The sequence below is a fragment of the Psychroserpens sp. genome (genome assembly GCF_036960315.1).
Taxonomy (GTDB): Bacteria; Bacteroidota; Bacteroidia; order Flavobacteriales; family Flavobacteriaceae; genus Psychroserpens.
The window spans coordinates 57,672-148,139 of the sequence record NZ_JBALVR010000010.1 but is presented as its reverse complement, the minus strand read 5'-3'; the positions used below and the strand labels follow the sequence as shown (position 1 = coordinate 148,139).

Annotated in this window: 83 protein-coding genes (1 of these 83 cut by a window edge); 59 read left to right on the top strand and 24 right to left on the bottom strand. The window is 33.2% G+C overall.

Annotation, left to right across the window (positions count from 1 at the left end; all coding sequences use genetic code 11):
• Window positions 1–2,564, top strand: a 2,564-nt coding sequence (locus V7719_RS15630; protein ID WP_335730877.1) for a T9SS type A sorting domain-containing protein, incomplete at its 5' end; no start/stop codon positions are given.
• A 65-nt stretch (window positions 2,565–2,629) separates the two neighbouring features.
• On the opposite strand, the gene V7719_RS15625 is transcribed toward V7719_RS15630, so the two are convergent.
• Both V7719_RS15625 and V7719_RS15620 read right to left on the bottom strand, forming a co-directional pair.
• Window positions 2,630–3,001: a hypothetical protein gene (locus V7719_RS15625; protein WP_335730876.1), complete on the bottom strand. Its 372-nt coding sequence runs from the start codon at window positions 2,999–3,001 to the stop codon at window positions 2,630–2,632.
• 11 nt (window positions 3,002–3,012) lie between these two features.
• Window positions 3,013–4,212, bottom strand: coding sequence for an alanine dehydrogenase (locus tag V7719_RS15620; protein WP_335730875.1), 1,200 nt, complete (start codon window positions 4,210–4,212; stop codon window positions 3,013–3,015).
• An 84-nt stretch (window positions 4,213–4,296) separates the two neighbouring features.
• Between V7719_RS15620 and V7719_RS15615 the strand changes: the two genes are divergently transcribed.
• A complete protein-coding gene (locus V7719_RS15615) occupies window positions 4,297–4,908 on the top strand; it encodes a hypothetical protein (RefSeq protein WP_335730874.1) in 612 nt (203 codons plus the stop codon).
• A 3-nt stretch (window positions 4,909–4,911) separates the two neighbouring features.
• Entirely contained in the window at window positions 4,912–5,517 is a 606-nt protein-coding gene (locus V7719_RS15610; RefSeq protein WP_335730873.1) for a hypothetical protein, read from the top strand.
• A gap of 3 nt (window positions 5,518–5,520) precedes the next feature.
• On the opposite strand, the gene V7719_RS15605 is transcribed toward V7719_RS15610, so the two are convergent.
• The 5 genes from V7719_RS15605 to V7719_RS15585 form a co-directional block, all read right to left on the bottom strand.
• Window positions 5,521–5,880, bottom strand: coding sequence for a hypothetical protein (locus V7719_RS15605; RefSeq protein WP_335730872.1), 360 nt, complete (start codon window positions 5,878–5,880; stop codon window positions 5,521–5,523).
• Window positions 5,881–6,050: 170 nt separating this feature from the next.
• Window positions 6,051–6,560, bottom strand: a complete 510-nt coding sequence (locus V7719_RS15600; protein WP_335730871.1) for a hypothetical protein — start codon at window positions 6,558–6,560, stop codon at window positions 6,051–6,053.
• Window positions 6,544–6,687 (bottom strand): hypothetical protein, encoded by a 144-nt coding sequence (locus V7719_RS15595; protein ID WP_335730870.1) that lies wholly within the window; start codon window positions 6,685–6,687, stop codon window positions 6,544–6,546. Before V7719_RS15595 ends, V7719_RS15600 begins: the two co-directional genes overlap by 17 nt.
• Window positions 6,688–6,844: 157 nt before the next feature.
• Entirely contained in the window at window positions 6,845–7,309 is a 465-nt protein-coding gene (gene tsaE, locus V7719_RS15590) for a tRNA (adenosine(37)-N6)-threonylcarbamoyltransferase complex ATPase subunit type 1 TsaE (protein WP_335730869.1), read from the bottom strand.
• Window positions 7,310–7,458: 149 nt separating this feature from the next.
• Window positions 7,459–9,012 carry a T9SS response regulator signal transducer PorX gene (locus V7719_RS15585; RefSeq protein WP_335730868.1) on the bottom strand — a complete coding sequence of 518 codons (1,554 nt, stop codon included), beginning with the start codon at window positions 9,010–9,012 and terminating at the stop codon, window positions 7,459–7,461.
• Between the two features lie 36 nt (window positions 9,013–9,048).
• Here V7719_RS15585 and V7719_RS15580 point away from each other — a divergent pair, with 36 nt between their 5' ends.
• The 23 genes from V7719_RS15580 (at window position 9,049) to V7719_RS15470 (ending at window position 33,117) form a co-directional block, all read left to right on the top strand.
• Window positions 9,049–10,272, top strand: coding sequence for an HD domain-containing protein (locus V7719_RS15580; protein ID WP_335730867.1), 1,224 nt, complete (start codon window positions 9,049–9,051; stop codon window positions 10,270–10,272).
• Between the two features lie 170 nt (window positions 10,273–10,442).
• Window positions 10,443–11,471, top strand: coding sequence for a UDP-3-O-(3-hydroxymyristoyl)glucosamine N-acyltransferase (lpxD, locus tag V7719_RS15575; RefSeq protein ID WP_335730866.1), 1,029 nt, complete (start codon window positions 10,443–10,445; stop codon window positions 11,469–11,471).
• Entirely contained in the window at window positions 11,458–12,864 is a 1,407-nt protein-coding gene (locus tag V7719_RS15570) for a bifunctional UDP-3-O-[3-hydroxymyristoyl] N-acetylglucosamine deacetylase/3-hydroxyacyl-ACP dehydratase (protein ID WP_335730865.1), read from the top strand. Before lpxD ends, V7719_RS15570 begins: the two co-directional genes overlap by 14 nt.
• A gap of 92 nt (window positions 12,865–12,956) precedes the next feature.
• Window positions 12,957–13,742 carry an acyl-ACP--UDP-N-acetylglucosamine O-acyltransferase gene (lpxA, locus tag V7719_RS15565; protein WP_335730864.1) on the top strand — a complete coding sequence of 262 codons (786 nt, stop codon included), beginning with the start codon at window positions 12,957–12,959 and terminating at the stop codon, window positions 13,740–13,742.
• Window positions 13,743–13,765: 23 nt separating this feature from the next.
• A complete protein-coding gene (gene efp, locus V7719_RS15560; protein ID WP_335730863.1) occupies window positions 13,766–14,329 on the top strand; it encodes an elongation factor P in 564 nt (187 codons plus the stop codon).
• A 7-nt stretch (window positions 14,330–14,336) separates the two neighbouring features.
• Complete coding sequence (locus V7719_RS15555; RefSeq protein ID WP_335730862.1) at window positions 14,337–15,272, top strand: UDP-3-O-(3-hydroxymyristoyl)glucosamine N-acyltransferase; 936 nt, start codon at window positions 14,337–14,339, stop codon at window positions 15,270–15,272.
• Window positions 15,273–15,677 carry a nuclear transport factor 2 family protein gene (locus V7719_RS15550; RefSeq protein ID WP_335730861.1) on the top strand — a complete coding sequence of 135 codons (405 nt, stop codon included), beginning with the start codon at window positions 15,273–15,275 and terminating at the stop codon, window positions 15,675–15,677.
• 115 nt (window positions 15,678–15,792) lie between these two features.
• Window positions 15,793–16,665 (top strand): succinate--CoA ligase subunit alpha, encoded by an 873-nt coding sequence (gene sucD / locus V7719_RS15545; RefSeq protein WP_335730860.1) that lies wholly within the window; start codon window positions 15,793–15,795, stop codon window positions 16,663–16,665.
• Between the two features lie 115 nt (window positions 16,666–16,780).
• On the top strand, window positions 16,781–19,750 hold the full coding sequence (locus V7719_RS15540) for a M16 family metallopeptidase (RefSeq protein ID WP_335730859.1): 2,970 nt from the start codon (window positions 16,781–16,783) through the stop codon (window positions 19,748–19,750).
• 117 nt (window positions 19,751–19,867) lie between these two features.
• On the top strand, window positions 19,868–20,614 hold the full coding sequence (gene fabG / locus V7719_RS15535; RefSeq protein ID WP_335730858.1) for a 3-oxoacyl-[acyl-carrier-protein] reductase: 747 nt from the start codon (window positions 19,868–19,870) through the stop codon (window positions 20,612–20,614).
• A gap of 12 nt (window positions 20,615–20,626) precedes the next feature.
• Window positions 20,627–21,163 (top strand): hypothetical protein, encoded by a 537-nt coding sequence (locus V7719_RS15530; RefSeq protein WP_335730857.1) that lies wholly within the window; start codon window positions 20,627–20,629, stop codon window positions 21,161–21,163.
• 3 nt (window positions 21,164–21,166) lie between these two features.
• Window positions 21,167–23,200 (top strand): VWA domain-containing protein, encoded by a 2,034-nt coding sequence (locus V7719_RS15525; RefSeq protein WP_335730856.1) that lies wholly within the window; start codon window positions 21,167–21,169, stop codon window positions 23,198–23,200.
• Window positions 23,201–23,211: 11 nt separating this feature from the next.
• Window positions 23,212–24,027, top strand: a complete 816-nt coding sequence (locus tag V7719_RS15520; RefSeq protein WP_335730855.1) for a prohibitin family protein — start codon at window positions 23,212–23,214, stop codon at window positions 24,025–24,027.
• Between the two features lie 7 nt (window positions 24,028–24,034).
• Window positions 24,035–24,577, top strand: coding sequence for a hypothetical protein (locus tag V7719_RS15515; protein ID WP_335730854.1), 543 nt, complete (start codon window positions 24,035–24,037; stop codon window positions 24,575–24,577).
• Between the two features lie 275 nt (window positions 24,578–24,852).
• Window positions 24,853–25,710, top strand: coding sequence for an ATP phosphoribosyltransferase (hisG, locus tag V7719_RS15510; protein ID WP_335730853.1), 858 nt, complete (start codon window positions 24,853–24,855; stop codon window positions 25,708–25,710).
• On the top strand, window positions 25,710–26,993 hold the full coding sequence (gene hisD / locus V7719_RS15505; RefSeq protein ID WP_335730852.1) for a histidinol dehydrogenase: 1,284 nt from the start codon (window positions 25,710–25,712) through the stop codon (window positions 26,991–26,993). Before hisG ends, hisD begins: the two co-directional genes overlap by 1 nt.
• A gap of 53 nt (window positions 26,994–27,046) precedes the next feature.
• The gene (hisC, locus tag V7719_RS15500; protein ID WP_335730851.1) at window positions 27,047–28,093 is read left to right on the top strand and encodes a histidinol-phosphate transaminase; all 1,047 of its coding nucleotides are present in this window, start codon (window positions 27,047–27,049) and stop codon (window positions 28,091–28,093) included.
• A gap of 104 nt (window positions 28,094–28,197) precedes the next feature.
• Window positions 28,198–29,331 (top strand): bifunctional histidinol-phosphatase/imidazoleglycerol-phosphate dehydratase HisB, encoded by a 1,134-nt coding sequence (gene hisB / locus V7719_RS15495; RefSeq protein ID WP_335730850.1) that lies wholly within the window; start codon window positions 28,198–28,200, stop codon window positions 29,329–29,331.
• On the top strand, window positions 29,331–29,912 hold the full coding sequence (hisH, locus tag V7719_RS15490; protein ID WP_335730849.1) for an imidazole glycerol phosphate synthase subunit HisH: 582 nt from the start codon (window positions 29,331–29,333) through the stop codon (window positions 29,910–29,912). The genes hisB and hisH overlap by 1 nt, the downstream gene beginning before the upstream one ends.
• A 199-nt stretch (window positions 29,913–30,111) precedes the next feature.
• Window positions 30,112–30,828 carry a 1-(5-phosphoribosyl)-5-[(5-phosphoribosylamino)methylideneamino]imidazole-4-carboxamide isomerase gene (hisA, locus tag V7719_RS15485; RefSeq protein ID WP_335730848.1) on the top strand — a complete coding sequence of 239 codons (717 nt, stop codon included), beginning with the start codon at window positions 30,112–30,114 and terminating at the stop codon, window positions 30,826–30,828.
• Between the two features lie 3 nt (window positions 30,829–30,831).
• Window positions 30,832–31,587, top strand: a complete 756-nt coding sequence (gene hisF / locus V7719_RS15480; protein WP_335730847.1) for an imidazole glycerol phosphate synthase subunit HisF — start codon at window positions 30,832–30,834, stop codon at window positions 31,585–31,587.
• An 87-nt stretch (window positions 31,588–31,674) separates the two neighbouring features.
• Window positions 31,675–32,271, top strand: a complete 597-nt coding sequence (gene hisIE / locus V7719_RS15475) for a bifunctional phosphoribosyl-AMP cyclohydrolase/phosphoribosyl-ATP diphosphatase HisIE (protein ID WP_335730846.1) — start codon at window positions 31,675–31,677, stop codon at window positions 32,269–32,271.
• Window positions 32,272–32,334: 63 nt separating this feature from the next.
• The gene (locus V7719_RS15470; protein ID WP_335730845.1) at window positions 32,335–33,117 is read left to right on the top strand and encodes a tRNA pseudouridine synthase A; all 783 of its coding nucleotides are present in this window, start codon (window positions 32,335–32,337) and stop codon (window positions 33,115–33,117) included.
• 15 nt (window positions 33,118–33,132) lie between these two features.
• Here the strand turns inward: V7719_RS15470 and tsaD are convergent, their stop codons facing one another.
• Entirely contained in the window at window positions 33,133–34,155 is a 1,023-nt protein-coding gene (tsaD, locus tag V7719_RS15465; protein WP_335730844.1) for a tRNA (adenosine(37)-N6)-threonylcarbamoyltransferase complex transferase subunit TsaD, read from the bottom strand.
• A 105-nt stretch (window positions 34,156–34,260) separates the two neighbouring features.
• Between tsaD and V7719_RS15460 the strand changes: the two genes are divergently transcribed.
• The 4 genes from V7719_RS15460 (at window position 34,261) to V7719_RS15445 (ending at window position 41,749) form a co-directional block, all read left to right on the top strand.
• The gene (locus tag V7719_RS15460) at window positions 34,261–38,661 is read left to right on the top strand and encodes a translocation/assembly module TamB domain-containing protein (RefSeq protein ID WP_335730843.1); all 4,401 of its coding nucleotides are present in this window, start codon (window positions 34,261–34,263) and stop codon (window positions 38,659–38,661) included.
• Window positions 38,662–38,798: 137 nt separating this feature from the next.
• Window positions 38,799–39,785: a 6-phosphofructokinase gene (pfkA, locus tag V7719_RS15455; RefSeq protein WP_335730842.1), complete on the top strand. Its 987-nt coding sequence runs from the start codon at window positions 38,799–38,801 to the stop codon at window positions 39,783–39,785.
• Window positions 39,786–39,822: 37 nt separating this feature from the next.
• Window positions 39,823–40,824 (top strand): type I glyceraldehyde-3-phosphate dehydrogenase, encoded by a 1,002-nt coding sequence (gap, locus tag V7719_RS15450; protein WP_335730841.1) that lies wholly within the window; start codon window positions 39,823–39,825, stop codon window positions 40,822–40,824.
• A 64-nt stretch (window positions 40,825–40,888) separates the two neighbouring features.
• Window positions 40,889–41,749, top strand: a complete 861-nt coding sequence (locus V7719_RS15445) for a BadF/BadG/BcrA/BcrD ATPase family protein (RefSeq protein ID WP_335730840.1) — start codon at window positions 40,889–40,891, stop codon at window positions 41,747–41,749.
• A 157-nt stretch (window positions 41,750–41,906) separates the two neighbouring features.
• Here V7719_RS15445 and V7719_RS15440 read toward each other — a convergent pair whose 3' ends face one another.
• Window positions 41,907–42,329 carry a hypothetical protein gene (locus V7719_RS15440; RefSeq protein ID WP_335730839.1) on the bottom strand — a complete coding sequence of 141 codons (423 nt, stop codon included), beginning with the start codon at window positions 42,327–42,329 and terminating at the stop codon, window positions 41,907–41,909.
• Window positions 42,330–42,461: 132 nt separating this feature from the next.
• Window positions 42,462–42,764 (bottom strand): hypothetical protein, encoded by a 303-nt coding sequence (locus V7719_RS15435; RefSeq protein ID WP_335730838.1) that lies wholly within the window; start codon window positions 42,762–42,764, stop codon window positions 42,462–42,464.
• A 148-nt stretch (window positions 42,765–42,912) separates the two neighbouring features.
• Between V7719_RS15435 and V7719_RS15430 the strand changes: the two genes are divergently transcribed.
• Window positions 42,913–43,593, top strand: coding sequence for a DUF2461 domain-containing protein (locus V7719_RS15430; protein WP_335730837.1), 681 nt, complete (start codon window positions 42,913–42,915; stop codon window positions 43,591–43,593).
• On the opposite strand, the gene V7719_RS15425 is transcribed toward V7719_RS15430, so the two are convergent.
• From V7719_RS15425 to V7719_RS15410, 4 genes are all read right to left on the bottom strand, one after another.
• Entirely contained in the window at window positions 43,590–44,003 is a 414-nt protein-coding gene (locus tag V7719_RS15425) for a glyoxalase (protein WP_335730836.1), read from the bottom strand. The genes V7719_RS15430 and V7719_RS15425 overlap by 4 nt on opposite strands.
• 136 nt (window positions 44,004–44,139) lie before the next feature.
• The gene (locus V7719_RS15420; protein ID WP_335730835.1) at window positions 44,140–44,889 is read right to left on the bottom strand and encodes an SDR family NAD(P)-dependent oxidoreductase; all 750 of its coding nucleotides are present in this window, start codon (window positions 44,887–44,889) and stop codon (window positions 44,140–44,142) included.
• Window positions 44,890–44,940: 51 nt separating this feature from the next.
• Entirely contained in the window at window positions 44,941–45,549 is a 609-nt protein-coding gene (locus tag V7719_RS15415; protein WP_335730834.1) for a TetR/AcrR family transcriptional regulator, read from the bottom strand.
• Between the two features lie 109 nt (window positions 45,550–45,658).
• Window positions 45,659–46,276 carry a dioxygenase family protein gene (locus V7719_RS15410; protein ID WP_335730833.1) on the bottom strand — a complete coding sequence of 206 codons (618 nt, stop codon included), beginning with the start codon at window positions 46,274–46,276 and terminating at the stop codon, window positions 45,659–45,661.
• Between the two features lie 131 nt (window positions 46,277–46,407).
• Between V7719_RS15410 and V7719_RS15405 the strand changes: the two genes are divergently transcribed.
• Together V7719_RS15405 and V7719_RS15400 are read left to right on the top strand one after the other, a co-directional pair.
• Window positions 46,408–46,797 (top strand): acyl-CoA thioesterase, encoded by a 390-nt coding sequence (locus V7719_RS15405; RefSeq protein WP_335730832.1) that lies wholly within the window; start codon window positions 46,408–46,410, stop codon window positions 46,795–46,797.
• Window positions 46,798–46,875: 78 nt separating this feature from the next.
• Window positions 46,876–48,405, top strand: a complete 1,530-nt coding sequence (locus V7719_RS15400) for an alkaline phosphatase PhoX (RefSeq protein ID WP_335730831.1) — start codon at window positions 46,876–46,878, stop codon at window positions 48,403–48,405.
• A 1-nt stretch (window position 48,406) separates the two neighbouring features.
• Here the strand turns inward: V7719_RS15400 and V7719_RS15395 are convergent, their stop codons facing one another.
• The 4 genes from V7719_RS15395 to V7719_RS15380 form a co-directional block, all read right to left on the bottom strand.
• Window positions 48,407–49,645 carry a mechanosensitive ion channel family protein gene (locus tag V7719_RS15395; protein ID WP_335730830.1) on the bottom strand — a complete coding sequence of 413 codons (1,239 nt, stop codon included), beginning with the start codon at window positions 49,643–49,645 and terminating at the stop codon, window positions 48,407–48,409.
• On the bottom strand, window positions 49,642–49,935 hold the full coding sequence (locus V7719_RS15390) for a DUF3817 domain-containing protein (protein WP_335730829.1): 294 nt from the start codon (window positions 49,933–49,935) through the stop codon (window positions 49,642–49,644). Before V7719_RS15390 ends, V7719_RS15395 begins: the two co-directional genes overlap by 4 nt.
• Window positions 49,936–49,981: 46 nt before the next feature.
• Complete coding sequence (locus V7719_RS15385; protein WP_335730828.1) at window positions 49,982–52,159, bottom strand: T9SS type A sorting domain-containing protein; 2,178 nt, start codon at window positions 52,157–52,159, stop codon at window positions 49,982–49,984.
• A gap of 195 nt (window positions 52,160–52,354) precedes the next feature.
• Entirely contained in the window at window positions 52,355–53,182 is an 828-nt protein-coding gene (locus V7719_RS15380) for an OmpA/MotB family protein (protein ID WP_335730827.1), read from the bottom strand.
• 195 nt (window positions 53,183–53,377) lie between these two features.
• Between V7719_RS15380 and V7719_RS15375 the strand changes: the two genes are divergently transcribed.
• Together V7719_RS15375 and V7719_RS15370 are read left to right on the top strand one after the other, a co-directional pair.
• Complete coding sequence (locus V7719_RS15375; RefSeq protein WP_335730826.1) at window positions 53,378–55,861, top strand: zinc-dependent metalloprotease; 2,484 nt, start codon at window positions 53,378–53,380, stop codon at window positions 55,859–55,861.
• Between the two features lie 182 nt (window positions 55,862–56,043).
• Window positions 56,044–57,702: a hypothetical protein gene (locus V7719_RS15370; protein WP_335730825.1), complete on the top strand. Its 1,659-nt coding sequence runs from the start codon at window positions 56,044–56,046 to the stop codon at window positions 57,700–57,702.
• Window positions 57,703–57,769: 67 nt separating this feature from the next.
• On the opposite strand, the gene V7719_RS15365 is transcribed toward V7719_RS15370, so the two are convergent.
• Complete coding sequence (locus tag V7719_RS15365) at window positions 57,770–58,744, bottom strand: lipase family protein (protein ID WP_335730824.1); 975 nt, start codon at window positions 58,742–58,744, stop codon at window positions 57,770–57,772.
• A 177-nt stretch (window positions 58,745–58,921) separates the two neighbouring features.
• Between V7719_RS15365 and V7719_RS15360 the strand changes: the two genes are divergently transcribed.
• From V7719_RS15360 to V7719_RS15285, 16 genes are all read left to right on the top strand, one after another.
• Entirely contained in the window at window positions 58,922–59,113 is a 192-nt protein-coding gene (locus tag V7719_RS15360; RefSeq protein ID WP_335730823.1) for a cold-shock protein, read from the top strand.
• Between the two features lie 267 nt (window positions 59,114–59,380).
• The gene (locus V7719_RS15355) at window positions 59,381–59,572 is read left to right on the top strand and encodes a cold-shock protein (RefSeq protein ID WP_335730822.1); all 192 of its coding nucleotides are present in this window, start codon (window positions 59,381–59,383) and stop codon (window positions 59,570–59,572) included.
• 448 nt (window positions 59,573–60,020) lie between these two features.
• Window positions 60,021–61,112 carry a sensor histidine kinase gene (locus V7719_RS15350; RefSeq protein WP_335730821.1) on the top strand — a complete coding sequence of 364 codons (1,092 nt, stop codon included), beginning with the start codon at window positions 60,021–60,023 and terminating at the stop codon, window positions 61,110–61,112.
• Window positions 61,099–61,821 carry a LytR/AlgR family response regulator transcription factor gene (locus V7719_RS15345; RefSeq protein WP_335730820.1) on the top strand — a complete coding sequence of 241 codons (723 nt, stop codon included), beginning with the start codon at window positions 61,099–61,101 and terminating at the stop codon, window positions 61,819–61,821. The genes V7719_RS15350 and V7719_RS15345 overlap by 14 nt, the downstream gene beginning before the upstream one ends.
• Before the next feature lie 11 nt (window positions 61,822–61,832).
• On the top strand, window positions 61,833–63,017 hold the full coding sequence (locus V7719_RS15340; protein ID WP_335730819.1) for an alpha/beta hydrolase-fold protein: 1,185 nt from the start codon (window positions 61,833–61,835) through the stop codon (window positions 63,015–63,017).
• A 202-nt stretch (window positions 63,018–63,219) separates the two neighbouring features.
• Complete coding sequence (locus V7719_RS15335) at window positions 63,220–63,840, top strand: hypothetical protein (RefSeq protein ID WP_335730818.1); 621 nt, start codon at window positions 63,220–63,222, stop codon at window positions 63,838–63,840.
• A 37-nt stretch (window positions 63,841–63,877) separates the two neighbouring features.
• Window positions 63,878–66,100 (top strand): CocE/NonD family hydrolase, encoded by a 2,223-nt coding sequence (locus V7719_RS15330; RefSeq protein WP_335730817.1) that lies wholly within the window; start codon window positions 63,878–63,880, stop codon window positions 66,098–66,100.
• Window positions 66,101–66,342: 242 nt separating this feature from the next.
• Complete coding sequence (locus tag V7719_RS15325) at window positions 66,343–67,284, top strand: hypothetical protein (RefSeq protein WP_335730816.1); 942 nt, start codon at window positions 66,343–66,345, stop codon at window positions 67,282–67,284.
• Window positions 67,284–68,147, top strand: a complete 864-nt coding sequence (locus V7719_RS15320) for a hypothetical protein (RefSeq protein ID WP_335730815.1) — start codon at window positions 67,284–67,286, stop codon at window positions 68,145–68,147. Before V7719_RS15325 ends, V7719_RS15320 begins: the two co-directional genes overlap by 1 nt.
• 226 nt (window positions 68,148–68,373) lie before the next feature.
• Window positions 68,374–69,135 carry a hypothetical protein gene (locus V7719_RS15315; protein WP_335730814.1) on the top strand — a complete coding sequence of 254 codons (762 nt, stop codon included), beginning with the start codon at window positions 68,374–68,376 and terminating at the stop codon, window positions 69,133–69,135.
• Window positions 69,136–69,229: 94 nt separating this feature from the next.
• On the top strand, window positions 69,230–70,105 hold the full coding sequence (locus V7719_RS15310; protein WP_335730813.1) for a hypothetical protein: 876 nt from the start codon (window positions 69,230–69,232) through the stop codon (window positions 70,103–70,105).
• Window positions 70,106–70,645: 540 nt separating this feature from the next.
• Window positions 70,646–71,401, top strand: a complete 756-nt coding sequence (locus tag V7719_RS15305; protein WP_335730812.1) for a glucose 1-dehydrogenase — start codon at window positions 70,646–70,648, stop codon at window positions 71,399–71,401.
• 27 nt (window positions 71,402–71,428) lie between these two features.
• Complete coding sequence (locus V7719_RS15300; protein WP_335730811.1) at window positions 71,429–71,818, top strand: DoxX family membrane protein; 390 nt, start codon at window positions 71,429–71,431, stop codon at window positions 71,816–71,818.
• A gap of 73 nt (window positions 71,819–71,891) precedes the next feature.
• Window positions 71,892–72,431 carry an NAD(P)H-dependent oxidoreductase gene (locus V7719_RS15295; protein WP_335730810.1) on the top strand — a complete coding sequence of 180 codons (540 nt, stop codon included), beginning with the start codon at window positions 71,892–71,894 and terminating at the stop codon, window positions 72,429–72,431.
• Between the two features lie 86 nt (window positions 72,432–72,517).
• Window positions 72,518–73,099 (top strand): TetR/AcrR family transcriptional regulator, encoded by a 582-nt coding sequence (locus tag V7719_RS15290; protein WP_335730809.1) that lies wholly within the window; start codon window positions 72,518–72,520, stop codon window positions 73,097–73,099.
• Window positions 73,100–73,355: 256 nt separating this feature from the next.
• Complete coding sequence (locus tag V7719_RS15285) at window positions 73,356–76,271, top strand: M61 family metallopeptidase (RefSeq protein WP_335730808.1); 2,916 nt, start codon at window positions 73,356–73,358, stop codon at window positions 76,269–76,271.
• Between the two features lie 158 nt (window positions 76,272–76,429).
• Here the strand turns inward: V7719_RS15285 and V7719_RS15280 are convergent, their stop codons facing one another.
• Window positions 76,430–77,347: a pseudouridine-5'-phosphate glycosidase gene (locus V7719_RS15280; RefSeq protein ID WP_335730807.1), complete on the bottom strand. Its 918-nt coding sequence runs from the start codon at window positions 77,345–77,347 to the stop codon at window positions 76,430–76,432.
• Window positions 77,344–78,264, bottom strand: a complete 921-nt coding sequence (locus V7719_RS15275; protein ID WP_335730806.1) for a carbohydrate kinase family protein — start codon at window positions 78,262–78,264, stop codon at window positions 77,344–77,346. Before V7719_RS15275 ends, V7719_RS15280 begins: the two co-directional genes overlap by 4 nt.
• A gap of 64 nt (window positions 78,265–78,328) precedes the next feature.
• Between V7719_RS15275 and V7719_RS15270 the strand changes: the two genes are divergently transcribed.
• The 3 genes from V7719_RS15270 to V7719_RS15260 all read left to right on the top strand — a co-directional run bounded on the left by V7719_RS15270 (window position 78,329) and on the right by V7719_RS15260 (window position 81,474).
• Window positions 78,329–79,129, top strand: a complete 801-nt coding sequence (locus tag V7719_RS15270; protein ID WP_335730805.1) for a BtpA/SgcQ family protein — start codon at window positions 78,329–78,331, stop codon at window positions 79,127–79,129.
• Window positions 79,130–79,281: 152 nt separating this feature from the next.
• Entirely contained in the window at window positions 79,282–79,932 is a 651-nt protein-coding gene (locus tag V7719_RS15265; RefSeq protein WP_442969096.1) for an HmuY family protein, read from the top strand.
• 360 nt (window positions 79,933–80,292) lie between these two features.
• Entirely contained in the window at window positions 80,293–81,474 is a 1,182-nt protein-coding gene (locus V7719_RS15260; protein ID WP_335730803.1) for a hypothetical protein, read from the top strand.
• Window positions 81,475–81,524: 50 nt separating this feature from the next.
• On the opposite strand, the gene V7719_RS15255 is transcribed toward V7719_RS15260, so the two are convergent.
• The 3 genes from V7719_RS15255 to V7719_RS15245 form a co-directional block, all read right to left on the bottom strand.
• Window positions 81,525–82,235 (bottom strand): DUF2569 family protein, encoded by a 711-nt coding sequence (locus V7719_RS15255; RefSeq protein ID WP_335730802.1) that lies wholly within the window; start codon window positions 82,233–82,235, stop codon window positions 81,525–81,527.
• A gap of 84 nt (window positions 82,236–82,319) precedes the next feature.
• Window positions 82,320–82,772 carry a hypothetical protein gene (locus tag V7719_RS15250; protein ID WP_335730801.1) on the bottom strand — a complete coding sequence of 151 codons (453 nt, stop codon included), beginning with the start codon at window positions 82,770–82,772 and terminating at the stop codon, window positions 82,320–82,322.
• 34 nt (window positions 82,773–82,806) lie between these two features.
• A complete protein-coding gene (locus V7719_RS15245) occupies window positions 82,807–83,268 on the bottom strand; it encodes a hypothetical protein (protein WP_335730800.1) in 462 nt (153 codons plus the stop codon).
• A gap of 627 nt (window positions 83,269–83,895) precedes the next feature.
• Here V7719_RS15245 and V7719_RS15240 point away from each other — a divergent pair.
• From V7719_RS15240 to V7719_RS15220, 5 genes are all read left to right on the top strand, one after another.
• The gene (locus V7719_RS15240; protein WP_335730799.1) at window positions 83,896–84,741 is read left to right on the top strand and encodes a DNA adenine methylase; all 846 of its coding nucleotides are present in this window, start codon (window positions 83,896–83,898) and stop codon (window positions 84,739–84,741) included.
• A 1-nt stretch (window position 84,742) separates the two neighbouring features.
• Window positions 84,743–85,246, top strand: coding sequence for a hypothetical protein (locus V7719_RS15235; protein ID WP_335730798.1), 504 nt, complete (start codon window positions 84,743–84,745; stop codon window positions 85,244–85,246).
• The gene (locus V7719_RS15230; RefSeq protein ID WP_335730797.1) at window positions 85,246–86,385 is read left to right on the top strand and encodes a DGQHR domain-containing protein; all 1,140 of its coding nucleotides are present in this window, start codon (window positions 85,246–85,248) and stop codon (window positions 86,383–86,385) included. The genes V7719_RS15235 and V7719_RS15230 overlap by 1 nt, the downstream gene beginning before the upstream one ends.
• A gap of 477 nt (window positions 86,386–86,862) precedes the next feature.
• A complete protein-coding gene (locus V7719_RS15225) occupies window positions 86,863–87,615 on the top strand; it encodes a hypothetical protein (RefSeq protein ID WP_335730796.1) in 753 nt (250 codons plus the stop codon).
• An 882-nt stretch (window positions 87,616–88,497) separates the two neighbouring features.
• A protein-coding gene (locus V7719_RS15220; RefSeq protein ID WP_335730795.1) for an amino acid permease crosses the window boundary here: on the top strand, window positions 88,498–90,468 show its 5' portion. The gene runs 216 nt beyond the window's last position; only the first 1,971 of its 2,187 coding nucleotides appear in the window; the start codon lies at window positions 88,498–88,500; its stop codon lies off the right edge, out of view.

The following is a 90,468-nucleotide window of genomic DNA, read 5'->3' as shown; positions in this document are numbered from 1 at the left end:
GGAGTACAGGCGCAACTTCAGCAAGTATTACTGTAAATCCGAATACAACTACAACATATACGGTGACCGCTTTTAATGTTTCCGAAACCGTTTCAGATGACGATTCTGTTATAGTGACTGTAAATGCATTGCCAACAACAGATGCTGGAAGTAATGTTACTATTACTACAGGGGAATCAACAACACTAATAGCTACTGGAGCAGATACCTATTTATGGAGTACAGGTGAATCAACGCCAAGCATTTCGGTATCACCAAATAGTACAACAACTTATACCGTTACTGGATTTTCCGGTGATTGTGAATCTTCTGATGAAGTAACTGTTTCCGTAGGAACAGAAACGATCACAGCAAACGCAGGAACAGATGTTTCAATTTGTAATGGCGGAAGTACAACATTAACAGCTTCAGGAGGAACAACCTATTTATGGAGTACAGGCGCAACTTCAGCAAGTATTACTGTAAATCCGAATACAACTACAACATATACGGTGACCGCTTTTAATGTTTCCGAAACCGTTTCAGATGACGATTCTGTTATAGTGACTGTAAATGCATTGCCAACAACAGATGCTGGAAGTAATGTTACTATTACTACAGGGGAATCAACAACACTAATAGCTACTGGAGCAGATACCTATTTATGGAGTACAGGTGAATCAACGCCAAGCATTTCGGTATCACCAAATAGTACAACAACTTATACCGTTACTGGATTTTCCGGTGATTGTGAATCTTCTGATGAAGTAACTGTTTCCGTAGGAACAGAAACGATCACAGCAAACGCAGGAACAGATGTTTCAATTTGTAATGGCGGAAGTACAACATTAACAGCTTCAGGAGGAACAACCTATTTATGGAGTACAGGCGCAACTTCAGCAAGTATTACTGTAAATCCGAATACAACTACAACATATACGGTGACCGCTTTTAATGTTTCCGAAACCGTTTCAGATGACGATTCTGTTATAGTGACTGTAAATGCATTGCCAACAACAGATGCTGGAAGTAATGTTACTATTACTACAGGGGAATCAACAACACTAATAGCTACTGGAGCAGATACCTATTTATGGAGTACAGGTGAATCAACGCCAAGCATTTCGGTATCACCAAATAGTACAACAACTTATACCGTTACTGGATTTTCCGGTGATTGTGAATCTTCTGATGATGTAACTGTTTCCGTAGGAACAGAAACGATCACAGCAAACGCAGGAACAGATGTTTCAATTTGTAATGGCGGAAGTACAACATTAACAGCTTCAGGAGGAACAACCTATTTATGGAGTACAGGCGCAACTTCAGCAAGTATTACTGTAAATCCGAATACAACTACAACATATACGGTGACCGCTTTTAATACATCACAAACAACTTCAGATAACGATTCTGTTATAGTGACTGTAAATGCAATGCCAACAACAGATGCTGGAAGTAATGTTACTATTACTGAAGGCGAATCGACAACACTAATGGCCACTGGAGCAGATACTTATTTATGGAGTACAGGTGAAACAACGCCAAGCATTTCGGTATCACCAAATAGTACAACAACTTATACCGTTACTGGATTTTCTAATGGATGTGAAGTCACTGATGAAGTCGTGGTAATTATAGAGGCCTTCGAATTTGAAGCAAGTGCTGGAGCGAATCAAGATATATGTCAAGGCTATGAAACCACACTTACGGCAAGTGAAGGTGATGCCTATTTATGGAGTACAGGAGAGACAACACAAAGTATTAATGTAAATCCGACAAATACCCAAACCTATACGGTTACTGTGTTTATGGATGGGTATCAAGACGATGCAGATGTTACTGTATCTGTGAATCCTAATCCGAACGTAGTAATTACAAATGGAAGTGAAGTTAATATTTTGGAAGGTGAATTTGTTACACTTTCTGCATCAGGAGGAAATACATACTTATGGAACAATGGTGCAACACAACCTAATATTGCTGTGAGTCCTTCGGTAACAACAAACTATGAAGTTACTGGTTACATAAATAACTGTGAAGATACTGCAGCATTTGTCGTAAATGTGCTAGAAGTCGTTCAGGCAAATGCAGGTGAAGATTTAATTATTTGTAATGAAGAAACGATTACATTAACGGCAAATGGAGGAGATGAATACCTATGGAGTACTGGTGACACCACACAAACTATTGATGTCTCTCCTAATGAGGATACAGAATATTCTGTATTGGTTTATAATGCTCTGAGTAGTGATGAGGATACTGTTATCGTTTTTGTGGAACAATGCAATGTAGTTGTGATTCCACCAGGAAACGAAAAAATTAATTTTACAGTATCTCAAAACCCAAATAGTGATATTTTAAAAATAAAAATCCGTGGTTTGCAGTCCGTTAATGCTAGAGGATTTATGATTTACAATTTATCTGGAAGAGTCTTATATACAGAACAATTTAACAAGGCAGAACTTGAAAACCAATCTCAAATAACCAAAATAACAGACACATCAAGTTTTGCGAGAGGCATATATATAGTGAGACTCATTTATGACGATACAAGTCTAACTAAGAAAATAGCGATTAGATAAAAACATTAATAGTTGTTTGAATTTAGTTATGAAACCATTGTTGGTGCGTGTCCAGCAATGGTTTTTTATTTGATTAATAACGACTGAATGGTCGCTATAGAATCACAATTTTTCACCCAAAGCTCCACGTCTTTATCGTTAAATTCATTTTCAATAAGATAGGTTTTACAAGAATCTGCTTTGGTATCACTTTCTGAAAAGTTAACGCTTCCCGTTTTTATCAAATTTGAAATAATAAGGGTATCAATATTATGATACGTCATTTGGTCTTCAGCAGTTTCAGAAAACATAAGTTTTTTAATACTAATATTCTTGATGGTTCTAGCATTTGGGCCATAATCACAAGAGGTCTTTTTTCCGCTTAAAAAAAAGGTTAGTAAAATGAGTCCTATTGAGAAACCTCCCAAATAGTAACCTATTCGATGAATTAATTTCATAAATGTATATTCTAGAAAATCAGTAGATTGACATCACTACAATCGAGATCAAACCAATCTGCAACGGATTTATTAGTTAAAATTCCGTGGTAAAAGTACAACCCATTTTTTAATCCACGATCAAAACGTATGGCATTTTCAATTCCGCCATCTTCACCAATCTTTAAAAGATAAGGTGTAAAGATATTACTAATTGATACAGAGGCAGATCGTGAATATCGAGCAGGAATGTTTGGAACACAATAATGCGTAATACCATTATGCTCAAAGGTAGGCTTATCGTGATTGGTAACTTCACTAGTTTCAAAACAGCCACCCATATCAATACTCACATCGATGATTACAGCTCCCGATTTCATGGTATTTACCATAGCTTCGGTCACAACAATTGGCGAACGGTTTTTTCCTCTAACTGCACCAATAGCAACATCGCAGCGTTTTAAAGCTTTGACCAAGTTTTTAGGTTGAATAGTTGAGGTATATAGAGTGCGACCAAGATTGGATTGCACACAACGTAATTTTGTAATAGAATTATCAAAAATTTTCACATTGGCACCGAGACCAATAGCTGAACGAGCTGCAAATTCTCCTACAGTTCCAGCGCCAATAATAACAACTTCGGTTGGAGGCACACCACTAATATTCCCAAACATGAGTCCGTTACCACCATTTATGTTTGATAGTAATTCGGAAGCAATTAGAATAGAAGCCGTACCCGCAATTTCACTTAATGATCTTACGGCAGGATAGGCGCCATCTTCATCTTTTATAAATTCGAACGCAAGTGCCGTAACCCGTTTAGAAGCTAGTGCTTCAAAATATTTCTTGTTTTGTGTTTTTAATTGTAGCGCAGAGATTAATAAGGTCTGCGGATTAATTAATTTTATTTCATCAATTGAAGGCGGTTCTACCTTAAGTAAAATAGGGCAGGAGAACACTTTTGCAGTATCCTTGGTGACTTCGGCTCCAGCTTCACTATAGGTTTTATCCCTAAAATTGGCACCTTCACCAGCACCAGATTCGATCATAACACGATGACCATTAGACACTAATGCAGACACGGCGTCTGGTGTGAGGCAGACCCGCTTTTCTTGGAAGTATGTTTCTTTTGGAATTCCAATAAAAAGATTGCCTTTCTTTTTATAGACTTCAAGCGTCTCTTCTTGGGGTAAAAGTTGGGCTTTAGTGAATGGAGATAATGATTTGCTCATTGCATATTTAATTGGTAATTCAAATTACAAATAAAAATTCATTATATCCAAAATTAGTTTTATATTCGTTAGAGATTATTTTCTATGACAAAATTAGGTTTAAGAAATATTAGAGTCAAAGATGTTTTTATTGTTCTCCTCATTTTAGGGGTGACTTTTGGGTATTATTTGGATTCGTATATTCCAGAAGGAGTTACCAAATTAGATTTGTATTTTTTTGAACTTGGGAGTTTTGGGTTTTTCGATATTGGAAATCTGATATATTATTCTAAGATGAAATTTTTAATTATTATCTTTTCTATTACTTGGTACTTAACTTGTAAGCACTGGTGGAAATCTGCGATTTTGGTAATAATCGCTATAGAAATTTTTAAATTTATCAATTCATTAAATGAAAATCAGAATGACATAGACGAAGTAGATTATTTAACAAGTTTGCCCATAACAATACCAATAATTATTTTACTAATTCTAGTGTCTAAAAAATTGAATTATTACAATTTGGTTGAAGAAATTGGTTTCGAAATCGATAATGAAATTGATTTTGTATTCTTTGAAATAAAATCTAAAAGAGAATCAGAACTTAAAATTTTGGAGCAAAAATTTATTCAAGCAAAATTATCTAAAGCCGATGGTAATAAAGATAAATATCTTGCTGATTTAATTAATATAAGGAATGAGTTTTACAAATTTTAGAAAATGAAATTATTGAATCGAATTACTAAAAATAATAAGACTAAAAAAGATGTTTTTTTAATGCTAGTCATAATTATTTTGCCTTTTGTATTTTATATATATAACCTTGCGCCAAGGACAGCTAAGTGGAAAACTACATGGTTTGAAATTGATTCAGGTTTTTATGATGATGTAAATATGTTTTTGTGGCTACTTTCTATTAAATTTTTTACTATTTTGATTTTATGTATATGGTTTATTACTTGTAGTTATAAATGGAGATACGTTCTTCTATTTCCTTTATTATTTGAAAGCTATAAAGTAATTGTTGGTTTTAAAATAGTTGATTTTGGACATTTTAATGATGTTCCGTATGTCAATAGTCTTTATTTGTTTGTTCCACTTGTAGTAATCTTATTTTTGATAGATAGAAAAACAGGCTATTATAAAAAGAAGGATTCAATCCAAGGTGCAATAAATACAGAAATAATCAAGTTGTCAAAATTTGATATGAAAATTCATAAAACTATAAAAAGTGAGTTATCCGAACTTAGCGAAAAAAAAGATTTAATAGACCAAAAAACATATTTGTTAAAGCTTATTGCTTTAAGAGAAAAAGTAAATTTCTGATTTCTATTTAATTTTTACCTCATCAATCTCCTTCAAAATTTCATCCAAAAGTGCTTTTTTCTCATCAGACCATTGTTGTTTTAGTCGGTTATTGATATAGGCTTCAATTTCGTGTTTCGCTCTCGTTTTTGGTTTAGGGGTGTCTTTTATAAACATGTCACCTTTACCTGTAATAAGCCACACCAAATTAATCTGAGGGTATTCTTTAACAATACGTTCTATCACATCACTTCCTACTGAAGCATTGTTTTTCTCCATGCGTAAAATATAGCCATTGGCTGTGCCAATAGAGATATCAAATTGTCTGGCACTCATGTTTAAAGCAGAGATCGACTGCATAATCCGATGTATAGTTTTACTCATTTTCTAATTAGGGTTATAGAGTGAATAATTGAAATAATGTTCTACAAATGTAATTTTTTTTGGACAAACTAAACCGAGTATAGACTATTTTCTAAGAAATGAGGAGACATAAAAAAACACAATCAAAAGAAATGATTGCGTTTATTATGTAATTTTATGGTATAATTTGCCTAAAAATACTGCTTAACCTTATCCCAAACACCTTTCGGTTTCATCATAAATTCATCTTCTAACTCTTGCATGGTTTTACCTGCATCATTGATTCTATTAAACATTTTCGCTCTTATCAAATAGATTGATGGAATAACTATAGCCATAATCGGTAACATATAAATTAACTGAAACTCATCAAACCTTTGACTTTCTGCAAAAAATGTTACAAATATTTGAAAAATATACATTGCTATGGGAACCAAGAGAGCATGATACCACCAATTTCTGTTAGTAAAGAACCATAATAGTAGTAAAAATAGAGGTATAAATTTACCTGTAAATACCCACATTGCATATTGGGCATCGTCCCATACATTACTATCATAAGTAAACAAAAAAGTGTCCCAAACCTTTTCGGCAGGAACACTCTCATGTAAAGAAAATAAAATCGGTGTAGATGCAATAAGGGTACCAATGATACTGCCTATAATTGCACTTCTACTAACTTTTTTATCCGTTCGGAACAAGCTTTCGCTTTTTCTTTTCGATTTCAGTTTTGATTTGTCCATCTAGATTTATTAAATCAGTTGCGTGAGCTGTGAACAACATTCCACCGAAAATAGCGATAGCTAATACGTATTTTTTAGTTTTCATAATATAAGGGATTAATTAATTAATTACTCAAATATAAGCAGTACTTACATTTTGAATAGTTAAATCGACTGTTAAAAACAGCGCTAATAATCATCCTACATTACGGTTTTTCCGTACTCTCTAACAATGACGTGGTGTTAGGTTGTCAATTTATTTACTAAATTTTGTGCTGCTCCATAGCGTTTTTCTGGGTTAATGTTGTGTTCTGGCTCAATTTGAGGGATCTTGAGGTCTTATCTTTATGAGTAATCTCAATAGAATTTACGTTTTCTGGTAACAAATTTTTAGCGTTTTCTGGCCACTCAATAAACACCCAATTCGAGGTGTATAAATAGTCTTCAAAACCAAAATTTAAGGCCTCTTCTTCATCCTTGATTCTGTACAAATCAAAATGATAAATAGAGGCATCTTTTACACCATATTCGTTAACAATTGAGAATGTTGGACTAGTGACGTCATCTGTACTTCCTAGTGACTTTGCCAATGATTTTATAAGTGTCGTTTTACCAACACCCATAGCACCATAAAACAAAATCGTTTTAGAGTTGACATGATCCAAAATCTGTTTTGCAACAGCATCGATATCATTAATTTGATATGTAATGTCCAATAACTTTGACATAATCTATTTTTATCAAAAGCGTAACTAGCCTAATTTATGGAACAATAATAAGCATAATTATTGAGAAAAACTAGAAAAAAGTGTATTTCACCGGATTTATTTGCAGTACATAGATTTATTAACAATCGTTTTACATTCAGGCAATTAGCCTATTTTGGGTTCATAACCACGAACGGAATGATCATTTCCTCCAACGATACACCACCATGTTGATAGGTATTTCTATAATAATTAACATAATGATTATAGTTGTTTGGATAGGCTAAGAAGTAATCACTTTTGGCAAAAATAAAGGAACTACTCATCGTTAAAGATGGTAATTGAATACGCTTTGGGTCCTTAGCGACCAATACTTCGCGTTCTTCGTAAGTAAGACTCCTTCCAGTTTTGTAGCGCAAATTTAAACTCGTATCACGATCTCCAATGACCTTAGATGGATTTTTAACATTTATGGTTCCGTGATCTGTAGTTAAAATTAACTTGAACCCTAAGTCTTGTGCTTGCTGAATCATTTCCAGCAAAGGCGAATTCTTAAACCAACTAACGGTTAATGAGCGATAGGCTTTATCATTTGATGCTAGTTCTTTAACCACTTGCATTTCCGTTTTAGAATGTGATAACATGTCCACAAAATTGTAAACAATCACAGATAAATCATTATTCTTTAAAGTCTTGAAATTTTCAACCAATTTCTTACCAGCTCTTAAATTCGTGATTTTATGATATTCGGTTTTTAGATGTTGTAAACCCAATCGTTTAAGTTGTCCGAGTAGAAACTCATATTCGTGCATATTTTTCCCGCCTTCATCTGTGTCATTTTTCCAAAGCTTAGGATGGAGTTTTTCCATGTCTGCAGGCATTAATCCTGAAAAAATAGCGTTTCTCGCATATTGTGTTGCTGTTGGAAGAATACTATAAAAAGGTACTTCAGACTCTTTTTTATAATAATTATTTACGATAGGTTCAAAGGCTTTCCATTGGTCATAACGTAAATTATCGATAACAATTAAAAGGGTAGGTTGGTCTTTGCTTAATTCTGGAACTACTTTTTCTTTAAATAAATTGTGCGATAAAGTAGGCGCATCTGCATTATGGTCAAACCACTCTGGATAGTTTTTATCGATAAATTTACCAAACTGAACATTTGCTTCATTCTTTTGGGATTCTAAAATTTCGGTCATACCAACATCTTCAATATCTTCAAGCTGCAATTCCCAATACACCAATTTTTGATATAAATCGCTCCATTCTTCGAAACTATTCACCATCGATAAGTCCATAGCTATCTTTCTAAATTCCTGCTGATAGTTGGATGTTGTTTTTTCTGAAATGAGCCTTGAGTGATCCAAGTTCTTTTTTAAACTCAATAAAATCTGGTGTGGGTTTACAGGTTTTATCAAATAATCGGCAATCTTATTACCAATAGCTTCTTCCATAATATATTCTTCTTCACTTTTGGTAATCATAACCACAGGAAGATTGGCGCGACGTTCTTTAATCTCATGTAAAGTTTCCAAACCAGTGAGGCCTGGCATATTTTCATCTAAAAACACGATGTCAAAGTTGGTATCATCAATAATTTCAATAGCTTCAGTTCCACTTTGGCAAGTGGTAACCTTATATTGTTTTTGTTCTAGAAAGATGATATGAGGTTTTAAAAGATCAATTTCGTCGTCAACCCAAAGAATATTTATAGTGTTCATGTATATTTGTTTAAAATTAATGTAAAAGTGCAACGTTTGAAGGCAAGCAACAAACTTAAAATCTTTAACGACCCAATTTACGGATTTATTACTATTCCGAACTCGCTTATTTTCGATTTAATCGAACATAAATACTTTCAGCGACTGCGTAGAATTTCACAAATGGGTTTATCATATCTCGTGTATCCTGGAGCGCACCATACTCGTTTCCATCACGCGATTGGTTGTATGCATCTCATGCAAAAAGCCGTCAATGTACTGCGTTTTAAAGACGTTACGGTTTCCGAAGACGAAGAAAAAGCATTATACATCGCCATCTTATTACATGATATTGGTCATGGTCCATTCTCACATGCTATGGAGCATAGTATCGTAAATGGGATTTCTCATGAAGAGATTTCAAGGCGATTTATGCAGAAACTCAATACTGAATTTAACGGAAGTTTAACGCTGGCCATCCAAATTTTTGAAGGAAACTATAATAGACCGTTTTTATGTGAGTTGATTTCGAGTCAGTTTGACATGGATAGAGCCGATTACCTCAAACGTGACAGTTTTTATACTGGAGTTGCCGAAGGCAATATAAATAGCGAACGCTTGATTACCATGTTGAATGTGGTCGACGATACTTTAGTGGTCGAAGAAAAAGGCATCTATAGTGTTGAGAAATTTTTAGTAGCACGACGTTTTATGTATTGGCAAGTATATCTTCATAAAACGGGTTTGGTTGCAGAACAATTATTAATGCGTGTTTTAAAACGCGCAAAGGAATTAAGCAATTCTGGTATTGATTTAAAAGCAAGTGATGCGCTTTCATATTTTCTTAAGAATGAAATTACTGCCAAAAACTTTGACGATCTTACCCTTGAAACCTTTTCACGTTTGGATGATACAGATGTTATGGCTGCCATGAAAGAATGGCAATACCATGATGACTTTGTTTTAAGTCATCTCTGTAAAATGATTATCAATAGAGATTTGCTAAAGATAAAACTGAAAAACAAGCCTATTAAATCATCAACTTTAGACAAGCATATTCAGCGGCTTATTGAAACGTATCATATTTCTGAGAAAGAAGCTAAATATTTTGTTTTTATTAATGAAATATCAAATCAGGCTTACCAATCAAAAATTCAGAAAATAAAAATTTTACAAAAATCAGGAAAAGTTGTCGATATTACTAAAGCATCAGATCAGTTTAGTATTAAAGCCTTATCAAAACCTGTAACTAAATATTATATCTGTTATCCAAAGGAATAGACAGCCCTTTTTGTGAATTAGAATTCTCCATTTCTAGACTAATGAAAATGGATATTTTAGAAGAATTTTAAAGAAAAAGTAAACCTTGAACTACAATTTGAATAGGGATTACATTAAACTACTCTGAAACAACTATAAATATATTCTACATTTTTCCTATTTTTGCGAGAATGAACTTTACAGCACAACAAATAGCTGGAATTTTAGAAGGTGATATCGTTGGAGATCCAGAGGTAGAAGTTTCTAAACTTTCAAAGATCGAAGAAGGAACAAAAGGCTCCTTGACTTTCCTAGCTAACCCTAAGTATAAGTCATATATTTATTCTACAAAAGCGTCGATCACTATTGTGAATAGAACCTTTGAGCCAGAAAACGATATTACTACCACACTTATTAAAGTCGATGATGCCTATAAATCATTTTCTAAACTTTTAGAATATTACAATCAGGTGAAATTAAACAAACATGGTATCGAACAGCCTTGTTTTATTTCTGAATCTGCAAAGGTTGATGAAGATATATATTTAGGCGCGTTTAGTTATATTGGAGACAATGTTACTATTGGGAAAAATGTTAAGATCTTTCCGAGCGCGTATATAGGCGACAATGTAACAATTGGAGACCATACTATAATTTTTTCTGGTGCTAAAATATATTCTGAAAGTGTTATAGGAAATAACTGTGTCATCAATTCTGGAGTGATTATTGGAGCAGACGGATTTGGTTTTGTACCAGACGAAAACGGCGAATACAATAAAGTTCCACAAACAGGAAACGTGATTATTGAAGATTATGTCGATATTGGTGCAGCTACTACAATTGATAGAGCTACATTGGGCTCAACAATTATAAGAAGAGGTGTGAAATTGGACAATCAAATACAGATTGCACACAATGTAGAGATTGGTAAAAACACAGTAATTGCAGCTCAGACTGGAATTGCAGGTTCTACCAAAATTGGTGAGAATTGTCAAATTGGCGGACAAGTTGGTATCGCTGGTCATATTACAATTGGTAATAATGTAAAAGTACAAGCCCAATCCGGAATTGGAAGACATGTAAAAGATAATGAGATACTGCAAGGGTCTCCATCGTTTGCTTATGGCGATTGGAGCAAATCGTATGTCTACTTTAAAAATTTACCTAAGATCGTCAAAACAATAAATGATTTAGAAAAGAAAGTAAATGGCAATAATTAAAACAGACGTAAAACAAAAGACAATAGAGGCGAGAATTTCTCTAACCGGAGTTGGACTTCATACAGGCAAAGATGTAACATTAACATTTTGTCCAGCAGCTGTAAATAGCGGTTTCGCATTTAAGCGTGTCGATTTAGAAGGAGAGCCGGTTATCGAAGCAGATGCAAACTATGTGACAAATACACAAAGAGGTACTTGTTTAGAAAAAAATGGTGTTACTATTCAAACATCTGAACATGTATTAGCTGCTTTAGTTGGATTAGATATTGACAACGCAATTATAGAACTCAATGCCTCAGAGCCTCCAATTATGGATGGGTCTTCCAAATTTTTTGTTGAAGCATTAGAAAAAGCGGGTATTACACAACAAGACGACTTTAGAGTAGAATATGTCGTGACTGATGTTGTATCATATTCTGATGAAGAATCAGGAAGTGAAATTATTGTCATGCCAGCTAAAGAATACCAAGTGACTACCATGGTTGATTTTGGCACCAAAGTTTTAGGTACCCAAAATGCAACGTTGAATCATATTTCAGATTTTAAAGCCGAAATTTCAGATTCAAGAACATTCAGTTTTTTACATGAGATTGAAATGTTGTTAGAACACGGACTTATAAAAGGAGGAGACCTTAATAACGCTATTGTTTATGTGGATAAGGAATTATCTCCAGAAACGATGGAAAAGTTAAGAGTTGCTTTTAATAAAGATTCAATTGCTGTGAAACCAAATGGTATTTTGGATAATCTAACACTGCATCATGCGAATGAAGCAGCAAGGCATAAGTTATTAGATGTTGTTGGTGATTTAGCTTTAGTTGGAACACGTATCAAAGGAAAAGTAATTGCGAATAAACCTGGTCATTATATCAATACACAGTTTGCAAAGAAGCTATCTAAAATTATCAAAAATGAACGTCGTAATAACGTTCCGCAAATCGATTTGAATCAAGAGCCTTTAATGGATGTGATGCAAATCATGGATATGTTGCCACATAGACAGCCCTTTTTATTACTCGACAAAGTTTTTGAGTTATCAGAATCTCATGTGATTGGTATGAAAAACGTGACCATGAATGAGGACTTTTTTAAAGGACATTTCCCTGGAGCACCTGTTATGCCTGGAGTTTTAATTGTTGAAGCTATGGCGCAAACAGGAGGTATATTAGTATTAAGTACGGTTCCTGATCCTGAAAATTACTTGACGTTCTTTATGAAAATTGACAAAGTAAAATTCAAGAAAAAAGTCGTTCCTGGTGATACACTTATTTTTAAATGTAATCTCATTACACCTATACGTCGTGGTATTTGCCACATGCAAGGATATGCCTATGCTAATGGCAAACTCTGCGCAGAAGCAGAATTAATGGCGCAAATATCAAAAGTAAAATAAAGAAATGAACTTAGCTTTGACCAAATAAAAATGAACTTATTTTGTTTTCTTAGCGAACACATTTCAACAAAGAAAGAAATAAAAACGAAGAAATGAACCAACCTTTAGCATACGTACATCCTGGAGCAAAAATCGCTAAGAATGTTGTCATAGAACCATTTACGACCATTTATAATAATGTGACTATTGGAGAAGGTACTTGGATTGGCAGTAATGTCACAATAATGGAAGGCGCACGTATTGGTAAAAATTGCAGTATTTTTCCAGGCTCTGTGATTTCTGGAGTGCCTCAAGATTTAAAATATAATGATGAAGATACACTTACAATAATAGGTGATAATGTCACTATAAGAGAGTGTGTTACGATTAATAGAGGGACCACAGATAAAATGAAAACAGTTATTGGAAATAACTGTCTAATTATGGCCTATTGCCATATTGCTCACGATTGCATCGTTGGTAACAATTGTATCTTTTCTAATAATAGTACACTTGCGGGACACATTAATATTGGAGACTATGTGGTTTTAGCTGGCATGACTGCTGTGCACCAATTTTGTTCTATCGGAAATCATGCTTTCGTGACTGGTGGATCACTAGTAAGAAAAGATGTGCCTCCGTTTGTGAAAGCTGCTCGTGAACCTTTATCTTATGTTGGTATTAACTCTGTAGGGTTGCGTCGACGTGGATTTTCAACAGATAAGATTAGAGAAATTCAAGATATATACAGAATGTTATATCAAAAGAATTATAATAATACCCAAGCTTCCGATTTGATAGAAGCCGAAATGGAAGCTACTCCAGAGCGTGATGAGATTCTTCAGTTTATTAAGAACTCACATCGTGGAATTATGAAAGGGTATTTTAAATCAAATTAATATTAAAATTATAACTAGATAATATGGCAAGTACATCAGATATCAGAAATGGATTATGTATCAGATATAATCACGATATATTCAAAATCATAGAGTTTTTACACGTCAAACCAGGTAAAGGACCAGCTTTTGTTAGAACAAAAATGAAAAGTGTAACCTCTGGAAAGGTTTTGGATAATACATTTTCTGCTGGACATAAAATTGAAGATGTACGTGTTGAAACACACAAGTTCCAATACTTATATAGTGATGGTGATTTTTATCATTTTATGAACGAAGCCGATTACACACAAATTCGTCTATTAGAAGCTGCTTTAGATCGACCAGAATTAATGAAAGAAGGCCAAGTAGTTACTGTATTAATCAATACTGAAGATAATTTGCCGCTTTCTGTAGATTTGCCAGCTAGTGTTATTCTAGAAGTCACTTCTACTGAACCGGGAGTAAAAGGAAATACTGCAACTAATGCAACAAAGCCTGCAATTGTTGAAACTGGGGCATCAGTTAATGTTCCTTTATTCATAAATGAAGGCGACAAGATTAAAATCGAAACAGAAAAAGGAACTTACAAGGAACGTATTAAGTAATAAATACATGAAGTTTCCTAAAGAACACAAACTTAAAGAGATAGCAAATCTCATTTCTACAGAATATGTAGGAGCCGATGATTTCCCAGTTTTGGGTATGAATGAAATTCATGTTGTAGAACCTGGAGATATTGTTTTTGTTGATCACCCTAAATATTATGATAAAGCATTAGAGTCGGCTGCAACAGTTGTACTTATAAACAAAAAAGTAGATTGTCCTGAAGGGAAAGCACTTTTAATTAGTGATGATCCATTTAGAGATTTTAATAGACTAACTCTTCATTTTAAGCCGTTTCAATCGGCTAATGTTTCAATTTCACCTTCAGCAAAAATTGGAATAAACACTGTAATTCAACCTAATTGCTTTATAGGACATAATGTAACTATTGGCAATAACTGTGTAATTCATTCTAATGTAAGTATTTATGATGATACAGTTATAGGTGATAACGTCATCATTCACGCTGGAGCAATTTTAGGAGCAAGTGCTTTCTACTATAAAAATCGCCCTGAAGGTTTTGATCAATTGCGTTCTGGTGGTCGTGTAGTTATAGAAGATAACGTAGATATTGGAGCTTTGTGTACTATTGATAAAGGGGTCACAGCAGATACTATTATTGGCGAAGGTTCTAAACTCGATAATCAAATTCAAGTTGGCCATGATACCGTTATTGGTAAAAAATGTTTAATCGCATCTCAAGTTGGAATTGCTGGTTGTGTTGTTATCGAAGATGAAGTCACTATTTGGGGACAAGTTGGTATTACCAGCGGAATTACCATCGGAAAAAAAGCAGTTATTTCGGCAAAATCCGGAGTTAGTAAATCATTAGAAGGACACAAAAGCTATTTTGGAGTTCCAGCTGATGATTTCAGAAGTAAATACAAAGAAATTGCAGCTATTAGAAAGATACCTGAAATACTTGAAAAATTAAAAAACTTATAAATGTCAGCAAAAGAAGTTGTTAAAGCATTCTACGAACTAGATTTAGCAAAAGCTAATAACGCACTTGATTTTATTCATCCAGATTGCAAGTTGCTCTGGAATAGTAGCAATGGCTACACAAGTTTAGATTATGATGGCATAAAAACCATGATAGATGATTTAAAGAAATCATATCACTCTTTTAGCTACAGAATTAGTCATTTGCTTGAAGACCAAAACACTGTAACAACGAGATATACGGTTTATGTCACACCAATCGAACGACCAGAAAAGGAAGATGCGCTAGCGCATTTTATCTCTATTTGGGAGGTTAAAGATGGTAAGCTTTACAGATGTCATGAAATAAGTCAGCTGGCAGATGATAGTTCAGAAAGTTTAAATTCTTATTCTGAAATTAAAGTTTAAAAAGATTTAAAAATTCTATTCAAAAACTTATTTTTGTCATCGGAAATTTTAAGCATATCATATTTTTTCCGAAGATTAAATAATTCAAATTAAAATCATATAAAACAAACACAAAATGAGCGTTTTAGTAAATAAAGATTCAAAGATAATTGTTCAAGGTTTTACAGGAAGTGAAGGAACATTTCATGCTGAACAAATGATTGAATACGGAACAAATGTTGTTGGTGGAGTAACGCCTGGCAAAGGAGGTCAAACTCACTTAGATAGGCCTGTTTTTAATACTGTAGAACAAGCAGTTAAGGAAGTTGGAGCAGATACAACTATCATATTTGTGCCACCAGCTTTCGCTGCAGATGCCATAATGGAAGCTGCCGACGCTGGTATAAAGATTATCATCACGATTACTGAAGGGATCCCTGTTGCTGATATGATAAAAGCTTCAGATTACATCAAAGGAAAAGATTGTAGACTTATTGGACCTAACTGTCCTGGAGTCATTACACCTGGAGAAGCTAAAGTAGGTATCATGCCTGGATTTGTTTTCAAAAAAGGAAAAGTAGGTATTGTTTCTAAATCTGGAACTTTAACTTATGAAGCCGCAGACCAAGTTGTAAAACAAGGTTTAGGAATTACTACGGCTATCGGAATTGGTGGTGATCCAATTATTGGAACAACAACTAAAGAAGCTGTTGAATTATTAATCAACGATCCAGAGACAGAAGCTGTTGTTATGATTGGTGAAATTGGTGGTCAGTTAGAGGCTGATGCTGCTTATTGGTACAAAGCTAGTGGAAGTAAAAAACCAGTTGTAGGATTTATTGCTGGGGAAACTGCACCAGCTGGTCGTACAATGGGTCATGCAGGTGCTATTGTTGGAGGAAGTGATGATACTGCGCAAGCCAAAAAGAAAATTATGAGAGCTTGTGGAATTCATGTTGTTGAGTCTCCAGCTGAGATTGGAAAGAAAGTGGCAGAAGTGTTAAATTAGGACTATACTTCTTGTTAAAATAAATATAAAACGTATGCGTTATAATTCCGTTGACAGTAACTTGTCAACGGAATTTTTTTTTAACTCAACTCAACAAATAATCAAACTTAATCACATGAGAAACATCAAACTACTTGTTGCACTTTTCGTAATTGCATTAGCTTACAATTGCAAAACTGATAACAAAACCGATTTAGCCTATGCTGCTGAATCAAATACAGATGCCAACGGGTTCTCTTACGAATCTGTTGAAAACGACCCAACAGGTTTGCGTTTGTACACCTTAGATAACGGACTCAAAGTTTATTTAAGTAAAAATGTTGAAGAGCCTAAAATTCAAACTTATATTGCGGTACGAGCTGGATCAAACTACGATCCAAAAGAATCTACTGGTTTAGCACATTATCTTGAACATATGGTGTTTAAGGGAACCGATCAAATTGGAACCGCAGATTGGGAAAAAGAAAAAATATATTTAGATCAGATTTCTGATTTGTACGAGCAACACAGGGCAGAAGCAGATCCTGAAAAGAAAAAAGAGCTGTACAAAAAAATTGATGAAGTTTCTCTAGAAGCTTCCAATTCTAGTATTGCAAATGAATATGATAAAATGATGGCGTCTTTAGGGGCTACTGGGACTAATGCTTATACTTGGTTTGAGCAAACAGTCTATACTAACAAAATACCCGCAAATGAATTGGATAAATGGTTGCATTTAGAAAGTGAGCGTTTTAATCAGTTGGTATTGCGTTTATTCCATACAGAATTAGAAGCTGTTTTTGAAGAATTCAATAGAGGTCAAGATAGTGATGGTCGTAAGCGTTATGCTGCGATGTTAGATGGATTATTTCCAAATCATCCATATGGACAACAAACAACCATTGGTATAGCAGATCATTTGAAAAACCCTTCAATGATAGATATTCATAATTACTTCGATAAGTATTATGTACCTAATAATATGGCTGTAGTATTGGTTGGTGATTTAAATTATGACCAAACCATTAAATCCATTAATGATACGTTCGGGAAATTTGAAAAGAAAGAAGTTGTTCACCCAACATTACCTAGAGAAGACCCAATTACTGCTCCTGTTGTAAATGAAGTGTTTGGCCCAACAGCCGAAAGTATTTCTATTGCATTTAGAACTGATGCTATAGGCTCTGAGCAAGAGATGCTAGTAACTATGGCTGATATGATTTTGGCTAATGGAAATGCAGGTCTAATAGATTTAAATCTAAATCAAAAACAACTTGTCCAATATGCTGGTTGCAGTCCGACATTCCTTAAAGAATATGGATATCACACATTCTCTGGAGGGCCAAAAGAAGGTCAATCACTAGACGAAGTTAAGTTGTTAATATTAGCTCAAGTTGAAAAATTAAAGAATGGTGAGTTTGATGAATGGATGCTAGAAGCAGTAATTAACGATTTAAAGTTAAGCCAAACACAGCAATATGAAAATAATACAGCATTGGCAGACACATATGTTAATGCATTTATTAAAGATATAGATTGGAAGGGAAGAGTTCAGTTTTTAGATGATTTAAAAAAGATTACTAAACAAGAGTTAGTAGATTTTGCAAATTCATTCTATAAAGACAACTATGTCGTTACTTATAAACGACAAGGTGAGGACGCATCTATCGTTAAAGTTGAAAATCCTGGAATCACACCTGTCAACGTGAATAGAGATTTGAGTTCACCGTTTTTAGTGGATTTTAATAAAATGGAATCTAAACCGTTACAACCAAAGTTCATTGATTATAAAAAGGAAATCAAAGAAGTTAACACAGATAATGGGATCAAAGTCGCTTATATAAACAATGAGAATAATGATTTATTTGATATGAATATCATTTTTGATATGGGAAGTGATAATGATAAAAAATTAGGTCTTGCTGCCGGATATATGGAGTATTTAGGTACTGATAAATATTCTGCGGAAGAATTGAAAAAAGAATTCTATAAGCTAGGCGTGAATTACTACGTGAGCGCAGGAGCAGAGACAACCTACGTAGGATTAAGTGGTTTAAAAGAAAATCTACCAAAAGGTTTAGAACTTTTAGAACACCTTTGGGACAACGCTGTGCCAGATCAAGATGCTTATAATAAGTATGTAGAGTCGATTACAAAGGGTAGAGTCGATGGTAAATCACAAAAAGGAAACATTCTTTGGAATGGTTTAATGAATTATGGAAAGTATGGTGATAACTCGCGTTTGAGAAATATCTTCCAAGCGAATGAGCTTAAAGATATGGATCCGAGCAATTTGGTAGATATCATAAAAGGAATGAAAAATTTCGAGCAACGTATTTTTTACTACGGAAAAGATATTGATGCAGCAGTAACAGCATTAAATACGAGTCATAAGGTTTCCGAAGACTTAAAAACGTATCCAGAAGCAATGGCTTATCTGGAAAAAGAAACTGGCGGAAATGTATATTTCGTTGATTTTGATATGGTTCAATCTGAAATGCTATTCTTAGCAAAAGGTGATCCTTTCAAAGCCGAAAACATGGCAGCATCAACACTATTTAACACCTACTTTGGTAGCGGATTATCATCTATTGTATTTCAAGAAATTAGAGAATCAAAATCATTAGCATACTCTGCGTTTTCTAGTTATAGTACAGCAAGCAAAAAAGATGATTCTAACTATGTCATGGCCTATATGGGAACACAAGCCAATAAAATGCCACAAGCGGTTGATGCAATGATGGAATTAATGACCAATATGCCTGAAGCTGAAGAACAATTCAAAGCAGCAAAAAAAGCGACATTAAAGAAACTTGCAGCACAGCGTATTACCAAGTCTAGTGTATTCTGGAATTACGAACGTCTTAAAAAACTGGGTATCGATAATGATAACAGAGAAGAACTATACAATACCATAAAAGACATGACTATGAGTGATTTACGTGAATTTTTTAATGATAATATCAAAGGAGAAAACTATAATATTATGGTTATCGGTAACAAAAAGGATATTGATTTTAAAGCATTAAATAAATTAGGTAAAGTTCAAGAGATGGATGTCGATTATCTATTTAACTATGAGCAACCTGAAGAATTAAAGATGTAAGGAATAAATTTTCATTCCTTAAATACTGTTAAAAACCTCACAAGAATTTGTGAGGTTTTTATATGTTGTGCAACTTGGAATTGCTATATTTGAATACCAACTATTAAATAGTATAGAATGAAATTATTGGAAGGAAAAACAGCAATTATCACTGGTGCAAGCCGTGGTATCGGCAAAGGTATTGCAGAGGTTTTTGCAAGGCATGGAGCTAATATTGCTTTTACATATAGCTCTTCGGTAGAAGCAGCAAATGAATTAGAAAAAGAATTAAATACCCAAGGTATTAAAGCTAAAGGCTATCAAAGTAATGCTGCGAGTTTTGACGATGCTCAAAAACTTGCTGAAGACGTTTTAGAAGAATTTGGTAGCATCGATATTTTAGTCAACAATGCAGGAATTACAAAAGATAATCTCCTCATGAGAATGAGAGAAGAAGATTTTGATAGCGTTATTGAAGTCAACCTTAAGTCGGTATTCAATATGACTAAAGCGGTTCAACGTACTATGCTGAAACAACGTAAAGGCTCTATCATTAATATGAGTTCTGTTGTTGGTGTTAAAGGTAACGCAGGACAAACCAATTATGCCGCATCAAAAGCCGGTATTATCGGATTCTCTAAATCTGTGGCCTTAGAATTAGGATCAAGGAATATTAGAAGTAATGTGATCGCTCCTGGTTTTATTGAAACAGAAATGACTGCAAAATTAGACGAAGAAACTGTTAAAGGTTGGCGTAACGCTATTCCTTTAAAACGTGGAGGAAGCCCAGAAGATATTGCAAATGCTTGCGTATTCTTAGCTAGTGATATGAGTGCATATGTTACGGGACAAACGTTGAATGTTGATGGTGGAATGTTAACTTAAAAAAGTAATAAAATGAGAAAAATAGCTTTGACCATAATATGCGTTTTTTCTGTGCTCACAATTGCTAATGCGCAAGAATGGGCAAAATATAAATCTACCGAACTAGCTTTTGTTGCTGATTTCCCAGCTATACCAACTAGTAAATTACAGAAAGTTCAAACGGATGCAGGAGAAATTGATATGAACATGAGAATGTGTACGCCTGTTCTAGATGATGACAACCTAATATATAGTGTTATTAGATCTGATTATCCAGAAGATAATTTTATTGATGCAACAGATGAGTTTAATAATAGTGTATTGGATGGTTCTGTAAAAGGTGCGGTTAATAACGTTCAAGGGACTCTTGTTTTTGATAAAAATCTATCCTTTAACGGTTATCCATCAAGACAAATTAAAATTGATATTACTGGTGGATTTATATACATTAATGTTTATTTGATCGTTAACACAATGTATATCACTCAAGTTATTTGCGAAAAGGATAAAGACAATAATACGGACATCAAAAAATTTCAAGATTCTTTTGAGATTATAAAAGTTAAATAAATATTGTCAACAGCTTCAATAGTTTATATTATTATATCTGGAGTCATAGCGCTATCACTAGCGCTTTTTCAGTATGCTTATAAATCAAAACTTAAAGGCAAACGCTCTTGGTTCTTAACGACTTTGCGTTTTGTGACCTATTTTTCTGTTTTTCTATTATTAATAAACCCGAAGTTTGACAAGGTCACGTATTATAATGAAAAACCAAATCTTGTTGTAGCAGTTGATAATTCAGAATCTATTGGTTATCTCAATCAGTCGCAAAACACTTTAGATTTCATCGATTCATTGAAGGCAAATGAAGCCCTTACCGATAATTTTAATTTAGAGTTTTATAGCTTCGGAAAAGAAATAAATCCGTCAGATTCGTTATCATTCAATGAAAAGCAATCTAACCTTGCTTTAGTTTTTGAACGCTTATCTGAAGTCTATAATAATTCCATTTCACCAACTTTGCTCATTTCCGATGGAAATCAAACTTACGGAAATGACTATGCTTACATGACCAAACGCTATAAGCAATCGATTTTTCCAATAATTTTAGGCGATACTACAACCTATACAGATGTAAAGATTCAGCAGTTAAATGTCAATCGTTATGCGTACTTAAAAAATAAGTTCCCTATTGAAGTTATTGCAACTTATAATGGGAATTCTACTGTAAATACACAATTGAGAATTTCAGCAGGAAATTCTACGGTATTTTCAAAGCCAATTACATTTAGCAAAACACAAACCTCTCAAATAGTCAACCTAACATTGCCTGCAAATAGAGTAGGTGTGACGAGTTATAAAGCGCAAGTGGTTCCGCTGGAAAACGAAAAAAACACCATCAACAATGTTAAGAATTTTGCAGTTGAAGTGATTGACCAAAAGACTAATGTGGCGATTGTTTCAGATATATTACATCCAGATTTAGGAGCACTCAAAAAGTCTATTGAAAGCAACGAGCAACGCAATGCCGAAATTTTATCAACACTAGAGTTTATAAATAAATCCAATGATTTTCAATTGGTTATTGTGTATCAACCAACGAATAACTTTAGGATGTTATTTGATGAAATCGACAGATTAAAATTAAATAAAATTGTTATTGCTGGAACAAAGACCAATTGGTCTTTACTCAACAAGTTGCAAAGCATTTACAAGCAGGAACAAACCAATCAAACAGAAGAATATCAACCGACATTAAATCAAAACTATTCGACCTTTATAGTTGATAATTTAAATTTCGGCGAATTTCCACCATTACAAGGAGAGTTTGGAGAAACTTCTTTCACAGTACCTTTTGAAACGATTCTTTATAAAACTGTGAATGGAACTGAAATTGATGAACCACTACTTGCTACTTTTGAAATCAATGAGAAACGCGGAGCTTTAATTCTAGGTGAAGGTATTTGGAGATGGAGAGCTCAGGCTTATATCAATGAAAACTCCTTTAATACATTCGATAATTTTATAGGTAAACTGGTTCAGTATCTAAGTACTAATAAGCGTCGGACCCGATTAAATGTGAACTACGAATCGTTTTACAACGGAAATGATAATGTCAGAATCACTGCTCAGTTTTTTAATAAGAATTATGAATTTGAAAACAACGCTAATTTAAATATCACACTTAAAAATAAAGATACAGATGAAACTAAGTCCTTTCCATTTGTATTAAAAAACACGAACTACGAAGTGGATTTAGGCGGTTTAGAAGCCGGGAATTATACCTTTACAGTCAAAGTCAATACTGAGAATATCTCAAAATCTGGAGAACTCAAAATATTAGATTATAACGTTGAGAAACAATTCTTAAATGCCAATGTAACAAAACTTCAAAGCTTAGCGACTAATAGTGAAGGGAAGGCTTATTTTATTGATAATACATCATCGGTAATAAATGATTTATTAAATGATTCTAGGTTTGCAACAATCCAAAAAAGCACCAAAAAAGTCGTACCTTTGATCGATTGGAAATATCTTCTCGCACTCATTGCATTAAGTCTCGCAGCTGAGTGGTTCATAAGAAAATATAACGGACTAATTTAAAAACTAAAACTATGGAAAAATTACCAAAAGGCGGTATTATAATGATTGTCATTATAATCGCAGCATTAATTATATTATTCAAATCTGCAGTAACTATCGATTCTGGTCATGCTGGAGTAGTTCACGAAACGCTTGGTGAAGGTGTAGATCCTACGGCGGAGGCATTAGGGCCTGGATTTCATATTATAGCACCTTGGAATCGTGTTATAGATTATGAAACGCGTCAACAAGAAATGCCTGAAAAAATGTCTGTTTTGTCATCTAATGGATTAGACATAAAATTGGATGCTTCGGTATTATATGAGCCTGATTTTAAAAACTTAGGTAAATTACACAATCAAAAAGGAGTTGAATATAAGAATAGAGTTTTGCAACCAGCTATTCGAAGTGCAGCAAGAAGCGTTGTTGGTCGTTATACTCCTGAACAATTATATTCTAGTAAGAGAGATGCCATTCAGGATGAAATTCGTGAGGAAACAAAAAAGATTGTAGAACCTCAATTCATTCAGATTAATGATATCTTAATTAGAGATATAACCTTGCCTCCAACCATTAAACAAGCAATTGAGCGTAAATTAAAGCAAGAACAAGAATCTTTGGAGTATGAATTTAAATTAATCACTGCTGCAAAAGAAGCTGAAAAAGTAATTATTGAAGCGGAAGGAAAAGCAGAATCTAACAGAATATTAAGCGCCTCTTTAACGGATAAGATTTTACAAGATAAAGGGATAGATGCAACTTTAAAACTTGCTGAGTCACCAAATAGTAAAGTGATCGTTATTGGCTCAGGAGATTCTGGATTACCGATTATTTTGGGTAATCAATAAGGATTAGGTGAAAGGCATTATCTTTCTTTTATTTTGTAGTTTAAATCTTTTCGGTCAGGATATAGATAAACTTCATAATCTCGATTTTGTTGAATCCTATTACGATAGTGAAACGGATAAGCCATTATATATCTATGATCGTGTTAATGGGGAAATTGTTGGTACACTAAAGAATAGTGATGCCATAAGTTCCTGGTATAAGATTGCTATCATTGAGAGTGAGTATGGCTGGTTTAAAATCAAAAATATTCAGAGATTACCTAATGCTTACAAAAATTATGATTATGAAAACCATTGGGTGAAAGCTTCTGAGTTTTTAATTAATGTAGATACTTATGATGAAAATCATAGAGTTTACCTTTATGATGAACCAACAAAGACATCCAATAAAATTCATAAAATAGATAATTTTCAACAAGTGAATGTTATAGAAACTAATGACTTATGGGCAAAGATTAGTTTCATGGTAGGTAAAAAAAAGGTAATTGGTTGGTTGAGTTTTAAAGACCAATGTGCTTATCCTTGGACAACTTGTTTCAAAAATGAGTAATTCACAATTAAGAAGAAAAATATTAGTAATATCATAAATCGTAATTCAAGATTTGGAATTATGGATTTTAATTTGCAATCTTTGTACTTCAATAACAACTATGACATTTATTCAATTACATCATCATCATTTTCATACTAGCACTCAAGCGAGCTGAAAATGTATTGAATAAAATCAACATATTTTAAAAACCGTTTGAGCAAATCAAGCGGTTTTTGTTTTTATAACACTTTCCAAAACGATTTACTCAAACCATATAACAAACCAAAAAGGATATGAGTAAATTAAAAATTGCAGTACAAAAATCGGGCAGACTTCACGATGATTCCATGAAACTTCTAAAAGATGTTGGGATTTCTATCGATAATGGAAAAGATCAACTCAAAGCGTCCGCTAAAAACTTTCCGATAGAAGTATTTTACCTCAGAAATGGTGATATTCCTCAATACCTAAAAGATGGTGTTGTAGATGCAGCCATCATTGGAGAAAATGTGCTAGTAGAAAAAGCCAATGAGATTTCAATAATAGAAAAGCTTGGTTTTTCAACATGCAAGGTGTCTGTTGCTGTACCGAAATCTCACAAATATACATCTATCAAAGATCTAGAAGGTAAACGCATTGCGACTTCTTATCCAAATACTGTCAAACAGTTTTTAGACCAAAATAAGGTCACTGCTAATATTCACATCATTAATGGTTCTGTGGAGATTGCTCCAAATATTGGATTGGCAGATGCGATTGTAGATATCGTATCTAGTGGAAGTACATTGTTTAAAAACGGATTAAAAGAAGTTGAAGTCTTATTGAAATCAGAAGCCGTTATTGCGGTTTCTCCTTTGATTTCTCCCGAAAATAAACAAATCCTGAACAAATTACAGTTTAGATTACAATCGGTGTTAAAAGGCCGACAAAACAAATATGTATTGCTTAACGCTCCAGATGATAAATTAGATGCTATTATAAATATCCTTCCAGGAATGAATAGCCCCACAATTTTACCATTAGCTAAAGAAGGCTGGAGCTCATTGCATTCGGTAATCAATAAAAATGAGTTTTGGGAAATTATTGATGAACTCAAACAGTATGGCGCAGAAGGAATATTAGTTTGTCCAATTGAAAATATGGTGTTATAATGAAAACAATAATTAGCCCAAATAGAGCAGATTGGTCAGAGTTGCTAAAGAGACCAACACAAACCGTTGAGAACATTGAAAATACTGTCAATGAAATTTTCAATGACGTTCAAAGACGTGGAGATAAAGCCATTTCTAAGTATACCGAATTGTTTGATGGTGTCCATTTAAATGTACTTACAGTTACAGAGGAGGAAATTCGTAATGCTTCAAAGCAAATTTCAGAAGAATTAAAGAAAGCGATTCAAACTGCTAAGGGCAATATTGAAACTTTTCATGCAGCTCAAAAAACAGATCGTCTAACTGTACAAACCTCTATAGGCATTGAATGTTGGCAGGAAAAGCGACCAATTCAAAAAGTCGGACTCTATATTCCAGGAGGAACTGCTCCTTTGTTTTCAACAGTTTTAATGCTCGCAGTTCCAGCTCAAATTGCAGGATGTAAAGAGATTGTGCTGTGTTCGCCACCAAATAAAGAGGGAAAAATAGCGAATGAGATTTTATATACAGCCCAATTATGTGGTGTCACAAAAATCATCAAAGTTGGAGGAATTCAAGCGATTGCTGGATTAACCTTTGGAACAAAAGCTATTCCGCAAGTATATAAGATTTTCGGACCAGGAAATCAATATGTAACAGTTGCTAAACAATTGGCTACCAAATATGGCGTGGCTATAGATATGCCAGCTGGTCCTAGTGAGTTATTAGTTGTTGGAGATGATACAGCAAATGCAAGTTATGTGGCTTCAGATTTACTCAGTCAAGCCGAACATGGCGCAGATAGTCAGGTGATTTTAGTGTCTACGTCCAAGCTATTATTAGACGAAGTACAAAGTGAGATACAAAAACAGATCTTAAATTTGCCTAGACTAGAAATGACTCAAAAAGCGATTGACAATTCAAAACTTATTTTTGTTGAAACTGATGAAATTGCTCTAGAAATCATTAACGAATATGCACCTGAACATTTTATTATCTGTACAAAAAATGAAGGTTTCTATGTTGAAAATATCGAAAATGCGGGTTCTGTATTTATCGGTAATTATACGCCTGAAAGTGCAGGGGATTATGCTTCTGGCACGAATCATACCTTACCAACAAATGGGTTTAGTAAGGCCTATTCTGGTGTGAATTTAGATAGTTTCACAAAGAGTATCACATTTCAGAAAATATCAAAAGAAGGCATCAAAAACATTGGAAATACGATTGAATTAATGGCTGAAGCTGAAGGTTTACAAGCGCACAAAAATGCGGTGACCTTGAGATTAAATGATTTGAAATAAAGATTTGTCATTCCGCAATTGATAAGGAACCCATTTAGATTAATAAAACTGAAATGAAAGATTTCAATATAAACAACTTCGTAAGAACAAACATCAAAAACCTGAAACCGTATGCTTCAGCAAGAGATGAATATAATGCCATTTCTGGTGATATGGTCTTTCTCGATGCTAACGAAAACCCGTTCGAAAACGGAGTCAATCGTTACCCGGATCCGCAACAAAAGCGTCTCAAGAGGGAATTAAGTATTTTAAAATCGGTTTCTGAAGAACAAATGCTTTTGGGAAACGGAAGTGATGAAGTTTTAGATTTAATTTTTAGGGCGTTTTGTGAACCGAATACGGATAGTGTTATCACATTGCCACCAACTTATGGTATGTATGAGGTCTTGGCAAATGTTAATGCGGTAGGTGTTGTTAAAATCGAATTGGATACCGATTTTGAGCCGAAAATTGATGAGATTTTAAATGCTGCTACTAAAAAAACAAAACTATTATTTTTGTGCTCACCAAATAATCCGACATCAAATAGTTTTAAAGCGAAAAGTATTGAACGCTTAGTTTCTGAATTTAACGGAATTGTTGTCATAGACGAAGCCTACATCGATTTTTCAAATGAAGAAAGTTGGATGAGTAGATTAGATGAGTTTCCTAATTTAATTGTGACTCAGACACTATCTAAGGCGTATGGATTAGCCGGAATTAGATTAGGAATTTGTTATGCGTCAAAAGCTGTCATTTCAGTTTTAAATCGTATTAAACCACCTTATAATGTTAATGAGTTAACACAGCAAAAAGCTTTAGAGCGATTATCAAAACCTCAAATAGTTTCTGAAGAAATTCAGAAAATTTTGGAGCAACGGGATTGGCTTATTTCTGAAGTTGAAGACTTGTTATTTGTTGAAAGGGTTTTTCCTTCTGATGCCAATTTCATCTTGGTGAAAGTAGATGATGCGAGTAGAAGGTATTCTGAATTAATCGATAAAGGAATCGTCGTAAGAAATAGAACAACTCAACCTTTATGCGAAAACAGCTTAAGATTTACAGTCGGTTCGCAAATGGAAAACATAAAATTGATTACAGTATTAAAACAATTAAATTAACTGTCATTCCGCACGTGATGCGGAATCCATTACTTATATTAATTAAAATTAGAATTCTGCCTGCGAAGGAAATCTAAGATTCAACCTAGTTAATGACAAAAAGCATGAAACGAGTATTATTCATAGACAGAGACGGAACCATCATTAAAGAACCAGCAGACGAGCAAATCGACTCGTTTGAAAAACTGGATTTTTATCCGAAAGTATTTCAATATTTAAGCAAAATAGCCAAAGAGTTAGATTTTGAAATCGTCATGATTACTAATCAAGATGGTTTGGGGACTGACATATATCCAGATGATACATTTTGGCCAGTTCACAACTTTGTTTTAAAAACCTTTGAAGCGGAAGGGGTTGTCTTTGAAGAGCAATTTATCGACCGAACATTCGCAAAAGATAATGCACCAACTCGAAAACCAAATACAGGATTGCTTACCAAATATTTTTCTTCGGAATATGATTTAGCGAATTCATTCGTTATAGGTGATCGCTTTACTGATATGGAACTAGCAAAAAACTTAGGTTCAAAAGGGATTTTTATAAACGATAACACCAATTTGGGAACTGATGAGATTACGGTAAATAGAGATGCTTTAGATGCGTTTATCGCATTGGAAAGTAGCGATTGGGAAACCATTTATACCTTTTTAAAAGCTGATGCCAGAACTGGAAGTATCGAACGAAACACTAATGAAACAAAAATTAAAATTGATTTAAATCTCGATGGAACTGGTCAAAGTAATATTGATACTGGAATTGCTTTTTTTGATCACATGCTAGATCAGATTGCACGTCACGGGCAACTAGACTTAAATATTAAAGTAAAAGGTGATCTCGACGTTGATGAGCACCACACGATTGAAGATACGGCCATCGCACTTGGAGAGCTATTTGCATCAACACTAGGGAATAAGTTGGGAATTGAACGTTACGGGTTCTCATTGCCGATGGATGATTGCTTTGCACAAGCTGCAATTGACTTTGGTGGAAGAAACTGGTTGGTATGGGAAACAGATTTTAAACGTGAAATGATTGGTAAAATGCCTACTGAAATGTTCTATCATTTTTTTAAATCGTTTACAGATGGCGCAAAGTGTAACCTTAATATTAAAGCGGAAGGAACTAACGAACACCATAAAATAGAAGCCATTTTTAAAGCCTTTGCAAAAGTGATTAAGATGGCTGTAAAACGCGATGTAGAGAAAATGATATTGCCATCAACAAAAGGAATGTTGTAATGAAATTAGTAATAGTCGATTATGGAGCAGGAAATATTAAAAGCATTCAGTTTGCTTTTAAAAGATTAGGTGTAGATGCCTTACTTTCTAATAATCCTGAAGAAATAAAAGCAGCAGATAAAATTATTTTCCCTGGGGTTGGAGAAGCAAGCTCAGCCATGCATATGTTGAAGCAAAGTGGATTGGATGAACTCATTCCGAAGTTAAAACAACCTGTTTTAGGAATTTGCTTAGGGATGCAATTGATGTGTAACTATACAGAAGAAGGAGACACAAATGGTTTAGGGATTTTTGATGTTAATGTAAAACGATTTAGTAATGCCGTTAAAGTTCCTCAAATGGGATGGAATACGGTGAGAAATCTAAAATCAGAGTTGTTCAAAGACATAAATGAAGATGAGTTCCTGTATCTTGTACATAGTTATTATGCTGAAAATTGTTCTAAAGCTATTGCGACCTCTAATTATGAATTAGAATATGCATCAGCATTAGAAAATGAAAATTTTTATGGTGTACAATTTCATCCAGAAAAAAGTGGTGAAGCTGGTCAAAGGTTATTGAACAATTTTTTAAAAATATAGCTTAGATTTTTTTTGCTAAATAAGATAATAGAAGAAATAATAAGATAGCAGATGGGAATAAAATATAATTATAGTGATTTTCAATCTCTGTAGCTTACCATTGAGCGACCACAATACTAATAAAAAAACGAAATGCTAGATTTTTGATCATGTACATGATAACCAAGGATAATAGTAAAGATTTAAACTAATAAAATAAATGAGAATTATACCTGCAATTGATATTATAGATGGGAAGTGCGTTCGTTTGACAAAAGGCGATTATAATACTAAGAAAGTCTATAATGAAAATCCTATTGAAGTTGCTAAAGAATTTGAAGGCTATGGCATTCAGTATTTACATTTGGTAGACTTAGATGGTGCTAAAGCCAAGCATATTGTAAACTATAAAATTTTAGAACAAATTTCATCTAAAACTAATTTAAAGATTGATTTTGGAGGTGGTTTAAAATCTAATGAAGACTTGCATATTGCTTTTAATTCGGGAGCAAAACAAATAACTGGAGGAAGCATAGCTGTAAAAGATCCAGAAATTTTTGAAAGCTGGATTTCTAAATATGGTGGTACAAAAATTATTCTTGGAGCAGATTGCAATAATGAAAAAATTGCAGTAAGTGGTTGGCAAGAGGAAAGTGATATGGAAGTCATTCCGTTCATAAAATCATACGAAGATAAAGGTGTTAAATATGTGATTTGCACTGATATTGCTAAAGATGGTATGTTAGAGGGCCCTTCAATTGACTTGTATAAGCGCATTTTAAGCGAAACTAAAAATGTGAAGCTCATTGCTTCTGGAGGAGTGACATCAATTGATGATATAAATATTCTTGAAGATTTAGGTTGTGAAGGCGCTATTATTGGTAAGGCTATTTACGAAGGACATATTAGATTAAGCGATTTGGCAACACACTTTTAAACTATGCTCACAAAACGAATTATCCCTTGTTTGGATATCAAGAACGGAAGAACCGTAAAAGGGATCAACTTTGTAGATTTAAGAGATGCAGGTGATCCCGTTGAATTGGCAAAGAAATATGCTAAACTAGGGGCAGACGAACTCGTGTTTTTAGATATTTCAGCAACACTTGAAGGTCGAAAAACAATGCACGATATGGTTCTGAAAGTTGCTGAACAGGTCAATATTCCGTTTACAGTTGGTGGTGGAATTTCATCAATTGCAGATGTTGATGATTTATTGCACTGTGGTGCCGATAAAGTCTCCATTAATTCAAGTGCAATTAGGCGTCCAGAATTAGTAAACGAATTGTCAAAGAAATTTGGGAGTCAGTGTGTCGTCGTAGCCATTGATGCCAAAAAAATCGATAATGAATGGATTGTACATATAGCTGGTGGAACCATTCCTACAGAACTCAATCTGTTTGATTGGGCACGCGACGTAGAGCAACGTGGTGCAGGTGAGATTTTGTTTACTTCAATGAATAATGATGGTACAAAAGCTGGCTTTGCAAATCATGCATTGGCAAAACTTTCTCAAACTGTAAATATTCCAATAATCGCTTCTGGAGGCGCAGGAACTGTTCAGCATTTTGTAGATGCGTTTAAAGAAGGCAAAGCAGATGCAGCATTAGCAGCTAGCGTTTTTCACTTTGGAGAAATAGAAATTTTGGATTTAAAAAAGAAATTGAAAGAGCAAAATATTGCTATTAGACTGTAACTGTTATTCCGCACTTGATGTGGAATCCAAAGAACTTTATAACAACAATTAGACTCCTGCCTTTGCGGGAATGACAACATATAGAATATGCAAATAGATTACAACAAAAATAACGGACTCGTACCAGCAATCATTCAAGATGCAACAACAAATACTGTATTGATGCTAGGGTATATGAATGATGAGGCACTCAAGAAAACCCTTGATACTAAATTGGTGACGTTTTTCAGTAGAACAAAACAGCGCTTGTGGACTAAAGGAGAAGAAAGTGGTAATGTTCTCAATCTTGTGAGTGTGAAATTGGACTGTGACAGCGATACACTATTAATAAAAGTAAATCCGAAAGGACCAACATGCCATAAAGGTTCTGATACCTGCTGGAATGATGATAATGTGCAAAGCTTTGGTTTTCTTTCTGAATTAGAAACAGTTATAGAGAGTAGAAAGAATAATGCTACTGAAGATACTTCTTATGTCGCTTCTCTATTTGCTAAAGGGATCAATAAGATTGCTCAAAAAGTAGGAGAGGAGGCTGTGGAGGTTGTTATTGAGGCAAAAGACAATGACGATAAATTATTTTTGGACGAAAGTGCTGATTTACTTTTTCATTATTTAATTCTGTTACAAGCCAAAGGGTTTAAATTGAATGATATTGTAACTGTATTAAAGAGTCGCGAAAAATAAAACTACCAATAACAAAGCCTTCAAAAATTTTGTAAAAACTCATAAAATAGCGTTCTTGCTTTAATGTTTAATAAGCGCTATTATTATTTAATTAAGATTCAGTTCTTAGGTTATCGTTTTCATGGTTGGCAAAAACAACCAAAGTTGAAGACGATTCACTTAATGATTGATAGAACGCTCAATTTTATTCTCGACGGAACGCAATTTAAAACCTTGGGTTCTGGTCGTACAGATGCCATGGTATCAGCAAACGAAACGGCTTTTGAGTTGTTTATTTATGAAAAAATAGAAGATGAAGCTGCGTTTTTAGCCTTATTTAATCATAACCTTCCACAAGATTTAAGAGCCTTAGCTATTGAAGAAGTTGATGCGAAATTTAATATCATTCAGCATTCAAAAATTAAGGAATATGTCTATTTATTTACTTACGGACAAAAATGTCATCCGTTTTGTGCACCAATAATGACCACAATTCTTGATGATTTAGATATTGAACTTATGACCCAAGGTGCTCAACTTTTTGAAGGCACTCACAATTTCAAACCCTATTGTTTTAGAGCAACAGATAAAGGCCTGTATACGCGAACAATTAAAAGTTGTCAACTTGTTGAAAACACTCTGTTTACAGCTAGTTTCTTTCCGGATAGCACTTACACACTTATTGTAAAAGGAAAAGGTTTTGGACGTAATCAAATACGTCTCATGATGGGAACGCTCATAAAATTAGGTAGAGGTGAAGTGGACTTAACGTATATTGAAAACTCATTAAAACCTGAAAGCACAGACGTTATGGATTTTATAGCTCCAGCTTCTGGTTTGATTTTGAATTCGGTGGAGTTTGAGTAAAAACAAAATACAAATTTAGATTTTCAATCTCGCAGAAGCCATCACGCTTTGATCTGCATTATAGCCTTCTAAAAACTTAAGATGTCCAACAATAGCAATCATTGCGGCATTATCAGTAGTGTATTCAAACTTTGGAACATAGGTCGTCCATCCAAATTTAGTTTCGCCATCTTTCAAAGCTTGACGTATCCCAGAATTTGCCGAAACACCTCCACCAATAGCAATATGTTTGATGCCAGTTTCTTTAGAAGCCAGTTTTAGCTTATCAATTAATATTCCGATAATCGTATATTGAATCGATGCACAAATATCATTCAAGTGCTCTTCAATAAAATTCGGATTTGCCTTCACTTGCTTCTGAACAAAATATAATATTTGAGTTTTCAATCCGGAAAAACTAAAATTCAATCCGCTAACTTTCGGTTTTGTAAATGCAAATGCTTTTGGATTTCCTAGCTTGGCACGTTTGTCAATTTCTGGTCCTGCAGGATAGCCAAAACCCAAAAGTTTCCCGCTTTTATCAAAAGCTTCACCAACAGCATCATCAATGGTTTCTCCAATGACGTCCATCTCAAAATGGGAATCTACTTTTACGATTTGCGTGTGTCCACCAGAAATAGTCATTGCTAAAAAAGGAAAAGGTGGTTTTATAAAATCAGCTTCTTCAATAAAGTGGGCTAAAATATGAGCTTGCATGTGGTTCACATCAATCAACGGAATACTTAAACCATAAGCCAATGACTTCGCAAAGGACGTTCCAACCAACAAAGAACCCATCAAACCTGGACCACGTGTAAAAGCAATAGCACTTAATTGCGATGCACTCACATCAGCTGTAGTAAGCGCTTGATCTACAACAGGAACAATGTTTTGTTGGTGCGCTCTAGACGCTAATTCTGGTACAACACCACCATACGCCTCATGAATTTTTTGACTTGCGACAATGTTGCTTAAAATTTTTCCGTTATGCATTACAGCAGCTGCTGTATCATCACAGGAGGACTCAATAGCAAGAATATATATATTTTGTGTGGTCATTATATAAATTAGGCACAATAATTGTTAATTTTGATGACAAAGTTATAACTTTCAAAGCGTATCAAAAAATTTCTAAAAATAGTATCCAAAATATTAGCAATCATTTTGCTATTATTCATCATTTTGGTGTTGGTGCTTTCTATTCCTGCTGTGCAAACAAGTTTGGGTAAATATGCTACAGAAAAAATCAATGAAGACTACGGAACAAACATCAATATTGGTAAGGTCGGACTCCAGTTTAACGGAGATGTAGAGCTTAAAGAAATCTACATAGAAGACTACAAAAAAGACACACTTATTGCAATCATTGAATTGAATACGTCAATTCTCAACTTCAGAAACCTCTACAACGGAAAACTAAATTTTGGTGATGTCGATATCATGAGCTTGACGTTTAATGTTAAAACTTACCATGGGGAAACAGATACCAATCTCGATATTTTTGTTGCAAAGTTTGATGAAGATAATCCGAGAGAAGAAAAAAGTGATTTTCTGCTGTCTTCAAGTGATGTCTCAATCTATGATGGTACGTTTAGACTTATTGATGAGAACAGAGACACTCAAAAGGTATTAGAATTTAATGATCTTAATATCAACGCAACCAACTTTGTTATTGCAGGAAGCGATGTCAATGCTCGAATAAATACGTTGAATTTTAAAGATAGTCGAGGTGCATATGTCAAAAATATGATGACCGATTTTGTGTACACACTTGACCATATGAGCTTTGATAATTTGAGTATTAAAACTGAAAATTCTCATCTCGATGGAAATGTGCGCTTTGATTATAAACGTGAAGATTTGAAGGATTTTGAAGATAAAGTGCAAGTATCTGCAAAATTTAAAGATTCTGAACTATTTCTGGATGACCTTAATACATTTTACAATGAGTTTGGTGTGAATCAGAAAGCCAAATTAGATGTTGACCTCTCGGGAACACTCAATGATTTAACTGCTAAAAACCTTAAACTGAATGCGAGTGGACGAAGTAAAATCTATGGAGATATCAACTTTAAGAATCTATTTAGTAGTGCTGAAGGTGACTTTTCAATGAATGCCCAATTTGATAATTTGTCCTCTAACTACTACGATTTAAGAGCCTTACTTCCAAATATACTAGGTGAATCTATTCCGAGTGCATTTTCAAAACTAGGAGATTTTAGGATTACAGGAACCTCATATATTACAGATACTACTATTGATGCAGATATTAAAATAAATACAGGTTTGGGTTTAATTGTTTCCAATATGAAAATGACTCGTGTTGATGATATCGACAATGCCAATTATGTAGGTAATGTCGTTTTTGATGCTTTTGATTTAGGCGTATTGCTTAATGATCCAAAAGTAAAAACAACGTCTTTTGATTTGGATGTCGATGGAAAAGGTTTTACACTTGATAATTTAAGTACTCAAGTTACAGGAAAAGTATTTCAAATTGAATACAACGATTATAACTACCAGGATATTGATGTTTCAGGAAAATTAGGGAATCAAATTTTTAACGGACTACTAGAATCAAAGGATGAAAACTTCAAGTTTAAGTTTGACGGTCTTGCCGATTTATCCAAAGACATTAAAGCATTCGATTTTAATGCGAATGTAGAGTACGCAAATCTAAGAGCACTTAACTTTATTACTAAAGATAGTATTTCAGTATTTAGAGGAAAAGTAACCACTTCAATGAAAGGGTCTTCAATTGATGATGCCTTCGGAGCTTTAAATTTTGAAAAGACGACTTATGTTAATGAACATGATGAATACTACTTTAAAGATTTTAAGATAGAATCCAAATTCAACAACAATAAGCGTATTCTAACCATAAATTCTCCTGATATCATTCAAGGAACGATGAGTGGTAATTTTAAGTTTAAAGATATTGGGAAATTGGTTGAAAATTCTGTTGGTAGTATTTATACCAATTACATTCCGAATGAAATTGAAACAGATCAATATTTAGAATTTGATTTCAAACTTTACAACAAGATTGTTGAAGTCTTTTATCACGATTTAGAACTCGGTCCAAATACAACCGTAAAAGGACGAATTGAAACCGACGAGAAGCAATTTAATTTGACATTTAATTCACCTCAAATCAAATTGTTCGATTATTTCGCGAATGATATTTCCGTTTTAATAGATAATAGTAACCCTATATTTAACACCTATGTTGAAATTGATACTTTGAGTACCAAGTATTATGACATGTCTAAGTTTAGTTTGATTAATGTGACACAGAGGGATACCCTATTTATTAAATCTGAATTTAAAGGCGGAAAACAAAATGTTGATGATTTCAACCTTAGCATGTTTTATACTATTGATGAAAACAATAACTCTGTTGTTGGTTTTAGAAAGTCTGATGTGATCTTTAAAGGTAACAAATGGACAATTAATGAAGATAAAAACAAACGAAACAAGGTTGCTTTTACAAGAGATTTCAAAAACTTCAACATTAGTAAATTAGTAATGAGCCATTTTGATGAGCGTATAGAACTCTCTGGAGAAGTAATTGGTGATAGCTATAAAGACTTGAAATTGGATTTTACGGATGTAGACCTAACTAAAATTACACCAAGAGTAGATAGTTTATTATTAGAAGGTCGTGTGAATGGGAAATTAGACTTCTTGCAAAAGGATGGCGTGTATTTACCAAATTCTACTTTGTTAATTAGTGATTTAAGGGCCAACGATTATGAATTAGGTGAACTTAGCGCCAAAATCTCAGGAAATCAATCGTTAACCAATTATAGTGTAGATGTCACACTTGAAAATGATAACTTAAAATCTTTGGACGCGAAAGGAACTATAGATGTTGATGCGAATACTATCGATGTTGATGTTGTATTCGAAGAATTTTTACTGGATCCGCTTGATCCCTTTGGAGAAGGCGTGATTACCAATATTAGAGGCTTGGTAACTGGTAATGCAAAAGTAAATGGAAGCCTTGACAATCCGCAGTTCAACGGGGATTTATTATTAGATAATGCCGGTTTGACTATCCCTTATCTCAATATTGATTATAGTTTTGATTTTGATTCCCAAGTGAAATTAGAATCTCAGAAATTCATATTTCAGAATGTAGAGATTACAGACTCTGAGTTCTTTTCGAAAGGGATTCTCAATGGTTATATAGGACATCAGAATTTTTCAGATTGGAAATTAGATTTAGAAATTGATACAGATCGACTTCTCGTTTTAAATACAGTAGATGACGAAGATAAATTGTACTATGGAACGGCATTCGTAGAAGGAAAAGCAGAAATTTTTGGACCCACAGATGGGCTTACAATCGAATTTAACGGAAGTACAGCACAAGGCACTATTTTTAAAATTCCATTGAGCGATTTTGAAACTTATGGTGACAACTCTTACATTCACTTTGTGAGTCCACAGGAAAAAGAAGCAAGAATAAGAGGAGAGGTAATAAAGACGACCAATGTTAAAGGATTAGAGTTAGAATTTAACTTATTCGTGAATCCCTATGCAGATATTGAAATAGTTATCGATAGAAATTCTGGAAGTACAATTCAAGGAAAAGGCAATGGTAATTTACTATTTGATATTAACACCAATGGGAAATTCCAAATGTTTGGAGATTTCCAAATTGTAGAAGGCACCTATAATTTCGCTTATGCAGGTTTGGTTCAAAAGGAACTCAGTGTAAAACCAGGAGGATACATTCGTTGGGAAGGCGATCCGCTAAAAGCAGAAGTAGGGTTAACTGCAGTTTATGCCACAAGAGCTAATCCGTCTGTTTTATTAGATGCACCAATTAATAGGAGTATATATGTAGAGGTAGAGGTCAATCTTTCGGGTCAGTTGGAACAGCCAGATCCTGATTTCACATTTAATTTCCCAACGGTAGATTCCAATATCAGGTCTGAGTTAGAATACCGATTAGAAACTAAGGAAAGCAGAACCAATCAGGCCTTATTTTTATTATCTACAAATTCATTTGCTAGCGAATTGAGTTTAGGGCAACAAGCCTATGGGACGATTTCAGATCGTGTGAATGCTTTTTTTAGTAGCTTCTTAACTGATGAAGATGGAAAGCTTAATATCGGAGTTAATTATGAGGCCGGATCGCAAACAGCAGAGTACCAAACCGATAATCGCTTAGGTCTTACCCTAAGCACAAAAATTAGTGATCGTGTCCTTATTAATGGTAAAGTAGGTGTGCCAATTGGAGGTGTCAACCAAACTGTTATTGCTGGTGATGTACAAATTGATGTACTACTTAATGACGACGGAACCTTAAAAGCGACATTCTTCAATAGAGAAAACAGTATTCGAAATTTTGGTGAAGAAATTGGTTACACTCAGGGCGCTGGTATCACTTACAATGTCGAGTTTGATACGTTTAAAGAATTAATTCAAATTATCTTTTCAGGAAAAAACAAAAATAAAGAGAAGGAAGAAGAAAATAAAAAGGAAGACGACCCCGAACAAATGACACCAGATTTTATAAATATGAAGTCAAAGAAAAACACAAAAGGCAATTAATTCTCTTCATTTTTAACAATTATTCTTTTTTTTATTAACTATAACGTTTGAGTTCTTACAGACTTATAAATTTATCTTAAATACCGTTCTCATTGTGATTTTTGTTTACTAGTTTTACTTTATAAAACTAAATATACATGGTACACACCATAAAAAAAATAGGCGTTTTTACTTCTGGAGGAGATTCTCCAGGGATGAATGCAGCCATTCGTTCAGTAGTTAGAGCTTGTGCTTTTCACAATATTGAATGTGTTGGTATTTACCGAGGCTATGAAGGGATGATTGAAGGTGACTTCAAATCTATGGATGCGCGTAGTGTAAAAGGTATCATAAATAAAGGAGGGACAGTCTTAAAATCGGCACGCTCCAAAGAGTTCCGAACAGTTGAAGGACGACAAAAAGCTTACGAAAAATTAAAAGAAGCGGGTATTGATGCATTTGTTGTTATTGGTGGTGATGGTAGTTTTACCGGAGCGATGATTTTTAGCCAAGAATTCGGAATACCAGTTATGGGAATTCCAGGAACCATTGATAATGATATTTTCGGAACAACACATACATTAGGTTATGATACGGCTTTAAATACCGTAGTTGAAGCTATAGATAAAATTAGAGATACGGCAAGTTCACACAATCGATTGTTCTTTATCGAAGTTATGGGTCGTGATGTTGGACATATAGCACTTAATGTAGGAATTGGAGCAGGAGCTGAAGAAATTTTAATTCCTGAAGAAGATTTAGGTTTAGACCGCTTATTAGAATCCTTACGTCGTAGTAAACAATCTGGGAAATCATCAAGTATTGTTGTCGTCGCTGAAGGTGATAAAACAGGAAAAAATGTATTTGAGTTAAAAGACTATGTAGAAGCCAATATGACAGAGTATGAAGTAAGAGTCTCTGTTCTTGGTCACATGCAACGTGGTGGATCACCTTCTTGTTTTGACCGTGTTTTGGCAAGTAGAATGGGAGTAAAAGCTATTGAAAGTTTAATCACTGGAAAAAATAATTGCATGGTAGGTTTAAATAATGATATCATGACTTTAACGCCCTTAGATCAGGCTGTTAAGGGGAAATCGAAAATAAATATGGAGTTATTGCGTGTATCTGATATTATGTCGATATAAGTAATTCAAATAACAATTAATATTAACAAAAGAGAAAATGTCAAATTTAAAATTAGGAATTAACGGTTTTGGTAGAATAGGTAGAATCGTATTTAGAGCAACAGTTAAGAGAGATGATGTAGATGTAGTTGCAATCAACGATTTGTTAGATGTAGAACATTTAGCGTATTTATTAAAATATGATTCAGTTCATGGAAATTTTGACGGTACCGTTGAAGTTAAAGACGGACATTTAGTTGTAGATGGTAAAACAGTTCGTATTACTGCAGAAAGAGATCCTAAAAACTTAAAATGGGATGAAGTAGGAGCTGATGTCGTAGCTGAATGTACAGGTATTTTTACCACTTTAGAAACAGCCGATTACCACATCCAAGCTGGAGCAAAGAAAGTTGTAATTTCGGCACCAAGTAAAGATGCACCAATGTTTGTTATGGGTGTAAATGATGATGAATTAACTGGTGATCATACCATCGTTTCTAATGCGTCTTGTACTACAAATTGTTTGGCACCGATAGCAAAAGTTGTTAACGATAACTTCGGAATAGAAGAAGCATTAATGACCACTATTCACGCAAGTACTGCAACACAGTTAACTGTTGATGGACCATCTCCTAAAAATTATAGAATGGGACGTTCAGCTATTTTAAATATCATTCCCTCTTCAACAGGAGCAGCCGTAGCTGTAGGTAAAGTTATTCCAAAGTTAAACGGAAAATTAACTGGTATGGCATTTCGTGTACCAACTGCAGATGTTTCTGTAGTAGATTTAACAGTAAGAACAACAAAAGAAACGTCATTAGAAGAAATCAAAGCAGCTTTCAAAAAAGCATCTGAAGGATCTATGAATGGTGTTCTAGGATATACTGAAGATGCTGTGGTATCTCAAGATTTTGTGAGTGATGTACGCACAAGTATTTTTGATGCAGAAGCCTGTATCGAGTTGAGTCCTAAATTCTTTAAATTAATATCATGGTATGATAACGAATTTGGATACTCAAATAAATTAGTAGACTTAGCTCAAAAGGTTAATTCTTTATAATATAATATTCATTTAAATCCGTAGTTGTATTCTATAGCTACGGATTTGTTTTTACACATAGCTCATGATTTTAATCACTGATGGTGGCTCCACAAAATGCGATTGGATTGTCGTCGATAATAATGGAGGACAACTCCAAGAAAAAATTCGTACAAAAGGACTCAATCCAGCTATTTTAAAAGAAAAAAAATTAAAAAAAATCATTAGAGGAAGTGATGAACTCATGCAGTTTAATCATGATGTAACACATGTGTTTTTCTATGGAGCAGGCTGTGGTACTGAAAAACCTAGACTAATGCTCACAGAAATTTTAGAGTCCGTTTTTAGCAATGCTGAAGTCGATGTTCAAGAAGATACGATGGCGGCTGTAAGAGCAACTCTCAATAGAAATGATGAAGCTGCAGTCGTGTGTATTATGGGAACAGGATCTAATTGTAGTTATTTTGATGGACAACGATTATATCAACGTGTTGTGTCTCTAGGTTATATAATTATGGATGAGGCTTCTGGTAACTACTACGGAAAAGAGCTGATCAAAGACTATTACTACAATAAAATGCCAGAAGATATTAAAATCGCTTTTGAGCATAAATACAATTTGGATGCCGATTATATTAAGTATAACTTATATAAGTTGCCTAACCCAAACGCATATCTCGCCAATTTTGCTGAATTTATGTTTTTGAATAAAGATTCAGATTATATTACTGAACTCATCAAAAAAGGCATTCGTAGATTCGTAAATAACATGATCTTTCAGTATAAAGAAGAATTAAAAGTTGTACCAGTACATTTTGCTGGATCTATAGCGTTTTTCGCTGAAGCTGAAATTCGTGAAGTGGCTGAAGAACTTGGATTTAAAGTCGGTAATTTTGAAAGACGTCCCATCGAAGGATTAGTGTCTTATCATACCAGCCAACTGTAAGAAAAACGAAAATAATGATAATCAAATCTAGTGTCGAAATAGGCATTCTGAGTAAATAATTAGTTAGTGACACACATCTAACTAATATTATAATTGTAATAAAAAAGGCATTAGAAATATCTAATGCCTTTTTTGGATAAAATGGTTGGTTAGAATTTTATTTTATCCATTTTTTTGATATTGACATCTTAGAAAACCAGACTAAGAATATGCAAACTACTATTACAATTATTGGCATAATTTGATCTACACCTTCAACTTTTATTACATAATAGACTTGTTGTATAGTAGCACACAAAAATGAAATTATAAAAAGTAAGTATGCCCATTTTTTTCTTAATAATAAGGCAATGCCTCCTAGAACTCCTCCAAAGACTGCCAAAGCAAATAGGGCTATGTACCAGGAAGGATATTCATACATCATTTCAAATTGTTGTTGTGGTTCGAGTTCATCAATTATTTCTTCTGTTGCATAAGCTCCAAATAAATAGGCTCCAACTCCCATGAGGTTCCAAAGTAGAGCAAGGACACTTACAACCCAAAACCATACAGGTGGTTTAGTATTTGAATAATCTGTCATAGTTAATTGTGTTTAGTTAGTAAAAACACAACAATTTATAAAAATAAATGCTATAAAATCAAAAAACTCGACTCAATTTTATATTATCTATAAAATTGAGTCGAGTTTTAACATTTAAAACTTAATAAGTTTTTAACCTTGTACCACGTGCAGTACAGGTGTTTTATTTACCCATTTTCCGTTTATAGATTCACCTAATATAAGCACATCTTTAGTTTGCTCGTATTCTTTAATAGTTCGCAACATTTGCTCTTTGGTGTCTCTATGAAGTTTGATTCCGGTATTCTTACCTTTGTTTCTTATCTCAATATAAAATCCATCTCTGAATTTTATTGGTCTTGTTGGAGGTCTTCCCATGTATATGTATTTGTAGTAATAGTCACGCATATTAGTAAAAAATAATACAATATGCAAGGCTAATTTATAATTATTCAATATTATAGTATTTAATAACTAAAAATCAGCGTTTTATATAGCTAATAACGATTGGTATATAGCGAACAACTATACCAAAAGGATTTCTTTATTTTAGTAATCTTTCTTAGTGCTTTTTTTGTACTTTTATTCTGAAAAACAACATTACATGGCGACTCCAAAATTCTCAAAAGAGATTCTAGACTTTTTTAATAAACTAGAGAAGAACAATGATAGAGACTGGTTTAATACACATAAAGCTGAATTTAAAGCTAACGAATCCAAAGCTAAAGATGCTTATAAATTTGTATATGATTCGTTAAACAAACATGATGTTGTTGATGGGTTTAAATTATTCAGAATTTACAGAGACGTCAGATTTTCTAAAAATAAATTGCCATACAAAACCCATTTTGGAGGTTCTTTCCACAGAAAAAAACCAGAATTAAGAGGTGGGTATTATGTTCATATTCAACCCAATAATGAATCGTTTATTGCTACCGGATTTTGGGAACCTAATAAAGACGATTTGTTAAGAATTAGACGTGAGATTGAACAAGATGATGAAGACATCAGGGGAATCATTGGCAACAAAAAATTCAAATCGATTTGGGGAGATTTTGTAGGTGATGAGTTAAAAACGGCTCCAAGAGATTTTGACAAAACACATCCAGCCATAGATTTAATAAAAAAGAAACAATTCATCTTCACAAAAAAATATACTGATAAGGAAGTGACAAGTGATAACTTTATCGATGATGTGAACGCATCCTTTAAGGCTATAAGACCATTCTTTGATTATATGAGTGATGTCTTAACGACGAACTTAAATGGAGAATCTATAATTTAAATAGCTTTAGCAAGCGGTTGCACAAATAATTGAATATTACTAACCAATCGCTCTTTAACGATATTCATCATTCGTTTATTTAATGCTGAAGAATTTTGAATATAAAGATCATACTCTTCAACAGTAAACTGACCTATAATCATTCCCTTTACAGAATTTCTAAATTTCATATCCTTAAGAATAGCATTCTCAATATAGGCTAATTGCTTTGGTAAGGACAGCTCATAAAACACGTTTTTGCGCTTGACGATATAGTTTCTAAAGACCACAATAAGCAAGTGATTTTGCATTTTTATAATAGGTCGCAATGTGGCATTTTGAAAGCATTCATCTGTACTCATGTTATCATTAACTTGAGCAGAAGCAATAGTTGGACGAATAGATTTCAGGTTAGTAGATCGATCATTCATGGCTTTAAGTTTTAATAAAAATAGAAATAAAGACTAGCATATTCATAAGCGACACATTTTGATGTTAACATGCTTATTAACAAAAAAGACTAGAAAGCTAAACTTTCCAGTCTTTTTAATCAATAATTAATGATTTTTAAATTTGACTTAAACCGCCATCAACTTCTAATTCAACACCATTGATATATGATGCATCATCAGATGCTAAAAATAATGCAGCATTAGCAACTTCTTCAGAGGTACCAAATCTAGCCAACGGAACTTGTGCAGCAAAACCTTTTTCCAATTCTTCTAAACCGTCATTTGTCAATTCCATTTTACCATAAATAGGCGTTTCAATTGGTCCTGGAGCTATTGAGTTGACTCTAATGCCTCTACCTTTAACTTCACTAGCCAAAACTCTAGAGTATGCGCGTAACGCACCTTTACTAGCAGAATATACAGCCATACCATCAAAGCCTCTTTGATGTACTACAGAATTAGTAAATAGAATAGTACCTGCATCATTAATATGTGGCAATGCTTCTTTAACTGCTAGAATTGGACCTTTCACGTTAATATTAAAGGTTTCTTCGTAATGACCTTCAGAAATATCTGTTGTTGGTGTAGGTTTGGCAATTCCTGCATTTAGGTATAAAATGTCTATAGCACCATATTTTTCTACAGCTTTTTCAATTAAATGCTTATTATCTTCTGGTTTTGAAACATCCGCTGTAACGGTTATAAAATCGCCGTCTAAATCTTTAGTTGCTTCAGCTAATGCATCTGGGCGTCTTCCTGAGATTACAACTTTTGCACCTTCCTTTAAAAATAATTTAGCTGTTGCTAATCCAATTCCACTATTTGCGCCAGTAATAATAGCGACTTTGTTTTTCAATTTATTCATTGTTATTGTTTTTTATTTGAAACGTTCGTTTCAAATACAGTTAAAAAAAAATTAATTTAATGTTTGCATAATTGTACTTGCAATGCCTTGCAATTGTTTTTTATCAGTAAGCAAAATTCCTGTCATTCTTAAGCCTTGCAGAGACGTAAAAAGATACATAGCATAATTATTTGAGTTTTGTTTCATATTAATAAGGTTATCATCTTGAGCTTTACCAACCAAATCTTCTAACAACTTGAGCATATGATCATGATTTTTTTCTAAAAAACTCGTAATGGATTTTTCATGATTAGCCATTTCCGCTTTACAATTACCAATAAGGCATCCTTTGTCATACTCTTTGTTTTTAGAAATAATCTTAATATAAAGTTCAAAAATAAGTTCAATAGCATGTAATGGGTTAGAGGCTTTCAAAAGCGCATTTGAAGTGTCTCTACCAAAGGCATCTTCATATGATTTTAAGCATTCTAAATATAAATTGAGCTTATTAACAAATGAATTATAAATGCTTGACCTATTTAAACCCGTAGCGTCAACCAAATCTTGCATTGAGGTTGCATTATAACCTTTGTCATGAAATACATTTGTTGCTTGTTGAACAACATAATCTCTATTAAATTTTTCTACTTTAGGCATATCTATTTGAAATGAACGTTTCAAAATTAAACATTTATTTTAAACTAAATGTTAATTTTTTGTTATACTATTTTAATAGCTTAATTGGGTGATGATTTAAAACTCCCAAATGAAGATAAGGACAAGTCAAAAACTAGTAGTTTGGTATATTTAAACCAAGTATGATATCTCTATTTGCCGTTTTCATATCACCATTTCCACTTAACGAAATAACTCCAGAACCTGCTCTAGGTTTTTTTCTATTTAATATATTAAGCGTGATATTTGGATCGTCAGAAAAATAAAAGTCTTCAATATAATATTCATTCACATTTGGTTCTTTTATTGTAATATGAATATGCTGAGGAAGTGTTGAGTTTGGATAGGATGCTGGTCTGGTGGTATAAAATGCATAATGACCGTTGCTGTCAGTTTTTAACCATGTCCTCAAATTGCCATGTTTCTTTCCCCATCCCTTAGATGAGGCTGTTTTTGGGTAGCGTCCAGTTTGATCGGTATGATACACATATAAAATAACATCTTTTGCAGGTGTTTTTGCATCATTTTTATAAACGGTACCGCTTATTTTTATTTTATTTTGCATGGTGTCAAAACCAAAAATTGTATCGACAGATGTCAATTTTTTGTTGTCATAATTATTTACTGCTTCACAGCCTTCACAAGGACCACCAACCTTTGTCGTACTTTGAGATTGTGCACAAGAAATCATGACCAATGTTAGTAGCGCAAGTAAAATAGCATGCTTTTTCATAAGAAAATTGATTATTAGTTCTAAGTTAATAATTGAATGCCTGCTTTATTTCCTATTTAAGAAAAGTTTAGAAAAAGATTAACACACCTTACATACTTTCCAAATAAATACCAATCTTTACATAAAAAAAAATGAGATTCCATACACGAAAATGGGTTAAGCCCGAAGATTTAAATCCTAATCAAACTTTATTTGGTGGACAATTGCTTGCTTGGATAGATGAAGAGGCCGCTTTATACACGATTATTCAGTTGGAGAATTCTAAAATTGTGACAAAGTATATATCTGAAATTAATTTTATGGCATCTGCAAAACAAGGTGATATTGTTGAAATAGGTATTGAAGTCATAAAGTTTGGTAGATCATCATTAACCTTAAATTGTGAAGCACGAAATAAAATGACTAGAGAAACGATATTAACGGTCGATAATATTATTATGGTTAATCTTGGTGATGATGGAAAACCAAAGGCTCATGGTAAAACAGAGGTGGAGTTTGTTAGAAATCGAATAGAGGATTAGATCAATTCGAAATTTATTAGGCTTTTTGATGGCTTTTTTGTTTTCTTGATTATCTTTAATATTCATAATCAATAACATATGAGAACGCCTGTAATTTTTATGCTCGCTTTAGTTTCTGTAACTTTTTCATATGCACAATCAATATCTGAGTTTATATCCATTGAACCTGTTGGGCAATCCGAACAATTTGTAATTCCATCAACACATACATTTCAAAAGATAATTTCTACTGGAGATATGCTTACTGAGGGTGGAGAACTTGGAGTTAATCCAGATTTTTCGGCATATGTTCCTATTGCAAATAGTAGTTCTAATGGGTATTTAAGCATTAATCTAGAATCTAGTGGTGGTGTAACAGTTTTAGACATAAACTTTAATTTTTCAACTAAACTATGGGAAACAAATGCATCTGAAGCTCTTGATTTCTCCGCTTTTGTATTGACAACTGCTAATTGTTCTGGTGTTGTAACATCATGGAATACAGTTGTTTCATGTGAGGAAGTTAGAGTGCCAATTGATATAAATTCAGATGGATATAATGATTTAGGTTGGAATGTAGAAGTAGATCCTGTGAACAAAATTGTGTTAAATAAATTGTGGGCTATGGGCAATTTTGCACATGAAAATATAACTGTACATCAAAATCAAAGAACTGCTTATCAAGGTGCAGATTCTGATCCTGGATACCTTTATAAATTTGTAGCCGATACTGCTCAAAATCTTAATTCAGGAGATTTATATGTATATGCTGGTAGTAAAAATGGTGCTGGCTCATGGATTCAATTACAAAATAGTACTCCTGAACAATGCAATAGCACATTAGCCCAAAGCGCAATGGTAAATGCTACAGTTTTTGATGGTATTGAAGATGTTGAGATTGGTCCAGATGGGATGGTGTATTTAGCAGTTAAATCTGAAGATCAAGTATATAGATTTCAAGATTCAGATCCCTTGACTGGAATGACAGCAACTATGGAAACATTTGTTGGTAATACCAATTATGATATTTCTCATGCCTCTGGTACAACTTCTGTACCATGGGGAAATGGAAATGATAATTTAGCATTTGATGGAGAGGGTAATCTTTGGGTGTATCAAGATGGAGCTAATAGTTATATTTGGGTTGTAGAAAATGGTCATACCCAAACTAACCCTCTAGTTAGAATTTTTGGGAGTACACCAATAGATGCAGAACCGACAGGAATCACGTTTTCCCCTGATTTTAATTTTTTGTTCATGTCCATACAACACCCAAGTGATCAAAATAACGCCAATCAAATAGATGCAGCTGGAAATTCGATTTCCTTTGATACGTCAACAACATTAGTTATTGCTCTAAATGGTAACCTGGGAGGAACTTTGACCATTAATGAAATCCCAATGGACAAGTTCTTAGTATTTCCAAATCCGCTAGAAATTGATAAGCTTTTAGAAATCAGAGGAGCGCCAATCAAATCTGTGAATGTGTTTTCAATTACAGGCAAGAGCATTAAAAATTTTGAATTTGATGGTGCCGAAAACGTTTCTATTGATTTAAACGAACTGAGTTCAGGAAGCTATCTTCTTAGGATTAATAATGAAAAAACAATACAAATCATGCTCAAGTAGTCTAAGCATTGATATAAAAATTATTTTCAAATACTTCCAAATCAAAATAGGGAACTGCAGCTATTGCATGATCGAAAATATCAGACATAATATACTCGTAATTCACCCAGCGTTTATCACTACTAAAGCAATAAATTTCTAAGGGTAACCCTTGAGCTGTCGGTTCCAATTGACGTACCATAATGGTCATATCCTTATTTACTGCGGAATGATTTTCAACATACAACTGAAGATACTTTCTAAACACGCCTAAGTTTGTCAAATTCCGACCATTAATCAACACAGATTTATCTGCATTTTCATCTTGGTTGAACGTATTAACCTCCTTTTGTTTTGTATCCAGATAACTAGAAATAAGCTGAATGTCTTTTAATTTTCCAATATGCTCATCAGTAAGATATTGGATGCTTGTTGCTTTAAGAATGACAGCACGTTTAATACGTCGTCCACCAGACGATTCCATACCTCTCCAGTTTTTAAATGAATCAGAAATTAGGGCATAGGTTGGAATAGTCGTAATTGTTTTATCAAAATTTTGAACTTTTACGGTAGATAAGTTAATTTCTATAACATCTCCATCTGCTCCATATTTTTCAAATGTTATCCAATCTCCAATACGAACCATATCGTTTATTGATACTTGAATACTTGCAACAAAACCCATGATAGTATCTTTAAATACTAAAATAATTACTGCTGAAGCGGCTCCAAGAGTCGTAACAAACTTCCAAAATGAAATGCCACTAATTATGGCAAAGGAAGAAAATATACCGATAACCCAAGCAAAAATCATAAAGACTTGGATATAACTATCAATAGGTTTGTCTTTAAAGCGGTCTACTGTTTTTAAATAATCTTTAATAGTTTTTAAAACACTGCGTACAATCCATAACGTAAGAATAATACCAAACACTTTTGATCCCTTTTCAATGATATTCTCGAGGTAATCAAAATCAGAAAAAATAAAAGGAATAAACTCTATTGCGATTAGCAAAGGAATAATATGCGCAATATTTCTCGGAACTTTGTTTTTTACGAGAATATTATCAAAGTTTGATTTCGATCTAAAAGCAAAAGCATTGAACGCATTTACCAATACTTTTCTAATAATGTAATCTATAATAAATACAACTATTAGTAATGCAATGCTAAGCGCAATCATATTCAAGTACTTGGCAGTTGTGTCGCTTAATCCAACAGAAACTAGATAATCATATAGTAAATGACGAAATTCCATCATAGCGCTTTATTTTTCAAATATTTCTTTTCAATATAAAAGGTTCCAAAAGGAATTATAGAAGCAATTAACACAGTAAATAAGGTTCTTGTTTTCCATTTCAGCTCTTTACCAACCATAATTGCTAATACAATATAGGCTAAAAATAACAAGCCATGTGGCATACCAAATATCTTAACGTAAGTATCGTCGTGAGCAAAACGCTTAATTGGAGTCGCAATAAACAATAATAATATGTAAGATACACCTTCTAAAAGGGCTACAATTCTAAAGCTATTTAACAGTGAAAGCATTGTGAAACTATTTTACTGCAAAAGTACTTTATGTAAGGAATTCTATCTAGTTTTTTACAACATTTTTAACGATAACTGTATCGTCAGTTGTATTCGTCATTTTTACCAAATACAATCCTGATTCTAATGATGAAAGTGAAATGTTAGTTGTTGATAGATTGGTATGTGAACTGTGTACAAGTTTGCCATCCAAACTATAGATATCAACGTTCAATTCTTGATTTAGTGTGTTTGAAATATGCAATTCATTTTTAAATGGAACAGGATATAACCTTATCGCATTTTGACTTTCTACATCATCATTACTCAATGTGCTATCAAAATATTGAAGAGCTAAATCAAAGGCTTCATTACCAATTTTGTCACCAATTATACGGCCTTTAATATCATCGATAGGAGGATGAATACCTCCCCAAATTCTTGATAGACTTGTTTGGTCTGAGGCATCACGATAGGTAGCCCATTGCAAAGTCATGTTTTGGGTAGGTCCAACCTCAAATACCAAAAAATTATTTTGTTCAATATCAAAAGTCCCCATACCACCTGGAAAAAAAGGATCTCCTGTAAGTCGTGTTAATACTTCAGCAGCAGCACGTGAAAACGTCGAATGACCAGACAGGTAACCAGCGAAAGGTGGTGTTACAAAAGAGCCACGTTGATATGGCCACCAATGTGTACCTATAATCCAATCTACACCAGCTGTATCCGTGGCTGGATCTTCAATAAAATCGGGACCTTTCCAAGCTTTAATCTTAATTTTATCAAGGTTTTCGTTGCTATTGCCTCGAAGCGGATCTGTAGGTCCTATTAATTCTATAAGTCCGTCAACTAAAGGGATGCCATGTACATCATAACTAGGTAATGATGCATCACTACTTTGTCCTTTTCCAGCCATATAGCGGATAGCGGATATTGGACGTAAATAATCGTAATACCCTTTTATTCCCCAAATATCAATTGCTGAATCATGCATTGCTCCACCCAATGCTAAATAGGATTTTACATCCCATTCTAAGTCACTTACAATTTCACCCTGACCAGTAATTCTCTTTTCTACAGAAGGATGATCACTCACATAATTCAATACGGTAAACCAATGTCCAGGAGGTGTTTCAGAATCTGGACCATCTGCCCAAAACTCTGCTAATACTCTAGCATAATCTGAACGTTTTACCATATTCGTTTCATACGCCATACCAGTTGTAGGGTTTAAACTGTGACCCAAACCAGCATCTCCACCATTGGTGAAGTCGTAAAATGTTTTGTATTCCTCGAAAGTTTCTGGATAGTTTACTATATCAAAATTACCGATAGCACCTGGAGAAATATCAATCATGGTCGTATCATTCGGGTCTAGATGAGAAGACCAAGACGCGACTAAAGCAAAATGCCATTTAAATGGATCGTCAATACCATCTTCATTTGAGTTCTGAATGTAAACAGGAGGACCTGGATCATTATATACATAACTATCAAAGCCATTATTTAGAATTTGTAAATCATCGATAGACAGAGAGAAAGGCGTTACTGCTCCCCATTCCGGACTTAAAAAAGCAGGTGTATCTCCAGGAAATTCATTTCCGCTTTGATCTACAAAAACATCAAACGCCAAAGGTTGCCAGCGATCAGGATTAATATCATTAGTGTCATAATAATTTTCTAAAATGAGTGGGGGATTTGCAGGTATATAAAATGCGTTAGCATAATCAAACTGCTCGTTAGAGCCATCTTGTAAACCAAATGTAATTATCTCACTAGCCAAATAATTCCCAAGTGCTGCATACGAACCAGAACTGTAATCGGTAGAAGTAATGGTATTATCATAACCAAGCAGTGTGAATAGGGCTTCTATTTCTATCGCAATTTCAGTAGATCCAGGAGATTGCTCAAACCTGTGATTAAGTAACCTGTACATGGCATAACTTATGATTTCATGACGTGCAGCATCAACATCTGTTGGATTTGCAATACCATTAAATTGACAATCATAACCTCCAAAGTTTTCTCCTAAGAAAACAGGCTCGGCCTGTGAATCGAAAATAGCCCAAGCATCATACATAACCACCGAACAGTGAAACAAATTTCTGGAATGTACTGTTGGTCTTGCAAAATCAGATCGGATTGCATCTAATAAAACTTCGTTCCATTGACGTGCCACAGATTGCTGAGCAAATGAAGTCGTAAAACATAGAAATGCAATAAATAATAGCGTGAATTTTTTCATTGGTAATCAGTAGGTTAACGGTTATACTTCTCAAAATTAAAACAATTTTCTGATTGTCAAAAATAAAACACTCTATATATCGATAAAGAGAGCAATTATGAAGTTATTTGGCGTTGTTAGATAAGAAAAGAGGCTATTGCATTTTGTAATAGCCTCTTTTGATTAATCAATCACACTTTGATACATGTCAAGTATTTATTTATTAGATGACATCATAGCAAAGAATTTATCAATATTTGGCAAAATCACGATACGTGTTCTACGATTTGTAGCTCTGTGCTCTTTAGTGTCATTATCTGCTAATGGTTGATAAAAACTACGTCCTGCAGCAATCAATTGTTCTGGTGCAACGTTATAATCGTTTTGTAATTTTTTCACAACAGCAGTGGCACGAAGTACACTTAAATCCCAGTTATCTTTAACTGCAGCGTTACTTTTCATTTGCTTATTGTCTGTATGGCCTTCAACCATAACATCAAGGCTTTCCTCAGAGTTTATCACATTTGCAATCTTTTGTAAAATATCATTTGCTTTGTTGCTTATTCTATAGCTTCCTGAATTAAATAACATTTTATCTGAAATAGAAATCATTACAACCGTTTCTTCTATATTAATCACAATATCTTCATCTTCTTCAATGTTTTCCATTGATGATTTCAAGTTGAATTTCATGGCTAGGTTCATAGAATCTTTTAAGGTCTTTGCAGTAGCCATATATGCTGGTGGAACGTTTTTAAGCGACTCACGTAAAGCTTCTTTTTGGTTTTCTGAAATGACCACACCATCTACAGATACAAGCTTGGCATTGTTATCTTCAGTAAGTTCATTTATTTTAGAATTATAGTTATCAACGCGATCTTGAATTTTCGCGAATCTGGTTTCTAAATCTTCTTTTTCAACTTTAGTCTTAGTTAATTCACTTTTTAATTCACCATTGTCTTGTTCTAAAGCGAGGTATTTCTTTTTTGAGACACAAGCAGTTAAAAATAATGCCGATAATACAATTACTGAAATTCGTTTCATAATGTTTGATTAGTTGTTTTGGGTTTATGTGTATATCTACGAGGAAAAATTGATTACGGACTTTCAGCCTTTTAATATTTTATGACCTTCATTGATAAGTGCTGAAATTGGAAGTCCTTAAAATTTTGTGAAATACATGACATTTTGAAGTGCAATGATTAATTTTAAACCAAAATCACACTAAACTATCCAACTATGAAAAAACTATTGCTATTAGCTTTGACATTGCTCATTTGTGCAATGCCAATGTCTCTCCAAGCACAATCCACAAAGAATAAAAGAAAAAAGAAAAAAGACCAAAAAGAAGAAGTTGTTCAGCAAACACCTAAAAAGGATCAAGGAAAAATAAAACCTTATGATAAGGTCATTACCAAAGATGCTGTTACAGATGACGGACTCTTTAAAGTCCACAAAGTAGGAGAGAAGTATTATTTTGAGATTCCTAATGTGCATTTAGGAAAAGATATGCTCTTGGTGAGTAGAATAGCCAAACTGCCTGCAAATATGGGAGGCGGTTATATTAATGCTGGATCTAAAACTGCTGAGCGATTGGTGGCTTGGGAACGTTTTAACGAAAAAGTATTAATTAAAGAACGATCGTATAATTCGGTTGCAGATGAAGAATTACCGATTAGTATTTCAGTAAAGTCAAACAACTACGAACCAACGTTATTTGCTTTTGATATCGCAGCTTTTAGTAAAGATTCTTCAGCAGTTGTTGTTGATGTCACAAAGTTTTATAGCTCAGATGTTAAAGCTATCAGTGGCTTATCAGGAGGTTTGAGAACCACCTATAAGGTTCGTAATTTGGATGCCTCTCGTAGTTTTATTAATAATATGAAGAGTTTTCCGCAGAACATAGAAGTGATTCAGGATATGACTTATAATGCCTCAAAACCACCTTCGGCACAATCGGCAGAAACCATTAGTCTGCAAATGAATCAGTCGATGATTCTATTACCAGAAGAACCTATGCAACCGCGTTTTGCAGATGAACGTGTAGGATGGTTTACCTATAGTCAGGTGGACTACGGAAGTGAAAAATTAAAAGCTGATATGAAAACTTATATCCGCAGATGGCGACTAGAACCAAAAGATCCTGAGGCTTATGCTAGAGGAGAATTGGTTGAGCCGGTTAAGCCTATCATCTATTACCTGGATCCTGCGACACCTGAAAGTTTACGGAAGTATATCAAAGAAGGTATCGAATTATGGCAAGGTCCTTTTGAAAAGGCTGGTTTCAAGAATGCTATTATAGCAAAATATCCACCAACAAAAGAAGAAGATCCCGATTTTAGTCCGGAAGATGTGCGTTATTCCGTAGTACGCTATGTCGCTAGCGAGACACGAAACGCAATGGGACCAAGTGTCTCAGATCCAAGAAGTGGTGAAATAATAGAAAGTGATATCATTTGGTACCATAACCATTTGCGTTCGTACAGAAATCGTTATTTGTTAGAAACTGGAGCTGCTAATCCTTCAGCGAGAACATTAGATACGCCTGATGAAGAAATAGGAGAGATGATGAAGATGGTGATTGCTCACGAGGTTGGTCACGCTCTTGGATTGCCTCATAATATGAGTGCAAGTAAAGCTTATGATGTTGAGAGTTATAGAAATGGAGCTTTTACTCAGGAATTTGGAATCGCATCGACTATCATGGATTACGCGCGTTACAATTATATCGCACAGCCAGGAGATCAAAATATCAGGTTTATTCGTCAGATAGGGCCTTATGATACCTATGCTATAAATTGGGGATATCGTATGATTCCAGGAGCAAGTTCTGCTGATGCCGAGTTGACTACCTTAGATAAATGGATTTTGGAAAAAGCAGGTGATCCCAAATATGTCTTCGGAAAACAAAGTAGCCGATTTGATCCTACTTCACAAACGGAAGATATTGGTAACGATGCCATTAAAGCCTCGAATTATGCGTTGAAGAACTTAAAGTTTGTAGCGCAAAATTTACCAAAATGGACAAGTGATCAAACGAATGATTACAACGATTTAGAAGAATTGTATGGCGAATTATTAGGCTGTTACAACCGTTATATTGGTCATGTATTAGGAAATATTGGAGGTGTAGAAGAAAACTTAACAACGCCAAGTCAAGGTGGCATTCCATACAAGGCAGTACCAAAACTAAAGCAACAAGAATCTATGCAATGGTTGCATGATAATGCGTTTGCTACACCACTATGGTTGGTAGATAAAACCATCCTTCAAAATATAGATTATGCTGGATATACAGAGCGTTTAAGACGTTTACAAAGCAGGTATCTCAATGGCATATTGAGTTTTGATCGTCTAGGACGATTAATTGACCATAATACGATTGATGCTACTAATTACAGTGCTTTAACTATGCTACAAGATTTGCGAAAAGGCATTTGGAGTGAAGTAAATGTGACCAGAAATGTAGATGTATATCGCAGGAATTTACAACGTGCATATATTGATCGAATGGCCTTTTTAATGACAGAAGATATGAATCGACTTCGTACAAATCAATACTTTAATGTCTCACAATCAGATATTAGAGCTTTGGTTCGTGGGGAATTGAATAGGTTAAAGCGTCAGGTGGCTGCAGCGGGAAACAGAACTGTAAACACCGTAACCAAGTATCATTATAAAGATATCGTAAAACGTATTGAAACTATTTTAGACCCGAAATAAACTCATATCAAACTGAGCACTTTTCAGTAATCATATCAAACACCTTTTTGAGTAACTTCAGAAAGGTGTTTTTTTATGCTCATCACATTGAGTTATATTTATGAAAACACGTCTTTTCATGAATTATTATGAGTATTTTTAATAAGAACCTAATATGATTACAATCAAAAAATCAACTAACCATGAAAACACCATCACGACTCATTATATTTTTTATGCTTGTTATAAGCATGCTATCTCATGCCCAAAGTACTATCTCTTCAGAGGAATGGCATGAAGATTTAAGGTATTTACAAACTACTGTTCACGAACATTATCCCTTTTTATTTAAAAAAGTATCTGCAGCAGATTTTGATGCAGCAGTAGAAAAACTGTACACGGAAATTCCGGCGTTAGAATACCATGAAATTCCTGTGAAACTGGCAAGTATTGTCTCATTATTTGAATATGGACATACACAAATCACCTTTAGTACAGTCGCAAAAAATGGTGCGTTACCAGTAAATCTATATCATTTTAATGATGGCATTTATATTGAAGGTGTTCAAAAAGCACATGAAAAGACTTTAGGCGCTAAAGTGCTAAAAGTAGGAGGTATGCCAGTTGAAGATGCATTGAAACTTATACGACCAGTAGTACCAGCGGAGAACGATCAATATTTTAAAGCTTACGGATTGCGATTTTTAACCGTTCCAGATGTATTGCATGCGCAACGCGTAATTCCGAAGGCTTCAAATGAAGTGACATTAACATTAGAAAAAGACGGAAAAGTGTTTGACTATACATTTCCAAAGGTTGAATTAAAGGACATATCTACAAGTTATGGGTTCTCAGTACCTAACGATTTGTGGCTGAGTTCTAGAAGAGATATGAGTAAAATACCGTTATACTTAAGGCATTTAAATGATAAATATTATTTTTTCGAATTCTTATCAGAAAGTAAAGTTTTATATGTGCGTCAGAGTTCTGTATTTAATGATGAATCGGAAACATTAAAAGATTTTTATGATCGACTATTTGCATTTATTGATGCTAACGATGTTGAAAAATTGATTTATGATGTCCGTCTCAATGGCGGCGGAAATAACTACAATAATATTCATCTTATCAAAGGCTTGATGGCGAGGCCACAAATTAATAAAAAGGGAAGTTTCTTCTTTATTATAGGCAGAAATACGTTTTCTGCATGTCAAAATTTGACCAACGACATCGGCACTTTTACTGAAGCCATCATGGTAGGAGAACCTACCGCAGAAAATGTAAACTTCTATGGAGACGCTAGGCGAGAGGTGTTACCAAATTCAAGTATTTCAGTAAATCTATCTTATGCGTGGTGGCAAGACAAACCAGCCTGGGAAAATAAGGACTGGACCATACCACATATCGCTGTAGATGCAAGTTTTAAAGACTATATAACGAATCAAGATCCTGTTTTGGAAGCTGCATTAGCGTTTAATAGTGTCGACGGATTTATTTTAGATCCGATGCAACATTTGACACAACTATTTATTGCTGGTAAAATTGAAGAACTTAAAAACGACGCTGCAAAATTTGCTCACAATCCGGAGTATAGCTATTATAATTTTGAAGAAGAATTTAGTATAGTTGGAAATCGATTAATTCAAAATGGAAATTTAGAACCTGGACATTTTATTTTGGAACTGGTGTCAGAATTATTTCCAGAATCTATAAGCGTATTATACAGCTTAGCAAATGCTCAAGAACTATTAAAGTTGAATGCTAAGGCTATAGCATCGTATAAAAGGATTATTGCCTTAGATCCTGATGGTTCATTAGCGACTGTTTCCCAAAATAGAATAAAGAAGTTAAAAGAAGATTAATACAAAAGCGACGGTGCTTTTAAAGCATCGTCGCATAATTAAAGTCATTAATTAATAAAAGGGTCTTTTATTTAGGACAGATAGTTCCTTTGCAAACGCCTTTTATATATCGAAAACCACAGGTTATATGGTGTGCATTCGCAATCTGTTCGGCTCCAGGTTTCCCTTTAGTCAATTCTTCTAAAATTTTACCAAAACGTAAGAGCGGATTAGATTCAGGAAAAGAATTATCAACGATACCATGTTTATTTACGAACTGCACATTGTTGCTTCCCACAGGTTCATAGTCTAAGTTAGCAGCTTCATGTAATAATTTTTTAATTACATCTGGCAAGAATGGGATATTGGCTATAAGATCAATAAATACTTTACCAGGAGGTAAGAAAGGCACAATATCCAAATAGTTTTCATAATTCGTATAGTGTGGAAACGCAAGATTAAATACATCTCTAAACTCACCATTGCCAGGTTTTGGTCCAGCAAAGGTTAACACTTCAGTTGCTTGAAAAATATTCATTTCTTTAAAATACATGGCAGCAATAGGAGCAACCGCACCACCTTTACTATGACCTGTAATATATATAGGCTTTGTATAGTTTGGATTCAACACGTTTAAAGCGTTGATAATTCCATCTTTAAGAAGCATAAACGCATCAAGGAAACCTTCATGAACTTCACCAGGTTTGCCTATGATGTATGGCTTGGTATCGACATAAAAAATATTTTCAATCCAATCGGCAATAGAATCGACTGTTACAGGCACAGGAGGTAATGTCCCTCTAAAAGAAATAATTATACCTTCGGCAGTTTCACCAACAAGACAAGCTTCAATTTTGATATATTTATCATACTTTGGAATAGGTGAGGCTACTATAACGAAAGGGTCTCCAATAAAGTTTACGGAATTATATTGCTTTCTCATGTTATCTGTGACATCAAAATTCATATCACAAGGATTGTATCTACCGTTATTTGCAGATGTTGAAATACAGTATGCCGATTCTGAAGCGCATAATAGTTTACAAGGATCTATAGTTGCCATAATTTTAAATGTTTTGGTTTACTCAAAATTAAAGGGTCTATGGCGATTATAGTAGCGTATATCTACGTGATTTAAAAATCCCGAAGTGTTGTATTTACAGTAATAAAAGCACAATTGTAATTTGTGGCATCATCTTTGAATTGTATTTAGTATTATTAAACAATACATTATATTACAATGAGTAAAGGAACAGTAAAATTCTTCAACGATGCCAAAGGTTTTGGCTTTATAACTGAAGAAGGTTCAGACAAAGACCACTTTGTACACATTTCTGGATTAATCGATGAAGTTCGCGAAAACGATGAAGTTGAATTCGATCTTACAGAAGGAAAAAAAGGATTAAACGCAATAAACGTAAAAGTTATTTAAATATACGATTAGCCTAAATTTGAAAGCCCATCACAATGTGATGGGCTTTTTTTGTGCTCTGTAATGTATAAATTAATAGATCGTCGCAGGTAAGTTTTACAATACATTACATATCAGCAGACTATAAATAGTGATGAAATAACTAAGATAATGAAAGACAAATTTGGGTGTAAAACATAAAAAAGACCTTTTAAAGTCGCTTTTTATGTTTTCTGGTATTATCTTTGAAAAATATTAAGTAATTATTAAACATTAAATTATAATACGATGAGTAAAGGAACAGTTAAATTTTTCAACGACGCCAAAGGTTTTGGTTTCATAAATGAAGAAGGATCAGACAAAGACCATTTTGTACACATTTCAGGATTAGTAGACGAAATTCGCGAAGGTGATGCCGTTGAATTCGATCTTGAAGAAGGTAAAAAAGGATTAAACGCAGTAAACGTAAAAGTTATTTAAATATACGATTAACCTTATTTTTGAAAGTCTGTCACAATGTGATGGACTTTTTTTGTGCTTTATAGTAGCAGTTTCGTTTCACTATAAATCACAAATATGATGCTATATCAGTAATTATCCAATTTACAGCTATGGCACATATGATATAAAATGTACTCTATAATGGACTTGGGTTATTGCTTGCCCCGAATTTGATTCGGAATACCTTGAGCTTTATTCATGAGCAACTATTTATTAAAATAGTGTGCGCGAGTAAACTTTTTATGCGACGTAGGAGGGAAGCATAAACCGAACTTGTGAGATTCACGATTTCTTAAAACCATAGAAGTGCATGAGTAATTTGTGTGGAATGAAATATAATTTTTATAAATAACACTTAAACCTTATATCTTACGTTCCTGTACTTTTTCTTTCACTATTTAAAAGTATTTCGTTGCTTTGTCTAATAATGGACAGCAATAGAAAAACATATAGCAGTAAAAATACAATTTCTCTTTATTGGAAATGTCAAATAATAGGATGGAGTTTAGTTTCTCTTTATTGGGCTTATACCGTATATAATAGAGATAATTATGGAGTGTTTTATACGTTTTTAAATTATGTGTTAGATATATCTCTCGGAGTTTTCCTGACCCATATGTATAGAGCGTTTGCTTTAAAGACTAATTGGAGTCGATTACCTATCAAAAAGTTATTAATTCGTGTAATTCCCAGCATACTTTTGTTAGCTGTTTTGTATGCGTTATTAGGTAATTTAAAATGGTATGCTTTCAGGACATTTTTTGTAATTAAGGATGCTGATTTTTTGGAATCACTTATTTACTGGGATCCTATATTAATAACTGGACTACGATTAATGTCTATTTGGATACTGGCTTATCATTTATATCATTATTATCAGAAGAAAATTGTAACTGCAAAAGAAAATGCTAAACTTTCTTTGATAGCAAAACAAGCACAATTGGATAATTTGTCATCGCAATTGAATCCACATTTTTTGTTCAATTCTTTAAATTCGATAAAGTCTTTAGTTGTAGAGAACCCTAAAAATGCAAGAAGAGCCATTGATTTATTGTCAGATTTATTACGTTCATCTTTATATGAGAAAGACAAAGACTTAATTACGATAAATGAAGAGTTGTCTTTGGTGAAAGATTATATTGAATTAGAGAAAATGCGTTTTGAAGCACGTTTGCAATTAGAAACAATGATTGATAAAACGTTGATGAATTTCAAAATTCCGACATTAAGTATTCAGCTTTTAGTAGAAAATGCAATCAAACACGGAATTGACTCAATTGTAGAAGGAGGAATAATTCATCTTAAAATTGAAAAACAAAATGATACAGTTCAAATTATTGTTGAAAATCCAGGAACTATAAATAGGAGTAAAAAATCATCTGGCTTAGGCTTGAAAAATTTACAAGAACGATTAGAAATACAATACAAAGGAAAAGCGACTTTCAATTTAAAAGAAATAGATAACAATTCTGTGTTAGCAATAATAACACTTCCAATTATAACCGATGAAAACATTTAAAACCATTATTATTGATGATGAACGCTTGGCTAGAGAAGAAGTGAAGCGTGCACTAAAAAGTTATCCTGAATTTGAAATAATTGGAGAAGCAAGTCATGTTGATGAAGCTAGGATCTTAATTGAAGAATCTAAACCAGACATTATATTTTTAGACATTCATATGCCTGGTAAATCGGGATTTGATTTATTAGAAGAATTAACAACCGTTCCAGAAGTAGTGTTCACCACTGCTTATGATCAGTATGCTGTTAAAGCTTTCGAATTGAATGCCTTAGACTATTTAGTAAAACCATTGCGGGACGAACGTTTTTCTCAAACGATAGAAAAAGTAAAAGCTGAGTTAGCGAAAAAAGAAGAAATTAAAGCAGATATTTTACCAATGCATCGAAAAATATTTATCAAGGAAGGAGAGAAATGCCATTTTATTCCCTTGTCTGAAATACATTTCATAGAATCTTTAGATAATTATGCGCGTTTGTATTTTGGTGACCAAAAGGCGATGATTAAAAGGTCGTTAAATCAATTGGAAGAAAAGTTAGATTCTACCGTATTCTTTAGAATCAACAGAAGTCAAATTATTAATACCCAGTACATCAAAGAAATTCATCCATACTTTAATAATAAGCTGCAAATTAAATTGACAACTGGTGAAACCTTAGAGGTTTCTAGCCGACAATCCGCTAAGTTTAAAAATTGGAATAGCTTATAAATACACAAATAATGATAACAAAACACAACATAACAAAAGTGCTTATTGCATTTTTGTTGTTCTTGCAGTGGAATGCAATTGGACAAAATTCAACGCCTTATTCTATAGGGAAAACCTATAAAATTTATTCGAATATTTTAAAAGAGGATAGAAGCTATATACTAGAGCTCCCGAGTTCATATGAAACAAGTAAAAAAAACTATCCTATTTTAGTTTTGTTAGACGGAGAAGTTAGTTATCACTCACATTCTGGAATTCTAAATCATATGACACAAGGAGGTCAAATTCCTGAAATGATTATTGTTGCCATTACAAACGTAGATAGAAATCGAGATTATACACCCACAAAATACTTGACCAATTTAAATGGGTCAAGTGCTGTAGAAAATCACAAAACAACAGGAGGTAGTGCGAAATTCCTGCAATTTATTGAGCAAGAGTTATTACCAAAAATTGAACAAAAATATAGAACCAATGCTTTTAAAACCTTGGTCGGAATTTCTCATGGAGGTTTGCTCGTTGGCTCAGCGTTTCTATCCAAAGAAACTTCTTTTAATGGCTTTGTTTCAATGGATCCGAGTTTTTGGTGGGACAATCAATACGTTGTAAAGCAATTAGAAAAAACGGATTTAAATCAAATTAAGGATAAAAGGATTTATGTGTCTACAGCAGATAAATTTGAGAATTTTGATAGAATTCCACATGTATTTACAGCAAACATCAACAGTCATGAGCTTTTTAATGCAACTCTAAAAAATAAAGGATTTTCTCCTGGAAAAGTCGAATTAGAATATTTTAAAGAAGAGAATCATTGGACGGTTGCTTTGATGAGTTTGTATAACGGAATGCAGTTCATTTACAAAGATTTAAAAATGAAAAATAGTAGTAACAGTTCTGTTCAGGATATTGTTGCCTATTACAAAGCAAATTATAATGGGGGATTTTTACCTCCAGAGCAAGATGTCAACAACCTTGGGTATGCATACTTAAGTAATGACGCAAAGAAAGCATTGTCTTATTTTAAGTTAAATGTGAAAAATTATCCAACATCATCGAATGCTTTTGATAGTTTGGGAGAAGTATATATGCTTTTGGGAGATAAAAAGAATGCTCTTAAATATTACAAAAAATCATTTGAATTAAATGCTAATAATAAAAATGCTATTAAAATGATTAAAGTGCTAAATGGAAACTAGCAGAAATAAGTAACATATTGTTTATGAAATTAATGCAGCATCAAATATATTATATCGATGCTGTTTTTCATTTGATGTTATTAAGAAAAATACAAAGTATTATTTACGTTTATAAACTTATTTTAACGCTCCTGTACTTTCTGTTTTTATTTTTTTTTAAAAGCCTTTAATTTGTAGTATGAACAATTAAAAACTCGCATTTATGAACTATTTTAAATATAATTATCACATAACAACAGTTTTAACTGTAGTTGTAACTTTACTATTGAATTCTTGTAGTAACCCTAATTCAATAGAGACAAAGCAACCAACTTTATCTGATTATACAGTTGGAGAAAAATGGGTTTGGAAATATAAAGGGGTAACAACGGAAGGTGTAGTACGTTCGGATGGAGAAGACGCAAGAGAAATAGTTAGCGTAGACGGTGTTTTAGGCATGGTAATCGGGACTGATACTATTCAGGTTAAAGACATTGTGAAACCAGAAGAAAGCGAAACGCCTAAGTATGACTGGCCTCTAGAAGTGGGTAAAAAATGGAAATATGAGAAAAATTGGACAAGTCAAGATGGTACAAAAGGAACGCAAAGTCAAGATGTTGAGATTTTATCTTTTAAAGAAATAACGGTAGAAGCTGGAACATTTATGGCTTACAAAATTCAATACAAAGGTAAAATCACGAATTCGAGAGGATATAGTGCTGACGCGGATGATGTCTGGTGGTATGCACCTGCTTTAAAAAATTTCATAAAATTTACTCAAACTCAAGATGACTTTTTATACGAAGAGGAATTAATCAGGTATACAAGCCCAAGTAAGAACTAAAATAGTTATTGTTAAATCTACTTTATAATATAGGAACATGAAAAAGTCACTAATACTATTATTTCTAATCGCGATCAATCTAATTTCTTTTGGACAAGAATTAACGTTTAATAAAGTAGCGGTATCAGATTCAATAGCTCTTGCAAACCAAATGCAACTGTTGGCAGAATCATGTGTCGAACAAAAATTATCAGAACTCGATTTATTTAAAGTTCAAATAATAAGCCGTAATTATAAACAAGCATTCGCTACTATTGAAATAAAAAACAAGAAAACTCCCAAAGAGGAAAGCTTGTATTTAGATTTATATCAGCAGTTTGCGAAAGCAAAACTTTCCTCGAACTTTAAAGTAGCATTTAGGCAATTATATAAAAGCTATATAATAAACTCTGATGATATACATGTACTTAACTTAGACAACACATTGATTTCTAGAGATGGAACCGATTATTTTGTTTCTGATTTTAAGAATTCGTATGAAAATATGACCTCTGATAAAATTTCAATAGAAACGGCACAGAACTTAATCAAAAAATATTTTTTAAAAACAGTATATGAATCAACCAGAAATCTTTTTTTTGAAGAAATAAGGCAAGATCATAAACGTAGGTACACTATAAATGATACTATTTTAATTCCGATGAAGGACGGTGCAGAGATTTCTGTTGTATTGGTTCAACGGAAAGGGTCTCCGACAACTAAAAATTCTGCAATATTGATTTCTTCTATTTATGCGGGAACTAATGAACCAGGTGCAATGCTATCAGCGTCTAAGGGTTATATTGGAGTCGTAGCCAATACAAGAGGAAAAAGATTTAGTAAAGGAGAAGCAAAACCTTTGGACTATGAAAACACCGATGTATATGAAGTAATTGATTGGATTAGCAAACAGCCTTGGTCCAATCAAAAAGTAGGAATGTGTGGTGGGAGTTATAATGGTTTTTCGCAATGGGCTTCAATGAAACACAAAGTGCATCCAGCGTTAAAAACAATCATTCCAATGGTAGCCATTGCTCCTGGAATTGATTATCCTATGGAAAATAATGTATTGCACAATTATTCATATTCTTGGAATTTTTATGTAACCAATAACAAATATTTAGATAACGATGTTGCCAATGATAGAAATCGTTGGAATAACTTAAAAAATAAGTGGTTTACATCGGGTGTTGCGTTTAATAAATTAGATAGCCTTGATGGTGCCGTAAATAAGTTGTGGAATAAGTATATGCAACATCCTAGTTACGATGATCATTGGAAAAAAATGATTCCTTATAAAGAGGAGTTTGCTAAAATTGACATTCCAATTTTAACGATTACTGGATATTATGACGACTCACAAAGAGGAGCGATGTATTACTATAATCAGCATCATAAATATGTAAAAAACCCAAATCATTATTTGTTGGTTGGCCCTTACGATCATTGGACTGCGCAAACTAAGCCGTCAGAATATTTGAGAGATTATAAATTAGACAATACTGCTTTAATAAACATTCAACACGATGTTGTGTATCAATGGTTTGATTATATCTTAAAAGGAAAGGAAAAACCAAGTATTCTAAAAGATAAAGTAAACTTTCAGGTAATGGATACAGATACTTGGATGCATAAACCAAGTTTGAATGCCATGACAAATGATACGTTGAAGTTTTATTTAAGTGCAACCAAATCTGATCAATTTTATGCTTTAAAAGTGAAGCCTAATGATTCTGAAATTGACATGACCATTGATTTTAAGGATAGAGAAAGCATGAATAATACGGAATATTATCCATGGCCTTTAGAACGAGAAAAAATCAACCTAAAAGATGGTTTGGTGTTTAAATCTGAAGCGTTAAAAGAAGATGTGATTATGAATGGTTCATTTTTAGGAAATCTTGAATTCTCAATAAATAAGAAAGATGTAGATTATTCTGTTATTGTATATGAACTAACTCCAGAAAATAAATATTTCCATTTAAGTTATTACATTGGTAGAGCGAGTTTTGCAGAGGATAGAGAAAAAAGGAATCTGTTGGTTCCAAATCAAAAAACTCAAGTTTCATTCAATAATTCTAAATTGATTAGTAAAAAATTACAAAAAGGAAGTCGCATTGTAATTGTTGTAAATGTGAATAAAAACAACAATGCACAAATCAATTACGGAACAGGAAAAGATGTGAATAAAGAGAATATTAGAGATGCTAAAACGCCTCTTAAAATAACGTTCACAGGACAAAGTAATATTTCTTTGCCAATTTGGAACTCTATAAAATAAGATTTAAGCGAGTAAATACTTTTTATGCGACGACCTAGGAGGGAAGCGCAAACCGGGCTTGTCAGATTCACGATGTCGCAAAACAATAGAAGTGCATGAGTAATGTGTGTGGAATGGATAAAAAATACGCTAGTTAAAATCTTCCTAATTTATTAGAAACCACCTCATAAATTGAGATATTTATTGTCTATTTAAATCTTAAATGCTCAATTAGGAACCGAAAAGGATAAAAACTAAAAAGAATGAAAAAAGCGAATTTTATTTTCATACTTGTATTCGCGCTATTTTTAAATGCTTGCAATACTAAAAATCAGAAAGCAAACGACAATGATTCAACGACTATACAAGCCGCTTATCTCGGACAAAAACCACCGGGTTTAATTCCAAAAATTTTTGCGCCTGGAGTTATTTCAATCAATGGAAGATCTGAGCATGGAATCTCGTTTTCTCCTAATTTAAATGAAGTATATTTTTCAGCGAATAATAAAGACGAAGACCCAAGCATCTATTTTTCAAAACTGGAAGGAAAAAAATGGACAACTCCCCAAAAAGCAAATTTCACAAAAGGGGAAAAAGTTGGAGAAATGCATCCGTTTGTGAATCCTACTGGTGATAAAATTTATTTTACAGCCCATGACGAATTTACATTGCCTCACCATAAAGAATCAATTAAAACTTGGTATGTAAACCGTCTTGAGAATTCCTGGAGTAATGCAATACAACTTGATTCTCCTGTAAATGAAGATTTCGTTTTTTATTCGAACCAAGCGAAAAACGGAGACCTTTTTTATACAAATGTGTCAAAACGAAAAATGTACTATGCACCTAATAAAAATGGCAAATTCCCCGAAGTTAAAGAACTTGGAATTGAATTTGGTTTTCACGGTTTTATCTCTCCATCTCAAGATTATTTAGTTGTAAATGCTCGAAACAAAGAAGATGCTCAAAGAAAAAGCGATATATATGTCTATTTTAAGAAGAAAGACGACACATGGTCAAAACCAATTAACCTTGGAAAAGAAGTAAATTCTAATTTCGGTGAAACATGTCCTAGTATCACTCCTGATGGTAAATATTTATTCTTTAGTAGATATAACGAAGAAGGAGGAATTCCAAACTTTTATTGGGCAAGCACTGAAATTATCAGTAAGTTAAAAACAACCTATTTTAAGAAGTCTGAATAATGAAAAAAGCATATTTAATATTAATACTTGTAGGGATCCTTTCTTTACAAGGGTGTACTTCTAAAAAACAGAAAACAAAAGAGTTAGTTGCAACAAGTACAGTAGATACCTATCTCGGACAAAAGCCACCAGGTTTACTCCCTGAATTGTTTGCACCTGATATTATCAATACTGAATTTAGAGAGGCAGGTTGTGCCTTTTCACCAGACTTAAAGGAATTCTATTTTCGTAGAAGAGGAGGGGACTATAAAAGCAACACCTTGGTTGTTGTTAAATATATAGATAACAAATGGACTGAATCACTGGTAGAAACCAAAGCTGGAGAACCTTTTATTTCACTTGATGGTAAGACGATGCACTTGGGGAAAAAATATCGAGAACGAACTACTACAGGTTGGTCTGAAAAGAAAAGCCTTGGAGATCCTTTTAATAGCTTCCGTATTATGCGACTTACCGCTTCATCTAATGGCACGTATTATTTCGATGAGGCAAGTGAAACTGGTCCACTTCGTTATTCCCGATTAATAAATGGCGTATATGAACAACCGAAAACCTTAAACGTTGATGTTGGAAATTGGAATGCACACCCTTATATTGCTCCTGATGAATCCTATATAATCTGGGATGATCAAAGAGAAAGTGGATCTGGAGGCGCTGACTTGTACATTTCTTTTCGTGAGAAAGATGGTTCCTGGGGACCTTCAATTAATTTAGGAGATAAAATAAACTCAGAATTTGAAGATGCATATGGGAGTATAACTCCAGATGGTAAATACTTCTTCTTTAATAGGTCTTACGGAAATAATAAAGCTGATATATTTTGGGTAGATGCTCAAATTATTGAGAACCTCAGGCCTAAATAGGGCAGAGCGTTTAATAAAGGTCTTGTAGACCTTTTTAGAGAATGAGCCAGCTGGCGGGTTGGCATTATAAATTGACAACACAAATAAGTAAACAATGAAAAAAGCATATACTATATTAATACTTGTAGGGATCCTTTCTTTACAAGCATGTAATTCTAAAAATCAGACAAAAGGGAATGATGTCCCAACTATAGAAAACCCATATCTAGGGCAGAAGCCACCAGGAATGACGCCTATTCCATTTGCACCTGGACTTGTTTCTACAGAGCGCTATGAATATGGAGGTGTCTTCACACCCGACATGAAAGAGTTTTATTTTATCAAAGGCGATGAGGATAATAAAAAACAAGAATTTGTTGTTATTCAAAATAAAAATAATCGATGGCACGATTCAGTTATATCGCCCAGAGTGGGACAACCCTTTATCTCTCCTGATGGTAAGACCATGCATTTGGGTAGGCGGTATAAGGAACGCACCGAGGCTGGCTGGTCAGATAGAAAAAACCTTGGCTTACCTTTCAAAGACATCCTCATCATGCGACTTACGGCTTCTGCTAATGGCACCTATTATTTTGATACTTACGATGAAAATAAAGAAGACTTTCCTATTCGTTATTCACGATTGATAGATGGAAAATATGAAACGTCAAAATTATTAAGCAAGGAAATTAATACAGGAACTCAACTAAACCATCCCTTTATTGCTCCCGATGAATCCTATTTGATATGGGATGCTAAAAGAGAAGGTGGATATGGTGATTCTGATATCTATATTAGTTTTCGAGCGACCGATGGTTCATGGGGTGACGCTATTAACCTGGGCGACAAAATAAACACAGATGCCTGGGACGCTGCAGCGAGCGTGACACCAGACGGAAAATTTATTTTCTTTAATAGAATTATAAGTCCCGGAAATGAGGACACACTTCCGGATGTGGATATATTCTGGGTGGATGCGCAGATTATTGAGAATCTCAGGCCTAAATAGGGCGGAACGTATTTAAAAGGTCTCGTAGACCTTTTTAGTGAACGAGCCAACTGGCGGGTTAGAATTATAAATTGCACACACAAATAAGTAAACAATGAAACAGACATATTTTATTTTGACACTTGTATTGACTCTATTTTTAAATGCCTGTAATACTAAAAAACAGAACTCAAAAGATAGCGATTCACCAATTATAGAAAACCCATATCTTGGGCAAAAGCCACCTGGTTTAACATCTGAGTTGTTTGCACCTGACATTGTTTCAACAGAAAACTTGGAAATTGAAGGTGTTTTTGCGCCAGGAATGAAAGAATTCTATTTTACCAGACAGGTAAAAGGTGAAGTGCCTAAAACGCATGTCATTCAATATAAAAATGGTATTTGGCATGAATCATCCGCGGAGCCTCGCTCTGGTGAAGTCTTTATATCCACAGATGGCAATACGATGCACCTCGGGAACGAATATAGAGAGCTAACAGCTTTAGGATGGTCAGAAAACAAAAGTTTAGGACCACTATTCGATAAATTTCCAATTATGCGCCTTACAGCTTCAGCGGCTGGCACCTATGTTTTTGATGAACGAGACGAAATCGGCACCATTCGGTATTCCAAGGTAGTTGATGGTATGCGTGAAGAACCGATAGAATTCGGCGAAGAAATCAACACAGGGAAATGGACAAGTCATCCCTTCATTGCACCAGATGAAAGTTACATTATTTGGGATAGTGAACGAGAGGGTGGATATGGCGCTTCGGATTTATATATCAGTTTTCATTATGAAGATGGTTCGTGGGGACCCGCTATTAATATGGGGGAAGGAATAAACACTGAACGTGAGGATGCATTTGGTAGTGTCACCTCTGACGGGAAATATTTCTTCTTTCACACAATAGATTTGGAAGAAGGAGAAGGAATAGCTAACATTTTTTGGGTGGATGCGCAGATTATTGAGAATCTCAAACCTAAATAGGACAGAACGTATAGAGGACAGAATGAGAAAGGTAATGATTTACCTTTTAAATGATGGGCCAGATGATGCAGCTGGGAGTAGACCTTTTTAGTGAAATCGAAGATTAGACGTAGTCAATGGGCCAGCTGGCGCTTTGGCATACCACAGTTTCTTGAAAAAATTTATTTTCAAAAGTTTATTTACTAAAGTTAATGAATCCGACGAAGGAGGTTCATGAGCTCCTCTAAAACAATAAAAACCTAGCGAATAAATCGGAGAATGAGATTGGGTGATAGCCAAACTCATACAAGATTCACGAGCTCCTATTTGTCAAGTAAGGGAGGTGCGTGTAAATACTCTTTGCCCGAAGTGGTAATGTTTGTGGATATCAGGTATGGCTGATTAGTAATAATCCTATCAATTTATTAGGCAAAATTGTAGCACACCTTTATTTTTTCAAAAAAAACTAGATTTTTATTTGGAATAATCATTCTGTTATTCGTATGTTTGCATTCGGAACGAACGTTCCAATATTTTTTAATAAATAAAAAAACAAAACAAATGAATAAATTAAATGGAAAAATTGCGGTGGTTACTGGTGGTAATAGCGGCATTGGTTATGCAACTGCCAAAGAATTAAAAAGTCAAGGTGCAACTGTTGTCATCACAGGAAGAAATTCAGACAGAGTTCAATTAGCAGCTCAAGAACTTGATGTTAAAGGAATTGTTGCAGATGTTGAGAGCATTTCAGCAATAGAAGATTTGGTTGAACAAGTAAAAACAGATTTTGGCAACGTTGACATCTTATTCGTAAATGCAGGAATTTTTCAAGCTGCTCCGATCGGACAAATAAGTGAAGACATGTTTGATCATCAAATAGGAATTAATTTTAAAGGTGCCTTTTTCACAACTGAAAAGTTTCTCCCAATATTAAATGATGGTGCATCAATTATAAACTTATCGTCTATAAATGCTTATACAGGAATGCCTAATACAGCAGTTTATGCTGCATCTAAAGCGGCTTTAAATTCCTATACTCGAACTGCTGCAACAGAATTGGCTCCGAGAAAAATTCGTGTCAATTCTGTAAATCCAGGTCCAGTTTCAACACCAATTTATGGTAAAACAGGAATGGAAGAAGAACAACTAAACGGATTTGCAGAAGCTTTGCAAAACCGTATTCCACTAAAAAGATTTGGTCAACCAGAAGATATAGCAAAACTTGTTTCGTTTTTAGCCTCTGATGATGCTTCATTCATTACGGGTAGTGAGTACAATATAGATGGTGGAATTAACATTAATCCATTATTAGGATAAAAACAATAATAAATAAAAATCATAAACATGAAAATAGCACTAATTATAGCAAGAGTATTATTAGGATTACCTTTCCTTATTTTTGGATTAAATCATTTCTTTCCAGTTATTCCGCATCCTCCAATGGATGGAGTAGCGTTAGATTATATGATGGGTCTTACTAAGGTTGGTTATTTTTGGCCATTATTAAGAGGACTTGAAGTACTCATTGGAATTGCGTTAATAAGTGGAAGGTTTGTGCCTTTAGCATTAGCGATTTTAGCACCAATTTCACTGCATATATTCTTGTTTCATGCATTTGTATTGTTAGCTAATTTACCTTTAGCAATCCTTATTTTAGTATTGCATATTTTTCTAATAGTTAAATATTGGAATTATTATAAGCAAATATTCACTATGGATTCAGTAACAAATTAAGTCAATCAAAAATTAATAATGCTTTATACAGCTATATGTATGAAGCATTATTTTTCAATCAAAATAGAATATAATGAAAAACATAATAGTAATTTCAGGACATCCTGATATAGCTAATTCAACAGCCAATAAAACGATTGTTGATGTTTTAGAGAAAGAAAATAACATCAAAATAAGTAAACTAATGAGTACTTATTCAGACTATAGAATTGATGCAAATAAAGAGATTAATAATCTATTAGATGCAGATGTGATTGTTCTGCAATTTCCGTTTCATTGGTATGGCGTTCCTGCGATTTTAAAAATGTGGATTGATAGTATTACTACACCATTAGTTTATGGTCCAAATAAAGGTGGATTGAAAGAGAAAACTTTTTTATTATCTACAACTACAGGTGGGCCGTCTGATTCTTATCAATCAAATGGATATAACAAATTTACAATGGAAGAATTGTTATTGCCTTTATTGAAACTTGGAGATTCTTTAGAAATGGACGTGTTAAAACCATTGGTACTACATAGTGCAATGTTTCAAGATGATGAAGGTGAAAACGTGTTAAAACGCAATGCAAAACATCAGGCTTTAAAATTAATTGAACTTGTAAATAAATAAAAATTGATCTTCGATCTAGGTAGGAAACTAAAGGATATTGGAACATTTGTTCTGAATGTGTTATCTTTGTATTATAATGTTTAATTATGCCAAGAGTAAAATTATTTGATGAAAATGAAGTCTTGACCAAAGCAATGAATTTGTTTTGGAAACAAGGCTATTCAGCTACTTCTGTTCAAGATTTGGTTAATCATTTGGGGATCAATAGAGCAAGTCTTTATGATACTTTTGGTGGTAAAGACCAACTTTATAAAAAGTCTTTTGAACTTTATCGTAAGACAAATCTGGAAGGAGTAATCCTTTTTTTTGAAAATCGACCAAATGTAAAGATTGGATTTACAGAACTTTTTGATACTGCTATTCAAGAAGATGTGCTTGATAAAGATAACAAAGGTTGTTTTGTTGTAAATACGACAACAGAACTTATTCCAAATGATGAAAGTCTTTTAAAAATTTTAGAAAAAAATAAACGAGATTTTGAGAAGGTGTTCTATAATTATCTTAAAAAAGGTCAAGAAAATGGTCAATTAAATACTACGCAAGATTTAAAGTCCCTTGCTACTCTTTTTTATACATTATATAGTGGTATTCGAGTAGTTTCCAAAACTCGTCCCAATAAAAAAGAAACATCTGATTCTATTAATCTTGCTATGTCTTTGTTAGGTTGACGAAATGTCTGCTTACAGTTTGTGTAGGGTTAGTTGCGTTTGTTACCCAAATAAATAAGCAAAAGGAAAATGACCCATAATAAAATCCGCATGGTTTTACCGAGTACGCACGAAACTAGTATTTAACCATACACGTTGTTCTACAACCTTCTTAATAATCAAATTTGGTGTTATTCTTTAGAAGTTTATTTCTTAACTAAAGTCAATGAAATTACTTAATATAAATATTAAGTACGTGTCATAAATTAAACAAAACATGAAAAAATTACAACAATCATTATCAATAATAAAAACTCTCAATTCCATGGGCAACATATTTAAAACAATCATTGGTTTATCTGTCATTGCACTTATAATAGTGGGGTGTGCATCCCCAAGGGCTGCATTACCACTAGCCGTAGATTCTCCAATAATGACATCATTAGATTTAACAAAGGTTGTTGACGATAAAATGCCAGTTGTAATAAACCCAGGCAGAATTACTACAGAAACAGTAACTTATAGGTTGCCAAGAATTGTGCAAGGCACCTATTCTGTGAGTGACTTTGGGCGTTATGTGGAAGATTTTAAGGCATTCGATTATGAAGGTAAAGAAATGCAGGTGTCAAAACTGGATATTAATTCTTGGGCGATCAGCAATGCAAAGAACTTAGATCGTATTACATATTTGGTAAATGACACCTACGATATAGAAAACACAAGTGATTTTGATGTGCCGCTATCCCCATCTGGCACGAACATCGAGCTAGAAAATTATGTACTAAACCTACATGGCTTTATAGGGTATTTTGATACGCTAAAAACCAACGAATATCACTTAAGTATAACAGCTCCAAGTAATTTCAAGCATTCCTCTGCTCTTGAGATGGTTGACTCAAAATTAAGCGATAATGGTACAGAAATAGTGAATAGTTATGTTGCCAAGCGTTATTTTGATATTACAGATAACCCGATGATGTATGGCAATCTGGATATTGAAGAATTTGAGGTAGACGGGATTAAAATTGTTTTAAGCGTTTATTCCCAAAGTAAGAAATATACGGTCAAAGATATTAAAGAGACGATGGTTAAAATGATGCAAGCCCAAATGACTTATCTCGGTGATTTTAATACTACTGACAGATACGATATCTACCTATACTTATCCAACAACCAAGAAACCTCTCCTAGAGGTTATGGGGCTTTAGAACACCACACATCAACCATGGTAGTAATGCCTGAAACTTGGACTAAAGAAAAACTAGATAGAGTCATGTTTGATATGGTCGCCCATGAGTTTTTCCATATTGTAACACCTCTTAATGTACACTCACAAGATGTACATTATTTCGATTACGATCAGCCCACATTTTCTAAACACTTGTGGATGTATGAAGGGGTCACCGAATACTTTGCCAGATTATTTCAAGTAGATCGAAACCTTATAAGTTCAGAAGCATTTTATAGTATTCTTTTGGAAAAAGTCAAAGATTCAAAAGGCTATGACGACCAAATGAGTTTTACAGTAATGAGTGAAAAAATACTTGATAAGCCTTATAGTACAAACTATCCAAACGTATACCAAAAAGGGGCTTTAGTAGCTATGTGCATTGATATTTTGATGCGGGAAGAAAGTGATGGTCAAAGAAGTATGCTGTCATTAATGAAAGAACTTTCAGAAAAATATGGCAAAGACAATCCTTTTCAAGATGATTTATTAATTGATGAAATTACTTCAATGACGTACCCATCGGTTGGTGCTTTTTTAAAAACACATATCGAAGGAACGCTTCCAATATCTTACCAAGAATACTTTGACAAAGTGGGACTTATTTTGGAAGAAAACGCTTTAAAATCAGTTGAAGAACCAAGCACGTCACAGCAAAGTTTAAGAAACTCATGGCTAAATATAAAAAATGCAAATGTGACTATTATTGAGAATGTCAATGTTATTCCAATGCACGAAGAGATTGTACTAAAAAATCAACGTGTAGTGGTTATGGATGGTAAGATTGTTAGCATCTCACCTCAATCTAAAGAGACTCCATATAAGGCAACTTTAACTGTTGATGGTTCCGGTAAATATTTAATCCCTGGATTATCAGAAATGCACTATCATTATCGTAATGAGGAACGTGCTATAGAATCCGAATTTAAATTATTGATAGCCAATGGCATTACTACCGCCCGAAATATGGCAGCATATCGTTGGCATAAAATTGATCACGTTGCTGTAAAAAACAAAATTGCTTCAGGTGAAATTATGGGTCCAAATTATTATACTACTGGACCTTACATGAAGTTAGATGATCTTCAAACCATTGAAAAGGTTATTGAGGCTGTTGCACTACATAAAGAAAAAGGATATGATTATTTAAAAATTGCGGATAATCTACCGAAAGATATTTATTTAAAATTATTAGAAGAAGCCCAAATAAATGGCATTGACATAATTGGTCATGCCCAGCGGAAACTACCATTAGAATATTCATTACGAATGAAATCTATTGAACACGTTGAAGAATTTATTTATATCAATAATGGAGATGAAAATTATTCGTATTTGAATAATGATATAGCTGAGCTAAATAGGGCAGCAGAGCAAGTTAAAATAAGTGGTATTTATATAGCTCCAACCTTGGTTACCTTTGACTATGTCAATCAAGTTTTGAATGACGAAAAATTTGCATCTCAACAAAAGAGTCCGTTGGTAAAGTATCTTACACCTGCAGAAAGACCTGAGTGGTTGACAGAAAAAAATCCATATAGAAAATTAAGACAGCGTGAATTTGATGGGGTTCTGGCTCCGGTACTTTTTGGAGATTACTTAACCTGGATGAACAAGTTTACCCGAATTTTATCAGACCATGGAGTTCCATTTCTGACCGGAAGTGACACATTTGGGATGGTGATTGTTGGATTTTCACTTCACGAAGAACTACGGTTATTGACCGAAACAGGCTTAACGCCATATGAAGCTTTAAGAGCTAGCACGGTTTCTGCTGCAAGATACTTAAACACAATGGCTATAGAAGGTACTATTTCGGAAGGTAAAAATGCCAATATGGTATTACTTAATAAAAATCCTCTAGAGGACATAAGTAATACTAAGACTATAGAAGGGGTAATGCTAAAGGGTAAATGGTTTGATAGAAACGCATTGGATAAAATGCTTCTGGATGTAGCTCAATAAAATGATTAAAATATGGAAAATCGGTAGACATAATTCGCGAAGGCGATAATGTAGAATTTGATTTTATAGAAGGCGAAAAAGGATTAAACGTAAAAGTTATCTAAATATATCGCCTAATCTAAGTTATAAAAGCGCATCACATTGTGATTGGCTTTTTTCTATTTACTATAATATGCTTTTGCGATTAAAGCGGCCAACTTAGCATTATTATATACCAATTCTATATTAGCATCTAAGCTAAGACCATCTGTAAGTTCTTTAACTTTTTGTAATAAAAACGGTGTACTGTTTTTACCTTTAATACCTAATGTTTTTTCTTCCTGCAATGCTATAGAGATGGCATCATTCATAATTTCAAAATCCAACTCCTTGTCTTTAGGAATAGGATTAGCAATAATAACACCACCTTTAATATTAAGATCCCATTTTGATTTTAAAAGTTGAGCAATCTCCTGAGGTGTATCTAACTTATAATTAACATTAAAACCACTTTTCCTTGAATAAAAGGCTGGCAATTCTTCTGTTTTATATCCCAAAACAGGAACACCAAAAGTTTCAAGGTATTCTAAAGTTAATTCTAAATCTAGAATGGCTTTTATCCCAGCACAGACTACAGCCACATTGGTATTTGAGAGTTCTTGTAAATCTGCAGAAATATCGAAAGACTCTGATGCTCCACGATGCACACCACCAATTCCTCCAGTTGCAAATACTTTTATTCCTGCAAGGTTTGCAGCAATCATAGTAGAAGCAACAGTTGTAGCTCCATCAATTTTTTGAGATAACAAATAAGGAATATCTCTTCGGCTTGCTTTAACAATATTAGTCCCAGATTTGGCTAAATAGTCTATTTCATTAGTTGTTAAACCAACTTTTAGTTTCCCATTAATTATAGCAATAGTAGCAGGAATAGCACCTTGATTTCTAACGATCTTTTCTACTTGTAAAGCGGTTTCCTTATTTTGAGGGTACGGCATTCCGTGCGAAATAATGGTAGATTCTAAAGCGACTACTGGTAAATTATTATTTAATGCATATTTAACTTCTGGAAGTATGTCTAAGTGTTTACTAATCATGCTATGGTTTTTAGTACCATTTCTTCACAAATTTCGGGATGCACTGCATTTTTATGTTGAATTGTAATTTGCGCACAACCAGAACCAAATTTTACCATATCATATAAATCGAAGCCTTTTGCTTCAGCATATAATAAACCAGCCATAAAAGCATCTCCAGCGCCATTAGTATTTACAGGTGTAATAATCTTGTTTTTAGATATAAAAACCTCGTTTTCATCACCATAAGCAACACCATCTTTTCCTAAGGTTATAAATACTTTTTTAACACCTAATTTTAAAAAATGCTCAATTAGTTTTTCATAATCATTTTCGTATTCTACTTTAATACCGCTGAGTAATTCTGCTTCAATAGAATTACATTTTAATATATATAACCTATCTAAAATAGATTTAGCTTTTAGTGCTTTTTTTGCGGAAACAGCTTCTAAAGCAAAACGAACATTTGGAAGTTTTTCGGTTACTAATTCTAAAATTGAAACAGGTAAATTAGTTTCTAAAATGCAATAGTCATTCTGTGCAATAAGATCTAGATTATCTGTTATAAATGAATCTGGAATTTCATTATAAATATCCATTGCAGAAAGCCCTAGTGCTAAATCATTATAACGATCCATAATAGCTATAAATAATGATGTTTTGCTGCCTTTAATTGTTAAACTATAATCGGTTGAAATCCCTAATTGAGCACAGGAATTTTTAATGGTTTTTGAAAACTCGTCATCGGCAAAAACGGTGAGCAGTTCAACATCAAAGTCTAGGCGTTTTAAGTTTTCTGCAATGTTTCTACCAACTCCTCCAATGATAGTTTCTAATGATCCTATATTAGAATCTTGATAGATTAGTTTATCTTTAGAAAAACCAATTAAATCTATATTAGAAGCGCCTATAACTGTAATTTTTGGGTTATCAGACATCTTAATTATGGATTAAATGAATTCCTTTTAAAGTTAAGTAATTTTATAACATCAAGCAAAGCGTATGGATAAATTTAAATCAATATTTAAACAAGATAAGTCTATTATAGGAATGATTCATCTTAAAGCATTACCAGGAACCCCTATGTATACTTTTAATAGTTCTTATATTATAGAAGAGGCTCTTAAGGAAGCAAAAATCTATAAAAAAGCAGGAATTGATGCTATTATGATAGAAAACATGCACGATGTTCCATATTTAAAAGTAGGAGTAGGACATGAGGTTAGTACATTAATGACCTTAATTGCGTATTTAATAAAACAAGATACCAATCTGCCAGTTGGAATTCAAATCCTTGCTGGCGCAAATAAAGAGGCATTGGCTGTTGCAAAATCCTCTAGTATAGATTTTATTAGAGCAGAAGGTTTTGTGTTTGCTCATACAGCGGACGAAGGTATTATAGAAGCACAAGCAGGTGAATTACTACGTTATAGAAAGCAGATTGATGCAGATAGCATTGCTATATTTACAGATATTAAAAAGAAGCATAGTTCTCATGCAATTACTCACGATATTTCTGTATTAGATACTGCTAAGGCTGCTCAATTTTTTTTAAGTGATGGCGTAATCATTACTGGAAATCATACTGGAATGGCAGCATCAATTGACGAGTTAAAAGTATTAAAAGACCAGATAGAAATTCCTGTATTGGTAGGATCTGGTATTACTATAGATAATGTTAAGGATTATTTCCCACTATGTAGTGCTATGATTGTAGGTTCTCATTTTAAAGAACAAGGGTTTTGGAAAAATGAGTTGAGTTATGAAAGGGTTTCTAGGTTTATGAATGTTTTAAAAGGTTGATGTAAGTGTCGTATGTTCATCCTGAATAATTCTATTTTACATACTTTTTAAATAAGAAGATCCTGAGGATGTTTTTATTTACTCATGTCATATTTATTAATTAATATGGAATTCATGAACCTTTGGTTTAAAAATAAATTGATAGGGACTAACTGAAAACGGATAAAATTATGTCAAATAATAAAAAGAAAGGAAGCAGATTAAACTGGTTTATCGGTATTTTCATTTCAATATTAGCTGCTGGTGGTGGAATAGTTGCTCTTTTGGAGTATAATGATTCTGTTAAAACGAAAGAGAATAAAAACCACCAAAAACAATTGACTGATTGGGAGAATTTTTCACCAGAATCTCTATCTCTAGGAGTTCAAAACGTTACTCTTTTAGGTAGTGCTCCATTTGATCTGGAAAGTGGACATACAACAACTGGGTTTTCAAATAAAACTACAGATATCTTTTTTGGGTGCTGGCCCCAAGGTAATGAATCCTTACGAGCCTCAAAGGGCGTATCATGGTCAGATCAAGGTGTCATAAATTTTGAAAACATTAAGTATAGAAAAATTCGAGATGCAAAATTCGTTTCTAAAAAGCACAAAAAATCGAAAAATTTTGATCTGTATTATGACCACAAAAGTAACGTCCCTAGAAAAGGTCACGTATTCTTTATTAAAACAGTCGAAGGTAATGTAGCGAAAATTCAAATTATCGATTACATATCTGATGCTAATCCGCAAGTTTGTCGAAGTATGAAACTTAAGTACGAAGTATTTCCTGTTGTTAAAGATCCTCCAAAACCAAAAAAGTAAATTTTATAAAAATGTATAGTTTAAAATAATGGATACAAATTATTAAAGGATTAAATATAACAAGTGTATAGAAATTTATTTTTACTCTCATATTTTATTATTTGCAAAAACTTTAAAGGAGTTCGTGAATCTCCTAAAAACTCGATTTCATAAAATTTATACTCTTGTGGCAATCCACGAGACATGCGCAGCATTCACGAACTCTTAAAACAATAATTATCATTGCCATAAAGGGGTTGAAAATGAGTTGATTAGATTTATATTTTTTTTGCTATATTTAATAATCCAAACTATTAGATTATTATACGTTTTATTAAAACTAATGATATTTAATTGGATAATAACTAACGATTATAAGATATGGCCTTAATAGACTGCCCTGAATGCAGTACGAAAATTTCCGACAAAGCGAAGCAATGTGTAAATTGCGGGTTCAATCTTCAATTAATTGTTCCGCAAGCTACTCCAGTAGGAGTTTCTAATAAATCAAATTTTCAAAAATTTAAATGGCCTGCTATAATATTTTCAGTTATCTTATTATTAATATTCATTTTTAGTTCAGACCCAAGTAAAAATGATCCTGAATATATTAAAAATATTGTTGGAGAATGGAAATCAAACGAGATGTTTAATATAAATGAGGAAGATTTTTCTGCGACTTTTATTGATTTGACATCTTACCAGAGTAATAAAAGTTATGAATCTAGGGGTGAATTTAGATTTTCAAGCCCAGATATTAAAGTAAATATTTCTTTTATTGAATCAGGAATATGGAAAATAATTAATGGAGAACTTATAATAACACCACAAAGCATTTCTACTAATCCAATTGATTCTAATTCTCAAGCAATCATCGAGGAATATGAAGACACTGAATTAGGTGATATCCTGACTGGAAAGGTTCTTGAAATAGACACAATAAAAATAAAAGAACTAACTAAAAACACGTTTGTATATTCTATTAAAATGGATGGAGAAACTCTTATTGTTAATGGTAAAAAAACAATTGAGCATCCAATGGATAAATATGAAGGAGAACTTTATTTACATTCTAAAAAACGTGGTTATTTTAAATATACTGGTGAAATTACTAATAATACAGCAAATGGTGTAGGAGCAGGAATACACTCCGATGGAGAGGAATATGTTGGTGATTACAAAGATGGTAAACGCCATGGAAAAGGTACAGGAGGTGTAGGTTTAGACAAGTATGTTGGTGATTTTCGGTTTGATGTTGGACATGGGAGGGGAATAATGTATTATGCAGATGGTAAAAAAATAGAAGGGGTTCTAGAAAATGGTGAATTTGTTTCTGGAAAAATAAATTATATAGGTAATAGTATTGGTAGTACTTATGAAGGTGATTTAGTTAACTTTAAAAGAGATGGATTTGGAATATATACATGGGAAAGTGGAGATTATTTTGTTGGTAATTGGAAGAATGGACTTCAACATGGTAAAGGCAAACAGTTTAATAAATATAAGCAGTTAACAAAAGAAGGTATTTGGATAAATGGAAAATTTTCAGAATTAAATTTCTGAAATTCTAATATTTCATGAAGTATTTAAATGATTATTGTTACATGGTGTATTTAGTTTACAAATGTTGCTTTAACCCTTTCAGAGACAAGGATATACCAAATAATTAGACTCATGCCTATAAGAAAATAAATATGCTGAGAAGCATCTATTGTTTTTTCGGGTATAATTGTAATAACAGCCAACTCATCAACAAAGTTAAATACTAATCTAAAGAGTAGAATACCTATAAACCATTTTGGAAATGTTTTTTTCTTTAAAAAAAACTGATATACAACTAATATACAAGCGAATAATAAACCAATATTTATCAATATTTCAATATAAATTAGAGGCCCCCAAAGCGGGTTATATGATTTAAAACCTGGCGTAGTAATTGCGTCCCATGTTCCATCAGTAAACATACTAAAATACGTAGGAAGTGCTTTAAAAATAAGAACCAACGGAAAGACTACAACAATAAAACCAATAAAATAAAGCCATCCTTCTATCCCTTCAAGATTATCTTCTTTTGTTGTTATTGGATTATTATCCTCATTTATAAATTCTTTAAGTTCTTCAGTAATATATCGGTTATCTGTTTTAATCGAAACAGTCATTAATGGAAAACCACATTGTAAACAAGTTTCTGCATCTAATAAAATTTCAACTTCACACTCGGGACATTTATTTATGGCTTCTTGAATAGGAAACCCACAATGCAAGCAGCTAGAAGCTTTGGAAGAAACTTCTTTTTTGCAATCAGGACAGTTAATTAAGGCCATAATTCATGAAATGTTTATTATAAATTAATAAAAACAGACTAGGAAATACTTCTTAAATTCTATTTACAATTAAATCCTTCAATTTTATATTTTACACCTTATAAAGCCTACTATTCCACGTATAAAATACCAAAGACCTAAAAATAAAAGGACACTTGGAATAAATGGGCTTGCACTAGTTTCACCGTCTTCTATTGCAACAAAAATAAGGGATCCAATTAAAGCCATAATGAAACCGATAATAATTCTGTTTCTATATTTGACAGATAATATTTTTCTTCCTTTAGTTGTAGTTTTAAGATGTTCAATCATTTTTAAAGTATCAACATCAGTAAAACCTTTCTTATTAAGATTTTTTATTATTTTTCTTTTACTATTTCCGTTTGCAATAGATGATGCAACATCCTTTAATGTTTCATCATTCACCTTGTATTCCTTATTAATAATTTCATTTGAAAAGGGGTTCCCACATTTTATGCAAGAATCAGATTGATCAGATACTTCTGATCCACATTCTGAACAGTTTATTAATGCCATAATATTTAATTTTAATGCATAGTAAAAATTTAACTTATTTACTGAAAAAATAAAACAGCAAACTAATAACTATACCTATTACAACTATATAAAGTATAAATTTAATAGCTAATCTCATCAAAGTTAACAAAATTCGAAAAGGGTTTTTAAGAAGCCAAACAACTACATATGAAATTACAATACTTACTCCAAAATACCAGTACCATTCTAAACTAATTTCGGGATTAGAAAACCACGCATAAGTAATAATTCCTAGAATCCCAAAGAATATAATATTGGCAATAAAGTCTTCTTGACCAAAATGTGTATCCTCTTTGGTTCGTGTGGTATAGGAAGAACTATTATTAACGCTATTAGTATTAACAGTAGTTGTTCTTATCTTTGGGAAATTTGTCTTAATTGGAGGGTTAGTATCCTTCATGGTTTCTCGCTTCATATCACCATATAAAGTTCCTTCTCTACCTGTAAGCCAATTTTCCCAATCTTTATCTTTCATAAATCCCTATATGAATCTAAACCATTAAGTTACAAAAAATATGCAACTCATGTTTGACCTCATAAAATTTTGGTAAAGCAATAGGCTATTCAAGATCAAATTATCCAGTGGATGATTTGGCTTGGATACAACTTCAAAAACTTAATAGCCGTAATATCTTTAAACATAATTATTAACGATATAGAACACTGGCGTGTTGTTATATCTATGATTATGTCAAATACCGCTCAAAAGCGCTATTTCGCTAATTGTTATAAAATGTACTATAATGTCATTGCGTTATTGCCTGTCCCGAACATGGGTCGGGATAACTTGAGCTTTGCTAAAAGCGAAAGTTGTTACTACAGATTCTTCAAGAAATTTATTCTCAAAAGTTTCTTCTACAATGTTAATGGAACACTTTTTATGCGACGACGTAGGAGGGAAGCGTAATGTGTGTGGAATGGTTATAAATTAATTAATTTTCAAATATTTGCGGTTTTTCCTCAAATATATTCCTACAAAATTTACTATATTTAAACTCTCCCTTTTATAATTATTAATTATTTGCAAAAATCTGTTGTGATTAATGGTGTATTGCTACGCCATTACTTTGCATTATTATTATATTTGGTTCAATAATATTTTATGCCTGAACAAACAATTATAAATAAAAACCCAATAATAAAAGATGTCAAGCCATTCTTAAGATGGGCTGGTGGTAAAAAATGGCTATTAAAGGATTTGGATAAGTTTTTACCCAAAAAAGGGTTTAATAACTATCATGAACCATTTTTAGGAGGAGGAGCTATTTTTTTTAATTTGAATCCTCAAAAAAAATCCTATTTAAACGATTTAAATAGTGAATTAATTGATACATATCAATCCATTAAAGATGATGTTGAAAGTGTGATTCAAGAGTTGAAAAAATTCAATAATACTGAATCTTGTTATTATGATGTTCGTTCTAAAAAATACAGAAAGGAATCAAGGAAAGCTGCTCGCTTTATTTTCTTAAATCAAACTTCTTTTAACGGAATTTATCGAGTTAATTTGAAAGGAGAATATAATGTGCCTTTTGGATACAGAAAAAAAGACTTTTTTGAGCCAGACAATTTACGTTTAGTTAGTAAATGTCTTGCTAATACTGATATGTCTAAAGATGATTTTTCAAAAACTATTAATAATGTGAAAGAAGAGGATCTTGTGTTTTTAGATCCTCCATATACGATTACACATAATCACAACGGTTTTTTTAAATACAACCAAAAACTTTTTTCAGAGAAAAATCAATACGAACTGTCAGAAATGATAGATCAAATAAAAGATAAAGGTGCGTATTATATTCTTACAAATGCAGCGCATTTTAAAGTGAAAGAAATATTTGATAAAGGAGATAAAATTTCAAAGCTTAAGAGGGCAAGCTTGATAGGTGGAATAAACGCTAAAAGAGGAAAATATTCAGAGTATATATTTACAAATTGTAATAAATAGTATGGAAGAAGAAGTTAAAAAAAAGAAATGGTATCAGAAGAAATGGGTTAAAATAAAAGATTTTCAAAAGCTATCGTTTTTAAATACGGCCTTTAGTCTCTTTTTTAATCTATTACCATTTTGGATTGGGTTATTATATATTATTTCCATTGGAAAGTGGACAGATTGGAGTAGGTTTTATTCAAATGGAGAGTTTTATTTGTACAGCGTTTCGCTAATATCATCTTCTTATTTAATATATCATAACAATAAATTGAAAGCAACAGATTTAAGTTCGTTTTTTAGTATTTTCTCACTTTTTTTAATTGTAATAGTCTCAATTTTATATGCCTTATTAAGCGCTTCACCTCAAGTGAATGGATTTATAAAATGGGCATCTATTTTAGCAATACTGCTTGCAATACCAATTTTCTTTCACTCACAGTTGATATCGAATAGAAAATCACCAGATGTAGTAGAAGCCAGAGGCGAAGAACAAGAAACAATAATGAAAGGATTAAAATAATGGAAGTAATAAATATGCCACCAATAGAGTTCAAGTGCCTTGAAGCTCAACAACCAATAGGTACTGTATATATAGGAGTAATGGATCATGAAGACTTATATTTTATCTCTTATGCTGATGTTAGAAGACTTGAATTAGGTCAGGACAATAGAGAAGTTGAAGATTACATAGGAATTCAACGTCAGCTTAACACTAAAAGGGAAAAAGATATTGGTAAATATGTCAACCTTGTTGATGCAACATTCCCAAATAGTATTATTCTTTCTGTTTCATCTAAAGATGCCGAATATGATGAAGAAAAACAAATGATGACAATAAAGTACAAAGATGATGTAGCAAAAGTGCTTGATGGACAACACAGAATTGCTGGATTGAAGCATTATAAGAAAGATGATGAAAAATTTCAAGTCATTGTTTCTATATATATTGATATGGATATTGAAGATCAAGCTATTGTTTTCGCTACCATTAATAAAGAACAAAAAAACGTAAGTAATTCGCATGTACAGGATCTATTTGCCTTTGCAAAAGATAGAAGTCCTCAAAAGACTGTACATAATATAGCACGCGCCTTAAGTCAGAAGGAGGAAAGCCCATTTTTTAGAAAAATTAAAATTCTTGGTACTGCAAACAGAAAAGAAACAGAGACTATTACTCAAGATACATTTGCAAAAAATTTATTAAAATATATATCTTCTGACCCTCAATCCGATAGGGATTTTTATAAAAGAAATAAAGATAATCCTTCGAATAAATTGGATTTAGTTGAAGGTAAAGAATTACAAAAATTATTTTTGAGAAATATATTTATTAATGATGTAAAAGATATTGAAATAGCACAAATCATATATAATTATTTTTATGTAGTTGATGAGAAATGGCCAAATGCTTGGAGAGTCATACAAGCTAATATGATTTTGAATAAATCTACGGGATTCATTGCATTAATGAGGTTTTTTAAAAATGCATATTTAAGTTTTGATAGAATTGGAGATGTTATAACAAAAGAAGAGTTTAAAACAATTTTTGATAAAATCACGTTGGAAGAAAGTGATTTCAATAAAGAGAAGTATGTTCCAGGATCTACAGGTATAGGAGATTTATATAAAGATTTATTAGGGCAGAGCGGATTGGATTAGAATATATTATGTAAAATAGAATTTCGATGATAAACTTGGCCTCATAAAATTTTGGTTAAAACAATAGGAGAAATGAGCGTGTATATTTTAGGCTATACAAATGCAATTATCCTGTGGATGATTGTAATTGGATACAACACTTTACTAAATGATTGTTTCAAATAGTATTTAGCTAAAAATGTACACTGTACATTTTCTTAACGCGAAATAGTCTAAAATATAGCATAACGAACCGTAATTGTTTCCAAAATTATATACTATTGAGATATTGATTGAGTATCAATATTGATAATACCTAACTTGTTTTTTTTGTTTCTTTTTTTAACAAGAAAAAAAGATAAGAAAATATTAAAAATGTATCTTGTAATCTATGAATGCTGTCAATGAAAACACATTGAATTTTATGAATTCAGAGCTTAATAAAGCTCAAATAGAACTATCAGAAAAGGAAAGTAGGCAATATTAAAACTGATTCGAATGAAAACTATATGTGATACTAATATTTGGAGAGGTTTAATGGAAAAAGAAATTGAAGAAACTGAATTATCATCTTTAAATTCACCTTTAACATTATCATTCATTAATATAGATGAAATAGCAAAATCTAACTTAATATTAAGTCATATCGGCAAATCAAGAATCGTTATCCAACGAATGATGCAAATGTCTGCTATGAAAATATATGACCCACCAATTATATATTTAAAGAAAATGGATATAGATGGATTTGAATATAATTTTCTAGAAAAACATATAGATATATTACATTTAACGAAGGCTATTGCAAACGGACTTGAAATAAACGAAACTAATTTTAAATTTTATAAGAATAGCCGTGAAAAAGTTTTTATTGATTTATGTAATTTGATTAATGAAGAATCGGAAAAAATCAGAAAAAATACTAATAAAAGCTCTGATAAGTTAGATACTAAAACCATTAATAGAGATTTTATTTCTTTCTTAGTAAAATCTCAAACAGGAATGTACCTTTCAGATAATTTTGATTGGTCACAAATAGAATTGTTTGAAGGTGTTTTAAATCTGTTCTTTAAAGAATTAGAAATTACCAAAACGAAAATTAAGCCTAATGATATATATGATTTGTTTATTCTAATTTACGTTCAGCCTAATGATAAATTTTGGTCGGTAGACATTAAAAAAGGACCTTTGAAACATGTAGAAAAAATTGCTAACGGAAAATACTTGTATAAAAATACATTTCCTATATAATGTTTAACTGAACGTTCAAAATATAATAAGTGCTTAGAATTTTACTTTACTCACGTGTTTAATTATTTCATAAAACTTTAATGGAGTTCGTGAATCTCCTAAAGTCGATTTGTTAAAATTTAAGCTCTTATGGCAAATTGACGAGAATCGCGTAGAAAAAAATATGATGCACAATTATTCAAATACGTAAAATTTTCAATAACAGTAAAAAGGTTAGCTTTTATTTTGGCGTTCGTTGGCAAGCGATGGATATCTCGATTTTTCATCGGGACGAGTTCTTGGCAGCGGCAACTACAAATCTATGATTTGTAATCACGAACACATCTTTATTGAAATATAAACGCTGTGAGTAATTTTACATAACGTCAAATTATAGCTACATACTAACTAAGCCACAATTAGCTTGACATAATTACTATCGATATAAGTCTAAAGCCATTATATCTGCAATTATGTCAAATACCGCTCAAAAGCGCTATTTCGCTAATTGTTATAAAATGTACTATAATTTATATTATGTAAAATAGAATTATTTGGCATCTCCTCTAGTTATCCTGTATTCATAAGATCTCATAATTTCAATATACTGTACAATCGTCCATAAATTATGAAATACGCGATTCTAATCAATTGAATACAATCAGATTATTTATCAAAACTCCAAAAACCTAATCACTGACAACAGAATATTTAGTATAACTCTTAAGGAATATCCGTTTAAGAGCTCTTTGAGTTATTTCACATTCTATAACATTGCTTTGTAACGATTTATAAGCAGATTACAGAGTACTTTATATTTCAATATACATACAGTCATTATATAATAAAAAGAATAGTTATATTCACTCACTAGTATTTTCTTCAAAAGATGAAATTTTATTAATGCCACAAAAAAAGAAATTTGGAACCTTCGCTGGTGTCTTTACGCCTTCTATTTTAACCATTCTTGGGGTTATAATGTATATGCGTTTAGGTTGGGTTGTTGGTAATGCTGGCTTAATTGGAGCTATTGTTATTATCATTATTGCGCATGGTATTGCGGTTACTACAGGTTTAAGTGTATCGTCTGTTGCCACAGACAAGAAAATTGGTGCTGGTGGCATTTATTATGTATTATCCAGAAGTATGGGGATTCCTATTGGAGGTTCCATTGGTATTGCCTTATTTATAGGAACAGCGTTTTCAATCGCCTTATATTTAATTGGTTTTGCCGAAAGTTTTAATGCCTATTTTGGATTTGGAACCACAATCAATGATTTAAGACTCACAGGAACTATTGCACTTTTCGCACTTACCACTTTGGCCCTTATAAGTACTTCGGTGGCGCTTAAAACTGAGTTTATTATTCTAGCAGCAATTGTTGTTTCATTGATTTCTATATTTTTAGGTTCTTCAGAATCTGTTCCAACAACAGTCAATTTATTTAAAGCTGAAAATGGGGTGCCTTTAGAAATTGTATTTGCCGTATTTTTCCCTGCTGTTACCGGATTTACTGCCGGAATTGCCATGAGTGGTGATTTGGAAGATCCAAAAAAATCTATTCCTAGTGGTACTTTATACGCTATTGGAGTTGGTCTTGTAGTCTATCTTGCACTTGCTGTTTTTATGGCGTATACCATTGATTCTGAAGTACTAAAAACAGATTATAATATCTTAATGAAAATCGCACTCTTTGCTCCTGCTGTTGTGGCTGGGATTTGGGGAGCAACATTATCTTCAGCTTTAGGTGGTATTCTTGGAGGTCCTAGAATTTTGCAAGCCATGTCTATGGATAAAGTAACACCAACATTTTTTAGCAAAGGAAAAGGCGCAAATAACGAACCTGTCAATGCTTTATTTCTTGCTTTTATTATTGCTGAAGTTGGTATTCTCATAGGGGAATTAGACATTATTGCTCGTGTGGTTTCTATGTTTTATTTAACAGCTTACGGTTTTATAAATATTTCGTTTTTCCTTGAAAGTTGGGCGAATCCTGACTTTCAGCCTAAATTTAAAGTAAAACGATGGATTGGTTTACTTGGATTTATTGCCTGTTTTGTTGTTATGTTTAAATTAGATATGATGGCAATGATAGCTGCTTTGGCTGTTATTAGTGCGATGTATTTTGGGCTACAACGCAAAGAAGTAAAATTGCAGTCTAACGATGTTTGGAAAAGTGTTTGGGAAAACGTCGTTAATAAAGGACTGAAAAAAATTGATGCTCAAGTAGACGAAAACTCGAATTGGAATCCTAATATTATTCTGTTTAGTGGTAAAAGTGATCATCAAACGTATTTATTAGAGTTGTGTAAAACGATTTCTGGTCGTACAGGAATTGTCACCAATTTCAAGCTTATTTTAGATAAAGAAAATAACAAGCCACCATTAAAAAAAATTGATCAGGTCGTTAGAGATGACATGTTTCAAGAACTCGGAATCTTTGCTAGGCAAATAAAAGTAGATAATATTTATAGTGGTATTACAAATATTGCATCAACCTTTGGTTTTTCTGGTGTTGAACCGAATACGATTATGATGGGATGGCCAAAAGGTTTAGAGAATTCTAAAGAATATTCTAACATGACACAAACCTTGTTACATCTAGATTATAATTTATTGTATCTGGATTTTGATAGAGTATCAAAATTTGGAAATTATAGTTCTGTTGACTTTTGGTGGCGAGAAACAGATAGTAAAAATGCTGAAATGATGCTTAATATTGCACGTTTCATCATTGCTTCTCCAAGATGGCATGACACAACTATTAGAGTGCTTTTTGTAAATAATAATAATGTAGATGTCTCTATTATTGAATCTAAAATTTCAAAACTTGTTGAAGATTTACGCGTCAATGTGGACATAAAAATTATCAAT

Excerpts from the sequence above, each read along its gene's own strand:
- V7719_RS15625 (WP_335730876.1), bottom strand. The coding sequence starts at position 3,001 with ATGAAATTAATTCATCGAATAGGTTACTATTTGGGAGGTTTCTCAATA.
- V7719_RS15620 (WP_335730875.1), bottom strand. The coding sequence starts at position 4,212 with ATGAGCAAATCATTATCTCCATTCACTAAAGCCCAACTTTTACCCCAA.
- V7719_RS15615 (WP_335730874.1), top strand. The coding sequence starts at position 4,297 with ATGACAAAATTAGGTTTAAGAAATATTAGAGTCAAAGATGTTTTTATT.
- V7719_RS15610 (WP_335730873.1), top strand. The coding sequence starts at position 4,912 with ATGAAATTATTGAATCGAATTACTAAAAATAATAAGACTAAAAAAGAT.
- V7719_RS15605 (WP_335730872.1), bottom strand. The coding sequence starts at position 5,880 with ATGAGTAAAACTATACATCGGATTATGCAGTCGATCTCTGCTTTAAAC.
- V7719_RS15595 (WP_335730870.1), bottom strand. The coding sequence starts at position 6,687 with ATGAAAACTAAAAAATACGTATTAGCTATCGCTATTTTCGGTGGAATG.
- tsaE (WP_335730869.1), bottom strand. The coding sequence starts at position 7,309 with ATGTCAAAGTTATTGGACATTACATATCAAATTAATGATATCGATGCT.
- V7719_RS15585 (WP_335730868.1), bottom strand. The coding sequence starts at position 9,012 with ATGAACACTATAAATATTCTTTGGGTTGACGACGAAATTGATCTTTTA.
- lpxD (WP_335730866.1), top strand. The coding sequence starts at position 10,443 with ATGAACTTTACAGCACAACAAATAGCTGGAATTTTAGAAGGTGATATC.
- V7719_RS15570 (WP_335730865.1), top strand. The coding sequence starts at position 11,458 with ATGGCAATAATTAAAACAGACGTAAAACAAAAGACAATAGAGGCGAGA.
- lpxA (WP_335730864.1), top strand. The coding sequence starts at position 12,957 with ATGAACCAACCTTTAGCATACGTACATCCTGGAGCAAAAATCGCTAAG.
- efp (WP_335730863.1), top strand. The coding sequence starts at position 13,766 with ATGGCAAGTACATCAGATATCAGAAATGGATTATGTATCAGATATAAT.
- V7719_RS15555 (WP_335730862.1), top strand. The coding sequence starts at position 14,337 with ATGAAGTTTCCTAAAGAACACAAACTTAAAGAGATAGCAAATCTCATT.
- V7719_RS15550 (WP_335730861.1), top strand. The coding sequence starts at position 15,273 with ATGTCAGCAAAAGAAGTTGTTAAAGCATTCTACGAACTAGATTTAGCA.
- sucD (WP_335730860.1), top strand. The coding sequence starts at position 15,793 with ATGAGCGTTTTAGTAAATAAAGATTCAAAGATAATTGTTCAAGGTTTT.
- V7719_RS15540 (WP_335730859.1), top strand. The coding sequence starts at position 16,781 with ATGAGAAACATCAAACTACTTGTTGCACTTTTCGTAATTGCATTAGCT.
- fabG (WP_335730858.1), top strand. The coding sequence starts at position 19,868 with ATGAAATTATTGGAAGGAAAAACAGCAATTATCACTGGTGCAAGCCGT.
- V7719_RS15530 (WP_335730857.1), top strand. The coding sequence starts at position 20,627 with ATGAGAAAAATAGCTTTGACCATAATATGCGTTTTTTCTGTGCTCACA.
- V7719_RS15520 (WP_335730855.1), top strand. The coding sequence starts at position 23,212 with ATGGAAAAATTACCAAAAGGCGGTATTATAATGATTGTCATTATAATC.
- hisG (WP_335730853.1), top strand. The coding sequence starts at position 24,853 with ATGAGTAAATTAAAAATTGCAGTACAAAAATCGGGCAGACTTCACGAT.
- hisD (WP_335730852.1), top strand. The coding sequence starts at position 25,710 with ATGAAAACAATAATTAGCCCAAATAGAGCAGATTGGTCAGAGTTGCTA.
- hisC (WP_335730851.1), top strand. The coding sequence starts at position 27,047 with ATGAAAGATTTCAATATAAACAACTTCGTAAGAACAAACATCAAAAAC.
- hisB (WP_335730850.1), top strand. The coding sequence starts at position 28,198 with ATGAAACGAGTATTATTCATAGACAGAGACGGAACCATCATTAAAGAA.
- hisH (WP_335730849.1), top strand. The coding sequence starts at position 29,331 with ATGAAATTAGTAATAGTCGATTATGGAGCAGGAAATATTAAAAGCATT.
- hisA (WP_335730848.1), top strand. The coding sequence starts at position 30,112 with ATGAGAATTATACCTGCAATTGATATTATAGATGGGAAGTGCGTTCGT.
- hisF (WP_335730847.1), top strand. The coding sequence starts at position 30,832 with ATGCTCACAAAACGAATTATCCCTTGTTTGGATATCAAGAACGGAAGA.
- hisIE (WP_335730846.1), top strand. The coding sequence starts at position 31,675 with ATGCAAATAGATTACAACAAAAATAACGGACTCGTACCAGCAATCATT.
- V7719_RS15470 (WP_335730845.1), top strand. The coding sequence starts at position 32,335 with ATGTTTAATAAGCGCTATTATTATTTAATTAAGATTCAGTTCTTAGGT.
- tsaD (WP_335730844.1), bottom strand. The coding sequence starts at position 34,155 with ATGACCACACAAAATATATATATTCTTGCTATTGAGTCCTCCTGTGAT.
- pfkA (WP_335730842.1), top strand. The coding sequence starts at position 38,799 with ATGGTACACACCATAAAAAAAATAGGCGTTTTTACTTCTGGAGGAGAT.
- gap (WP_335730841.1), top strand. The coding sequence starts at position 39,823 with ATGTCAAATTTAAAATTAGGAATTAACGGTTTTGGTAGAATAGGTAGA.
- V7719_RS15445 (WP_335730840.1), top strand. The coding sequence starts at position 40,889 with ATGATTTTAATCACTGATGGTGGCTCCACAAAATGCGATTGGATTGTC.
- V7719_RS15440 (WP_335730839.1), bottom strand. The coding sequence starts at position 42,329 with ATGACAGATTATTCAAATACTAAACCACCTGTATGGTTTTGGGTTGTA.
- V7719_RS15430 (WP_335730837.1), top strand. The coding sequence starts at position 42,913 with ATGGCGACTCCAAAATTCTCAAAAGAGATTCTAGACTTTTTTAATAAA.
- V7719_RS15425 (WP_335730836.1), bottom strand. The coding sequence starts at position 44,003 with ATGAATGATCGATCTACTAACCTGAAATCTATTCGTCCAACTATTGCT.
- V7719_RS15420 (WP_335730835.1), bottom strand. The coding sequence starts at position 44,889 with ATGAATAAATTGAAAAACAAAGTCGCTATTATTACTGGCGCAAATAGT.
- V7719_RS15410 (WP_335730833.1), bottom strand. The coding sequence starts at position 46,276 with ATGAAAAAGCATGCTATTTTACTTGCGCTACTAACATTGGTCATGATT.
- V7719_RS15405 (WP_335730832.1), top strand. The coding sequence starts at position 46,408 with ATGAGATTCCATACACGAAAATGGGTTAAGCCCGAAGATTTAAATCCT.
- V7719_RS15400 (WP_335730831.1), top strand. The coding sequence starts at position 46,876 with ATGAGAACGCCTGTAATTTTTATGCTCGCTTTAGTTTCTGTAACTTTT.
- V7719_RS15395 (WP_335730830.1), bottom strand. The coding sequence starts at position 49,645 with ATGATGGAATTTCGTCATTTACTATATGATTATCTAGTTTCTGTTGGA.
- V7719_RS15390 (WP_335730829.1), bottom strand. The coding sequence starts at position 49,935 with ATGCTTTCACTGTTAAATAGCTTTAGAATTGTAGCCCTTTTAGAAGGT.
- V7719_RS15385 (WP_335730828.1), bottom strand. The coding sequence starts at position 52,159 with ATGAAAAAATTCACGCTATTATTTATTGCATTTCTATGTTTTACGACT.
- V7719_RS15380 (WP_335730827.1), bottom strand. The coding sequence starts at position 53,182 with ATGAAACGAATTTCAGTAATTGTATTATCGGCATTATTTTTAACTGCT.
- V7719_RS15375 (WP_335730826.1), top strand. The coding sequence starts at position 53,378 with ATGAAAAAACTATTGCTATTAGCTTTGACATTGCTCATTTGTGCAATG.
- V7719_RS15370 (WP_335730825.1), top strand. The coding sequence starts at position 56,044 with ATGAAAACACCATCACGACTCATTATATTTTTTATGCTTGTTATAAGC.
- V7719_RS15365 (WP_335730824.1), bottom strand. The coding sequence starts at position 58,744 with ATGGCAACTATAGATCCTTGTAAACTATTATGCGCTTCAGAATCGGCA.
- V7719_RS15360 (WP_335730823.1), top strand. The coding sequence starts at position 58,922 with ATGAGTAAAGGAACAGTAAAATTCTTCAACGATGCCAAAGGTTTTGGC.
- V7719_RS15355 (WP_335730822.1), top strand. The coding sequence starts at position 59,381 with ATGAGTAAAGGAACAGTTAAATTTTTCAACGACGCCAAAGGTTTTGGT.
- V7719_RS15350 (WP_335730821.1), top strand. The coding sequence starts at position 60,021 with ATGGACAGCAATAGAAAAACATATAGCAGTAAAAATACAATTTCTCTT.
- V7719_RS15345 (WP_335730820.1), top strand. The coding sequence starts at position 61,099 with ATGAAAACATTTAAAACCATTATTATTGATGATGAACGCTTGGCTAGA.
- V7719_RS15340 (WP_335730819.1), top strand. The coding sequence starts at position 61,833 with ATGATAACAAAACACAACATAACAAAAGTGCTTATTGCATTTTTGTTG.
- V7719_RS15335 (WP_335730818.1), top strand. The coding sequence starts at position 63,220 with ATGAACTATTTTAAATATAATTATCACATAACAACAGTTTTAACTGTA.
- V7719_RS15330 (WP_335730817.1), top strand. The coding sequence starts at position 63,878 with ATGAAAAAGTCACTAATACTATTATTTCTAATCGCGATCAATCTAATT.
- V7719_RS15325 (WP_335730816.1), top strand. The coding sequence starts at position 66,343 with ATGAAAAAAGCGAATTTTATTTTCATACTTGTATTCGCGCTATTTTTA.
- V7719_RS15320 (WP_335730815.1), top strand. The coding sequence starts at position 67,284 with ATGAAAAAAGCATATTTAATATTAATACTTGTAGGGATCCTTTCTTTA.
- V7719_RS15315 (WP_335730814.1), top strand. The coding sequence starts at position 68,374 with ATGACGCCTATTCCATTTGCACCTGGACTTGTTTCTACAGAGCGCTAT.
- V7719_RS15310 (WP_335730813.1), top strand. The coding sequence starts at position 69,230 with ATGAAACAGACATATTTTATTTTGACACTTGTATTGACTCTATTTTTA.
- V7719_RS15305 (WP_335730812.1), top strand. The coding sequence starts at position 70,646 with ATGAATAAATTAAATGGAAAAATTGCGGTGGTTACTGGTGGTAATAGC.
- V7719_RS15300 (WP_335730811.1), top strand. The coding sequence starts at position 71,429 with ATGAAAATAGCACTAATTATAGCAAGAGTATTATTAGGATTACCTTTC.
- V7719_RS15295 (WP_335730810.1), top strand. The coding sequence starts at position 71,892 with ATGAAAAACATAATAGTAATTTCAGGACATCCTGATATAGCTAATTCA.
- V7719_RS15290 (WP_335730809.1), top strand. The coding sequence starts at position 72,518 with ATGCCAAGAGTAAAATTATTTGATGAAAATGAAGTCTTGACCAAAGCA.
- V7719_RS15285 (WP_335730808.1), top strand. The coding sequence starts at position 73,356 with ATGAAAAAATTACAACAATCATTATCAATAATAAAAACTCTCAATTCC.
- V7719_RS15280 (WP_335730807.1), bottom strand. The coding sequence starts at position 77,347 with ATGATTAGTAAACACTTAGACATACTTCCAGAAGTTAAATATGCATTA.
- V7719_RS15275 (WP_335730806.1), bottom strand. The coding sequence starts at position 78,264 with ATGTCTGATAACCCAAAAATTACAGTTATAGGCGCTTCTAATATAGAT.
- V7719_RS15270 (WP_335730805.1), top strand. The coding sequence starts at position 78,329 with ATGGATAAATTTAAATCAATATTTAAACAAGATAAGTCTATTATAGGA.
- V7719_RS15260 (WP_335730803.1), top strand. The coding sequence starts at position 80,293 with ATGGCCTTAATAGACTGCCCTGAATGCAGTACGAAAATTTCCGACAAA.
- V7719_RS15255 (WP_335730802.1), bottom strand. The coding sequence starts at position 82,235 with ATGGCCTTAATTAACTGTCCTGATTGCAAAAAAGAAGTTTCTTCCAAA.
- V7719_RS15250 (WP_335730801.1), bottom strand. The coding sequence starts at position 82,772 with ATGGCATTAATAAACTGTTCAGAATGTGGATCAGAAGTATCTGATCAA.
- V7719_RS15245 (WP_335730800.1), bottom strand. The coding sequence starts at position 83,268 with ATGAAAGATAAAGATTGGGAAAATTGGCTTACAGGTAGAGAAGGAACT.
- V7719_RS15240 (WP_335730799.1), top strand. The coding sequence starts at position 83,896 with ATGCCTGAACAAACAATTATAAATAAAAACCCAATAATAAAAGATGTC.
- V7719_RS15235 (WP_335730798.1), top strand. The coding sequence starts at position 84,743 with ATGGAAGAAGAAGTTAAAAAAAAGAAATGGTATCAGAAGAAATGGGTT.
- V7719_RS15230 (WP_335730797.1), top strand. The coding sequence starts at position 85,246 with ATGGAAGTAATAAATATGCCACCAATAGAGTTCAAGTGCCTTGAAGCT.
- V7719_RS15225 (WP_335730796.1), top strand. The coding sequence starts at position 86,863 with ATGAAAACTATATGTGATACTAATATTTGGAGAGGTTTAATGGAAAAA.